Raw genomic sequence first — 115,343 nt, 5'->3', positions numbered from 1 at the left:
GAGCGCAGTTTATTTGCTGAACCAATTAACGCCTCTGTGGCGCTGGTTGTCGATGAAATCAATTTTTCTGGACTAGGCGGTTTGGGTGCGCTGTTTGATGTTCAACAAGTCGAAGTATTATCTGGGCCACAATCTACTGGATTCGGTGCGACGGGTTTGGCAGGTATTATCAAAATAGTGAGTAATGCTGCCACCGATTCACAATCAGGCTACCTACAGGGAAGTTTTGCACAATACAATACGCAGCGATTCAGCGCCGCTTATTCAGACCAATTAGCGGACGGATTAAATGCGCGCATCGCCATACAAAAAGTTAACAGCGATGGTTTCGTCGATAATATTTATTTAAACCGAGACGATACCAACAATATTGACGAGTTTAATGCAAAACTAGCAGTAGACTATGCGATTTCAGAATCTGCAGATGTAGAAATAAAGCTGTACCATTTCGATGTTGATAACGGCTACGATGCGTTTTCTTTAGATAACGACAATAAAACACGTTCTGATGAGCCAGGCTTTGATCGCACCGACACCCAAGCTGCCAGCATTAAATATATTCAAGACTTAGGTGAACATTCTTTTTCACTTTCGCTCACCACGCTTAATGCCGATCTGGACTATGGCTATGACGAAGACTGGACATATATTGGCTTTCATCCAGACGAGTATAGTTCGTTCGATCAGTACGAAAGAGGCGTCAGCAATCAGACAATTGACGCCCGTTATGCATCTGTAGATGCAAGTTCACCCTGGGTTATTGGAATGTATTATCAGCAAAGTGAACAAGACCTTACTCGCTTTTATACCTATGCAAGTGACGACTTCACAAGCCTATATGAGCCGAATTCAATAGCATTATACGGTGAGCGCAGTTGGCAATTATCTGAGCCTCTCTCAATCACGGCGGGTGCTCGCGCAGAGAAATTCGATGCGGACTACATTGATAGCAACGGATTTTCTGAAGTCTTAGATGATAGCCTACTAGCGGCCAAGTTAAGCGTCAGCTATATGATCCAGCAAACAACCTTTCATTCCAGTATTTCGCGGTCATACAAAGCAGGCGGGTTTAACGCTGACGAGCGTGTTTCACAAAGCGATCGCCTATTTTCGCCTGAATATAACTGGAACTATGAACTTGGTATCAAAGGCAAGGTAGACAGCGACGACGGCATTACAGGAAACATATCACTAACATTTTTCTATATGCAGCGAGAAGATGCACAGGTAAGTGATTTTGCTGTGTTGAATAGAGAAGATGGCAGCGGCGCAGTTGAGTTTATCGATGTTATTGGTAATGCTGATACGGGTATTAATAAGGGCATGGAGATTTCGAGTAACTGGCAGTTGAGTGACAACCTGAGTGCCATTGTCAACGTTGGATACTTGGATGCAACTTTTGGTAACTATCAACTTGTTGACGGTAGCTTTGTGGACAAACAGAAACAGGCTCAGTCACCTAAAATCACGTTTTATGTTTCTAGCCAGTATGACATTACTGATAATGTCGCATGGGTCCTTGAGTTTGAGGGCAAGGACCGCCATCGTTTTTCAGTGGGTCACGACGAACGAGCGCCATTCACGGCCGTATTTAATACAGAAATTAATTGGCAATTGGACGACGTGCAGATTCAACTGTGGGCTAAGAACATATTTGATAGAAAGCTGCCGACGAGAGGTTTTGGTGGCTTCAATAATGATCCCAGAGATGGCTACTTCCCGGCTGAACCTTACTATCAGTTCGGCCAAGAGCGTCAACTCGGTGTTACAGCAACTTATCATTTTTAAGGAGAATATGGATGAAGCTCGTTGTTGATATCTCATTGTATCCACTCAATGAAAAGTATATTGCACCTATAAAAGCCTTTATAGATAGACTAAATGAAGATACAGGGCTTGAAACCAGCACATCTGCCGCTAGCACGATTATTAGCGGTGATTACGAACACGTCATGTCAGTGTTAGGCAAGGAGATGAAGCGCACTTACATGGAAACTGGTCAAGCAGTGTTTGTTTGTAAATTTTTAAATGGAGACAAAATGGGCTCAGGTGTGTGACTGAGTTTTTTAATGTAGCAGTTCAGCAGTTCCAGCAGCAGAGTCTGCTGGAGCTGCTCGCCGTTGTGCTCGCTATTTTATACGTTATTTTAGCGGCTAGACAAAATATATGGTGTTGGCCCTGCGCATTTATCGGTACAGGGATTTACGTTTATTTATTTTGGGAAGTTACCTTAGTTTTTCAAATGCTGCTAAATTTCTATTATATCTTGATGGCAGTGGTTGGTTTTTTGAGTTGGAAGGAAGGCAAAGATAAATCGTCACTGCCCGTCACTCGCATGGACCTTAAAATACATCTCTTGTTAGTGATTTTTGGCTGTGCTACTACAATACTGCTAACTAAGATTGGCAATCAGTGGTTTACGGGAGATTGGGTCTGGTTAGATGCAGCTACGGCAGTGTTTTCCGTGATAGCAACGGTAATGACGGCGCGTAAAAAAATAGACAATTGGATTTATTGGTTAATTGTTAATCCTGCAAGTGCTTACCTTATGTACCAAAGTGGGCTGTATTTAACTTGCTTATTAATGTTCTTTTATACTGCGATGTCAGTTTACGGCTTTTTAAATTGGCGCAAAGATTTAAGATGAGATAGGTGGTTTTAGTGCAAAGCGATGAACTTATGAGGCTTTTAAAATTGCCTCTTGGCTTAACTGACGATGCAATTATGTATCCATTGTCGGGCGGCGCTATAAATCATACTTACCACTTAAGCGATGATTCTAAAGAGTTTTTGGTAAAAGAGTTTCAAGGTGAGGATTCTCTTTGCATCGATCGCCAAGAACGCTTTGATCTTCAATTACGTCTTTCACAGAAGGGTTTGGCACCAAAGCCAATTTACCTATCAATAGAAACCGGTATCTACGTTGAGCAATGGATAAAACAGCATAGAAGCCAAATGTTGTTGTTTTTTGATGAGCTACACATAAACTCACTAGCGACAGCATTAACGCGTGTCCACAACAGTAAGGTGATAGCGAAAGTCGTTGATTTGCCCAGACAGTGGCATCAATATTTGACGTCACTAGCAAATCCACCAAGCTTCTTAGTTGATGAGGTTACTAGAGCAACGGAAAAGTGGATAGAGAGCATGGAGTCGGCTCCAAAAGAACAGGCTTTTTGTCATAATGACCTTGTTTGGGCGCACCTATGCATTCCGACAAAAATTATTCTTGATTGGGAATATGCTGGCATGGGGAGTCGTTATTTTGACCTACTTTCATGCGCCAAAGTTAATGCTTTCGACACGCAACAGCACGATTTATTGTTGACGGCTTACGCTAAACAAAACAACATTCCGATCAACGAGGTTTATGAAGGCTGCTCAAAACAGGCCGGTTTTATCGAATTGACTTACAAGCTGTGGTACCAAGCGCTTGGTTTAACGCCTAAAATTTAGGCTGTCACTCAATTGTTGTTATAAAATTCTTTCTTTTTATTTTCGTCAACGTATAATGCAAACTACTTCAGGGGTGTAGTTCCAATTGGTAGAACAGCGGTCTCCAAAACCGATGGCTGGGGGTTCGAGTCCCTCCACCCCTGCCAATTTCTTGCACTTTCTATCCATAGTGAATGAATTATTTCACTCATCAACTTTGTCATAAAACCCTTTTATCAGGTTCAAATTTTGGCTATCCTTGTTAATAGAAAACGATAAGTAAAACACTAATCGATAACGTAAAAGGCAGCCAAATTGCATTCGTCTAAATCGAGTCCACTTCAATCTAGGAACACAGCCTTGAGCGATAATCAGTTGAGCGATAATCAGTTGAGCGATAATCAGTTGAGCGATAATCAGTTGAGCGATAATCAGTTGAGCGACTATCAGTTGAGCGACTATCAAAAGGCAACGCTGCAAATAATGGGCATTCCATTGTATGAGCGTCGTGCAGGCATCACTCTATTTGATTGCCTTAGTCTGCCGAGTGAACCATCAGTGGACTCAAGCGCACAGAGAAAGGATGCGAATTCAGTGCTTGATACAGAGCAAAGTGCTGAGCACGTAGCAGAAGAAAGCGTTACTGACAGGCTTGTACATAGCGAACAAAAGGAACAACAGGAGGAACAAAAAAGCCCCGAGCTGATAGACGAAGCGAATGACTTTATTAAACAAGTTTTGAGCGTGTTTGCAGTTAGCAATACGGTAGAATTAGGTCTGATTTGGCAAGTTCATGACAGTAAAACGATTTCCTTAAAAGATAAACTATTGATAACGCCTAACGCTGAAGCATTGACTACGGCGGCAAGCAAAAAACAGTTATGGAACACGCTAGAATCTCACTTCAAGGCGCAGGGATGGTCGTAATATCTGCGTTCAACGAGGCAGATATCGCGGAGGCTTACCGCATTTTTAAAACGAGCAGGCCAAATCCATGGACATACAGCACGTTCGAAAAAAGTGCGCTAAATGACTTTTCCTTAGTCGCTAAAGAAAATAATAATATTGTTGGTTATGTGTTGTTATCAAGCGTGCTAGATGAGAGCACTATTGAAGATATTACGGTAGACACTCAGCATCGAAATAAGGGAATAGCCAGAAAGTTAATGGAAGCTAGTTTTGATTTGGCCGGCAAGATGCAGCAGCAGTCGATATTTCTCGAGGTCCGATTCAGCAACAACGCTGCTATCAATCTTTATCGTTCAGTGGGCTTTGAACTCATCGGTGAACGTAAAAATTATTACGACACTGCAGTAGCTATCGACAGCACCACGCAAGCCACCCAGAAAAACGCGCCCGCCGCTCCTAGAGAAAATGCTTACGTTATGAAGAAAGTCTTGTAAGCTTTATCTGTATTTAACATTCAAAAATGCGTTCGAAGAGGGTACAATTCGCGCCTTTGAATATGCACCCGTTATTTTGCGCCATTTAGCCTGCGCCTTTTAACCTGAACCTTTTGATTTGCACAAACCTAACGAGACATTATGAGTTACCAAAGTGAGATAGAGAAACGTCGTACTTTCGCGATTATTTCTCACCCCGATGCGGGTAAAACCACTATTACAGAAAAAGTATTATTGTTCGGAAATGCCTTACAGATTGCGGGTACGATCAAAGGTAAAAAGTCTGGACAACATGCGAAATCCGATTGGATGGAAATGGAGAAAGAGCGGGGCATCTCGGTAACTACATCGGTTATGCAGTTTCCATATAAAGATCACTTGGTGAACTTACTCGATACTCCAGGGCACGAAGACTTTTCCGAAGATACATACCGGACGTTAACTGCGGTAGATAGCTGTTTGATGGTTATTGATGCAGCAAAAGGCGTTGAGGCTCGAACGATAAAGCTCATGGAGGTTACTCGTTTACGCGATACTCCAATCATCACGTTTATCAATAAGCTGGATCGCGATACAAGAGATCCAATCGACTTGTTAGATGAAGTAGAAGATATCCTGAAAATCAAATGTGCCCCTATTACTTGGCCAATCGGCATGGGTAAAGAGTTCAAGGGCGTTTATCATCTATTGCGTGACGAAACGATTCTATACAAGTCGGGTCAAGGTCATACTATTCAAGCGGCAAGAAGCATCAAAGGGCTACACAACCCGGATCTTGATGCTGCGATAGGTGTCTACGCTGAAGAACTACGAGATATGTTGGAACTCGTGCGAGGAGCTTCTCATGAATACGATCATGAGGCTTTTTTAGCTGGCGAACTAACGCCGGTTTTCTTTGGCACAGCACTCGGTAACTTCGGCGTTGACCATATGCTCGATGGCCTCATTAAATGGGCACCGAAGCCACAGGGCAGAGAGCATGATTTAGGTCGTGTTGACAGCAGCGATAAGAGCTTTAGTGGTTTTGTGTTTAAAATCCAAGCAAATATGGACCCTAAGCATCGCGATAGAATTGCGTTCTGCCGTGTTGTTTCAGGCAAGTATGAAAAAGGCATGAAAATGCATCACAGTCGCATCGGTAAAGATGTTCGTGTAGCGGATGCAGTCACCTTTTTCGCTGGTGACAGAAGCCTGCTTATAGATGCGTATGCTGGCGACATCATCGGTTTACATAATCATGGTTCTATCAAAATTGGTGACACATTCACTTCGGGTGAAAAGTATCGCTTTACCGGTATCCCTAATTTTGCTCCAGAATTATTTAAGCGTATTCGATTACGCGACCCCCTAAAGCAAAAGCAATTGCAGAAAGGTTTGATACAACTTTCTGAAGAAGGGGCAGTGCAGGTATTTAGGCCATTGCAGAATAACGATTTAATTGTTGGTGCCGTCGGTGTGCTGCAGTTTGACGTGGTGGTTGCCAGACTCAAGGCCGAATATAACGTAGATGCAATATATGAAGGTGTCGCTGTTGCCACAGCGCGCTGGGTGTATTGCGATGACGCACGCAAGTTAGACGAGTTTAGGCGCAAAGCAGAAGTGAACTTAGCCTTAGATGGCGGCGATAATTTGGCTTACATTGCGCCAACGATGGTCAACTTGTCTCTAGCGCAAGAGCGTCATCCAGACATTGAATTTAAAACCACCAGAGAACATTAGGTTTACTAAAACATGAATATTCATCATTTACTCAGCGCTAGATTCGCCCAAGCTGTTCAGGCAATGGGTATCCAAGATGCTCCTATTCCATTGAGTAGAAGCACAAGACCCGACTTTGGCGAATACCAATTTAACGGGGCAATGGCGCTAGCAAAGCAATTAAAGCAAAAGCCGCGTGATATAGCTGAACAAATTCTTGCCAACGTTAAATTGGACGACGTAGCGAGTAAACTTGAAATTGCTGGCCCAGGTTTTATCAATATTCATTTAAAGAATGAATGGTTGTCAGCGTGGTGTGAACGTGCACTTCAAGATAGCAAGCTAACGATAGAACCACACGAGAGCAAAACCATTGTGGTTGATTACTCTTCACCAAATTTAGCAAAAGAAATGCATGTCGGTCACCTAAGAAGCACGATCATCGGTGATGCTGTAGTCAATGTTCTAGAGTATTTAGGACACCACGTGATCCGTCAGAATCACATGGGTGATTGGGGAACACAGTTTGGCATGTTGCTTGCGCACTTAAATGATAAATTGAAAAGTTCCTCTGTTGCAGAAACTGCACTTTCTGATTTAGAAGATTTTTACCGTGAAGCGAAAGTCAGGTTTGATAACGAAGCCGGTTTTGCCGATCGCGCTCGCGATTATGTGGTTCAACTGCAAGGAGGCGATGCAGCTTGTCTGAAGCTTTGGCAGCAGTTTATTGATATTTCAATTCAGCACAGCGAAGAAGTGTATAAAAAGCTAAATGTGAGTCTTAAGCGTGAGCATATTATGGGTGAGAGTAGTTACAACCCAGACTTAGTGAATGTGTTAGCAGACTTAACTGAAAAAGGTATTGTGGTTGAAGACCAAGGTGCAAAAGTCGTATTTATTCCTGAAATGTCGAATAAAGACGGCGACCCTGCGGTGTATATTGTGCAAAAGTCGGGCGGTGGTTACCTTTATGCTACTACCGATTTAGCAGCCATTCGCTATCGTGCAAATCAACTACATGCACAACGAACGTTGATATTTACAGATAACAGACAAGCATTACACTTTAAACAAACTGAAATTGTAGCGCGCAAGGCTGGTTATTTAGCTGAAAGCGACAGCTATGAGCATTGTCCATTTGGCATGATGCTTGGAAAAGACAACAAACCCTTCAAAACTCGCTCAGGAGAGACTATAAAGCTGTCTGACTTACTAGATGAAGCGATTGAAAGAGCAGAGGTGCTAATTAGCCAGCGCGAGTCAAGTTTAAGTGCCGACGCCAAAAAGCAAGTAGCTGCTACTGTCGGAATTGGCGCAGTGAAATACGCTGACCTAAGTAAAAACCGCACAACGGATTATATCTTTGACTGGGACACGATGCTCAGCTTCGAAGGTAACACAGCACCTTATTTACAGTATGCTTATACGCGTGTGAAAAGTATCTTTAGAAACGCTAAGCAAGATATGGACACTTACCAAGCCTCTGTCTCAGTCGCTTCAGTTCAAGAGCATGATTTAGTGGTTAAACTTATGCAATTTGATGAAGTACTTGAAGCCGTTTGTAAGGAAGCGACACCGCATATTATGTGTACCTATTTATATGAAGTAGCAAGCTTGTTTATGCGCTTCTACGAGGCTAATCCTGTGTTGAAACCGCAGGTCAGTGAAGAAGATAGGAGCAGCCGCTTAGGTTTATGTGCACTAACGGCAAAAACGCTCAAAGTCGGTTTAGAAATTTTGGGGATCGACACCTTAGAAGCAATGTAGGCAGCTATCCTCAAGCCTACTCAATAAAAACAAAACAAGGCGGCACAAAGCCAATTGTGTATTTGTTGTTGATGTAACAACGCAGCGTAATCGCAGACTGAACAATTAACGTAAAATGACGTACAACAGTATAAGAATACAGCGTCTATAAACTAGCTGGCGCTGGAGTTAGGAGCAATTAAATAAACGCTTCTGCATGTAAACAAAGTCTTTAAAAATTAGTCAAAAAGGGAACAAAATGCCAAAAATACTCGCATTCGCCGGCAGTGGCCGCAAAAACTCATATAACTTTAGTATTGCCAAATGTGCAGCTGAAGGCGCTAATGTAGATGGCGTTGAGGTTACCGTCATTGATATGTCAGAGTTCGATATGCCTATTTTCAATGAGGATCTCGAAGCTGAAAAAGGCATGCCAGTAAATGCCAAAAAATTTAAGCAATTGCTTATGTCGCACGATGGTTTCATTATTGGTAATCCAGAATACAACAGCGGCTACAGCGCGTTGATAAAAAATGCGATTGACTGGGCGTCACGCATGGAAGATGGAGAGAAGCCGTTGCAAGCATTCAAGGGCAAGTATGCGGCGATTATCGCAGCTTCACCAGGTGGTCTTGGCGGAATAAGAGGATTAGTACCATTGCGCATGCTGCTTGGTAACATTGGTATGCATGTATTGCCAAATCAATTAGCAGTAAGCGGTGTTGCGAAACTGGTTGATGAAAACCACAATGTGGTAGATGAAAAAACACAAAAAAATCTACATGGAATTGGTCGCAGCTTAGCTGAAACGCTTTTGCAAGCTGCAAAATAAGTCAATTCCCGTAATATATCGAGTTGCAAATAGCGTTGACCATAAAAATCTAGGTTTTCTGCTTATTTGCACCTCGTTCCATCTATTAAATTCATCATAAATTCTGTAAGATCCAGCCTCTTAATTTTTTAGTTAAAATATTGAAATATGTTCGAAATTAATCCAATTCAAACCGCTATTGCGGATGTTCGTGAAAGAACCGAATCACTTCGGGGGTATCTTTGACCTCGATGTCAAAGTAGAACGTTTAGAAGAAGTCTCAAGAGAGCTTGAAAATCCAGATATCTGGAACAATCCAGAACAGGCACAAGCCTTGGGTAAAGAAAAAGTAGCATTAGAAGAAGTCGTCCTTACTATTCAGAAACTGACGCAAGGCACAGAAGACGTTGAAGGGCTTCTTGAACTTGCGGTCGAAGCAGAAGATGAAGACACCCTAAACGACGCTGAAGCCGAATTAAAAGACTTAACGCTAGCACTTGAAAAGCTTGAGTTCAGAAGAATGTTTTCTGGCCCAAATGATGCTAACGACGGGTATTTAGATATACAGTCAGGCTCAGGCGGCACAGAAGCCCAAGATTGGGCGAACATGCTTTTACGCATGTATTTACGCTGGGGCGAGGCACACGGCTTTAAAACGGAGCTTATTGAGTTGTCCGATGGCGATGTTGCGGGTATTAAAAGCGCAACAATTCGTTTCGGAGGGGAATACGCCTTTGGATGGTTGCGCACCGAAACCGGCGTTCATCGTTTGGTTCGCAAGTCGCCGTTCGACTCCGGCAGTCGCCGCCATACATCTTTCGCATCGGCATTCGCCTATCCGGAAGTCAGTGACGACATTGAGATTGAAATTAATCCTGCTGACCTTCGTATTGACACGTATCGCGCATCAGGCGCAGGGGGACAGCACGTGAACAGGACCGACTCTGCCGTGCGAATAACCCATTTACCAACGAATATTGTTGTGCAGTGTCAAAATGATCGGTCGCAGCATAAGAATAAAGATCAGGCATTTAAACAGTTGAAAGCCAAACTTTATGAATATGAACTGCAAAAACAAAACGCAGAGAAACAAGCTTTAGAAGACGGAAAGTCAGATATTGGCTGGGGCAGTCAAATACGCTCTTATGTATTGGATGACTCTCGCATCAAGGACCTGCGCACTGGCGTTGAAACTAGAAATACACAAGCCGTACTAGACGGTGATTTAGATAAATTCATTGAAGCCAGCTTAAAGTCTGGCCTTTAGTAACACAGTAATTAACAGGACTACTCATGAGTGACCATCAGCAAGATGAAAATAAATTGATTGCCGAGCGTCGTGGCAAGTTAGCGCATATACGCGAAAACTGTGCTTCGAACGGCTTCCCGAATCAATTTAACCGTAAACACTATGCACAAGACTTGCAGACTACCTTTGGTGAAATAGACAAAGAGACCTTAGCGGCGCAAGCAAACAAGGTCAGTATTGCGGGTCGTGTGATGGCTAAACGTGGTCCATTTTTGCTACTGCAGGACATGAGTGGACAAATCCAGTCGTATGCTTCAAAAGATGCACAAAAAGACATCAAAGCTAAATATGGTTCTTTAGATATTGGCGATATTATTGGCGTCAGCGGTGACCTGCATAAATCAGGAAAAGGTGATTTATATGTGGATATGGCTGACTATCAATTGTTAACTAAAGCGCTGCGCCCGCTACCTGAAAAATTTCATGGCTTAGCGGACCAAGAGACAAAGTATCGTCAACGTTATGTTGATTTGATCACTAATCCTGACACACGCAACACATTTAAAATTCGTAGCCAAATTGTCAGTGGGATTCGTAATTTCCTAACAGAACGTCAGTTTATGGAAGTTGAAACACCGATGCTGCAAGTTATCCCTGGCGGCGCAACGGCAAAGCCATTCACAACACATCACAATGCCTTAGATATCGGGATGTACTTGCGAATCGCGCCAGAATTGTATCTAAAGCGTTTGGTTGTTGGTGGTTTCGAACGTGTATTTGAAATCAACCGCAACTTCCGTAACGAAGGTTTGTCAACGCGTCATAATCCTGAATTTACGATGCTAGAGTTTTATCAAGCCTACGCAGACTACAATGATTTGATGAACTTAACGGAAGAAATGCTGCGCTACCTTGCTGATACTGTTATGGGTACCTCGGTAATCACCAATACCGTTAAAAATGCTGAAGGTGAGGTTGTTGAAACAAAAGAATACGATTTTGCTCAGCCTTTCCAGCGTTTGAGTATGGGAGATGCGGTTCTTAAATATTGGCCTGATGCTAACGTAGCTGCGATTAATGATCCTGAGAATCACTTACCAGAGCTGAAAGCGATGGCGAAGCAACTGCACATAAAAGAGCCAGAAGTTGACGGTATCTGGGGTGCAGGTAAGTACCTTTGCGAAATATTTGAAGCGACCGCCGAAGAACAACTTGATCAACCGACATTCATCACACAATACCCGTGGGAAGTTTCTCCATTAGCACGCCGCAATGATGACAATCCATTTGTAACTGATCGGTTTGAGTTTTTTGTTGGTGGTCGAGAGTTAGCGAACGGTTTCTCGGAGCTTAATGACTCTGAAGACCAAGCGAGTCGCTTTAAAAAGCAAGTACAAGAAAAAGATGCCGGTGATGATGAAGCAATGCATTTTGACGAAGACTATATTACTGCCTTGGAATATGGCTTACCGCCGACCGCAGGAGAGGGCATAGGCATTGATAGATTGGTGATGTTGTTTACGGACAGTCCGACCATCAAAGATGTGATTTTGTTTCCACACATGAAGCCAGTATCACACGACTAATTGCAGCGAAGAGAAACTTGACAGCATAAGCTTGTCTTTATATTCAATTTGAAAGCCTAACGTGGTTATTGCGCGTTAGGCTTTTTCATTACTAGCTTCTTTATTTATGACGAACTCTTTTTAAAAATAGAAAAAAAGTATACCGATTGCGCAGACAGTTGAATCTTACTTTGATCCCGCTTTTATTTGTTTATACAAGGTTTGAATAATCGGTATTTTCATGCCCGTTTCTTTGGCCTTATCTAACAAAAACCCTAAGATCCCGTCAACTTCGGTTTCGCGACCGTTGTGAAAGTCTTGATGCATGGATGAATAATTATCTTTTGTGAGCAGAATGACTGCGTCAATGTGTTGAGAAAGCGCATGATTGTCCAAAGGTAGATTCATAAACTCGTATAAATCGAATATCTCTTCTTTTATTTTTTTTATATCATCATGATAATTAAGAAGTTCACCATTTTTGCAGTTTTTCAATGCTGTTAGTGGGTTTATCGCTGCATTTACCGCTATTTTTTGATAAAGGGCGAACACGATGTCATTGCGCCAGCGAAGGTTGGGATGCAGATATTCGAGATATTCCCAGTCCGATTGCTCGCCGTTATCCGATGGGTGTTCTTCGTCAACAATACCAATGTCAAACTGACCGACAGCGGTTTGGCTAAAACAAGTAGGAGAGCTTTTATAAACCCCGTCGGTTGTTGTGCCGACAAGTAGGGGGTTATTTGGTAAATATTTTTGTGCTAATTCGATACCACCCATACCATTGTGCAAAAGCAATATTGCCGTTTGTGAACCGAGTATCGGCGCAAGTTCCTGCAGAAGAGCTTCAATTTGATATTGTTTCACTGGTATTACTAAAATATCGATTTGTTTAAGCGCCTGCTGGGAGAGAAACTGCTGCGGTGTGTTTATCTGGTGCGTGTTGCCGTCTGCATCTAATAGAGTGAGCTGGTGGTTAAGATCATTGTTATCTCGAACGAAGAGCGTTGTCTTTATGTTTACTGCCAACTGCAGGTTAAACGCAATGTTAACGCCAATAGCGCCGCGCCCGATAATACCGATGTTCTTTATGCTTTGAATGTCGGCCATTTCATTAACCATGGTTTAGCGTGTTGAGTGAAAAAGCTATCTAGGTGCTTAGCAAACAGTTCGCCTGTTTGAGGTAAGCAAGAAGCATTAAAAAATTCGTTATTATGAGTGAACTGGAGCACATAGCTATGCAAATATAAGCGGTCTGACGGCGTACCTTTGTAGCGTTTATCACCGATAATTGGCGACCCGAGCGATTTTAGTGCAACTCTTATTTGGTGTGTTTTGCCACTGATAGGCTTGACCATGCATAGTCTAAGCGCTGGACGCATTGTAGCTTCAGTATTTATTTCTGGCGCTTGTAAAGGATCTTTCACCACGAAACTGAAAAATTGAGTAACAGCAGGATTATCGTTATCCGTGCTTAATTTCCAGTCGCCATTGCGCGATTTTTTCATATCGCCTTTGATCGTTCCTTGCTTTTTTTTAGGCTTGCTATCAATAAGTGCAAGGTAGTATTTTTGTATCGTCTTTTCAGCGAATTGTTTACCGAATTCCGCCGCGGCATCTTTGTTTTTGGCGAGCAGGATGCAGCCCGATGTATCAGAATCTAAGCGATGGACTAACCACAGCTTGTCGACGTTGAATAACGCTTCGGCCATGGGGACGATTGCTTCGGCAGAGTCATGCATAGGCATGCCACAAGGTTTATTGAGGACCAAAAAATCTGGATTATCTAAAACAAGTTTTAGCATAGGTGGGGGCTTGCTTAACAACTCTCTTCTATTATCGCGATCGCTTCTGGATACTGAAGATCCTCAACTAAGCTAATAAGATTTCTGGAGCTTGACTCTGATAACTGCAGGCTTGAGACCATATCAAACAAAGTGTCATCGTCAATAAATTCGTTTCTTTTTAAACGTTTTATGAGTTCGGTTTTGCTTGTCTCCGGGGCTAGAGTCGTGCCGCCATTCTCATGTAATGGAGCTTCTTTTTGATCCATTTGCTGAATTTCAGTGCAGCTGTCGCCGGTAATTTGCGTAAACTCTAGCAGAGTAGACTGGTTCCAATGGCCTTCCCGAAGCTCTGTTTCAAAGCGTGTTGCACAATCGAATAAAGCCTGCAGCCCTAAGTTGCCAGAAATTCCTTTCACAGTGTGTACTTTAATTTTCGCACTGTTGATATCGTTATTTTCTAGAGAGCTGCTTACTTCAGAGGGGACTCGTGCAAATTCGGTAACAAATTTACCCAGCATTTTGCTCAAGAGCGCTTCGTTACCACCAAGTTGATTTAATGCGAAGTCATAGTTAAGAATGGGTAAATTAGTTGACATGTTTTGGTCCAGTTTTTAGCGAATGAATATGCACATTGCGTTGTCATCATGCATAATAGTCTAATGTACGGTTTAACGTAAACTTTTCTACAATATATTGGTTATAAAACGAAATTACCAGCCTGCATTACAGGTACAATTTTGGTAGTCGCGCTAAAGGGATAGAAAATATCCGGCTCGAAGCTTGAGCCTCCCACCTTACAACGGTAAACAACAAAGGTAAAAGATGATTACAAGGCTCTCAAGAAAGGTCGTATTCTTTATGTTGGCGGCGTCTATATTTGCGCTTGGCGCATGCCAACCAGCGAACAATAACAGTACAGAAACAAAATCAGAACAGTTATCTGGGTCAGTCATAAAATATGAAAAATACCAGCTCGCTAATGGACTGACGGTAATCCTGCATGAAGATCAGTCGGATCCGCTTGTGGAAGTTAACATTACTTATCACGTTGGTTCTGCTAGAGAAGAGTTGGGCCGTTCAGGTTTTGCACACTTCTTTGAACATATGATGTTTCAAGGCTCAGAAAATGTAGCCGATGAAGAGCATTTTAAGATTGTGACTGAAGCGGGTGGTAGTATGAATGGCTCTACCAATGCTGACATCACCAATTATTATCAAACGGTTCCAATCAATCAACTTGAAAAAGTGCTGTGGTTGGAAGCTGACCGCATGGGGTTTTTACTGGATGCTGTGACGCAAGAAAAATTTGAAAACCAGCGCGAAACAGTTAAAAACGAGCGAGGTCAACGCGTTGATAATCAACCTTATGGCTTGCGTTTTGAACGAACCGGAGAAGCGCTTTATCCTGAGGGACACCCATATTCTTGGTCTACCATTGGTTACGTCGAAGACCTTGATAGAGTTAACGTTAACGATCTCAAAAAGTTCTTCCAAAAATGGTACGGCCCTAACAACGCAGTGTTAACTATTGGTGGCGCCATTGATAAAGCGCAAACTAAAGCATGGGTTGAAAAGTACTTTGCTACTATTCCGCGCGGACCAGAGGTGACTAAAGCAGAAAAAGCACCCGCCAAACTAGCTGAAACTCGTTTCATCACATTGGAAGATAAAGTGCATTTGCCTTTACTGCAAATTACCCTGCCGACAGTTTATGCAAAGCATCCGGACGAACCTGCACTCGACGTACTAGCCGATATTCTGGGCGGAGGCAAAACCTCATTACTTTACAAGAACATGGTACAGAATGGTTTAGCGTTGCAAGCATTCGCAGGTCATCCTTGTCGTGAATTAGCCTGTGAATTCCAGTTACTGGCATTGGTTAATCCTGAAAAAGTGCAAGGTTTACAGCAGATGCAAACGATCATTAATGAAACACTCGCTGAGTTTGAGCAAAGAGGCGTTCAGGATGATGACTTACAGCGTACAAAAGCAGGAATTGAAAGTGGTACTATTTTTGGTCTACAGAGTGTTGCTGGCAAGGTACGTCAGTTAGCCAGCGGCCAAATATTCGATAACGAACCTGATGGCATTCAAGCTGATATAGAGCGCTACAACGCCGTGACCAAAGACGATGTTATGCGTGTCTTCGATAAATACGTGAAAAACAAGCCTGCGGTGGTACTCAGTATTGTGCCAGAGGGACAAGCGCAACTTGCTGTGGCAGCGCAAAACTTTAGTTTACCAGTGCGTGAATATGACGCTCAAACTGAGTTGGCTGACGCTATTGAGCAAACAAAAATAGCGGATAACTTTGATCGAAGCCTACAACCTGCTGCTGGAGTTAATCCTATTGTTGGCATTCCTGAATTTTGGAGTCACACGTTTGACCGCGACGTTGTCGGCGAGGGCGCTGGTGTTCAGAACACCGGTGGCCAAAGTATCGAAATTCTTGGTGTGGATACTGATGAAACTCCCACGGTTTTTATGAACATTGCGATTGAAGGCGGCCCGCTGCTAGATTCTGCTGATAAACCCGGTATTGCAGTAATGACAGCACAAATGATGAACGAGAGCACGGCGCTGTCTAGCAACGTGGAAGTAGCCAACCGTCTCGCATTACTTGGCAGCAGTATTTCATTTAGTGCATCTGGTCGCTACACAAACGTGTATGTATCTTCATTGACAAAAAACTTGTCTGAAACCATGACTATTTTGCAAGAAATGTTGTTTTCACCCGGTTTCAAAGAAGCAGACTTTGCGCGCTTGAAACAAAATACGCTGCAAGGTTTACAGCAAGCTTTAAAAAACCCATCGACTCTAGCCAGCAGAGCTAGTAGCGTTGTGCTGTTTGGTGAGAGCAATATTCTTGGTATGCCAGAGGAAGGAACAACTCAGAGTGTCCAGGCCATCACTTTGGAAGATCTAAAGGCATTTTACGACAACTACTATCGTCCTAATTTCGCAGATGTGGTGATAGTGGGGGATATACCAAAAGCCGAGGCTATTGAAACAATATCGTTCCTTTCTGCGTGGGAGGGTAAAGAATATACCCTGCCAAGCTTTGGTGAATTTGCCAATGCTGGAAAAGGAAAAATATATCTTGTTGACAACCCTGGTGGCGTACAGTCAGTGATTTCAATATTAAAGCATGCTTTGGTATTTGATGCTGAAGGTGAATACTTTAAGTCAGGCCTGATGAACTTTCCATTAGGGGGCATGTTCAATAGCAGAATTAATCTTAACTTACGTGAAGATAAAGGCTACACATACGGCGCACGCAGCGGCTTCAATGGCGGCAAAATGACGGGGACGTTTAGCGCGAGTGCTGATGTTGCTGGACAGCATACGGTGGCAAGTATTCAAGAGTTTTTAAAGGAAATGGATAAGTATCAAGCATCGGGCATGACCCAAGATGAACTTGAGCTTATGAAAAAGGCTTACACACAACGAGATGCACTAAGTTCAGAAACACCGACGAGAAAAGCAGGCATCTTAATTAGAATGTTGGGTTATGACTTAGATAAAGATTACCGCAAGCGTCAAAAAGAAATCATCAATAATGCCACGACTGAAGAACTTAATGCATTAGCAGCTAAATGGTTAGACACCGACTCTATGGACATTATTGTTGTCGGAGATGCGGCGACATTGCGCGAAAAACTATCGGTACTCGATAGACAAATTATCGATTTAGAAGTACCAAAGTAGGTAAATCTTTGGTGTGAATTTATAATTTACACACTATACTAGGCGGCAACTTACGTTAATACCCCTGTGGCATTTATCTACAGGGGTTTTTCAAACCAGTAACGGAATTATAATTTGGCTATTCATTCACTTACCTTTGCAGAGCGCTTAACGTCACTTTCTCAATCTCAGTTTCAAACCTCCTTGCCGAATATCAAGCATGGAATAGAGAGGGAAGCGCTTAGAGTTAATCCAACAGGCGGCTTAGCAACCACAGGGCACCCTGAAGCGCTGGGTGCGACACTCACACACGATACTATCACCACTGATTTTTCCGAAAGTTTAATGGAGTTCATTACGCCTCCAGAAAAAGAGCCGAAAACAACCTTGGCTCAACTTGCAGATATTCATAAATTTGTTTATGAAAATATTGGTGAAGAAAGATTGTGGCCTATGAGCATGCCTTGCTTCGTGAATAAAGAAACAAATATTCCAATAGCGCAATATGGAAGCTCTAATGTAGCGAAAATGAAAGAAGTATATCGTAAAGGTTTACACAACCGTTACGGAAGCATGATGCAAGTGATTGCTGGTGTGCATTTCAACTTCTCTTTTTCGGATGAATTTTGGCAGGCTTGGTGTGATTTGCACAAAGTTGAAAATAACCTAGACAATCGTTCGTCATACTACTTTGATTTAATTCGTAATTTTCGTACTTTAGCTTGGTTGGTACCTTACTTATATGGTGCTTCTCCAGCGCTCTGTCAGTCATTTTTAGAAGGCAAAGAAAATAAATTTCCGTTTAAAAAGCTAGGAAGAGGTACGCTGTATTTACCTTATGCGACATCGTTAAGAATGAGTGATTTAGGCTACACGAACTCTGAGCAATCATCTTTAAATATAGATTATAACGATTTGAGTTCTTATGTTAACTCGGTGCGCGAAGCCATTCACACACCTTCTGAGCACTACAGTGTTTTTTCATCAAACGAAAAAGAGGGATGGGAGCAGCTGAATAGTAATGTTTTACAGATTGAAAACGAGCTGTATTCACCTATTCGCCCAAAACAAGTCGCAAAATCCCTTGAAAAGCCGAGTGATGCGTTAGAGAGTCGAGGTGTGAGTTACATAGAGGTTCGCGCATTAGACGTCAATCCATTTTCTCAGCTAGGCATAAATGAAAATCAGTTTTATTTCTTAGACGTGTTTTTGCTATATTGTTTACTTAAAGAGTCGCCTAAGTTCACGCAACCTGCTTATGATGAAAGTGACGATAATTTGGATGCTGTCGTCATCGAAGGGCGCAAACCGGGGTTAATGCTAAAGCATGAAGGCAAAGCTATTTCATTGCAGGATTGGTCAACCGAACTGTTTGTTGAATTCAAAGAGGTAGCCAAAATACTTGATCAAGCAAATTCGAATGCAAAGTACTCAGAGGCAGTTGAGAGAGAATTTGATAAAGTCAAAGATCCGAATAACACACCTTCTGCAAAATGGTTAAGCACATTATTAGAGCATGATATTGACAACAGTACATTAGGTTTAGAATTGGCGTTTGAATATAAGACTCATGCTTCTGGTTTGAATTATTTGCATATCACTGAAGATATGTTTCGTCAGCAAGCCAAAGAGTCTATTGAATCTCGCATTAAAGTCGAGCAGGCAGATACGAAATCGTTTGCAGTATTCATACAGGATTACTTTGCCAGATAGCGTGTTAACAGATAAATGACGCCAGCAGACTTATTTTTAGACAAAAAAAACCCGAACATTCGAAAAGAAGTTCGGGTTAATAGGGATCCAGCAGAAAAACTGGTTAATTCACATGTACCAGTAAGAGTAGGCTAACATGCGAAAGTTCATTTTTTTTAAAATCAAATCCTTAAAATCGTTTTTTGTGGCTATTTTTGTCCTACTTTCGAGTGCTTGTGCGACGCAGCCGCCCACTGAAAAAGAAAATATTTGCGACATTTTTTATGAAAAACGTGACTGGTTTCACGCTGCAGCAGATGTTCGTGAAAAATGGGGAGTTCCGATCCACGTTCCCATGGCAATGATGTATCAAGAAAGCTCGTTTCGCCACGACGCGCTACCTCCTCGTGACTATATTCTATTCGGCCTCATACCTTGGGGAAGAGTTAGCTCAGCATATGGTTATTCGCAAGCCAAAACCATGACTTGGGATGACTACAAAAGAGAAACAGGGCGGATGTTTGCCAGCAGAGAAGACTTCGACGATGCCATCGATTTTATGGGTTGGTTCATTACCAAAACACATCAAATAAATAAAATTTCAAAGTGGGACGCAAATGCCCAGTACCTCAATTATCACGAAGGGTGGGGAGGTTATAAACGTAAATCTTACCGCAAAAAAAAATGGCTGGTTGGAGTAGCGCAAAAAGTGAACTCACGCTCATTACGCTATGCAGCGCAATTAAAAACTTGTGAAGCCGATCTAAATAAAAACTGGTTTATGCGACTGATAACGTAAAAACTTGATCTAACGCAATCAATTCTGCCAGACTGCTAAAAACGAGGTTCAAATATTGATCTCGATCAGATGTACTCTGCCAATCCTAGACTATCATTCATTCATAAATACTGGTTTATAGACTCATATCTATAAATACACTGCTATAAATATTAACTTGTGAGGTTATTTATGTTTTCTATGATATTCGGCGACGCAGTAGTTTGGGGTTCACTTCTTGGCATTTTAGTGATGATAATCATGAGCTCATATTTTGCGTATATGTTCATACACAATAGTTCACCAGATGAACACAAGTAGCAGGTTTAATCGTATTTTTTGTGTTCTTCATTTTGTTTTATCAGCACAAGCACTGCGCTATTCCCACCCCATTCCAAGGTGGCTTGGTGAAACCCAATCACATAGGGGTGTTGTACTAGCCAACTAGGTACTTTGCGTTTTAGTGTGCCGGTGCCAATACCGTGCATGATACAAACACAAGGGTAGTGTTTTCGATGCGCCACAAATAATAATGCCGCAATTTCATTTTTTGCGGCTTCTGCCGTCATTCCGTGCAGGTCTAAAAGCAGTTCAGGTGCAATTTCACCATTTCTAAGCTGCTTGACTCGATCGGTGCGTTCCCCTTCTGCAACATACTTTAATGGACCGTTGTTTGAAAAACTTGCTTCAAATCCATCCGAAAACTCAAACATTGCGTTAGCTTTTTTTTCGGTTGCATTGCTTGAATATTGACGCTGCTTCAATTTAAGCAATCTATCTTTGCGAGACAATTCATGACGATCATGTTTGACGGGTTTTACACCATCAAAAAGACTTGCAAAGGAAATGTCTTCTTCCGAGCTGTCAAGGTTGGTTAAATTTGAAGTTTTTTTCTTCATAAAGGCAGATAACAAGCGAATTTGATTGAATTTTTGCGTATTATATCAGGATTGGCTTGATATTGAGTCAGTAATATCACTTTCTCATCTAAGGATCCCGTGAATATACAACAACCATCTCATCCGCCAGAACTAGTCACTGTACTCGACTGGATCCGTTATTCTATTTCTGCTTTTTATCAAGCAGGCGTTTTTTTCGGTCATGGCACCGATAATGAATGGGATGAAGCATCCAGCTTAGTCTTTCAAGCATTAAATTTACCCCTGGATATGCCTATAGTTCGTCAACAGGCTCTATATCAGGCACGTGTAACAGAATCAGAAAAACAGTTGATGGCAGATTGGCTGCAGCAGCGCGTTGAATTACAAAAACCATTGCCGTACATAACCCATCAAGCTTGGTTTGCCGGTATGCCGTTCTACGTTGATGAGCGTGTATTAATTCCACGCTCTCCATTTGCTGAATTAATATTGCAACATTTCAAGCCATACTTAGACACTGAACCGACAAAGATACTTGATTTGTGCACTGGTGGTGGTTGTATTGCAATCGCTCTAGCAACTCAATTTCCTGAGGCTATGGTTGATGCTGCAGATATCGACACCGATGCGCTTGATGTTGCCTCAATGAATATTCACGAATACCAATTGGAAGAGCAGGTCATTCCCTTAGCGTCTGATTTATTCGAGGGCTTAGAAGGTTTGCAATACGATCTTATCGTGTCAAATCCACCCTATGTTGATGCAAATGATATGGCTGATCTTCCTGATGAGTTCCATCATGAGCCTGAGCACGCTTTGGCTGCCGGAGAAGATGGTTTAGACCTTGTTGAAATCATGCTGCAGCAAGCTCCCGATTATATGAATGACGGCGCATGGTTGTTTGTTGAAGTAGGCAACAGTGAATTGCACGTTGCTGTTCGCTTTCCAGGCCTCGATGTTGACTGGTGCGAGTTATCTCAGGGTGGTAGCGGAATTTTTGCCGTTCAAAAAGAAACACTGATGAAGTATTGGTCAAATATCAATTAAATGTAAGGAAAGAACAGCATGTCTGGGAACACAATAGGTAAATTATTTACCGTGACAACCTTTGGAGAAAGTCATGGTATTGCCATCGGTGGTGTGGTTGATGGATGCCCTCCGGGACTAGAACTCACCGAAGAAGACTTGCAGGGTGATTTGGATCGCCGTAAGCCCGGTACTTCAAAATATACAACTGCACGCCGAGAAGATGACGAAGTTAAAATACTGAGTGGTGTATTTGAAGGTAAATCGACCGGCACGAGTATTGGTTTACTGATAAACAACAAAGACCAGCGAAGCCAGGATTATTCTAAAATCAAAGATTCTTTTCGCCCCGGTCATGCCGATTATACTTATCAGCAAAAATTTGGTTTTAGAGACTATCGTGGTGGGGGTCGTTCTTCTGCTAGAGAAACTGCTGTGCGCGTTGCTGCAGGTGGTATTGCTAAAAAATACCTTAAACAACAGTACGGCATAGAAGTACGCGGTTACATAAGTCAGCTAGGTCCAATCAAGGTAGATAAAGTGGATCATAGTGTGACTAACACGAACCCCTTTTTCTGTCCTGATGACACGAAGCTAGAGGCACTAGATGCCTACATGCGCGACCTAAAGAAAGAAGGCAACTCAATTGGAGCGCAGGTTAGTGTGAGCGCAACTAACGTGCCTGTAGGATTAGGCGAACCTGTGTTCGACCGACTTGATGCAGATATTGCACACGCCATGATGGGCATCAATGCTGTCAAAGGCGTTGAGATTGGCGATGGCTTTGACGTTGTTAATCAAAAAGGTACGGAACATCGCGATGAAATGTCTCCTGAAGGTTTTCATACGAACCATGCGGGTGGCATATTAGGCGGCATTTCCAGTGGACAAGAAATTATAGTACACATGGCTTTAAAACCGACGTCAAGCATTAGCATTTCAGGTGAATCTGTCGATGTTAACGGTAAACCTGCGGATGTCATCACTAAAGGTCGTCATGATCCTTGCGTTGGTATTCGCGCTGTACCTATCGCTGAAGCGATGTTGGCGATTGTTTTGATGGATCATTTGCTTAGGCATCGTGCGCAAAACAGTCTGGTTCAATCAATCACACCGGTGATACCAGCGCAACGCTAGGCTGCAGTGTAAGCTTCACAATCTCGATGATTAATAGAAGCACTATTTACTAGGTGGTTTGGTTCACTGCGCACCACTATGAATGAAAAGGATTAGGCTTTGCTATTGTCAGCATTGTTCACGACGAAAAGTAAGGCGGCTATTTCTAGCCCCACTAATTTGGGGCTTATTTCACTTACCTACTTTTTTTATTTCGGACAGCTAGGCGTAATTACGCCTTACGCAGGTGTTTTTCTTGATGGACGAGGTTTCAGTTCACAAGAGATTGGTAGCTTACTTGCCATCATTACATTAACTCGAGTACTTGGGCCTAATTTATGGGCGGCGATTGCCGACAAAACTGGGCGTGGTGCGGATATAGTCCGTTTTGGTTGTTTACTCGCTTTTGTTACCTTTACTGCGGTCTACTTCTCTTACAGTTTCTGGGCTTTGACGTTTAGTTTCGGGATGATGATGATGTTTTGGACGGCCGTGCTTCCTCAACTCGAAGTGATTACGGTAAGTGCTAGCAAAGACAGTAAGGGCGGATATGGCGCCGTGCGTTTATGGGGAAGTATCGGTTTCATAGTATTGAGTCTACTCATTGGTTTTCTACTCGATTTTTTCTCAACAGAAGTCATTATTTACACTTCCAGTTTCTGTTTGCTAGCGCTATATATCAGTTCACTCTTCATTGCATCTCCTCTAGCAGTGCCAAAGCACGAGCGAGTGGTGGTTAACGAATGGCATAAAGTACGCAGTTTAGTTTTTATCGTCTTTATTATCTCCGCTATATTTTTACAAATTAGCTTTGGTTCCTACTACAGCTTTTTTGCGCTTTATATGGCAGATCTAGATTACTCGGGCAAACAAACTGGCTTATTTATTGCCGTTGGCGTGCTGTCTGAAATTGGCATCTTTATCATTGCGTCACGACTTATTGCAAAGTTTGGCGTAAAGTGGATGTTGATTATTTCTATGCTGTTAACCACTGTAAGGTGGCTGACTCTTGCGCTGATACCGGAATCTGCAAGCGCGATTATTTTCAGTCAAACACTGCATGCATTTAGTTTTGGCATGACGCACGCCACGTCAGTGCATTTTTTATATACCTACTTTGCAAGTGGCTTCCAGAGCAGGGCCCAAGCGCTATACGTTAGTATTGCATTTGGTATCGGCGGCGCTTTAGGCAGTTTTATTGCGGGCAATATATGGATGCAGGGCGCGGGCGCCGAAAAAAGCTTTATAATATCTGCAAGCTTTGCTTTTGTTGGTGCTTTCGCATTACTCTTGGTAAGTAGCAAAAAATTCTTTGACAAAAAAACAGCATGACAAATAACATTAAGAAAATAATAAAAAACAAGAGGAGAACGGTTACGTGTCTAAACTAAGGGAAATCGGAAAATTAACGCCACTATTATCAAGGTCACGGTCAGCAAGTTCACTATTAGCAAGCGCATTGCTGTGCTCGCTTGCATCTGTTGCATCTGCTCAGACAGATTCGGGGTCTGATATCGTGATTGCTTCAGTTAGCTATGAACTTGTTGAGCCTGCAAGTAGCCAGTCTGAAGCGAATGCCAGAACAGCATCAGCAGTGAATATCAAGTTAAACGGTTTCAGAAAGATAACGGACACCGCCTCTTATACTAATCAGCCTTATTTCATCAATAGTGACAGTGCGTTAGCTTACACTCAAATGGTAACTGCAAATAGCAGTAGTCAAACTGAAATATTCCTGTATGACTTTGCTACTAGCACTTCAAGAAATTTAAGTAATTCATTAACGAGTGAATACAGTCCGACTCCGACTCCTGATGGTAAGGGGCTGTCCGTGATAAGAGTAAATTCCGAAGGCAAGCAAGAGCTTTGGTATTTACAATTAGATAACGGTGTAGCCAAGCAAAACCTTTTACCAGCGGTTGAGCCTGTTGGATATCATGTTTGGGATGGCCTGTCTGAAGTCCTCTTATTCGTTCTGGGAGAGCCACATACATTGCGCATAGCGAAGATAAATCAGCAAACGGAGCAGGGTAGAGTACTTGATACCAGAATAGGGCCAAGTTTATGGGCAATACCAGATTCTAGTTTGTTTAGTTACAGCAAGCAAGTCGATGACACTACATGGCAGTTAAGATCGGTTGATACTAAGAATAAAACGACTGCTGCATTAGTTAACATGCCTACTGGTAGTTACTATTACGCATGGTCACCAGAAGGTTATGCGGTAACCGCAGTGGAAAATAAACTGTATCAATGGCAATACGCAAGTGGTGCCACCAAATGGACTGAATTTGCCGACGTGAGTGCCGTGTGTTCCGCGGGTATTAGCCGACTCAGCTTTTCACAGCAAGGGAATAAGATTGCGTTAGTGTGCAATCGTCCTGCTGCTGAATAGAATAGGCGACTCATTAGAGAATGGGGCAAGTTTTGACTTTTACGTCGAAGTACAAGTTTCGCATAAAAAAAACCACCATCTTAATCATCAAGTATGGTGGTTTTTGATTTCAGATACTTTATAAAAGTATCTGAAATACGATCCTATAAACAAATACTTATGCGAAGTTGCTTGCAGCAAAATCCCAGTTAGCAAGTGCCCAATATGCTTCCAAGTAATTTGGACGAACATTGCGATAATCGATGTAGTAGGCGTGTTCCCACAAATCACATGTTAGTAGAGGTGTTACACCTTCTTCAGTGATTGGCGTGCCCGCGTTGCTTGTGTTTACGATATCTAGTTTACCGTCAGCTGTTTTTACTAACCAAGTCCAGCTTGAACCGAAGTTATTTACAGCTTTGTCGTTAAAAGCAGCTTTAAAGTCAGCAAATGAACCCCACTTTGCGTTGATCGCGTCGGCAAGTGCGCCAGTAGGTTCGCCGCCGCCATTAGGACTTAGGCTATTCCAATAAAATGTATGATTCCAAATTTGTGCAGCATTGTTGAAAACACCACCATCTGAATTTTTCACTATTTCTTCAAGTGATTTTGTAGCTAAATCAGTCCCTTCAACTAAACCGTTTAACTTAGTAACGTATGTCGCGTGATGCTTACCATAATGAAATTCTAATGTTTCTGCAGAAATGTGTGGTTCCAGTGCATTTTTTTCATAAGGTAGTGCAGGTAATTCAAAAGCCATGTTTTTCTCCGTTTTTGGTCTATTTTTAGGTCCGAAATTGTAGCAAGTATTGACCAGCGGCTGGGATTAACCGTGCTGCTCGTCAAAACCAAACAATTCGTTTTCTATTAACCTAGTGTTCTAACAGTGTTTTCGTTTAATGATTCTTTTCATGCTACATTTATTATTGGGACTATTATAGTAAACCCAAGAAAAATCGCTAAAAAATTTATTTAATCAGTTATAATTAGTTCGAAAGAAAAACAAAAGAAGATCATTTTTTACTGTTTTTTCGTTCTAATAGTCTTAATACGTCGCTATTGGGAACTAGGGGTTGTTTTTTTAAAGATAAGCCGCATATGTGAGAGTAGTCGAGACACGATATAAGCATTTTTCAGATTAAGGTCATTTAATGGAAACGATAGATAAAATTAAAGAACAAATTGCCGAAAACCCAGTATTACTTTACATGAAGGGGTCGCCAAAGCTCCCAAGCTGTGGTTTTTCTGCTCAGACAGTTCAAGCACTGATGAATTGTGGTGAACAATTCGCCTATGTTGATATTTTGCAAAACCCGGACATTCGTAGCGAGCTACCAAAATTTGCTGATTGGCCAACTTTCCCACAACTTTGGGTGAAAGGCGAGTTGATTGGTGGTTGCGATATTATTTTAGAAATGTTCCAACAAGGTGAATTGCAGCCATTGTTAAAAGAAGCGGCTGTTAAGTCAGAAGACTAATCACCGTTAGCGTGTTTAAAGCGCTCGCTGTAGTATCAATAAAAAAAGCCTCAAAATTGAGGCTTTTTTTGTGTCTATTTTTATTTGTTAATAGAGGAGAGCCTAACCAACTTCCTTGAACAAACTATCGTCCATTATTGTGTTATCAATAATTTCTTGGGCTAACTCAACGCACTTTCCGCATTGGCTACCAAGCGTCATCACTTGCTTTAATTCGCGCATATTGCCAACGCCATGTGTTTCCACAGCGCTTTTTATTTGCTTATCAGTAATGCCATAACACATACAAACGAACATCAACAGTCACCTATTTATCAATACGCAAATGATAATAGTTGTTATTTAGATTGATTGCAAGCTTTTTGCGATTAATTCTCAATTAGATTTGGAAGTGGCCAGCCACCTAAATTTTTGTAGCGATTAACGATGAAGCAAAACAAATCTGCAGTACGCTGCGTATCATACAATGCTGAATGAGCTTCACACTGATCGAAGGGGATACCTGCAGCTTGACATGCTTTTATCAGAACCGTTTGTCCCAAAGCTAGTGCTGCTAGGGATGTGGTGTCAAATGATACGAATGGGTGGAATGGGGTCCGCTTAATGTTGTGCCTATTGAGCGCTGCATTCACAAAACCTTGATCAAAAGATGCATTATGAGCCACTATCACAGAGCGCTGACAATCAGCCTCTTTCTGATGTTTTCTGATATGCTGACAAAGGTTTTTGAATACGGTACTTTCGTCCAGAGCACCTCGCAAAGCACAAAACGGGTCGATACCATTGAAGTCTATCGCTGCTTGTTCGATGTTCGCGCCTTCAAACGGCTGCACATGCTCATGAAACGTTGTGTCAGGGACCAAGTCTCCGTTTTCGTCAAGCTTAAGGGTAACAGCTGCTATTTCTAACAGCGCATCTGTACTTGCATTAAAGCCAGCTGTTTCGACGTCAATGATAACAGGGAAATAACCGCGGAATCTGTCTTTTAGTGCCGGTTTAGTTATTGTCATGAAGTAGTTAAAAATCCTAAATTAAAGCATCGTTGAAATTAATGCAGATGAAGAAGAAAAAACGATGCGTAATAGCACTATCAAAAAGCAATTGTTTGAAATGCTTATGACAACTGTTGATGCAACAGTCATTGCCGTAAATGTCATTGCAATTCTAAACATTTTATTAAAATTGTCGATACCTTATCTAAGTTCTCGGAGATTGAATCTACTATGAAAAAATACTTAATCGGCCTGTTTTGTTTACTACCTATTGCTGCATCAGCAAATTTAAGGGAGTACAGCGCATCCGTTGAAAACTCCGAATGGTCTCTTGGCGATCAGACTCGCTTAACTTGTGAACTGAAACATCCCATCCCAGGCTACGGAATGGCGTCGTTTGTAACGGAAGCATCTAAACAGCTTAATTTGGAATTTGTGCTGGATATGTTGCGCTTGCCTAATCGTTACGACACAGCAACTGTTTACTCGGTGCCGCCTAAATGGATGCCTGGTGAACTTCAAAAAACCATTGGAACCATGAGTTTACGTAAACAATATGATGGCGATTTACCCTCCGATTCTGCGTGGGAAATGTTGACTGAGTTAGAAAAAGGTTATTACCCGACCATTTATTACCAAGATTGGAACAATCGCTATGACTCTGTAGCTGTGGCATTAAATTCAAGTAATTTTGACCAATCCTACTTCGCTTTTTCGCAATGTGTTGCAAACTTATTGCCTTATAGTTTTGAGGACATTGCATACACTGTTTTGAGTTATAAAAAGAACAGCGTTGAGCTGACGAATTACTCAAAGCGTCGTTTGGATATGATTGGAGACTACTTAAAAGAGGATATTGCTTTAGAGTTGGTGCTACTAGATGGTTATACAGACAGCTACGGCGGGTCGTGGAATAATGAACAACTTTCTATTCGTCGGGCTAATGAGATCCGGGATTTTTTTGCAGCTCAAGGTGTCGACACAACTCGAATTGAAGTAACGGGGCACGGTGAAAAACGTCATGTGTCTCCTAATGATAATGAGATATCTAGAGCAAAAAATCGACGTGTTATTATTCAGTTGGCGAAATTATAGCAGCAGATACAAATGGCAATAAACGCAGTTTATATGCTTTACATCGCTATTGCGTTATTCGATATTTTATCGACAATTTTTATCACGATATCAGTATGATCGGTGAAAATGCCGTCAACTTTTAGCTTGTCGTACAGCAATTCTACAAGCGCGTCAGAGCTCATATCAAAGGCTAAATCGTCTGCTCTGAATGTATATGGGTGTACGCTTAGTCCTAAGGCTTTAGCGTTTCGCAGTAGCTCAGTTCCAGTCTCAGACTTAGGATTATAAATCTGCGGCAACCACGGGCCTATTCCGCTGGCATAATTAGCGATTATCTCAAGCCCTTTCCTTGATTGCATAAACTGATAGTCAGCGCTGGATTCATTCCAGCTATTATCAGCAATGAGCTGCACAAGCTTAACATTGAGCTTAAATTCGTACTTTAGCCGTTTAAGGCTTTCAGGATTAAAGCATTGGATAAAAATATTAGCGTCGGGACCTGTTAATCCATGCTTCTCGAGCAATTGAACCACCATTTTTGTGATATCTTTTCCCTCAGACAAATGCCACTCAGGCGCTTTTATTTCAGGGTAATAGCCCACGTGTTTACTAAAGATTTTATTTAGATTTTTTATATGGTTTATATGCTGCTCAAAAGAAGCAACCTTAAATGCTTCTCGCCCTGCATAGCGCTTAGGATATACTTGAATTCCAAACTCGTTCTCACGTTCATGCACATGCAATTGCTGAATTTCAGCCCAAGTGAAATCAATCGCATAATATCGGCCATCATCGCGATGGCGGTCGGGGAAAATAGATTCAACGTTAGTGACGGTGTCGATATGGATGTCGTGCAAAACAATAAGCACGTTATCTGCAGTTAACACTATGTCTTGTTCTATGTAGTTTGCACCTTGCATAAAAGCTAGGGTGGCAGCGTCTAATGTGTGTTCTGGCAAATAACCAGAAGCACCCCGATGTGCAATCGTGACGAATGGGGCATTTTCATTCAAGTTTTTAGTATAACTTCTTTGAAATGCGTCTATCGGTAGTGAAAATATAGCTATTAGGATTGAAATGACAGTTTTTGATTTTACATTTAATAAGTTCATTTCAACCCTACTTGATTTAATGTCGCGCTAGCTCTCTTGAATGAGTTCGATGGCATACCCACTCGGGTCTCTGACGAAAGCAATCACGGTTTTGCCGCCTTTCACTGGGCCCGGAGCTCTATAAACATCACCGCCTTTCGCTGTGATATCATCACAGACAGCGTAAATATCGTCTACCCCGATAGCGAGGTGACCGAAGGCCTCTCCGTGCTCATACTCTGTTTTACCCCAATTGTAAGTCAACTCTATGACAGTATTATTATCTTCATTGCCGTAACCTAAAAACGCCAATGTATACTTATACTCTTTATTTTCACTTTGGCGTAATAGCTTCATGCCCAAGGTTTCGGTGTAAAAAGCGATGGATTTTTGCAAGTCACCAACGCGCAACATGGTGTGTAGTAATCTCATTTAATTTCCTTTGTCCGTTAATCCAGCATCGATGTAATCAATTTTTCTTCGATTTTTTCGACGGTCTTACCCATTGCTAGTTTGGTGCGGTTGCTCAGTCTAAAAATATGAGTGTCAACAGCGATGGTCGCCCAACCAAAAAATGTATTATCGCAGTTGATAAAACCAAACATATAATTGTGATGGAGCAGGTTAGTGTTAAAAGCGTCTGTTGGCAAGCTGCTCGTTGAACAATCCTTAATAGCAGTAAGGAGACAGTCGATGAAATTGATTGTATGACTCCTCCGAGCGTTAGGGGTAAGTAGCCTAACATTATCTTCAAGGGCATGGTCACGGTATAGGCGGCCATTGAGCCCGTCGTAAAATGCGCTTGTTTTTGCCACACTAGCCTACAAAGAATTTAAGGAAGAATACTTGCACTGGCATTGCAACAAAGTGAAACATATAAGCGCCATCGACCAGAAACTACGTTACTCTATCAATTGGTTGGACGATATTACCCAGAGTTTACTGCCAACCTAGCGGAGCAAGGCAAGTATTTACCTAAGTATGTTGAGCGTGAGTTTGATGAGTTCTTTCGTTTTGGTCGACTTGAGCACGGCTTTTTGCGCGCAGTATGTGGTGGCTGCAAACATGAGAAGTTAGTCGCGTTTAGCTGCAAACGCAGGGGGGGGGGGGCCCTAGCCAAAACGGGAGCGGTCACACTTATTCAGCGATTTGGTAGTGCGCTTAACTTAAACATCCACTTCTATATGCTTTTTTTTAGAAGGTGCTATTAGCGAAAGTCCATTGGGCGGTGCTACCTTTAGACGCATCAAAGCCCCGTCTCATGATGACACGGTGGAGCTCGTGCATATCATCAGCCAACGTATTGCCAGATATTTGGAGGAAGTTGGTTTGGTAGAGCGGGATATGGAAAACAGTTTTCTTAACTTGCCTGTTGATGATGAAGACAGTCTATTGCATCTGCAAGGTGCTTCAGTTAGCTCCCGCATAGCGATGGGTCCTCAACAAGGCCAGAAAGTATTTACACTGCAAACCTTAACGGCTAGCAGTGAAGGCAAGTATGGCCAGGTATCGAATACAAGTGGCTTTTCTCTACATACAGGCGTTTTTGCCAATGCCGACGAACCAGAGAAATTAGAAAGACTTTGCCGTTACACCAGCCGTCCTGAGATTAGTGAACAGCGTTTAAGTAAGACTGACCATGGAAAAGTACGCTATGAATTGAAAACGCCTTATCGAGACGGTACTAAACATGTATTCTTTGACCCTATCGATTTTATTAGCAAACTAGCCGCTCTCATTCTACCACCAAGGCTCAACCTCCCCCGTTTTTTGGCGTATTCGCGCCTAACGTGAACCCTCGTGCTCAAGTGACAGCATCCCAGCGAGGCAAAAATAGCCCTAAATAGGTAAATGGAAATGAACAATCAGATAAACCTTACCATACGCGAGGGATGACATGGGTTCAGCGCCTAAAAGGGGTATTCAATATTGACATCAAAGAATGCGAAAAATGCGAGAAACACAATGTAAGTGTCATTTCTTGCATCATAGATATCCACATTGTCTAAAAAATACTGGGGCATTTAGATAAAAAGTACTCAACTTCTAAACCAACAACGCTATTACCACCTTTACGTGGGCCACCTTATGAAGCGAACAACTTTACTATTCAACGTGACTTCAATTTTGGGGCATAGACAACAAGCAAACACAATATACTAAGAAATATACAATCTCATGGCAGGACAGCCTGCACTCAACTTCTAATATTGCTGTACCAATGATCTAAAAAGTTCAAAAACTGAAACCTATTACATCGGCAAATACTACCAGAACATCCTCGCAAAAAATATCTACCCACTCTAAAAGCTAGCTGTGACGAAGGGTAGCATATAGCTTAAATTCCACTTATACTCGTGGCAAACTTCAGTTGTAATTCAAGCTTGCCCAAAAACATCTAACGTAAGGGGGTGATGCGTATTTCAGTGCCGATAGAAATATCATCAATGACTATGTCAGGGTTCCAAGACATTAATTCTGATGTTGTCACACCGTAACGTTTAGATAATTGATAGAGTGTTTCGCTTTTTTTAATGATGTGAAATGCGTTTGTAGCGCTTTTAGGCTCTAACGGTAGAGGCAAACTGGATCTTAAAGTTAGAGAAGGTAATGGGTCTTCTTTCATAGCTTGAATTCGCTCACGTTTAGTCAGTAGTATGTATCTACGGGTAAAAGAGTTGTTTGGAAATAAGATACGCAGCTGCTTGCCCAACTCTATCGCCTGTTGGGGTTGGTTAAGAGCAGTATAAACTTCAAATGCAGTCCATAGGGTATGTGCGTTTACGGTACTTTTTACGGTATCATATTTTTCAATTAAGTCTTTTGCCCGAACATATTGTGTAGACTCCACAGCTTCTCTTGCTAGCGCTAAATAAACGGTAGGACTGATCGAGCCAGAAAAATCTAGCTGTTCAAACCAGTATCTGGCTGCTTGCCACTTGTCTTGCTCAAAATAACACTGGCCTATAGTCGTGAGTTGGGTGTTTTTTAAATCTGCAGATATGACAGCTGAATTTATTGAACGCCCATATCCTTCAATGGCTGGCCACATTTTCTCAGTGCAAAAATAATCTAGTAGCACAAATGACACCATAGGTTTCTCAGAAGCAATCTTATTATCCATGGCTAATAGAAATGCTTGTTGAGCGCCTAAACTATCGGCTTGAGCCGCTTTGAGTTCGGACAAGATTAACAAAGTCTGAGTATTATTCTCAGTATGACCTAGACCTTGAAAAAGTTGCTCGGCTTTTTCAATATTGCCAATTAAAAGATAGGCGCGAATATGAGATAAGGTGACTGCTCGGTTAGCCTGTGTATTTGTGATTGTTTGGGGAGTGTGATTGTTGTCACTAACTGATGAACAGCCTAAAAATAATAAACTAGTGGCGATAAAAAGCGAATATCTGTGCAACGGATTATGTCCTTTTGAATATAAGAGTCTACCTTAACTATTTTTGATTCCTTTGGTCAATTTGTTTTGAAGCTAGAGTGGAATAAGAGGCAATAATCTTCCGTTTCTTGCAGTGAAAGAGGATTTTTTTGCCATACTTATTGGCATCAACACTAGTGTTAGTGGTGGGTTATTCTTGGCTCAAAAATTGCTGAGGTATATTACGTTTTTTTATTTTTGGGTAGTGAGATGAGATTGGTTGCAAAATATTGTTATATTATTTGTGTGTGTATCACTTTGTCTGCTTGTTCGATGTTTGAAGCAGATCAAAGTAGACGATTATGTGCAGACGACAATGGCAATTTTAACACTTGCCAAGAGTTGCCACAAAACGTCATTAATCAAACGGAAAATCCAAGCGCTACGCCGAGCATACATTTTGTTCAATTAAATGAATACACTCAGCAATTAGCCAGAGAATTAAAAGCGGATTTACCTATTCAAGGCTTAAATAGTGCCATTCTTGTCAGACCATTTGAATATGGCGGGCAAACTAATAAACAAAGTAGCGCATTAAGCGAACAATTGGCAGAGTATTTAGCAGGTGATTTAAGGGACCTAGGCATAATAACCAGCGATATAAGCTTGAATAATAATTTATATCGCACTGAAGCAGGTGAAATAGAATACTCCGATGAGCAGCATGCATCACTGGAAGAGTTTGGCACAGGTTATGTGATGGTGGGTAAAATGATGAAAAATCAACATGGCATTATACTCAGTGTCAAAGTAGTCGAACTAAAGAACGGCCGTTTAGTGGCATCTGGAAATAAGTTTCTTCCAAATATGATTTTGAAAAATGTTTAATTTTAGACCAAAGGTTATCTAAACATCTGTTCAGGCAATCACTCTGATGACAATTAAATGCTTATCTTTGTGTTAACTCTTTCGAGTCTATGGTTTTTTATAAAAAAAAACTAACTTAAGTGAATTGTTGGTCGATATAAAAATGTAAGTAAATTTTAAGTCATTTTAGGTCCTTTGTTCAGACGTTAATTCATGATTAAAATTTAGTTAAGGTTTTTACAAACGGATTTCCTAAAGTTTATGGATGATTAGCCGTTAGAGTATAGAGGTATGAACTGTTATACCCTGACTTAGAGACCGTAATTGATTAGTGAAAGCAAGTACTTTACCTTCTGATCAATTAACATAACTTAATAACTAGGAGTGTTGCTATGCAACCAAATAAAACAAAACTGGCGCTTCAAATCGGGGCTGTTGTATTGGGAGCATTATGCGCTTCTAATTCTTATGCTGATCCCTTCCAAGCCCAAGTAAGCACTTTAGACGATGTATCTATATTAACAGTAACTGCTTTGGATTTTGGTGAAAATATCACCACTACCGCTAGTGGAGAGTGCACCATGGATGCAGATCAACCAGCAAATACAGATGTACTTACAGATGCCAACGTCACTGCGACCACCTATGGCGTATTGACAGGCACCAACTGCGTAGGCGGCGGTGCAGCAATAGGTACCCCTGGTGTATATAGTGTGACCGGTATCGGTGGCTTGGATGTCAACTTAACAGTTACAACTTTAACTCAGTCTGATGACTTTACTTTTGCTCCCCAGGGCTGTGGTGTTGTTCATGATAATGCTGGTACTGATGGTGACGTATGTAATGCATATACTCTTGGTGCGCCGTTAACCATGACGTTGGCCAATGCTACTGATAATGGAGCATCATCAGCTAACCTAGCTCACTTCACTGTTGGCGGTACTATAACAGTTGGCGCAACCGGATTATCGTCTGACACAAACTATCCAGTAACGTTTAACGTTGACGTGGTTTATTAGAAGCTATCGTTAACTGAAAACGATTCAAAAAGAAATTTGGAGATTATTATGAAATTTACTCGATTAGTTACTGTCTTGTTAGCAATACCTATGTGTACTTCGGTTATGGCGGCAAACGAAAATTTAACTGGTACATTTAAGACCATTAAAAATGTCACCATTACAGAAGTAGCGGGCGTGCAGATGACTGGCCTTTATTTGGCAAGTGCTTCTACCTGTACTATGACACAACCAACGGTTAGCGTTAATTTTCCTGGCGAAACTGTTATGAAGATGTCTAATGCCACTGCTACACTAGGCCCAAGTACCAACTATGGTGTAACTCCCGCTGGAGCTTCGTGCGCTGGAACCAATGGCGTACCTGGTGTGTACGAAATTGAAGGCTCAGAAGGTGCTGATGTGACTGTAACTTTGACTTCAGGTACAACTAGTGGCATTACTTTTGCACCCGTAGGTTGTGTTGGTGATTACGACGGCAGCCCGGATGGTGATGTATGTACAGCCGTAGCGAATGGTGGTGTTGGTCAGCAATTTACCCTTGCGGCAACCGGCGACCAAACTGTCAGTGCTGGTAACGGAGTACCTGTAGCAGGCTTTTCTTACCTAGCGATTGGTGGTCAGGCAACAGCAGGCATTGGTCTGGCGGCGGCAACTGATTATTTGATTGATTTTGACATATCTGTTACTTATTAATATGTAAAAATCAACCTTGTGGTATAGTTGAAAGTCATTGTAATCGCTTGATTATAATGACTTTTTTTTAGGAGAATAAAGTGAAATTATCGAAGTTTATCAATGTAACAGTGACCACAGCGTTAATCGGGCTAGTGGCAAGTAGCGCTCAAGCAATCAGCTTATCTACCTATCGTGTATACCTAGATAATGATAATAATACGGCCTCATTTGTGATGTTTAATAAAGGAGGAGTGCCAGAAACTTGCAGTCTTTCTTTGGTGCATAACAACTTTAGTGAAGATGGTAAAATGCTGCCCCAAGATGGCAATGAATTGCCAGATAATTCAGCAGAGCCTTGGATGCGGTATTCTCCTAGAAGCTTTACCGTTGCGCCCAGAAGCCCTCAAACTGTTAGGTTCACAATAAGACGTAAGTCGAATACGACGCCAGCAGAATATCGCTCTTACTTAAGAGTGTCCTGTGACAAAGTGGAAGAGCCAATCAATTCTACTGTGACTAATAGCAATAACAATTCAGCTAAATTAACGGTTCAGCCACGAATAGTACAAAATGTTCCTGTGATTGTAAGAACTGGCAAGCTTGATGCATCATTAAAATTTGACGATTTTAATGTCGCCGACGGTAAAGTAAGTTTTAGTATTAGCAGAGAAGGTGGACGCTCGGTATATGGCAAACTAGAAGCAATCGATAAAAGTAATAACGAAATGATTACTTTTAGAAGCAATGTTTCTATTTACCCCGAGGTTAAAAAGGTTATGTACTCTCTTGACATTAATGACATGCCCGCAGATCAAGTAGCCATAAGGTTTACTGAAGATACCAAATATGGTGGCAGCATTACACACCAGCAAGATGTAAGGTAGCGCTAATACTATTCACTGTTAGTTTATTATCTAACAGATATTTTACCCTGGATCAATAAACTCACGGGTGAAACACAAACTAATATGTTAAAAAAATTACAACGCTGGTTATTGCTTTTAGTTTTGTTGCCCGTACCTGCATTAGCAGAGCGCCTAGTGCAGGTAGAACTGAGTGATGATGAGTATCTTTTAGTTGACGTAGTACTTAACAATAACATAATAGCGCGGTCTATTGATCTTCACCAAGTTGAAGGTAAAAGACTGATTGCCATAGAGCCGATTTTAGATGCACTCAAAGTGCGTTATTTGTTGTCCGGCCCACGTTTAACAGTATGGCATCAAAACAGCATAGTTGAATTTGAGTTACTAGGGGCAGAATCTGATAATGCTACAAACCTAGGCTCTGTTTGGGCAACTGATGGCTTTTACATGTTTGTTCAAACTCAAGTGTTTGAACAATTATTTTCAACTCAATTAAACTTTAATTCTCAGCAACTCAAAGTAGAAATCACCACCGGGCGCGATAACGCCATATTTCCTATTCAAGTGTTATCAAAACAAGCGCAAAATAGGGCGCTAGACAGGCTGACTGAAGGGTACACTGCGCCCACACGCGAGCAAATACCCATTACCATAGATGATCAGTACCGAGCTTTTACCGTTCCTCATGGACGCATCAATATAGCGGCTGAACAAAGTGACGAAGGTTCGGGCTTTAACTCATCGCTGCAACTGACGTCTGATCTTTTATATCATTCTGCGCAACTCACACTAACAGATTCTAAAAATGCAGAGCTGCAAGCTAGGTTACAATTAAGCCGCTATAAAACCAGTCCTGATGACTATATTCTAGGCTTATATGACCAATATCAGTTTGGCGATATTAGCAGCCGCACTAACAATTTAACCTCAGGTACACAAGCTGGTGTAGGCATCATATTTGAGCGCCGCGAAGAGAGCTTTAGGGATAGCAACCAATTTATTACCTTAAAAGAGACCGCACCGCCAGGTTGGGAAGCAGAGTTGTTTCGTAATCAAGTTTTTCTCCAAGCGACCACCGTTCCGGACGATGGCTTACTGATTTTTGATGATGTTGAAGTGACCTATGGTAGTAATCAATATGTGATTAAGCTTTATGGACCTTTTGGTGAAAAAGATGTGATCAATAAAAGTTACAACTTAGTTGAAAACGCGTTATCTAAGGGCCAAACAGCACATACTGTTTATGCATTGGATAGAAAGCACAGATTAATAAATGATCAAAGTGATGAAGATTATGAGCCGACCGATTTTGGTGGCACCTTCGATTATGGAGTGTCAGATAATTGGCAGATCGGTGTTGGTTATGCAGGACTCGTTGGAGATCAACGGGTTTACAGCTTAAGTAATGCTGTGTCCTTGCCTGGTATGTTACTTGAAAATGACATTTCTGTTGATCAAGATGGCAACTATGCGCAACTAACATCAATTCAAGGTAGTGCATTTGGTAATGATAGATATAACATTAATTTTGAATCAGGTAGTGATTTTACAAGTGATAGGTTGAGCTTGATTGGTGACAGTATTGCGCTGGACGGTGCTTATTATTTTAATACAGATTATATGGGCGTTACTTTTGGTGGAGATTATCGAAAAGATGATTTAGCTGAAAGCTATCGTATTAGTAATAGAATATCCGGTAGTTGGGGCCGCTTATTGTTGCGTCACAGTTTAACCTATGCCAAAAATATCAGTCTGATAGGTAATATGTTAGAAACTGAAAATTTACTAGGTTCAGTGGGCGTTAGCGGTTCTTTACCTTATAATTTCAGGGTCAGCGCCAACATCAACTATGACCCTGATGCCAGTGATATTATTCAAGACAGTTCCTCCTTAGTTATTCAAAAAAATCTAGTGGACCCTTGGGACACAACCCATTATTTGACTTTAAATTACCTCCCTATAGCAAGCGGAGAGAGAGACAACTGGAGGCTTTCCCATCGGGCATCTTGGCGTACAGGTGACTTTCAACTCAACTTGGCTAGTCAGATTGGTGACAATGGAAGGTGGAGCATTCAACTTGGCTTGCAAATGTTCCTTGGATACGATTATCGAAACAATCGTGTGACCTTAAGTCAGCGGTTATTGCCCAATACCGCATCCCTTGATGTGCACGCTTACTTAGATAGGCAAATTAATGGTATCCCCGATCCCCTTGACTATGATTTGTCTGGGGTGGAATTTAGTGGCAATCCAGAATGGGGTGGCGTGACCACTGGCGAGGGCGGACGGGCTATTTTACCCGGCGTTTATCCTAATTCGCCCTTCAGGTTTGCTGCAAAGTGGAAGCAAGGTAGTAGCACAATTAATAATGATTATGTGGTGTTTTCACACCCAGGAGCTTATATCGATGTCAACATGCCGTTTATCTTATCTACTGAGCTGCTCGGCTTTGTGTTAAGAACCAATAGTGGTCAAGAAATTGGCTTACAGAACGCTGTTGTTGAGCTTTATGATGATAACAATCAAAAATTAAGATCCAAAGAAACAGACATCGATGGTTACTATGAGTTTTTAGGTCTAGCACCTGGCCAGTATAGAGTTGAAATTAACAAACAAACCCTTACAGAAAAAGGTTATACGGGGAATGTGGTTGGCTTTAATGTGATTACTGGCGGTAAGGGCGGATACGCAGAGTTACCCGCCTTGATCCTAAGACGGATAGGGGATGATAAGTCCCTGGATCTTGAACAAATAGAGGACATTGCTTTAGACAAAGAAAGCTCAGAAGCTACTGTATGGGATCCTGAAGAAAAAGTTAGAAGAAACTATTTTACTTTGCCAACCAAAAATAAGGTGGTGGCCAAGCATAGTTTAGATGAAGACAAATTAGCTGAATTAACAGAGTTAGAACAAAAGGCAGAACTAAAGGCAGACTTTACCAATGTTAGTAGTGCAGCAGCTGAAAAATTTGCTTTTCTAAATAAGAGTGAGTCAAATTTGCCCTCAGTGTCTATTCTTGAGCCTCACCTTAATGATAACAAGGTTACTGTATTCAAAGCTCAACAAATAATGGGCGCTAAATCCCAAATTCAAACATCTTCAAAGGATGTGAAGGGTGGATTCGTGATTCAACTTGGGGTGTATAAAGATCTTGTAAACGCTCAAGATTTAATTAACAGGTTGGCATCGGAAGCTTTACCTAAGAATCAATTCACTTTGTCTTCCGATAAAGGCATGACTCGCGTTTTATTTGGAAGCTTTCTTTCCATGGCCTCTGGGTTAGAGTTTGCTAATAAATTTATCGGTAATCAACAAGCCTATTTGGTCAAAGCAAGTGTGCTCTCCTCTGGTGAAAGTGAAAGTGAATCCGTTGAAACATCCAATAAACCTTGGGTTATACAACTATATGCAGCAAGTACAGAGGCAATAGAGCCAGCTATTATTAATCAGTTTACTGCAATCGAAAACCTCAACCTTGGGCAAAAACGCAGTGATAATGGTAACATAGTATATTGTATTATCAGCTCTGGCTTGACTACTAAAGCGGCAGCACAAAAGGTTTTACAAAACTCAGGCTACAATGGTTGGGTAGTGAATGCTGGCGCTTTTGAAAATGTTCGGGAATTAAAAAGGCAATGATTTTTTTATTCTCTAGAGTCTACATTTTAGTTTGTTTGAAAGCAGGATTATGTAAGGTAGAAGCGAAATGTTAAATAAAATAGCGGTTTATTGTATTGGTACCTTGGCGTTGATATTCAGTGCTGCTGGCTACACCATCACACCCACTTTTAATATTGTACAAACTATAAAATTTGGCACAGTTTTGCCTGCTACTGGTAGTTGTTTAATGCACCCTGAGACTGCAGAATTATTTGCTTTTCAAGGCGAGTTTATTTGCGCTATTAGCGAATCAGCTCAGAATGGGATCTACACGATAATTGCCAACCCCAATAAAGATATTGAAATAAAAGTTACTCCTAGTTTAGACGATGGCGCGGGCATCATGTTCAACCCGCGCGTACAATTAGAAAGTGATACTGAGCGCAAATATATTTTGAACAATAATAATTTTGTGATTATCGATAGTGGTGATTCAGGAATAGTGAATCTTTTTTTAGGTGGGGAGCTGAGTATTTCTGAAATTTTTGCCTTTGACCAAACTATCAGTTTCAACTTTGTTGATGCGATTGAATGGAATGAAATTAACTAATGTGTTTTTGTAAAAGTGATCCTAATTTAGAGTTCAAGTACAGCATAAACAAAGGGTTTTGTAGGCAGAGGGCGAGAAGCAAAGGCTCAGTCATGCTGCTTGTGGTGGCTTTATTTACTGTTTTGAATGCTTGCACTTCACACATCGAACAAGTGGGAGAAAAGCATAAAGAAGCCGCGCAAAAATGGAAAGAAATGGCAAATTATGTGTCGAGCGATTTACCCGAGTTCGGCTACACCATCACGGCTGATATTCAATTAAATCAGTCGGCATCAGGTAAACAATTCGAATTAACCAATATTCAATTTGCTACAAACCAGCAGACAAGCACATTAGATCTACTACGTCCTCAATTTGAGTTTAAATATATCTGTATTGATAGCTGTGTGCAGTTAACTGAGTATACCCAAACCAACTTGCAGTTTGATGAGCAAGCAATAAAGAATGTGCAGGAGGGCAGTTTTTTAGCCAAGCAATTACAACGTTATGAATTTGAGTTATTTGATTTTTATGCCGCGTTGTTTGTCTTGAATGATAATCTCATGAATTTAGTCACTAGGGACCAATCTTCCTTCGACAGTTATCTTTATTATCTTGTGGATCAGGACTTCCAAGCAAAAACCTTTAAGGAATTTTCAGCCTATGCCAAAAAGGTATTATCGCTGTCTGCGTTTAACGAGTATTTAACTGATCCCGTTGTCCAATATCAAAGCACTTACAATAGATTGTATGGGAGGCCAACGCCCTCTGACACAGTTAAATTTAAGGGCCTTGTTACCGCAGATGAAAGATTAATAAAAAACACTGATTTTATTACTGAAGATGAGTTAATGATTGCCAACGCAAGCCTTATTAGTGAAGACCAAGCGTCTAAAACATGGCAGGAACCTGCTACTGTTACTCTAGTGCAGTCCCACTGGTCTGTAGTGAACCAATTGCCAATAACTTTAGGCAACACTGTATGTAGCTACGCGCAAAACTATTTTGGTATAGTGAAATCCATGGGGGAACAAGATGTCTCTTTACTTGTTCAAGGACAAGCAAAACAATTTGCTGATGGTGTGCTGTTAGATATTGAACAAGGTAGTTTGTTCAGCTCTGCCATGCAAGTATCCTTTGTACCTATGGCTGAAGACTTAGTGTTACTTAAATCAGACTTAGCTCCCTGTACATTACAATAGTGCCGTTACAGGGAAATCGCTTAAGGTAAGGTAGCTATCTGTTTAATATTCAAATAACGCCGATCAAGAGCCTATTAGTGAGATCATTCCTGTATTAGATTGAGTCTTATTAAGCATTTGATCGTTATTTTGAGATACTGGGTCTGTTTTGATGTTTCTATCACTAGGGCTATTATCAACCGGTGGGTTAGGCTGACTACTTTTGACTAGCGAATAAGCGATTTCATTAGGAATAAAGCTTTGTGCCGATGCCACTACCGCTTTTGAATTGAATCCAACGATACGAGCATTCACTAAATAGCCATGTTGTAGTTTTGACATAGTACCCCCTATGACATAACGGGCGGGTAAGTCACCAGAAAAATCCTGATAATCCTTACTAAATGCAAAGTCGCCCTGCTCGGTAATGCGAATAAAGCCTGTTGCTTTAAAATCAATCACTGGGATGCCAAACTTATGCACTTCGTGAATGAGGCTTTCTGCGAGTTGAACTCCCAACAAATTAGCTTGGTTGTAATCACTATCTAACATCACAAAGCTAACAACAGCGACGGGTGTGGTGGCATTAACATACTGCAAATTGGCTACTAAGTCTTGCATCAGCCCCTGTGCATAATGATTAATATTATGTTTTGCGGTAGACAAGGGCTTTGGCCCATTTTGTTCGGTATCACTGGAGAAATAGCGTTTATTGACCTGCGCTGAGTTAGCTTGATACCTTAGTTTTTGTTTAAACTGCTGTTGAAACATCAGGCTAGATTGCAGGGGCGCAGATGTGTCTGACTCCACCACTTGGCTATTGTCATCGGAATTGGTATCAGTATTTAATGAGGGGTCTTCACTAAACATCGAGCAACCGCATAAGGTTGCGCTAATAAGCAGTCCTAATAGCGTTCGTTTCATTTTGCTCTCCTAGTAGGCGTTCCGGTAAATTTGGTTGTTTTTTATTAGGGTGACTTTTGACTGACTCCACATCACATCATTGGGAACGTAGTCTGTGGCAGCAGCTATCACAATGTTTTCGGGCACTTGAATAAGGCGAATATTTACCATAGTACTGTTTTCTTGTAGCGTGTAAGTGCCTGTCAAAAAGTAGTCGGTGGCAATGTCTTTTGTCAGATCGTTGACGTTTCTACTCAGCATATAATCAGCGTTGTCACTTATTTTGATTGAAGGCATGGTTTTATATTCAATGACTTTTAAGCCAGCTTGAGTGGCGAAGGTCATCAGGCTTTCTTGGATTTGTAATCCAAGGGCAGAATGCTCTGGCAAGGACTCGCCGCTATTTAACATAGTCGGTAAAATTGTGCCGACTGCTAGGGTTTGTGAGGCATCAAAGGTTTGGGAAGTGCTAAATAGTTGCCTAGCAAGTTGCTCTACATGGCTATGCAAAGTGTTGCTAGGGTGACGATAGGGCGCTTGAGTGACAGACTTATCACTGTCAGTGTTTTGCCAATTAGCTGAGCTACAACCACTAATCAGCGCACTTACTAAAACTACAAACCATAATTTTTGCATTGTATTCACGTTGTTAAGCATAATATTGATTAGATCTTAGCAATTACAGTGCCAATGAGATTGCTATTTGGTTGAAAGGTTTTTTCAACTCGTCCTCTCTTATTAATAATCTTCTTAAAGTGGACAGCTTATGAACATCTTGAATCTCTACAAAACCAGTCATGCAGCATTTGATAAAATCTCAATACTTGAGGTGGGGCGCCTCTATTAATACGCTTTTATTTGGCACCCGTGATGATCCAAGCCGGTTGGAATAAGTCTTTAGGTTTCGACAGCATAGTGGATTGGTTTGCTAATTGGATTAGCCACTACCTCTTCTTCTTGTTTGCCTGCATCAGGATCATTGTATACAGCCAAAGCTCGCATTCACTTAAAGTATTCCGACTGACTACAAATGGCACAAAGCGCCAATTGTCTAAATAGACGTGTCTGTCGGCCTTTTCAGTTGTTGAGATAACTACTGTGTACGCTTTTTATTCGGTTTTATCTTTGTAATCACACAAGTCTTCAATAATGCACGAACCACATCTAGGGTTTCTGGCAATACATGTATACCTGCCATGTAATATCAACCAATGGTGTAGGTCATACATAAATTCAGTTTTGTTAGGGGTGTTCTTAATGATGTTTCGTTCGGTTTCTTCAACCGTCTTACCCTTAGCATAACCCGTGCGATTAGCTACTCTTTGAATGTGTGTGTCAACCGCGATGAAGTATTTACCTTTATTATCTTTTAGCCAGCCAAAGGCAGTATTTAAAACAACATTAGCAGTCTTTCTGCCAACGCCGGGCAATGCTTCTAAAGCCTCTCTGTTTTCTGGCACAACTGAACCATGGTCTTCAATCAAAATACGGCAAGTTTCAATGACATTTTTAGTTTTTGAATTAAATAACCCTATGGTTTTTATGTATTCCTTTAAACCATCGATACCTAGTGCATAGATTGCTTCGGGCGTATTCGCCACAGGGTAAAGTTTGTCTGTCGCTTTGTTAACGCTAACGTCAGTGGCCTGTGCTGACAAAATTACCGCGATAAGCAATTCGAATGGACTTGAAAAATTTAGCTCAGTGGTTGGGTGGGGGTTATTAGCGCGCAAGCGAGAGAGCATTTCATGACGTTTCTCTTTGTTCATATGTCCGTTCCTGTAACTCTTGCTCGCTGCACAACTTTAGCCTGTTTAGCGCTCTCTAAACGCTTTTCTGCTAGCTTGTCTAGCATGTTCTTACACGCAATTAACAAGCCCATTCCTAAGAATGCGCCCGGTGGTAATATCGCTAACAAGAAAGGGCTGTCAGTGGTAAAAACGACAATGGTGAGGTCTTTTGCCCAAGCGCCCAATAATAAATCGGCACCTGTAAATAGTGTTCCGTAGCCTAGCAGTTCGCGCATCGCGCCAAGGACCACTAAAATAAATGTGAAGCCGAGGCCCATCATTAGCCCGTCGAAAGCCGCAAACTGGACAGGGTTCTTTGATGCGTATGCTTCTGCCCGCCCGATAATGGCGCAGTTAGTTACAATTAATGGAATGAAGATGCCAAGTGCTTGATATAGCTCAAAGGTGAATGCGTTCATTAGCAACTGCACAATCGTAACGAATGCAGCGATGACCATTACAAAGATGGGGATCCGAATTTCGTTCGGAACAAAATTTCGTACGAGCGAGACTGTGATATTAGAGCCCAATAGAACAAGAGTTGTTGCAATGCCTAAGCCTAAGCCATTGATGACGGTTGCCGTTACAGCAAGTAACGGACATAGTCCCAATAATTGAACTAGGGCTGGGTTGTTTTTCCAAATCCCCTGGACGGTTAAATTTTGATATTCATTCATTCGCAGGTGCCTTTATTTGGGCGAGTACATCCATAGCTAAGGCTTCTTTCGCTATGGTATCGTCAGCGAAAGCTTCCCTAGAGGACCCATCGATATCAGGACTAGCACAATTACTTGCCGTATTAAAAATCATGTCGCGATTTGCGTTGTAGTATACGAGAGTGCTCTTAACCGCTTGCACAACTGCTCTAGGCGTAATTGTGGCCCCAGTAAATTGATCAAATTGGCCGCCGTCCTTTTTCACTTGCCAGCGTTTATCGTCTTTGCCACTGAACGGTACATTGGCAAAGGACAATACCCAGTCGCTAACGCGCAGGTCAACTTTGTCACCTAAGCCCGGTGTTTCTTTGTGTTCAACGACTCGCGTGCCAATCGATGTTCCATTTAAACTGACCGCGACAACCATCTTAATTTCGCCGCTGTAGCCATTAGGCGCACTAGTTTCTATCACTGCGGCTACGTTTTCACTACCATTACGGGCTCTAAAAATGCGTTTGTCTTGCGTGGTGCCCAACTGTTCAGGTGCGTTCACTATTATGCAGTCTAAATTCAGTTCATTAGTGTGCGAATTTTCGGGAACCAATTCATTTAAGACCGATAAAAGCTGTTTTTCTTGTGCACGTTGAATTCGGTCTTTTGTACCCGCAAAAGTGACAGCGATGAGACCCGTAGTTACCAGCGCAAAGCCTGCTAAAATAGCGCCATTTTTTCCCATGTAATTCATTATCATGAGCTTTTTCTCGCTTTGCTTTGATGGCCATAGGTTCTAGGCTGCGTGTAGTAATCAATTAGCGGAACAGTCATGTTCATAATCAGAACGGCAAAAGCGATGGCGTCAGGATATCCTCCCCAGTTTCGAATGATAATCACCCAAAAGCCAATAGCTGCGCCGAAAATAAGACGACCTTTTATTGTTGTAGATGCGGAAACAGGATCAGTCGCTATAAAAAAGGCACCAAGCACTAAGCTTCCGTTGAAGATGTGAAACAATGGTGAAGCGTATTGGTCTCCATCAAGCAAAAACAAAACAAAACTCAAGAGTGCTGCGGCGGCCAACATACTGCCGGGAATATGCCAATTAATCACTTTTGTTTTGATTAAAAATAAACCGCCGGCTAAATAAGCCGTTGCAACCCAAAACCAGCCTTTGCCATACTGGCCGTCGAAAATTATGTGTTCCTGAGCTTCAGTCACGGTATAACCTTGCAGCAGCGCAGTTTTCACAGCATCGAGTGGTGTCGCCATAGTTGCGCCATCAACGCCTACTTTCAATTGTTCTACACTAAAACCGGTGCTTGTGAAGCCTGTGAAAATAGTGTGTATCGCATCCCATAAAGTGTGAGATTGCTCTGCGATTGATAGGGGAGGTAACCACGATGTCATCTGTACAGGAAACGAAATCAACAGCATGACATAAGCGGCCATAGCGGGGTTAAACATGTTGTATCCCAGACCACCATAAAGTTGCTTAACAATTGCAATTGCAAAAAATGTTCCGATGACAATGACCCACCACGGTGCCAATGGTGGAATTGAAATAGCCAAAAGAAGTGCCGCTAAAACTGCGCTGTAGTCCTTTAATATGCGCTCAGTCTTTTTCTTTCTGAGTTCCATAATGACGCCCTCTGTTACTAAGGCGGTTACGATTGCTATGGCTGCTTGTACAAGAATACCAAACCCGAAAAACCACACATTAGTAAGAATACCGGGAATAGCTGCATAGCAAACGAGACGCATTACCTGACCGGTGTCACGTCGATTATGGTGGTGAGGTGAGCTAGATAAACTCAACATTGTCATGATTCGTTATTCTCTTTTTTGATTTGCTTCGCTGCTAGTTTTTTCGCTTTTGCTTTTGCAACCGCTGCGGCAACTCGTTTTTTCTTTGCTGCAGCTTTTGCTTCGGCATCCTCTTCTGCAGTGATATCTGAACTTTCGTTTGCGGTCGACTTAAGCACCGGCTTAGCTTGTTCAGTTTCATTCGTCGTTTTTGCTGATGTTTGTGATGATGCGGACTCTGTAGATACTTCGTCTATAGAAGCTACTTCCGTCTTATCAGACTCTGGAGCCGGCGCCCCTAGTGCGTCGTTTTGGGTCTGTTTTTTAGCTAAGGCTTCTTTTTTCGCTTTAGCTCTTGCCAGTGCTGCTGCAATTTTGTCTTTAGCGGCGCCACCATCTTTGTTCAATGAAGCTTTGCGTGCTTCGGCCGCAATTCTATGCTTTTCCTCGCGCTCTTCTTTTTCTTTCTGTAATCTGGCTTTGCGTGCCTCAAAGCGTATCTTCGCTTTGTCTGACCTTTCTTTTTCTTCTCTTTGGTTTCGAATATCCGCTTTTGCTTGGCGATAATAATGCACAAGTGGTATTTCACTTGGGCAAACATAAGCGCAGGCACCGCATTCAATACAATCGAAGAGATTATACTCTTCAGCTTTTTCAAGCTCCTTGGATTTGCTATACCAAAATAGCTGTTGTGGTAATAGCGATGCAGGGCAGGCATCAGAGCAAGCTGAACAGCGAATACAGGCTCTTTCATCATCTGGGTGCGGCAGTTCGTTGTCCGCTGGCACCAGTATGCAGTTGGATATTTTCACGATAGGCGTCAGCAGCGATGTCACAGTAAACCCCATCATCGGGCCACCCATAATAAACCTTGGTGACGACTGCGTGCTGTCATCGTAATCGCCGTGTTTCAATAAAGTCTGAATTGGCGTTCCTAAACGAGCCCATACATTCTTTGGAGACTTGAAACCCTTACCTGTCAGAGTTACCACTCGTTCTATTAATGGTTTTCCTTCTACGATGGCATCAGCAATGGCGTAGCAGGTTCCGACGTTATACATAATGCAACCAACATCGATGGGTAGGCCATCCGATGGTACTTCTCGTGATGTTAGCACTTGAACGAGTTGCTTCTCGCCGCCGGCTGGATATTTTGTTGGCACACTCACTACCTGATAATTTGTCTTTTGCTGGCAAGCTATCGACATTGTTTCAAGTGCTTCTGGCTTATTGTCTTCAACCGCAATAATGACCTGCCGGGGCTGCAAAATATGTACTAAAATATCAATGCCTTGTCGTATTTGCCAAGCATGCTCACGCATGAGTCTATCGTCAGATGAAATGTAGGGTTCACATTCAATACCATTGATGATTAGGAATTCGAGCGGCTTAGTATTGTTTGATTTAATGTGGGTTGGAAATCCTGCGCCGCCCATGCCGCTTATGCCAGCGTCGCAAATGCGCTCAATTAATTCTGACTTACCCGTTTTCGCATAATCAGCAACAGGCTTTAATGGGATCCATGTATCTTGCCCATCAGCGTCGATAATGATGCTTAGTTCAGGTATGCCTGATGGGTGGGCAGAAACGTGCTCTGTGACTTTTTTAACTATGCCTGACGTTGGGGCGTGCACTGGAACAGAAAATGGCGCTTCGCTTGCCGTAAGCGCTTGTCCTTTCAATATACTATCGCCTTCAGATACTATTATTCTCCCGTCGACACCAATATGCTGCTTAATGGGAACGTAGAAGGTTTTATCTAAAGGTAAAGTTTCAATATTCGACTGATTAGATAAGGCTTTTTGCTGAGGAGGATGAACCCCGCCTGGAAAATCCCAAAGTTGGTTTACACTAATGCGTTCTATAATTTCGTCGTAATCGGCAAACAAGGTCATACCCCTAAGACATATGCCTGATAGGTATATCACCCACAGGTACTTTATTAAACTTCCATTCCCAGTGACTAGAGTCTACTGCTACAGGTACCATATCGATACAATCTACCGGACAGGGGTCCACGCATAAATCACAACCTGTGCACTCATCAATAATCACGGTGTGCATTTGTTTTGCGGCACCGATAATGGCGTCAACGGGACAGGCTTGAATGCATTTTGTGCAGCCTATGCATTCGTCTTCTCTAATATATGCAACTTTTTTAACGTCCTCGACACCATGAGCGGCATCAAGTGGTTTTGCATCAACGCCCATTAAAGTTGCTAACTCTTTTATCGTTGCTTCGCCTCCTGGGGGGCACTTGTTGATATCATCACCATTTGCGATAGCCTCAGCGTATGGCTTACAGCCAGGATAACCACACTGGCCGCATTGTGTTTGCGGTAATATCGCATCGATTTGCTCGACAAGTGGATCGCCCTCAACTTTGAAGCGAATTGAGGCAAACCCGAGTAAAGCGCCAAAAACAAGCGCTAAAAATACAATGGCAGCAAGCGCCAGTAGAGTAAGCATCATTTCACTAACCCTGTGAAGCCCATAAATGCTAAAGACATTAAACCTGCCGTTATCATTGCTATGGATGCTCCCTTGAATGGGGTAGGTACATCCGCTGCCGCCAGCCTTTCACGCATTGCGGAAAATAGTACAAGGGCCAAAGAGAAGCCGAGCGCAGCTCCAAATCCATACATGATAGACTCAATAAAATTGTGTTGTTCAGTAATATTCAACAAAGCGACACCTAAAACGGCACAATTGGTCGTGATGAGCGGCAAAAAAATACCAAGGAGTCGATAGAGAGTAGGGCTCGTTTTATGCACCACCATTTCGGTGAATTGGACGACAACGGCGATCACGAGAATAAAACTGAGGGTACGCAGATACTCGATGCCTAGTGGGGTCAAAATATAGGCCTCGACAAGATAGCTGGACATGGAGGCAATTGTTAACACAAATGTTGTCGCCATCGACATGCCTATAGCCGTTTCGAGCTTCCCTGAAACTCCCATAAATGGGCACAAGCCTAGAAATTGTACAAGGACAAAGTTATTGACTAGCACAGTTCCAATTAATAAAAGTATTATTTCGGTCATTTACCTATCATTCTTTTGTCTTATGTTGTTGATAAATATAAAGTTTTAATTTTTTTATCAAAGAATATTGCTTTGCCTGACAGCACTAACTGACTATTTGCATCGCGAAATAAAAGCTTCCCTTAAAATTGCTAATATTATCGCTTTTTCCAGCGCGTTTAACAACTTGTATAACAGGATTGTGTTGGATGTGTGTATATAAACTGAAACGAAGCGAAAGATACTACTAAGTATTGCGATTGTGTGAACAACACCAGGAGAAATTGGCTCCCCCTCCCCGACTCGAACGGGGGACCTGCGGATTAACAGTCCGTCGCTCTAACCAACTGAGCTAAGGGGGAACAGGTGCTGTATCGTTAAAAGTGGCTCCCCCTCCCCGACTCGAACGGGGGACCTGCGGATTAACAGTCCGTCGCTCTAACCAACTGAGCTAAGGGGGACCTGCTTTTAACGGATGCGGATATTAATGACGTAAGGCTGCTGTGTCAACAATGTTCTCAGCTTTTTTACCGTTTAATTTTCGTTTGCTTATAAAGTGAGCAGTTAGGGTGTTGCGATTTGTTGATGTAGTTCTATGTCTGGTTCGGCACTTCGTGTACTAAATTAATGATAATGTTGGAAATAACTATCCGTCTTTTTTATAGAGTAAATGATAACTATATTTTTTATTTCCAATTTATTGATTTAACTGTTTTATTAGGTCAAAAAGTTATTAAAATTACTTTGACTACTGTTAATATAGCCAGTTGTTTATAAGGTGATAGCGCAACTAAAATGCCCCAAAGGTTAGTGGTAACTTACATAAATTTTTGACAAAAAGCCGTTAGCGACCGTCACTATTAGGGCGCAGTTAGTTATCCACTAGATCTGTGGATAAGTATGTGGATTAAAGGCTTAAACTAAAAGCCTAGCTTAATCAAATTTTGTCAATAGAAATCACCTGAAAAATGTAAAAATAAAAAAAGTTAATAAAAACAACTGGATAGCTTTGTAGTTGTTAGTCGCTATTTTTAATGGTTGACAGCGACTATTTTTCTCAATGCCTGTGTATTACTTCATTGTTTTATAAATAAAAGGCGCTTTATGACAGTTTATTGACGTTTTTTAGGGCAATAATCAATGGCTTGGGACTATTTGTTGACGGCATAGAAATCTATCAGTTTCGTGCTGATAAAAAGACAGACTATAAAAAAGCAAACTAAAAACGCTAATTAAGAGTAAAAAGGCTCGAGATCTCTTATCATACTAAATCCAATGAGAACAAAATGACGGCACGCAGTGACTAATAATTACAATCATCGAGATATGCTTAACGGCGATATTGCGAAAACGTTAAAAAGTATGACCATTCCGATGATCGTTGGCATGATCATGCTGATGACATTCAGCATAGTAGATACCTTTTTTGTTAGTATGTTGGGCACAGAACAACTGGCTGCCATTAGTTTTACGTTTCCCGTGACATTTACCGTTATTAGTCTAAATATTGGCTTAGGCATTGGTACGTCAGCGATTATCGGTAAGTATATTGGCTCTGGTGATACTGTCCATGCAAAGACAATTGCAACCGGCGCTTTGATGCTCTCTGCGCTGTTGGTGGGAATATTGGCAGTCGTTGGCGTGTTTAGTATTGAATTCATTTTTTCGCTTATGGGGGCTGACGAAACCCTCATGCCTTTCATCAAGGCTTACATGGTACCGTGGTATTTGGCAGGGATATTCTTAGCCATACCCATGGTCGGAAATTCAGTCTTAAGAGCTTTTGGCGACACGAAAACGCCGAGTATTATCATGGCTGCAGGCGGAGCAATTAATGCCGTATTAGACCCTATCTTAATTTTTGGCTGGGGACCTATGCCAGCGTTGGGTATTCAAGGTGCGGCCATTGCAACAGCAATTGCGTGGGCTGTATGTGTTGTATGGATACTCTATCTATTGGCGGTGAAGCGACAGTTGATCGAATCTCGTTTACTGAGTTTGCAGGAGTTTATTGTCGCATCAAAGGGTGTTTTGAAAATTGGATTGCCGGCTGCAGGAGCAAATATGCTAACGCCTATCGCTGGCGGTGTAATGACTGCTGTTGTGGCCACTTATGGTGCAGAGGCTGTCGCTGCATGGGGAGTTGGGAATCGACTGGAATCCATGGCAAGCATTATTGTTTTAGCGCTCTCTATGTCACTCCCTCCATTTATCAGTCAAAACTATGGAGCAAATAAATTAGCTCGAATCAAAACAGCGTTTGATATGGCTGCGAAGTTTGTCATGTTATGGCAGCTTATGGTTTTCGTTATTTTAGTGATATTTTCTGGCTACATCGCACAGGTATTCGCTGAAGAAGCGAGCGTTAAGCGTGATATCACTTTGTTTCTCTGTATTGTACCTTTAGGCTATGGCCTGCAGGGTATTATTATTTTGGTTAATTCGTCTTTTAACGCGATGCATAAGCCGATGTCGGCATTAGTATTAAGTATATTAAGATTATTTGTATTTTATGTACCAATAGCATCATTGGGCAGTTATTTATATGGCTTAATAGGGCTATTTTGGGGTTGTGTTATTGCTAACGTTGTTACTTCGGTTTTGGCGTATATATGGTTCAATCGAAATTTAAAGAATGAAATGGCGCTGCAAACTTTTTCGCCAGTGCTTGGAAGTGAAAAATGAGTAAAGGTTTTACCCTAAAGTCGAATTATAAGCCAGCCGGTGATCAACCTACCGCAATAGCATCTCTTGTGGAGGGGCTGGAGTCTGGTTTAGCAAAACAAGTACTTTTGGGAGTTACTGGTTCAGGTAAAACATTCACCATGGCCAACGTAATTTCTCAGGTTCAGAGACCCACATTGATAATGGCGCATAACAAAACATTAGCGGCGCAGCTATATGGTGAAATGAAAGAGTTTTTCCCAAATAATGCGGTAGAGTATTTTGTTTCCTACTACGATTATTATCAACCAGAAGCATATGTGCCCAGCACAGATACCTTCATAGAGAAGGACGCTTCGATTAATGATCATATAGAACAAATGCGTTTATCTGCAACAAAAGCACTGATGGAGCGTCGCGATGTAATCATCATTGCCTCGGTTTCCGCTATATATGGCTTGGGTGATCCGAAAAGCTATATGAAAATGCTATTGCATTTGCGCCAGGGCGATATTATGGACCAGCGCGATATTCTTAGACGTCTCGCTGAACTTCAATATAAGCGTAACGATATTGCTTTTGAACGAGGCAGCTTCCGAGTGCGCGGTGATGTGATCGATATCTTTCCGGCTGATTCTGAGAAGCAAGCTGTCAGAGTGGAGCTGTTCGACGAAGAGATTGAATCGATTAGTTTATTTGACCCGTTAACCGGTGCGGTTGATAAAAAGGTGGTGCGCACCACTGTGTTTCCAAAAACGCACTACGTAACGCCACGTGAAAAAATTGTTGCCGCAATCGATAGAATTAAGGAAGAGCTAAAAGAACGACGCGAAAACCTTAAAGCAAATCATAAGCTGATTGAAGAACAGCGTATTAGTCAGCGAACTCAATTTGATATCGAAATGATGCTGGAGCTTGGCTATTGTTCCGGTATTGAGAATTATAGTCGCTATTTGTCGGGAAGAGCACCGGGCGAGCCACCACCAACGCTGTTAGATTATTTTCCATCAGATGGACTCATCTTTATTGATGAGTCCCACGTCACGGTGTCGCAAATTGGGGCAATGTACAAAGGGGATCGTTCTAGAAAAGAAACGCTTGTAGAGTTCGGATTTAGGTTGCCGTCAGCGATGGACAATCGACCTCTCAAATTTGAAGAGTTTGAACATATTTCGCCACAAACCATTTATGTGTCAGCCACACCGGGTAATTATGAGCTAGAAAAGTGCGACGGCGACATTGTAGAACAAGTTGTTCGACCAACGGGCTTAATTGATCCGCCTATAGAGATCCGTCCGGTGGCTACGCAGGTAGATGATGTTCTCTCTGAGATTGGTAAACGCGTTGCGGTAAATGAAAGGGTTCTTATTACAACGTTAACGAAGAGGATGGCTGAAGACTTAAGCGAATATTTGAACGAGCATGGTGTGAAAGTACGATATCTTCATTCAGACATCGATACCGTAGAAAGAATAGAGATTATTCGTGACTTACGTATTGGTAAGTTTGATGTGTTGGTGGGTATTAACCTGTTGCGTGAGGGCTTGGATATGCCAGAAGTCTCTTTAGTTGCCATATTAGATGCGGATAAAGAAGGCTTTTTGAGAGCTGAAAAATCGCTAATCCAAACAATGGGAAGAGCTGCGCGCCATATCAACGGGAAAGCAATTTTGTACGCTGACAGGATAACTGGGTCAATGCAGCGAGCCATGGATGAAACTGACCGCAGGCGTGCCAAGCAAGTTGCTTACAACGAAAAGCATGGGATCACTCCGCATGCATTGAACAAGCCTATTACTGATATTATGGATCTTGGTGATACCAACCATCCTGCATCGGGCAAGGTTAGATTGCGTAAAATTGCGGAAAAAGAAAAAACTTATAAAGCGATGAATGCGACTCAGCTAATGGGCAAAGTGGCTGAAATAGAGAAACAAATGTTCGAAGCGGCAAGGGACCTTGAGTTTGAAAAAGCAGCGTCATTGCGCGATGAGGTTGAAACGCTTCGCGCTGAAATACTAAAACTCTCTTAACACTTGTTGCTTTTTATTACGTTTCTCGAACAGTATGACTCAGACTTCAATTAAGCGCGGTTATGACACATCGACGCCTATTGCTGTTTGCGTCGTTTGTGACATTAGCTGAGATACCACAATAAATACATTGACCGCTGAAACCATCAAGCAACGCTAAACTAGCGTTTAAGTGTCTTGAAAACTAAAGCGTTTAATGTATTATACTTTTCTATTAACAAAGCGATTCAGACGAATATACACTTTAGTACAAAAGTGTGTTTTCTTGAAACGTTCATAATCAAGACCTTTGTTTACTAATAATTAGCAAGTAGCAATATTGCAGGTGCATCGCGCTAGCAAGGATGTTGAGCAGTTTTGGCATAAACTGCTAATTTACGGATAAATATGAGCAGATTGGAATGTCGCTCATAAGCTAGTTTTACTCATATTTATGCGTTAGTTACACGGACAGATACAGTCAATAGTTGTAAAGTTATACAAATCAATAACAAATTGATTGTAAAACTGACAAACATTGAATAGTATGTCGAGAAGTAGTATGAGCAATTATACCTAATGCGGTGGATATATGTTAAATCGTTTACAAGAATCTGATATTAAATTGTTGCGCGTTTTTTACGCTGTTGCTTCCTGCAATGGCTTTACGGCAGCAGAGCCGGTGCTAAGAATGCAACGTCCAAATATTAGCGCAGCAATTAAGAAACTGGAAGAAAGACTAGACCTGGTTTTGTGTCATCGCGGGCGCGGTGGTTTTCAAATGACAAAAGAGGGGGAAGTCGTTTTTCAAGAAACTAAACGTATCTTCAACGCCTTCGATAACTTTGTATTCAATTTAAAAAGCTTACATGACGACTACAGCGGTCACATCACCTTGGTGCTCATGGCTGGGCTGGCTACGTCGATGCAATTAGCGGTGAGTAAAGCCGTTAAGAGCACAATGAAAAAGTTTGACGACATTCACGTTAATATCCAAACGCGTTTATATAACGAAGTTGAGCATGTTGCGTTATCGGGCGAGTGCCACTTAGTGCTCTCTACGTACGACATGGTTAAACCTGAGTCAGTGACATTTCACTCCACCGGAGTGCATTGTAAAGGTCGCCTTTACTGCTCTCCAACGCATCCATTAGCGAAGTATCGAGAAGCTGATGCGCTTCCGGATAACGTTAGGATTGAAGACTTTCCAGCTATTGGTATGTCCGGATTGTCATCGGTAAACTATATCAGTGGTGAGAGAAGACTCGCGATTCAAACATTCTCAGATTCATATGATGTTTGCATGGCTGCAGTTATGACCGGTGAGTACGTTGGCCTATTGCCAGATTATATAGCCAAAGAGCAGGGTGCTGCCACAGGCTTGGTGCCAATATGCAAAGGATCATTGTTCCCGTTCAGTCACGAGCTGTTTGTAATGAATGGAAAAAACACCAGACTTAATCCTGTGCTGCGTCACTGTATCAAAGAATTAGAGTACTTCATTTCTGAAAGCCAGAAGTAAATATTAGTATTTAAGATGGCAGCTATAGAATGAGCTTAACCTCCGCTAGTACTAAATGCTAACGGAGGTTTTTTAGTTTTAGTCCTGATATGCAATTGGATCAACGGTGTTGTTTTCAGCAAATGCTTCCAGCCTCTCTTGACATGCACCGCAGCGTCCGCAGGCTCTCTCTTGGCCATTGTAGCAGGTCCATGTGTCTGCATAGTCTAAGTTCATTGCCAAGCCATCCCTAAGGATATCAATTTTACTTGCCGCCAAATAGGGTGCTCTTACTTCAACCGCTTGATAGTTCGCGATTTTACATACATCATTCATCGCATCAACAAATTCGGTTCTGCAATCTGGATATATCGCATGATCACCAGAGTGGGCGCCGAAATACACGGCTTCGGCTTCGATCGAAACCGCATAACCTACGGCCATCGACAGCATAATCATGTTACGATTCGGCACTACGGTTGTTTTCATGCTCTCTTCTTCGTAATGTCCCTCAGGTACGTCAATATCGTCAGTTAATGCAGAGCCGCCGATGAGTTGATTTATTGAGCTAATATCTACAATTTTATGCTCGATTTTATGTTGCTCACAGACCTTTTTCGCAAAAAGTAGCTCTTTGCTATGTCTTTGTCCATAGTTGAAAGATACTGCATGCACATCATATCCCTGCTGCATGGCTTTGTTGAGAACAGTATATGAATCCATACCGCCTGAATAGATGACGACAACTTTCGCTGACATTTGGCATTCTCCTTTAAAAAAACGGTGCTGATTCTAAGCGATCCCTGTTAAAATCCCAACTGTATTCGAATAAGAAGTAGGTTGTTATTGTGCAAAACTTAAAAGTAAACGAAGTGTTTGAGTCTCTGCAAGGTGAAGGCTCGTTTACTGGAGTGCCATCGATTTTCGTCAGACTGCAAGGTTGCCCGGTTGGGTGCTCGTGGTGCGACACAAAACATACTTGGGAAATCAGCTTAGAAGAAGAAACAACGGTTGCTAACGTAATGCAGCAGAACTACGAATCGTCTGAGTGGTTTTCTGCGACGACAGAATCGTTGTTTACGCTTTTTGACACACAAGGGTACGTTGCAAAACATATTGTATTAACTGGCGGCGAGCCTTGCATGTACGACCTTACTGATTTTACCCGACTGGCGCATAGCAAAGGCTACTCTACGCAAATAGAAACTAGTGGTACATTTGAAATTCTGACGAGTGAAGAGACTTGGGTTACGGTATCGCCAAAAATTAATATGCAGGGCGGCTATAAAATGCGCAATGATGCATTAGCGAGAGCTAACGAAATAAAGCACCCTGTTGCTATGCAAAAACACATAGATGAACTAGATTTACTATTAGCATCTATGGATCAAAGAGCGCTCCCGTTAATTTATTTGCAACCGATTAGCCAGCAGAAAAGAGCGACGGATTTAGCCGTCAAAACTTGTATTCAGCGAAACTGGCGACTTTCATTACAAATGCACAAATATATCGGTTTAGAATAGCCATTTTATTGTCAAGTTTGGAGTTTGCACTCAACTGGGGTGGCAATGGATAAGCCTACAAGTGAATATCTGTTTCTGAATGAGATGTGTAATACAATAATAGCTTGTGACGTTGATAAAACTTTAAAAATTATGGTGGTGGTGCTAGATGACTGATAGAAAAGCAATACTACGATGCGTAACAAGGGTGACAGCAAAACGTTTTGCCGTGGTTATTTTTGCAGTAAGCCTCTCATTTTTTTGTACAGGCACTCATGCTGCTACTTGGATAGTTACCTATCCTGGGCCGCTCTATGACGGAGACGAACGACATGAGTACCCTGAGGCTGTGTTAAAGCTCGCGCTAGAGAAGACAGGCGTGCGCTTTAATATGGTTCCCTCTAAACGCATCAAGTACCAATCAAAAGCGCTTCGTCAGTTGCGCGAGAACATAGAGGTCAATGTTGTTTGGAGTATGACAGATCGTCAGCGCGAGGACGATTTGTTGCCTATTCGAATACCAATTGCTAAAGGCTTGATTGGTTGGAGAGTGATGTTAACGCATAAGAACAAACCTTTTTATACCAAAAATGTAAGCAGTTTAGCCGATCTACTGGTTTACTCTCCTGTTCAAGGGATTGATTGGCCTGACACAAAAATTCTCCAGGCCAATGGTTTTAACGTAATAGGCGCTCAGAATCATTCCGAGGCGGCAACATTATTGTCACGTCAGCAAGCTGATTTTTACCCTCGTTCTGTCATTGAAGCATTATCGGAATTGCAGCAGGAGGGCGCTGACCCTGATATAAGATTAAAAGAGGGTCTGGCTCTGCAATACAAAGCGGCCATGTACTTTTTCGTGAATAAGCGCAACGTCACGTTAGCTCGCTTATTAGAAGTTGGTTTGGAAAGAGCAATTGAAGACGGTAGTTTTGATGAATTATTCTATCAATATCACGGCCCGATGCTAAAAAAACTAGCGTTGGAAAAAATTACCCACTTCAATTTAGACAATCCACTTTTACCGTTGAAAACGCCAATAGATGAATTGAAGTATTGGTATGTGCCTGGACAATTTGAAGCATTAAAAAAAGCGGCTAAATAAATATATTGAGCCGCTTTTAAAAGATACCGCAATGGATTGTCTTTATGCTTTAAATTCACCGCTGTGGATAGACTTCATTGAACGACCAGAGGGATCTGCAGACTCTTTGAAGCTGGCATCCCACTCAAGTGCTTCGACGGTGCTACAAGCGATTGACTTACCACCTGGAACACACTTAGCAGCACTCTCTTGAGGGAAGTAATCTTCAAAAATGGTTCTGTAATAGTAGCCTTCTTTGGTGTCCGGTGTATTAATTGGAAAGCGGAACTCTGCAGTTGCCATTTGTTGATCAGAGACTTCTTGCGCAACAAACTCACGAATCGAGTCAATCCAAGAATAGCCAACACCATCTCCAAACTGTTCTTTTTGACGCCATAACACTTCGGCAGGGAGATAAGTTTCGTCATCAAATGCTTTTCTTAATATCCACTTTTCCATGCGTCCATCAATACACATCTTGTCTTTTGGATTTAAGCGCATAGCAACATCCAAGAAGTTTTTATCGAGGAAAGGTACACGAGCTTCGACGCCCCAAGCAGACGTTGACTTGTTAGCGCGAGCGCAATCAAACATGTGCAGACGGTCGAGCTTACGCACCGTTTCTTCATGCAGCTCTTTTGCATTTGGTGCTTTATGGAAATATAAATATCCACCAAATATTTCATCTGCGCCTTCGCCAGATAAGACCATTTTAATGCCCATTGCTTTGATTTTTCTGGTCATTAAATACATTGGGGTTGCTGCACGGATCGTCGTAGTATCGAATGTTTCTAAGTGGTAAATAACGTCACGGATCGCATCTAAACCTTCTTGAATGGTAAAGTGAATTTCATGATGTACAGTGCCAATCATATCTGCGACTTTCTTTGCCGCAATTAAGTCTGGTGCGCCTTCGAGTCCAACGGCGAATGAGTGCAAGCGAGGCCACCAAGCATCGCTTTTATCTTCGTCTTCCACGCGCTTAGCAACGTATCTTGCGGCTACTGCAGATACTAATGATGAATCCAGACCGCCAGAGAGCAACACGGCGTAAGGAACATCCGACATAAGATGTGATTTTACCGCTTTTTCAAATGCAGCTTTCAAGTCGTCCAAATTGGTTTCGTTGTCTTTTACGTTCTCGTAAGACATCCAATCGCGCTGATAGTATTTGACTAGCTTGCCATCAGTGCTGCTTAGATAATGTCCTGGTGGGAATTCTTGTACTGTTTTGCAAACAGGGACCAGTGCTTTCATTTCAGAGGCAACATAGAAGTTACCGAATTCATCAAAGCCGGTATATAACGGAATAATGCCGATGTGGTCTCTTGCAATTAAATAAGTATTGCTTTCTTGGTCGTAAAGAACAAAGGCAAACATACCTTCCAGTTTGTCTATGAAATTAACGCCTTCTTGTTGATATAGCGGAAGAATGACTTCGCAATCTGATTTTGTTGCAAAGTTGTAAGGAGTCGCTAGTTTTGATTCCAGATCTTTATGATTATAAATTTCGCCATTAACAGCTAATACCTGATTACCATTGCCACTGATTAATGGCTGAGCGCCTGTGTCGACGTCAACAATTGCCAGTCTTTCATGACATAAAATTGTATTATCATTGTGCCAAATGCCTGACCAGTCTGGGCCACGATGACGTAATAGTTTTGATAATTCGAGTGCTTGCGTGCGCAACTCTGACACATCAGTTTTGATATCAAGGATACCGAAAATACCACACATAGGTTGTTTCGCCTTTTCTTGCTTGGTTATTGGATAGGGTTATCGTTTTCTGCCGATAAAAAGGTAGGTATGTGGAACTTAAGTTCGCGATTATTATTATTTAAATTACCTCCGTGGTGAATGTGCCATTTTGAGTGCAAAATGCAAGTATTTTCTAGGCTAAAGAGACAATTATTTGCAATAAAGGCTCTGTTAGCAACGAAGCGGCTGTCAAAAAGAAGGTAAAAAAATAGCCTCAAAAGAGGCTATTTAGAATAAAACAAACTATTCAGCTTACTTGCGTTGGAATTCACTCGATGCAGACCACTGTGGCCACTCGTCTGAGTTGGCTATGTCATAACCCACTTCAAATAGCATTTGAGTGTCCTCTTTAACGCCACCAAAATCCCAGTTTTCACGGAATTGATCGCAAACTTGATGGTAACAGCCGCGAACAACTAGGTTTGTTCTTTTTCGGTAGTCTGCCGTTGCTTCATCAATGGGGTCGCTGCCGCCTTTTGCGTATAAGGCTGGAACACCGAATTTTGCAAAACTAAAGTGATCTGAGCGATAGTAAATGCCGGCACCCGGAGAGTCCTCTTGGGTTAACACACGGCCCTGGCGTTTCACTGCTTTCGCAAGGTTACTTTCTAGGTCCGATTTTCCCATGCCGACTACAGCAACATCTTTGGTTTTACCTAGAATGTTCATTGCGTCCATGTTGATATTTGCTACCGTTTTATCAAGAGGAATAATTGGGTTCTCAGCATAGTATTTTGAACCGAGAAGGCCTTGTTCTTCGGCTGTGACAATTAACATACTGACCGAGCGCTTCGGTTTGTTGTTTAAGTCGCTAAACGCTTCAGCCATCGCAAGAATTGCTGCAGTCCCTGTCGCGTTGTCATGAGCGCCATTGTATATTTGATCGCCTTCTTTGCTTTCATCTTTACCTAGATGATCCCAATGAGCGGTGTAAATAACGTGTTCATCAGGTCTCTCGCTACCAAGCAGCGTCGCAAACACATTGTTACTGGTGGATTTTTCGATGTCGTTTTTGACTGTCACAGAAGCTTTCATATTGAGCGGCACAGAATATGAACCTTGAGCAGCATAGTTTTTCTGCTCGTCAAAATTGAGTCCTGCGTCAGCAAATATTTTGACTGCGGCTTCGCGCGAAATCCATCCTTCAACGGCAACACGACTCGCACCCGCATCAGGCGTAACTAAGCTGTATTGTGGCCCACTCCAACTATTTGCAACCACTGACCAACCATAAGATGCTGGCGCTGTTTCGTGTACTATAAACACAGCTTCAGCACCTTGACGGCTCGCTTCTTCGTATTTGTAAGTCCAGCGACCATAATAAGTCATTGTTGAACCTTGAAAAAGCTCGCCCTCGGGGCTTGCATAACCTGGGTCGTTAACTAAAACAATAACCGTTTTGCCTTTGACATCGATGTCCTGATAATCATTCCACTCGTATTCTGGCGCGTTTACACCATAACCAAGAAAGACGATATCTGAATCAGCCAAATTAACCTCAGAAACTTCACGCTTTGAACCTGCAACCATATTCTCTTTGTACGAATATGTATTTTCACCCATTTTGAGCGTCATGTCCGGCGCAGCGGTAATTTGCATTAAGCTGACTTCTTGAAAGAAGCTATCTCCATTGCCGGGCTCAAAGCCCACTTTGCTTAATTCTTCCGTCAAATAATCTAAAGTCTTTTTCTCACCTGCAGTGGTTGGCAAGCGGCCTTCAAATTCATCGGATGAGAGTATTTTAGTATGCTGTTTAAGCGTATCGGAGCTAATTGAGTTGTATACCGCCTCAAAGTTATTTTCAACTTTTGGCGCTTCGGATTTTGGCTCTGAACAACCAGTTGCGGCGAGTGCGAAAATACCGGCAGACAACGCCAAAGTAACGGCCCGTTTCTGAAGTTTCATGTATGTTCCTTGTTATTATTAGTGTTTTAGTGTCTTTTACAATTTGAGCGAAACAAACGATAGTACTGTGGCTTAAGATAATCAAGATTTGTCGCTTAACATAATGCAGATATGTGGCACAATATCGCTATTGTTCAGCATACAAGCTCCAAATATAAAGATAACTCAATTGAAAGCCCCAACCATTTTACCATTTCAGCGACCGCCACTCTCAGTATTATCGTTACTTTTTCCAGCGCAAGATTTTAATAGATTAGATGCTGCTGAACTAGATGCTAATTTACTCGAAAAAATAGCGATTAGCACTGAAAATAATGCAACATCATCAGTTAGTCGTAAAACATTTGTCTGCCAAGATTCTATGCCAGCAGACTCGCGCTACTATGAACAGATTATATTTGAAGAAGATATTATTCCAACTCGCAAAGGTAGCTGGCATGACTTTTTTAACGGTATTATATGGCTGCAGTTTCCACGAACAAAAACATATCTGAATTGTTTGCACATAGCTGAAATAAAAGCCAAGGGCTTGAATCCAAGAACGAAGGTTCGTAACCACATTACCCATTTTGATGAGTGTGGTGTGGTATTGTTCATTAAAGGAGAGTTATTGTTCGCGCAGCTAGAGAGTTTGTTCGAAGCGCAGGCTTGGACAACACTTTTTTGCGAATTGCGAGAGAAATGGAATACCAATATTTTTCCAGTCGTATTTGGCCATGCAAACTTAGAAATGATGCTGAATCCGTTTATTGGTTTAACCGGTAAAGTGCTACTTATTCAAATCGAAGACGTGCCAGCTTTACACGATATTAAGCAAGCTAGCGAGCCTAATGATGCAAACCAATCAAACATCACTTTATTTGAGCCACAAGTAGTAGACGCTTTACTTCTGCAACACATTGAACAAAATCAAACTTTTTTTGCTTTGAAACCATTTTATCCACTGCCACTGTTGGGTGTGCCCGATTGGCATTTCGAAAAACAGAATGCTGATTTTTATGCTAATACGGGTTATTTTATGCCAAAACGCCAGCATAAAGCTGGCGCAGATTAAGCTCTATCATCAAATTTGATTAATCTAGCTGGCTGATGGTCCATAAAAGTGTAACGCTTAAAATAATGACTGTTGGGAGCGCTGCAATGATGATGGACTTTTTACGACTAAAGTTAGTCCACTGCTGCAAACAAATAGCGCCAAGATAAATGACCCATATAGAGTCAATTCTTAGCGAAGACATGAAGCTAAACCAACTACTGCTTTGCTCAATAGAGAAAATATAGCCTACAGATGTTGGCGATAAAACTGACTGCGATACTTGTGAACCCGGCTCTATCAATAAAATAAGTCCTAGTGAAATGACTGATGCTATTAAGGTCGGCATCATAAACCACCACTGTGCGCCATACCAATCAAAGAAACTATGAATACTCTTATCATCGTTTCTCGTTACTAAGGTGTAGTACAAGCCCATCACCGCTGACATTATGATAAGCGACAACGGGGCGCCAAAAAGAGCAAACAACGCGGCACTTTCACCTGAACCGTAAGCTGGGCGCGTATTTTCTAATTCTGCAGGGCTCGCATCGGGCATGGCCATTGCCAACTGACCGTCGACATACCAACTGTAATCAACAACACCAAAATAAAGATAGCCGGGCAGTGCGCTTATGACAGCGACGAGAATAAAAGGAACCCAAGACCAATTGTCTTTCAAGGACAGTGCTTTGAAAACTTCAGATGGCCGGATAAATATATCATTGCAGGCTTGCAACGGATTGCTTACGTCATGTTTATTTTCGCTCATTTTACTTCCTGTGTTGGCGTTTGATTGAATTGAATATCTGCGCAAATTATTCAGTTTATCGAGAAGTAAAACAAGTGCAATTACGATATTGAATTAATTTGAAACATTTTAATATGTTTTGATAAAAAATTGCTTTAGTAATTCAGTGCGATATGTCTTAACCTAGTGTTCTAAAATTACAAAAATAAATTGAAAAATATAGGGATATTGATGTGATTGAGATACATAAACTCGCTAAAAAATTTAAAGTGGAGAATCCTAAGAAGTTAAGTGAGCAGGATAAAAAGGATCCAAGATTACAAGGACGCTTTTTTCACTCAGTAAGGGAAGTTAGCTTCACCTGTCAAAATGGCGAAGTGTTGGGTTTATTAGGCCCAAACGGTGCGGGTAAAACGACAACATTAAGAATGCTCTCAACGGCATTGCAGCCGGATGGCGGCAGTATCAACATCGGTGGTGCGGATATTCTTAAAAATCCGGTAGAAGCCAGAAAGCAAATTGGCTTTTTATCTGGCGGCACAGGCCTCTATGGCCGCTTAAGCGGACGTGAAAATATTGCCTACTTTGGACGTTTGAACGGAATGAGTAATGACGCAATTATTAAGCGCACCGCAGAATTGTCTGAAAGGTTAGACATGGATTCGTTCTTAGACAGACGCAGCGAAACGTATTCCACGGGAATGAAGCAGAAAGCATCAATCGCACGTTCAGTTATTCATTCGCCTAAAGTCGTGATTTTGGACGAACCGACCACCGGTTTAGATATCATGGCCACTCAAACTGTGTTGAATTTTATCCGCGACTTAAAACGTGACAATGTTCCCGTGATATTTTCGACTCACCATTTAGATGAAGTATCGGAGCTTTGCGACAGAGTGACCGTAATCGATAAAGGGATCACCATGTTCAATGATACCTTCGATGCTTTTAAAGCATTGGATGAAGAGTCATTACATGAAGCGTTTTTGCGCTCTATCGGCAAATCTAAACAACAAACGACAGAACAATAGGGAGCATTATTATGTGGTTGGTTTTTCAAAAAGAGATTAAAGAGCTATTGCGCGATAGGAAAACCCTGTTTTTCATGATTGCATTGCCAATACTGTTGTTTCCACTGATTATTGGCGGCACGCTTTACGTTGGCACAAATGTAGTCAAAGGTGCTCAGGAAAAAACGCGTACTTACGCTATCATTGGTGAGGAGTTCAGTGATGAGTTAGTGAGTAAGCTCAATGACGTTGAGCAATTTTCACTTCAACCATTGCCTTCCCAAGTGCAAACAGAAGAGCAGATAATCGCCTATGTAAAAGAAGGTAATATTGATTTTATTATCGAGATCCCAAGCAATTACAGCGCCAAGGTACTAGACTCAGGGAAAATCGTGCTCAAACTCTACCGTAATCAAGCGGGCTTAAAAGTGGTCGAAAACGAATTAAATAAAATCGTTGACGAACTTTCGAAGCTGTACCAAACCAGCGCTTTTTCCTCGCTGGGTTTATCTGAATCACAACAAATAAGCGTAGTTACACCTATCGAGGTGGAAGAAATTAATGTAGCGGACGCACGTGAAACGCAGGGAGAGTCAGTCGGTGGCTTTATTCCTTACCTAATTTTTATGCTTTGTTTGCAAGGAGCCATGCTGCCGGCAAGTGATTTAGGTGCAGGTGAAAAGGAGCGAGGCACACTCGAAACCTTACTTATCACGCCAATTGAACGCACAAAAATTGTGCTTGGTAAATTCTTTACTATCGCATTTGCAGGAGTGACTTCAGCGCTCGTGACGGTCTTGAGTATTGCACTATGGACAGCGATACTCAGCAAGGGAGAAGCTGGCGAAGTATTAGTGAAATTTATGTCATCAATTGATGCTATCGACTTTTTACTCGTGTTTTTTATGCTCGTGCCAGTTGTGGCTATTTTTGCCGCAGTATTACTGACATTATCCATTTATGCACGTTCGTTCAAAGAAGCTCAAGGCTATATGACGCCGTTAGTTTTCGTTACGATTATTCCCGTCATATTTGCGATGCTTCCGGGCGTTGAATTAAAAGGGATCTGGGCTTGGGTACCGCTAACCAATGTCGCACTCGCTATTAAAGAATTGATTAAAGGTACGATGGACTACGTGCAGCTGTTTGCTATTTTTGGTTCGACTGCGGTTATTGCCGGAGGCCTACTCGCATTTTGTATCTATTGGTTCAAACAAGAGAAAGTGTTGTTTAGATAATCAAACTTTTTTGAGCGTTTTGTTTTCGATTAGACGAAAGCGTTTGTTTGGTTAAAAAAGCCTCGCAATGGACCACATTGCGAGGCTTTTTATTGAGCGGTTGAATTTAAATCAGGGTGTTTAGCGCAGCATGTAATTAAAACAGTATCTGCGTTCAGTATGCACAGCGCAGTAAATAGCCTACTTTACTTGTGAGTGCTTCAACTGAGTTGATTTATTTTTCCGCAAGACAAAAATTGCTGCAAAATAATTAAAACCTTGAAGCGCTTATTTGGCATAATATGCCAATTACGCCTAAATCATCTCCACACCGGATAAAATAAAAAGTAATGTCTGAAATTGAGTCTTTTTTCTCGAATCCTGGTCCATTGGCTGAGGTTATCGCAGGGTTTACGCCAAGAGATGCGCAAACAACCATGGCGAAAGCTGTCGCTACAGCAATCAAAGAACGGGGTTCTTTAATTGTTGAAGCGGGCACAGGAACCGGTAAAACCTTTGCTTATTTAGCGCCAGCACTGCTTTCTAAGAAAAAGTTCATTGTGTCAACGGGTACGAAAAACCTGCAAGAACAACTCTTTCATCGTGACTTACCGATGGTTAAGAAAGCGATCGATAAAACCAAAAAAACAGCACTGTTAAAGGGGCGCGCTAACTACCTTTGTCTACATCGGCTATCACAGCATGGTGGAGGCAATGTGCTTCTTGAGAAGGAAGTACTTAACGAATTTAGTCTCGTTAGAAAATGGGCGAGCACAACTTCAACAGGCGATATTGGCGAACTAAAGACCATCAAAGAAGATGCTAAGGTGTTGCCTATAGTTACTTCTACCGTAGACAATTGTTTGGGCAAAGACTGTCCAAGCTATGAAGATTGTTATCTAGTAAAGGCTCGCAGAAAGGCGATGGAAGCGGATGTCATCGTTGTGAATCATCATTTGTTTTTTGCTGATTTGGCGCTCAAAGATACTGGTTTTGGTGAGCTCATCCCAGATGTTGATGTGGTTATTTTCGATGAAGCACATCAAGTGCCCGACATTGCCAGTGAATATTTTGGTGAAAATTTATCGAGTCGGCAAGTTCAAGATTTAACAAAGGATATCATCGCAATAACGCGATCAGTGCTCAAAGATGCTGATCAGTTGGCGAAGATTGCGGAAAAGTGCCAGATGCACATGGCTGACTTACGTTTGTTGTTTCCACATAATCCAAGCCGCGGCAATTGGGCTGAAAAGCTCGCTCAAACAGACATTCGTAATCAAATTGATATTATTAAGCAGAGCCTAGACCAGCTTTATGAAATAGCGAGTGTCCAACAGGGCCGAGATAAAGATCTCGACTTAATGATTGAGCGAGTATTTGAATTCAGTCAGCGTTTGGAACATGTAACAGACGTGCAGCGAAATGGCGTGAGTTTGTGGTATGAAACAACGCCTCGGCAGATTATTCTTCACCTTACGCCTTTGAGCATTGCTGACAAGTTTTCGGCTATCATGCAGGCTCAAAATGCAGCCTGGATATTTACATCTGCAACCTTGATGGTGGACGATAACTTCGATCATTATCGGAATCACATGGGTTTGCATGATGCAAAAACATTAGCATTGGACAGTCCTTTTGACTATCAAAACCAAGCGATGCTATGTATTCCTCGATTTTTGCCAGAACCCACAGATAGAGCAATTAAACACAATTTAGTGGACATTGCCTGTCGTTTAATTGATGCAAGTAAAGGCAGGGCGTTCATATTGTTCACCAGCCACGCAATGATGCGAGAAGTTGCCGCTCTAGTTGAAGAGAAAATCGATAATCCGATACTGGTGCAAGGTAGCACAACAAAACAAGCGCTTTTAGATGAGTATCTTAAAAATCAAGATGCCGTGTTATTTGGAACGGGGGCATTTTGGGAAGGAGTAGACGTCAAAGGCAATGATTTGCTGTGTGTTATGATTGATAAGCTTCCTTTTGCATCGCCGGATGATCCTTTGCTTCAGGCTCGCATAGAAGATTGTAAGAAGCAGGGCGGAAACGCCTTTGCACAAATACAAATACCTCAAGCTGTCATTACTTTAAAGCAAGGAGCAGGACGACTGATACGCGATGAAACTGATAAAGGCGTTCTAGTTATTTGCGATAACCGATTGGTGACAAAACAATACGGACAGACCTTTATTGCAAGTTTGCCAAATATGAAACGAACCCGCAGTTTAGATGCGGTTGCCGCTTTTTTACATAAGATAGAATAATGAAAATACTAGCGATAGATACCGCCACCGAGGCTTGCTCAGTAGCATTGCTCAATGGTAATGAAACTGATGTCATTTTTGATATTTGCCCGCAGCAGCACAGCCAACGAATATTGCCGATGATTGACGAGCTGTTGTCAAAGCATGCTTTAAAAATAGTTGATTTAGACGCCTTGGCTTATGGTAGAGGCCCTGGAAGTTTTACGGGGGTGCGCATTGCAACAGGCATTGTTCAGGGTTTAGCGTTGGGGGCAAATTTGCCCGTTATCGAAGTTTCTACGCTTGCCGCAATGGCTCAACAGAACTATATGCAGCATGGTTACCTCGTCTCCAAAGTGTTGATTGATGCTAGAATGCAGGAAGTTTATTTTGGTCATTTTAAAGTGCAGCAAAACGCAGTAGATGCGGTGGTAGTCGAGCGACAAACTGAAGCTGTGTTATCACCAGAAGAGGCCGTTGCAAAATTCGCAGAAATTAGCGATGATGGACAATTGGTGGGTAGAGCTGGGACAGGTTGGGATGCTTATGCCGATGGCTTGGTTAAGTTGCAAAATGCTGAGCCGGTTAGTGTGTTGTATCCGTCCGCTGAGTATATGTTGCCAATTGCTCGAAAAGCATTTAAGGATGGACATACAATTAGCGTTGATGATATTTCACCTGTTTATCTGCGCGATAAAGTAACCTGGAAAAAGCTACCAGGTAGAGAGTAAAACGGCGTTTATACTGCTATTATTGAGTTAATGGAGAGTCAATGGATACAGCAAATATCAAGAGTAGTAATGCAATTTTTATTGCCAAAGACTCTGTTGACAATGCGATTCAGACACCCACTATTAGGCGCGCTCTGCTGGAACAAACAGCAGATGAAGAGCAACGGGTAGGCGAAAAGCTTGAGCAACAAAAGCTGCTAGCCGGAAATGAGGAAGTATTTCAAAGAGCGGCGTCCTTCAAGCAATCAACCAGCTTTGATGACAATCCTAACTTGCGGACTCGTCAAGAATTAGCGCTTTACAAATCCATAGATACGCAAGAAAAACGAGACGGCATCACACAGCTATTAGGTGTTGATATTTACGCATAGTCTTTGCCTAAACTTGATCGTTTGAAAAGTAAATGAGTTAAATATTGTCGATATGAGTGAGTTACTCAGGCGTTAGTCACTAAAGATGGTATGATTCAACAATCCATTTTCTCTCAGTGCCGTATAAATCAACATCAAGGTATAATCAAATACCGTATATAAAAACCTTGATTAACAACGATATGAATATCATATCACTTGATAGTACCCGCTCAATCGTAAGTTAACGATAATTTTGGAGTAACGCTATGCAATCATTTTTTAAAACATCTGTCGTCGCACTTGCTATATTAGTAGGGGGTTGCGCTATTGTTCCGGAGCAAATTGAGGTATCGGACAATGAGAATCTGGTCTCCTTTGAAAGTATTATTAACGGCAGCGAAACCGGCCAAGGCACCAAAGCGCGTTGGGGCGGTGAGATCGTTAACGTTGAAAATAAGAAAGAGTATTCAGAAATGGAAATTCTGCAGTATCCCAATAACCACTATGGAAAGCCTCGAAGTAACCTCGATAGCGCTGGACGTTTTAAAGTTCGAGTTGCCGGTTTCCTCGACCCATTAGTCTTTAAGGCTGGTCGTTTAATCACATTTAAGGGCGAGTTAGGCGAGCCTACCGAAGGTATTATTGGTGAGCAAACTTATGTTTACCCAGTATTACTTGCTAACGGTTACTATATGTGGAAAGAGACCGAGGATTATCGAGTGTCGGGGATGTTTTATTCTGACTTATCGCCATATTGGGGCTTCGGACTCAGGAGAGACTACTGGAGACCGTATGGTTTTTATCACAGCCGAGCTACTATTCGAGTCCAAACAAATAGCAGTAAGTCGGGGCTAACTGGTTCGAAAAGTGGTGTGACTTCAAGTGTTAGAGGTTCCACAAGCAAAACTTCTCAGCAGTCTAAATAAGTCCGTTTATGTCTTAATCACCATAAAAAATATTGTCTTCGTCACAAAAGCGGCTATTGCCGCTTTTGTTTTATTTGTAAATTTTATTGATGATCACTATGGAAAAAGTCTTTAAATGAGTAGCACAGAACTGACGTTTACTATCCCAAATCGCACAATAGCTGCATTAACAAACGGACAAACAGAAAAACCCTTGTTATTAATGGTGCATGGTTGGCTTGATAATGCCGCAAGTTTCAACAAGTTGATCCCTTTACTTCATGACTTTCATGTTATCGCGATTGATTTACCCGGCCACGGTAAGTCGTCGCATCGAAGCCCAGACGCCCATTATCATTTATTGGACTATGTGCATGACTTGCAGTGCCTTGTGCATGCGCAAGGGTGGAAAGATTTTTCCATCGTCGGACATTCTCTTGGGGGAATAATATCGAGTATGTATTGCGCTGTTTTTCCTGAGCTAGTGGATAAATTCGTCTGCATAGAATCTGCAGGGCCATTGACGGAACCTGAATCAACGAGTGTTGAGCAATTAAGAAAAGCAATTCAAAGTAGAATAGAAGCTAACGAAAAGCAGATCAAACAGCCAAAAGATCTAAATTCTATCGTTCATGCGCGTCAGAAAGTGAGCGACTTGACGTCAGAAAATGCAGGGATGATATTGCAGAGAAATACCATATACGACAAGCAAACAGATACGCTTCAATGGTCTACAGATAAACGTTTGCGAACGGTATCTTCACTTCGATTAACTGCCCCACAAGTAGAGAATTTGCTAAAAGAAATCCAATGTCCTATTCATTTTGTATTGGGCAGCAATGGCTTCAGTAAAGTGAAAGATCTAATGGAGAAGAGAAAATCGTTATTTAAAAACGCTCAGGTGACAACGGTGGAGGGCGGACATCACGTCCACATGGAGGCTGAAGTCGTCATTTCAAAGATCATACTGGAACATTGTCGTTAATATTAGCAGTGGCTGTCGATTAATTAGACTAATTGCTTTTATTCAGCAGATGAATGACTGTTCAAGTTTATCTTTTGGCAATCATCCTTTAGTATTAACGGTTACACTGCGCAGATTATGCGAACTCGGCCGCTACTCAATTTGAGCTTTTGTGATTAGTCGGGGCATTTTTCTCAATAAAAATAAAAAATAAGACTGCGCATGAGCGTGGCAAATATAACAACTATTTTAAAGGACAAAATCGTGGAAAAAGTCTGGTTAAAGCATTACGACAAAACCATGCAGCCTGAGATAAACGTTGATAATTTGTCAACAATCTTAGAAATTTTTGAATCTTCGGTGGCTGAATATGCAAATCAAACAGCCTTTATCAATATGGGGCATGAGATCACCTTTGAAGATTTAGATGTGTTATCGATGCAGTTTGCCGCATATTTGCAAAGCCAGGGTCTGCAAAAAGGTGATGCGATAGCGATAATGATGCCCAATTTATTGCAATATCCTATTGCCTTATTTGGTGTGCTAAGAGCCGGTATGACAGTGGTAAACGTTAACCCTCTGTACACCGCACGCGAATTGCAGCATCAACTGATTGATGCGAATGTCAAAACCATTGTTATTGTCGAAAATTTTGCCCACACTTTAGCTGCAGTGATTGATAAAACTTCTGTACAAGAAGTATTAATTACCAGTATTGCCGACATGTTGCCAGCACCAAAGCGATGGTTGGTTAATTTTGCCGTAAAATATATTAAAAAGATGGTGCCTGAATTTAACTTACCACAAGCCAAGCGCTTTACTCATGCTATGGCAATTGGTGAGAATCAAACCTATTCACGGCCTAAAGTGTTGCCCTCTGATATTGCGTTTTTGCAATATACTGGCGGTACGACTGGTGTGTCCAAGGGCGCGATGCTGACTCACCAGAACATGGTAGCTAATTTAGAGCAGGTATCGGGTACGCTTGAAGCTTCTATAGCGATAGGTAAAGATTTAGTCGTTACAGCACTGCCGCTGTATCATATTTTTGCACTCACCAGTAATTGCCTGACTTTTTTGAAGTATGGCTGTCCAAACTTGTTAATAACAAATCCGCGCGATATGAAAGGCTTTGTTAATGAGCTAAATAAATACTCATTCGCAGTTATCACTGGTGTAAACACGCTTTTCAATAGTTTGTTAAATACACCTGGTTTCGCCGACCTGGATTTTTCAAATTTTAAATTTGGACTGGGCGGCGGCATGGCGGTGCAGCGGCCCGTGGCCGAAAAATGGGAAAAGGTAACGGGAACCGTCCTGTTAGAAGGATATGGGCTAACCGAGTGTTCGCCAGTGGTTACTGTAAATCCAACCAACATCAAATCATATAAAGGCTCTATTGGCCTGCCAGTGCCATCTACAGACATAAAACTCGTTGATGACGATGGCAATGAAGTGGCAGACGGTGAAGCCGGTGAGATGCTTGTGAAGGGCCCTCAGGTTATGTTGGGCTATTTGAATCGTCCAGAGGCAACCGAAGAAATTTTAAACGATGGTTGGTTGTCAACCGGCGACATTGCAAAGATGGACGCCGAGGGGTTCTTCTATATTGTCGATCGAAAGAAAGACATGATATTGGTATCTGGCTTTAACGTTTTCCCAAATGAAATTGAAGAAGTCGCTGCGATGCACGATGGAGTATTAGAGGCTGCCGCAGTTGGTATTCCGCATGAAGTGTCGGGCGAAGTAGTGAAGTTGTTCGTGGTTAAGAAAAATGATGACGTTACAGAGCAGCAAATTATTGACCATTGTAAGTCGTTGCTGACAGGCTACAAAGTACCTAAAATAATTGAATTTAGGGACGAATTACCAAAATCGAATGTCGGTAAAATTTTACGTAGAGAACTGCGAGATTAAATGAACTTTGAATACATAGATACGCCCGAGGCCCTGTCTGATTTCTGTGAGCGTATTTCCGCAGCTGACGCTTTAGCAATTGATACTGAGTTTGTGCGCACAAGAACATTGGTGCCACAACTTGGCTTAATTCAGGTTTATGATGGCGAGCATTTGGGTTTGATTGATCCTGTTGCGCTAGATGATTTATCACCTTTTAGCGATATATTGGTTAACCCTTCAATCATAAAGGTGTTGCACTCGTGCTCAGAAGACTTAGATGCACTGTGGTTTAATTTGAAAGTGATACCGTCGCCCCTTTTTGATTCTCAGTTTGCCGCCAACTTGTTAGATATGGGGCAAACGCTCGGCTATGCTAATTTGGTTGAGAAAATATTGGATATTCACGTTGATAAAGGTGAGTCCAGAACTGATTGGATAGCTCGCCCGCTTTCACCTGAACAACTCGTATATGCGGCTGCAGATGTCTTTCACTTATTGCCTGTTTATCGACAAATTGCCGAGCAGGTTGAAGAATTAGGGCAAACAGAATGGGTTTTTGCTGAGTCAGAGTTTTTGTCTTTGAAGAAGCGAGCAGAAATACCGGTTGATTTGACTTACTTATCGATAAAAAATAATTGGAAAATTGGGGCTCAATCGCGCCAAGCTCTAAAAGAAATTGCCAGCTGGCGCTTACAGCAAGCGCAAAAACGCGACATGGCTATTAATTTTGTGCTACGCGAGCAAGGAATGCTTGAAGTAGCAATGAAGCTTCCTGAGAATAAGGCGAAATTATTTCAACTGCAGACAATTACACCCAAAGAAGCGCGCATTCACTCTGATATATTATTAGAGTTAGTGCAAAAAGCATTGAATACTAAACCTGAAGATTGTCCGCCGCGAATTCAACGGCTGACTGATTTTAATGATTACAAAAAAGCCTTAGCTTCACTGAAAGACGTTTGCGAAAAATTAGCACAAAAGCATGACACGAGAGTTGAGGTTCTTGCTTCTAAAAAACAGTTGAATCAATGGCTTAAATGGTGCTGGTTTGAAATTGACGAATTAGATTCGATACAGCTACAGCCGGATATTGTAAGCGGCTGGCGCAGAGCGATTTTCGCCGAAGAACTAACGCGTCTATTCAAAGCTGACGGTGGAGAGTTTTATGCTTTGCGCAGTTTATAAATCTCGTAAGAAAGCAGACACTTATCTGTATATCAACAAACGCGATGATTTTTCAGAAGTACCTAAAGTGCTTCTCGAGACCTTTGGAACCCCGCAGTTTGTGATGCTTGTTCCTCTAAATAAGCCACGTAATATTGGCAATATCGGTATTGAAAAGCTGAATAAAAACCTCAAAGAGAAAGGTTTTTATCTGCAACTTCCGCCAACAGAAGAGAGCCTACTCTCTCAGCACCGCCGCTCGAAAGGTCTCAGTGAGCAACCCGATAAGAAATTCTAAAGGTATTGATTATGTCGCAGTATATTCTTGTTATTTGCAAAGTTGCAGCACACAAAATGTTCAAACTTCTCATGTTTTCTACAGCCATATTTTTATCATTCGAATTGCTTGCGCAGAATAATGAAAATACGGAAGCAGTCGGCGTCGACCGTCAGTTTTCAGATTACCTAACACAATTAAAGGCTGAAGCCGAAATGAAAGGGTTTTCAGCTGAGTTCCTCAACCCTGTTTTTGCAACTATCAAGATGCGCGAAAAAGTAGTTACTGCTGATAAAAATCAACCAGAAAGCAAGCTCACGTTAGATAAATACCTAAGCACCAGGGTACCAGATTGGAAAGTAAAGCAAGCGGTTGAGAAAATGCATGAGCACTCTGATCTGCTCGATAAAGTGGAGAAGCAATATGGCGTGCAAAAACGCTTTATCGTTGCGCTATGGGGGAATGAAAGCAACTTTGGACGTATTCAAGGTAATCACCCAGTCCTCTCATCATTAGCTTCTTTAGCGTTTGATGGCCGCCGCGAGGCTTTATTCAAGAAACAGTTTTTTGCGGCGCTAACTATATTGTCTGAGGGCCATGTGTCTATTGATGGCTTCAACGGCTCTTGGGCTGGGGCAATGGGGCAGAGTCAATTTATGCCAACTTCATTTCTTGCGTATGCAGTCGATGGTAACGGAGACGGTAAAAAAGACATTTGGACAACACCGGAGGATGTATTTGCCTCCATTGCGAACTTCTTGTCTATTGAAGGTTGGGATAGTACGCAAACCTGGGGACGCCAGGTTAAACTAGGCGACGATTTTGATACGAGCACTCTTAATAAATATTCAGGGCTGGCCAGAGACAATATGCTCAGAATGTCTGCATGGACAATTTTGGGGGTGACTAAGTTTGATGGCAGTGAACTACCCGCAGTTAATGTTAAGGCTTCGTTGATACTGCCAGACGATGTTGACGGGCGAATTTACCTTGCATACAACAACTTTCACACACTTATGCGTTGGAACCGATCTCTCTATTTCGGTGTTTCAGTAGGTTATCTAGCCGATAGGATCCGCAAAGGAAGCTAACATGTCTTCAAATCAATTTCAGCAGGTAAGGCCTTATCGACACGCCTCGATTAGGCCCTCTGCGCTTGAGAGCGCAAAACAAGGTGATGTCATAAACTTACCAGTGGGGAAGGTGGTCTGTGTAGGGCGAAATTACATGGATCACATTGAAGAAATGAGCAATCAAGTAAGCGAGGTACCTCTGCTGTTTATGAAGCCGTCAACCGCCATGGTTGACATGCGCGAAGCTATTGTAATTCCAACTAAGCAGGGCGAGTGTCACAATGAACTCGAAGTCGCTCTGTTAATAGGCGCGAAAATTACTAAGGCTAGCATAGCGGAAGCTTCAGAAGCAGTCTGTGGAATTGGCTTGGGCCTTGACCTTACGTTGAGAGACGAGCAACAGCGTTTAAAGAAGGCAGGGCAGCCCTGGGAGCGAGCAAAGTCGTTTGATGCTAGCTGCCCGTTATCACCTTTTGTTATGGTCGATTCACTTGCAGAGGGCGATCATTTTACGTTCCAACTGCAGATTAATCAGAACTTAACTCAAAACGGCGACACAAAGCTTATGCTAACGTCAATGTTGCAGTTAATTGTCGAAATTTCACAATATTTCACTCTACTCCCTGGCGACGTTATTTTAACGGGTACACCGAAAGGCGTTGGTCCTTTGCATGTTGGTGATGAGATCACTGCTGCCTTGGAAGGATATTTAAGCGTGACAACAAGAGTAATCAGTCAATGAGAAAAACACCTTATACGAAAGCGCTTATGGACTCTGAGTTTTGGTTAACAACACAGCTTGAAGAGATGGACAAAGCCCAATGGGAAGCCATATGCGACGGTTGTGCGAAGTGTTGCCTGCACAAGTTTATGGATGACGAAGAGGCCGGCGATATTGCTGAAAAAGAAGCGATGCCTACCGCATTCGGCAGCGATGGTGAGGAAGTGTTTTTTACAAACATTGTTTGTCATCTATTGCACACAAAAAATTGCGAGTGCACCCAATACGAGCGAAGAAGCGAGTTAGTGCCGCATTGCGTTACGCTAACTAAAGAAAATTTAAAAGACATATTTTATATGCCTAAATCTTGTAGCTACCGCAGAATGCATGAGGGAAGGGGGTTAGCATCTTGGCATCCTTTGTTAAATAAAGGAAAGAAAGCCAAGATGCATGAACTAGGCGTGTCGATACGCGGACGTACTGTCAATGAAAATGATGTCGATATGCAGTCTTTTGAAGACCATATCGTGACGTGGCCATTGGCAGATCTTGATTAGAGCTTCTTTTGTCTAATCGTCTTATTATTAGAAAATGAGATAAACTGAAGCACGAACATAAAAACAAATACTGCAATATAAATAGCGAATATTATCTGCATCCATTCAGCCATGCCTAGTCCAAAAAGCTGCCAAGAATTCTCATAACAATCCCCAGGAGCCCCAAATAAATTAGGAAACCACTCGTGCAGCGGCATAAAGCCTGGGAAATTGGGCTCGATCCCACAAGGCACTAAAAATGAGTTTTCGCCAAATAAAATGTCTTTGTGTTCAGTCGAAAGTAAGAAGCCCTTAACCGCAGCGGTGCCCCAAATTGCAAAAGCAATCAAACGCATAAAAAATGAGTTATGCATCAATGGAACGAATGCTGCAAGTAATATGGAGATCACTGCAGTACGTTGATAAATACACATGATGCAGGGTTGTAGACCTTGAACATGCTGAAAATAGAGAGCTGCGCCGACAAGCACAGCAGCGGATAAAAACAGTATCTGCCAAGCAGAACGAGAGTGTGACCATTGTTGAAGATCATACAACATTGAAACCTTCCTTTTTTTCATGTTAATTTACGCGCGATTTACGCGCGATATATCGCTTAATTAAATCAGTGAGTTGCACTGTTGCCTTTATCTAAGAGTTCAACCGCACTGTGGTGTTCAATTAAGTGTTGTTGATACAACCATTCAGTGCTTTCTAAAAGTCCAAAATAAACAGCAGCTAAGCCCACAATCGTTAATACTACTGTGTACGGTAAAGCCATGTAAACCATCCGACCATATGATAAACGCAAAAGAGGCGCAATGGCAGAGGTTAACATGAATAAAAACGCAGCTTGGCCGTTTGGCGTAGCAACACTTGGTAAATTTGTGCCTGTATTTATGGCAACCGCTAACATGTCAAACTGGTCGCGAGTAATTGCGCCTTCTTTCAGTGCGGCTGCTACTTCGGTAATATAAACGGAACCAACAAACACATTATCGCTTACCATGGAAAGCACGCCGTTAGCTAGATAAAATAAGACGAGTTGAGTTTTTCCCTCATAGCTCAACACCCACTCTATAACGGGTTGGAACAAACCTTGGTCAATGATCACGGCAACAATGCCAAAGAAGACACAAAGTAGGGCGGTAAAAGGTAATGCTTCTTCGAATGCTTTACCCAAAGCGTGTTCTTCAATGACTCCGCTCATCGATGTCGCTAGTATTATTACCGACAAACCGATCAAGCCTACGGACGCAAAATGCCCTGCAAGACCAACGATAAGCCAAACGCCGATCAGCGCTTGAACAGCAAGTCTTGCTTTGTCTCGAGTGGTTCTTTCTTGATCCATGTGCTGGTCGTAATCAACCAAAATACCGCGCACAACGTTCGGCATTTGAGCGCCGTAGCTGAAGGTTCTTGTCTTCTCCAAAAGATAGGTAGTCAGCAGTCCCATAAAAAATACAGGAATAGTGATGGGTGCCATGCGAATAAAGAATTCACCGAAGTCCCATGAGGCTTTGTCCGCGATGATTAAGTTCTGCGGTTCGCCGACCATGGTCATTACACCACCGAGTGCCGTTCCTACTGCAGAGTGCATCATTAGGTTGCGCAGGAATGCACGAAAGTCATCCAAATCATTTTTGCTAGGCTGATCGACGTCATCGTCGGCTGTATGGTCATGGTCGTGATGAAAGTCTTTGCCAGAGGCAATACGATGGTAAATAGTATAAAACCCTAAGCCAACACTAATGATAACCGCAACCACAGTTAGGGCATCAAGGAACGCTGATAAAAAGGCTGAAGCTGTAATAAAAGCCAGAGAAAGGGTCGTTTTATTTTGGACTTTGATGACGAGTTTAGTGAACAAAAACATCAGCAGGTCTTTCATAAAATAAATACCCGCAACCATAAACACGAGTAACAAAACGACCTCTATATTCGCCGTTATCTCGTGCATCATGTGCTCAGGGGTTGTCATGCCTATGAATAAGGCTTGTATCAATAACAAACCACCGGGCTGCAGCGGATAGCACTTGAGTGCCATGGCAAGTGTGAAAATAAACTGTACGATGAGAGTCCAACCCGCAATGTAGGGGTCTAGCATGAAAATTGCTGGGTTGACGATCAAAAAAGCGATGATTGTTTTTTTATACCAATCCGGCGCTGGACCTAGAAAGTTTTTATAAACAGCTTCGATAATGGTGGTTTTCATTTAGTTACCTTTATTTGCGATCGCAAAATTTGCGCGGCAGTGTACCAGTTTTTAGAGGCTAAGGAATACAAAGCTCAATACTCATAAGGTTTTCGGTAAAAAAAGGATAAAACTTGAGACTTATTTCTTGATGATTATCGAGAAAATAATTGATTTTGAAAGGATATTTGAAATACTGGGATAAATAAGAAAAGAAATTTGGTAGCTGGAAGTGTTACTTCCGGCTACCCAATTGTGAACTATCGATTAGATAGCAACAACTTTATTTGCACATGGGCCTTTTTGACCTTGTCCAACTTCAAACTCAACTGCTTGACCGTCGTTCAATGTAGCGTAATCGCCGCCAGATTGAATTTCTGAATGATGAACGAATAAGTCTTTACTGCCGTCTTCTGGAGTAATAAAACCGAAACCTTTATCTGCATTGAACCACTTAACTGTACCTTTACTCATATTGCTCTCTTTGTCTTAAGTGAAAAATATAATTCTGATTTGCTATCACCATCACGAAATCAGACTTTAAATTTTGGTCTACCATTTAGCATGGCAAAAATAGAGTATATTACTATTTATCGACTTTTGCTGTTTTTCTTTTTGATATTTACCACTTTTCTCGCAATCGCAAGTAATTCAGGTGAAATATCATCAGCGCCATCTTTTATTAACTTACTTACGTCACCGGACGAGAATAGTGAGCCACGCTCAGATTTCACGTCGAAGGACCTTACGAAATCTTTGGTTTTACCAGTACTAGCCGTGTCAATATACTTGAAGATAATTTCTTCATTGAAGCTCTTCGGTTCTTGCTTCAATGTGTTGATTGTATCCGTAATTGACTTTATTTCCAACTCTAATGTTTCAATTAGTTCAGCAGTGTTTTCATATGGTTTCATTAACGTACTTAACTCTTAAAATTTCAACGATGTATTAGCATCGATTTTGTTGGGAAATATCAAATTAACCAGACATCTTGAGCACAATGATACAGTGAATGATAATAAGTGCATAGTAACTATTTCAAAAGTTGCGATTTTTGACTGATGCGGGTCGCATTTTCTTTCAAAAATATGGCACTAAGGCTACGTCGCTAATGCGCTTTTGCAAGCGCCTCCACTTCGTTTAGGAAAGGAGGTTTAATGCCTGTCATTTCCCACGTACCTAACGAAATAGGTATGCCTCCTATGCTATTTAGTTCGTCGAAGAACGCTCGCAATTCAAAATTTCGTCCCTGTTCTTCGTCTATTTTTGCTTTTTGTGCTATCGCCTTATCTAATAAAGCTTTACCTGTAACATAACTGGTTCCGTAACCAGGTTGACGAAGATAAAGATGTTGTTCAAAGATAAGTAAATCAGGTTCTGTTTTCATCCAACCTCTGGGGGTATAATTCATATGGATTTCGCCTGCTTGCTCCATCGTCATTTGATTGGCGTGAGCGTACAGTGAGCCAAGACCACGAGCTGCTCTCTGGGCTAGCATAATCCAAACTATCTCTCTAGCGCGAGGATTATCATCGTATAAACCTGCGTGCATAAAAATTTCTTCTACGGCGGTAGCGGTGCCTTCGTTGCGGCTATCGAAAATATTGTACAGAAGTGCGTTTCTTCGAATGCTTCTTGGATTCGGGTCATTTTCCATTATAGCGAGTTCGAACCAGTGATAAAAATGTGAATATAATGGGGTTGGATCGAAATGAGTACCGATATAAAAGAAGTTGCGAGTAGCCTCAGGTACAAAATTCCCCAATCTTTCGTAAAGCGCGGGTTTAAAGTAATCTTTAACAGTTACAATATTTTTTTCATCCAAAAACTGAAGGAAAAACGCTGCGGAGCGATTGGCAAGGCGATCATATTCTTCTGCGTTCTTTACCGACACTAACTCCGGTAATGCGCTATTTCTATGTTCCTCTAATTTTAATGAAGACCAAGCCCTGTTAAGTTCTCGACGCAGTAACCTTTCTTCATCTTCCCAGCTTAGGGGGAGCAAATGAACGTTTTTTTGATACCAACTATATTGCTCGATGCCCAGCCCTGAAGGGCCCGTTTTTTTAGCGCTTTGTTTTTGTAACCACAAAACAAACTGCTGCGTCGAACGCATAGCCTGTTGGTGTGTCTCAATAAGTGCTGCATTTTTAGTTGCTTGAATTTGCGGTGTGATGTCTAACAAATCTTTGTGCTGCGTCTGGATGTCACGTATGCCGGCTACCCAAAGTTCTTTTGCATTTCCCGTTAAGTTTTCTCTAGCTTGCATTTGCAAAGGCTTTATTCGCGATAAATCATTGTTTAGCCGAACCTGCTCGCTTGCACTGATAGGAAATGAGTAGCTCCACAACTCAGTGAGATAATGAGGTGTTGGACCTTCATGAGCTGGGACATCACTTTTGTATGTCCATACTTGCTTGTAAAATGCTGGGTCTCTTTGCCAAGGCCTTAATATCTTTTCGTTGAATTCATAACCATTGAGCTCGGCTAACATTACAAACCAATCTACTTGTTGCTCAACAGTCCATTCAGATTTGTTAAACGCTAACAACTGAGTTTTAAACTTTGTCCATTGCTTGTGACGGTTTTCGAAAGTTTGCTTGCGATAGTCAGGCGCAAGTTCATGCAGAGGAGCGACCTCGAAGGCACGCCACTGCGTAAAGAGAGTTTCTAACTGACGAAAATCTGAAGTTGATCTTGCACTAAAAGAAATAAATAGCAGCAGTATTGCGATGTACTTTATGGTCATTTTTATATTCCTTGTTCAATTAACCACAATATAGCACCGAAGATTAATACTTCCCTTGTTATAAGCATCTGGTACAATCAGTTAAATTGTTAATTAAATGTTGTTTGTGAAAACATGATCTATAAATCTCAAAGTCCAGCCGGTTTTGCTGAAGAGTATATTGTCGAGTCTATATGGAGCGGTCGCTTCTCTCCAGGAACTATTTTACCTGCGGAGCGAGAGCTTTCTGAACTGATTGGCGTCACTCGAACAACATTGCGTGAAGTATTGCAGCGTTTAGCGAGAGATGGATGGTTGACGATTCAGCACGGCAAGCCGACGAAAGTAAACAACTTTTGGGAAACTTGTGGACTGAATATTTTAGAAACACTCGCACGATTGGATGAAGATGGTCGTCCGCAGTTGGTTGATAACCTGCTGTCAGCGCGAACGAATTTAAGTGCTGTCTTCATGCGAGCTGCTTTTAAGCAAAATGCAGAAAAGTGCAAGGAAATTATTGCCCGCTACTCAGAGGTTGAGCAGGACGGAAAGTCGTTTGCTCAATTCGACTACCAGATGCACCACGACCTAGCGTTTGCCTCTAACAATCCCGTTTACGTGCTGATGATGAATGGCTTCAGAAGTATTTATGCTCGTATTGGTGGCTACTTTTTCTCTCACCAACCAGCACGAGATGTCGCGACTCAATACTACCAACAGTTGCTTGAGGTATTAGCCCAAGACGAGGCTGATCGGGTTATTTCCGTCGTTAGAAAATACGGTATTGAAAGCGGTAAAATTTGGCAACAGGTTAGAAAGGATCTGCCAAACAACATTGTTGATTAGCAGTACTCACCTCAATTGCTCAGTGACAACTAACTTAGTAGTGAACTCAAGATCAAACGGCAGCCTTATTATGGCTGCGATAAGTTAGGGCGTTATGAGCTACAAACACAACTTTTACAGAAAATAAAACAGCTTACTGGCTTCATAAAAACAACGACTAGTTAAAAGGGCACAGCATGACAACAGCAGTTGATACTCCATATCCTCATTTATTTCGTCCTCTCGATTTAGGTTTTACCACTCTTAAAAATCGCGTGATAATGGGTTCTATGCATACCGGTTTAGAAGAAGCGCCGAATGGCCATAAACGCATGGCGGCATTTTTCGCAGAACGTGCGAAAGGCGGCGTGGGTCTTATTGTTACCGGTGGAATAGGACCAAATGACGAAGGTGCAACACATGCGGTCACAAAACGCTTAGATTCTGACGAGGCAGTAGAACATCATAAAGAAGTAACGGCAGCAGTGCATGCTCACGGCGCCAAAATTTGTATGCAAATTTTACATACGGGGCGCTACGCATATAACAAAAACTTAGTGGCTCCTTCAGCCGTGCAGGCGCCAATTAATCCGTTCACGCCCAAAGAATTGGATGAAGAAGGTATACAAAAGCAAATTGATGACTTCGTGTATACTGCTCAACAAGCTAAACGCGCTGGTTACGATGGCGTTGAAATAATGGGTTCTGAAGGTTATTTCTTGAATCAATTTATTGCTGCGCGTACTAATTTTCGTTCTGACGGATGGGGCGGCGAGTATCAAAATAGAATTAAATTGCCAATTGAAGTTGTGCGCAGAGTGCGTGAGGCAGTTGGTGAACATTTTATTATTATTTATCGCTTATCAATGCTTGATTTAGTGGAAGGTGGTTCGACTTACGACGAAGTTGTAGAACTTGGACTGGAAATAGAAAAAGCGGGTGCAACTATTATCAATACCGGTATTGGTTGGCACGAAGCAAGAATACCTACTATTGCAACCAAGGTACCCAGAGCCGCATTTACTTGGGTCACAGCAAAGTTTAAAAAGGCACTAAATATTCCGGTTATAACTTCTAACCGAATCAACACGCCTGAAATTGCCGAAGCGGTACTAGCGCGCGGTGATGCAGATATGGTGTCAATGGCTCGCCCATTTTTGGCAGACCCAGAGTTTGTGATAAAAGCGGAGCAAAACAAAGCCAGTCAAATTAATACATGCATTGGCTGCAATCAAGCGTGTCTAGATCATGCCTTCGAGGGCAAAATGACGAGTTGCCTTGTCAACCCTCGAGCGTGTCATGAAACAGAGTATGCAATTGAGCCCGCAACAGTCATAAAAAATATTGCCGTTGTTGGTGCCGGTCCTGCTGGTCTGGCTGCGGCGACTACCGCAGCGCAACGTGGTCATAAAGTGACTTTGTTTGACGCGGATTCAGAAATTGGCGGTCAGTTTAACATTGCGAAACAAATTCCAGGCAAAGAAGAGTTTTACGAAACGCTTCGCTATTTTGGTGTGATGCTTGCGTTGCATGGCGTTGATGTGAGGTTAAATACCCGAGTCGATGCCTCTGAGCTGAATAAAATGGGCTTCGATGAGGTAATCTTAGCAACGGGTATTGTGCCTAGAACACCTGATATCGAAGGTATCAATCATCCCATGGTGCTCAGCTATATAGATGTAATAAAACATAAGAAACACGTTGGCAAATCTGTAGCCGTAATGGGCGCGGGTGGTATCGGGTTTGATACTTCAGAGTTTTTGTCCCACGGTAAGCAATCCACTAGCACCGACATTCCAGCCTTTATGAAGGAATGGGGTATTGATATGACAATGACAGCGAGAGGCGGTGTTGAAGGCATGAAGCCGCAACCTGAGGCTTCTCCTAGAGAGATATTTTTACTACAGCGAAAAACCACCAAGGTTGGTGCGGGCTTAGGTAAAACTACTGGGTGGGCACATCGCGCTGGTCTTATGATGAAAGGCGTCAAGATGATCGCTGGAGTTGAATATTTGAAAGTTGATGATGCAGGGCTACACATTAGAGTGAACGACCAAGTGCAAATTTTACCCGTTGATAACGTTATAGTATGCGCAGGACAAGAGCCTTTGAAAGCACTAGCTGAAGGCTTGAGTGCGCCTCATCACTTTATTGGCGGCGCTGATTTTGCTGCTGAATTGGACGCTAAACGAGCTATAGATCAAGGAACTCGGTTAGCCGCTAGTTTGTAAATAGTTTTAAGTGAAATCAATCAAAAGGCAGATTATTTAAATAATCTGCCTTTTTCTATTTTTGTTGTATGTTTAGAATGTACCGATGTAGGCGATCATTTAGCGTTCAAATAGCGTCATTTTTTGTTTTTCAGGGTCAAATCTGAAGTCGAAGTTTCTTAACACATTCATACCCAGTAAGCCTTCGAATGAGCCTGTGAACGTTTCGTCAGGTAACACGATAACGCTGACATTATTAATATTAATGTCGCCAAGCGTTAGCGTATTCAATTTAAATAAAGGGGCTTCAATGCCGCCCCCTGCGGTTTGTACACTAAATCGGCCTATAAATTCTGTATCGCTTTCTGGTACGTTAGCAAACACTTTTCGACTAATTGCCGTGGTAGAAGCGCCAGTATCAAGCAGCAGCAGTTGGCTATTTCTGCCTATGCTGGTTCTTACAAAGAATTGTTGACCACTGCCCAAAACGGTGACCGTTCGCTTCGATAAAGTAGCCGTATCAGTTATATCACTTCTAATATCATCATCCGTCTCGGCTGCGCTTGGTGAATAAATAGACTTACGTAATTGCTGCGCTCTTGTATCATCATAGGGAAGTGCTGCAAGCGCATTCTCCATTAAGACGACTTGTTGTTGTTCCCCGTAAGCTCTTGCTAAGCCCATAATATAGTCGCGGTTCAGCGGGGCAATTTGTAACAAGGGTTCAATGAAAGTTGCCAGCAAGTCCCACGCTCTATCAGCACTCAGTTGTTGAATTACCTTTGAGGTATTGACTTCAATAATACTATTAATTTTATTTTCTTCTTCAGCGGGTAGGTTTTTTTCCAGTAAATTATAATAGAAGACAATCGCAGTGTTTAGTGGTTCTGTATGAAAAATAAGATCAGCTTCTATGAGCCATGCTTTGTAATCACTGGGATATAGCTTCAAGTATTCACGTAAAAGTAGTTCTAAATCGTCATATTTCTTTTTAGCCTGCAGTATTTGGAGCAACTCGAATATTTCATCGGCTGACATTGCTTGGGGAGCTTGGTAAGCCTCTGTTACCTGCTGCTGAAGCGCGGTATCTTCGGCGCTGTTGTTTGCTTTATCACTTCTGTCACTACTGAATGTATTATTGGTTCTAACTTCGTTCGATTGACTGAAGCTATTTTGGTCATTTAGCGTAACCCTATTCATTGATGCAGGCTTAAGCTCTGGCTTATTGGTTTTTAAGTCAAATAACAAATAAGCATTTAAGCCTAAAGACAGCAGTAATATGCTCACAAGAAGTTTTTGCATGATTAAATGTCCTGTTCCCTATGCGAGTTCATTTTATTGCTGTGATTGAATCGTGTATCTCAATATTTTTTGATGCCGCACTGCCATAAACTTCCACAAATTCAGCTGGCATTCTTTTCGGTGAGCCAGTGGACAATGATACGCAAACAAAGTGAGTTTGTGCCGTGAAGACTGTCTTTTGAGTCCGCAGCGAAATAAACTGAAATTCTCGGCTCAATCGAAACTTTTGGTCGCAAGCGACTATCCAAGTTGCACATGCAATTTTATCGTGCAGATGCGCGGCCCGTTGATAATTTAAGATATGTTGCTGAATTACCATGCCACGGTCTAGCTTCTTATATTCTTGCATGCTTAGTCCCAAATACTTGGAATGCTGCCAAGCTAGATGTTCGAGCTGTGAGACGTATGCGACGTTATTGACATGTTCATAGTGATCGATGTGTTTTTGTTCAATATGCCATATATCTACGAACGGTAAATCCCGTTGCCACGCTAGTTTAGATAGGGCTTCGTCACTAACATTCAGTATTCGTTTTGTTTGTTTGTTCAATATTGCTTCCTGTTGTTGGATAAAAAGTTTCAAACCAGTGCCCAGACTACCTTGATTTACAGTATAATATGAATCCATTTTTGAATATGCTGTTAATTAATTGAGTTTGTATTTTTGAATCATTTGCCTTTTTCAAATAAGCATGGCGTTAATAAGAAAGCTGAAGACTTGATTACGCTTTTTAATGCATGTTTTGCGAACACTGAAAATACCCAATTGGTAGGTAATGCTGACGAGCCCATTTACCAACCCTCCAGTGGAGACGGTCAGTGTAGTCTGGTGATATTTACGCAAGACTATTTTTCGAGCGCGCTGCATGAAATAGCACATTGGTGCATTGCTGGAAAAGAGCGCAGAACGCTTGTTGACTATGGTTATTGGTATCTCCCGGATGGTCGAGACGCTGAACAGCAGGCTAGATTCGAAGCTGCCGAAGTGAAACCACAAGCTCTAGAATATGCGTTTTCCCTCGCTGCAGGTGTTAAGTTCCGAGTCAGCATTGATAATCTGCAAGGTGACGAAACTTGCAGTAAACAATTCGAGAATGCCGTTGAAAACCAACTGAAGCACTTTATTCAGTTGGGCTTCAACGCAAGGGCGCAACAGTTTTTAGATGCGCTTCATCAATTTTACGGTACAGCTCGTTTGCAGGCATTCAATCCCCTTAAGAACCATACAGTGACTCTGGAGAGCAAGGTTGAAAAGACGATTTAAGCTAGGTCTACTAATTAATCCTTATTCTGGCATCGGTGGTGCACTCGCGTTAAAAGGCAGTGATGGCGCGGATATACGCCAGCAGGCTTTAGCCAGTGGCGCTGAAAAGTTGTCAGGGAAAAAAATGACGGTCGCGCTGCAAGCGTTGCTGCCTCTAAAAGATCAACTTAGTATTTTTACGGCATCGGGCGAAATGGGCGAGGATGTTGTCTCGGAGCTGGGTTTTAAATACGATGTCGCCTATCAACACCCTGCATCGCAAACTGAATCAGCAGACACCCAAGCCGCGGCGCTGGCGTTAATGGCACAAAAAGTGGATTTGATTTTATTTGCCGGCGGCGATGGAACTGCTAGAAACATTTGCGAGGTTGTGGAAAACCGATGCCCAGTAGTTGGCGTCCCGGCAGGCTGCAAAATCCATAGCGGTGTTTATGCAATAACGCCCAAAGCTGCGGGTAAAGTAGTCGCACAAGTGGTTAAAGGCGAGCTGGTGAGTCTAATGGCGGGTGAGGTAAAGGATATTGATGAAACTGAATTCAGGGCAGGTCGAGTACTCGCTAAACACTATGGTGAAATGCTAGTGCCCGAAGAGTTAAGTTATATTCAAGCGGTAAAAATGGGGGGGAAAGAATCTGACGAACTGGTTTTATCAGACATCGCAGCGCACGTTATTGAATTAATGAGCGACGAACCAGACACACTATTTGTTATGGGTTCTGGCTCGACAGTAGATAGCATAATGCAAGAAATGGAGCTTAAAAACACGCTGCTTGGCGTTGATTTAGTCAGTGATCAGAAGTTAGTAGCAAGCGACCTTACTGCGGCCACTTTACTGCAACATTGTGCAAATAAGCCCACCAAAATAGTCCTCACTTTAATTGGTGGACAAGGACATGTTTTAGGTAGGGGAAATCAACAATTATCCCCTGAATTAGTGAATTTAGTGGGTAAGCAAAATATCTTAGTAGTTGCTACTAAGTCGAAATTACAAAGTTTACACGGCCGACCTTTGGTATCAGATTCAGGCGACGCAGCATTAGATGACATGTTAGTTGGGCCTATCCCTGTTATCACGGGGTTTCACGACTTAGTTTTATATTCAATCGGCTCAGTTTAGCGTTTAAACCAAAAGTGGAGGAAGTTTTGAGGCAAGACTGTAGATTTATCGAACAAACCGACAAGATGCAGGCGCATTTGGATTCATTTATCGTAGATGGGAGCGACCACGAGCTGTTTATCGCAAGTTACTTACACGGTCATTTTGATGTGGCAGTTGCGAACGTTGAGAAATTGATTGAAAAAGGCGAGGAGAATCCAATCTCAACGCTACACAGTACACTCCAAGTTCAATTGAAAAGCGCATTTGAGAATAATGAGCTCAGTGACCAAGATGCTCAGCAAGTTAGCGGGTTGTTTAATTTTTTATTTCAAATGTAGTTTTTTGCCAGCGTGTTGAGTCTGCTTTTGCTATTAATTAAGCCTGTTATCCAGGCTATGTAACAAGATTATGACGTCGGATTAAATCACGGATCAAAAAGCGGTTTGTATTGAGCGCATTCAATAAGCGCTTATCCAGTGGCAACGGCGCTGAACATAGCTGGCTGACAAGTATTTCAGCCATTAGCGGAGCAGTGGTTAAGCCCCTAGAACCTAAACCCGTTAGCAAGTAAACATTGGGCTGTACTGAAGGGGTGGGATAGTAATTATCCGCTTTCGCTTTGTAGAGTTCATTCAATTCAACCTTTTGCGTTTCTACTAGCGGAAAAGCCCCAACCACTGGTAAGTGATCTGGCAGACTGCAGCGAATGGCTGCTCTTCCTCGTGGATCATTATCAACGGCAGCATGATTTGAATTACTTTCATTAAGCGATTTGTTGAGAACGAGATCATGCGACCAAGAAGCGCCATCTAGTGCCTGTTGATGCATATTCAAATTTAATTCAGCTTCACTTTCTCTATACTCAGTATTTAAATCGTTCTTAACATACGTTGAGCCCATTGCATGATGATTTTGATGCGCGGGCGTCATGTATCCCTTGTGACACAAAACGGTACTGAGAGGTGAAATACTCGAATTACTTGGAATACGCTCGACCTGACCACGAGTCATGCGAAAAGGCAAATCGAGATCCTGTAATAGGTGTGATTCAGCACCACAGGCGAGTACCACAACATCTGCTTCTGTTTTAATATTTTCCGATGCTGGATTAATCGCGCTGTTTTTTGCACAAGTAAATATGAGTTGAGTTTTATTTTCAGCAGTCACAATATTTTGGAGTCGGTGGCTCACATAAATACTGAGGTCATCTCCGCCAGCAGCGTTAATGCATGCTTCTACTAAGCTAGGCGGCGATAACCATCCTCCTAATGGCAGATGCAGACCAGGAGTAGGAATTTGGATGTTTGCAATAGTCGAGGCCTGTTCAGGTTCAAGCCACTCAACTAGAGCCTGTGGCCAAGTTTGATTGCGCATCATATTTTGATATCTGCTGGTCACATTTTCGTTAAAGCATAACTGCAGTACTCCACACCATTGATGCTCGAAGAAATGCCCTTCACTTAATAATTGCTCATAAAATTGACGTGCATATAAAAAACTATGCGCATGGATCTGACTTGCAATGCCTGCTTCGGCATTCAACTGCGGGTAAAAGCCACCTTGTTCATTGCCTGAGGCGCCTTGTGCTAGCTTATCGTCTGCACAATAGAGGCTTACTTTTTTACCCGCTCTAATTAGTTTTAATGCGCAAATTGCAGCCGCTATGCCACCGCCGACAATAGCAACGTGCTGTTTTGTTGATGTATGAGGCATGCTTATTGATGTGTGGCGATGATTTATCGGTGCTTGTCTTGGGCTAATTTTTTCGTCTTCTGTTAGCGTTAAATTACCAATCAACATCTCTCGCTTCTTTCCAAAGCCCTTTTGTTTGTCAACAGTAAAACCAGCATCTCGGAGCCCTCGCTTTACTGCGCCAGCGGCGGTAAATGTTGCAAATGTGGCGTGATTTTTACTCAAACGCTTAATTTGATTAAACAGAGCAGGTTGCCACATTGAATCATTTTTACTAGGCGCAAAACCATCTAAAAACCAAGCATCAATTCGTCCTTCGTTGTGGGCGTGCGCATGGCTGAATCCTTCTGTAGCATCGCCTAACCACAAATCTAAAATTACTTGGTTATCAAATAAGTGAATACGATGCAGACCTGGCAGAGCCATAGGATACTGCTTAATTAACGCATCACTTAGTATGCTCAACTCAGGCCATAACGTTAAGGCTTTGCGTAAATCAAGCGCGGTCAGTGGAAACTTCTCGGTACTGAAAAAATAGAGTTGGTTCAATGGTGATGTTGGATTATTTTTTCTAAAGGACATGAATTGCTGTGCTGCGACGAGGAAATTGAGTCCCGTACCAAAGCCTGTTTCACCGATATGGAAACTCGATTGCGTGGTCTTTAACCAGCGCTCATTCAGATGATTGCTGTCAATAAAGACAAACTGAGTTTCATGGATGCCGCTTTCATTAGAGAAGTAGACGTCGTCAAACGCGCTAGCAACGGGAGTGCCGCTTTCATTAAAGTTAATGCTCGCATTAGAAATCTTCAAAAACACTGCTCACTTGATAAATATATAAAAGGGAAAAATGCCATTCACTAACATCGTATTGAAATGGCGTCGTTGTTAACCAGCAAAACTACTGTGTATCCATTTTCGGCATTGCTTAGGCGATTCCGCCTGACGCATCGCTCATTAGTATATCATGTGAAAATCAGCCGACACAGCAGATATAGGGACTAAACAAATGCAAGGTTCTCTAGTCTTAGACGCGTGTGCTTAGTTGATAAGCTTAATGATGGTAGTTTTGTAAAAAATTGGTGTGAGCACGATAACAGAGTGATTTGGCAGCGTTAGTTTAACTTTTTGTTAAAAATTGTAAATATCAGACCACTTTAGTCATTAAAACCGTTACTATAACGCGCAGAGCAATAATAATAATGAATTCGCAACAATATATTAGGTGAAAAATGAGAAGAGCAGTGATTACTGGCCTTGGCATCGTATCGAGCATAGGCAATAACAAAGAAGAAGTGACCGATTCATTAAGAGCGGGTCGCTCGGGTATTACCTTTTCACAACAGTTTGCTGACATGGGGCTTCGCAGCCAAGTTTGGGGAGATCTCAAAATAGAACTTTCCGAACATATTGATCGTAAAGCAATGCGCTTTATGGGTGATGCTGCAGGTTATGCATTTGTCGCAATGCAGCAAGCGATAGAAGATGCGGGTTTAACGGAAGAGCAATATTCGAACGAACGAGTTGGGATTATTGCAGGTTCTGGCGGAGCTTCCTCTGAAAACCAAGTAATATCAGCCGATACTTTGCGTGAAAAGAGCGTTAAACGCATTGGCCCATATATGGTTACTCGCTGCATGGGCAGCACTGTTTCTGCATGTTTGGCAACACCGTTTAAGATTAAAGGCGTAAATTACAGCATTTCTTCTGCCTGTGCGACCAGCGCGCACTGCATCGGTAACGCATTGGAAATGATTCAACTTGGTAAGCAAGATATGGTATTCGCCGGTGGCGGTGAAGAATTGCATTGGGCTCTATCAAGCCAGTTCGACGCAATGGGCGCCTTATCAACGAAATATAACGATGATCCAACAAAAGCATCACGCACCTACGACGCGGATCGAGATGGGTTCGTCAGTTCTGGCGGCGGCGGCATGGTCGTTGTTGAAGAGTTAGAGCATGCGCTAGCTCGCGGTGCGAAGATATACGCGGAAGTGGTAGGCTACGGTGCTACATCTGACGGCTATGACATGGTTGCTCCATCGGGTGAGGGCGCTGTTCGTTGTATGAAACAAGCGCTACAAGGAATTGACCAGCCAGTCGATTATTTGAATACTCACGGCACATCAACTCCCGTGGGAGACGTCAAAGAATTGGAAGCAATTCAAACTCTGTTTGGCAAGAACAGTCCGCCTATGAGTGCGACAAAATCAATGACCGGTCATGCACTAGGAGCTGCGGGTGTGAACGAAGCGATTTACAGTATCCTGATGATGGAGAATGATTTCATTGCACCTTCAATTAACGTTGATAAGCTTGATGAAGCTGCATTAGGTTTAGATATTGTTACGGAAACCAGGGAAGCGAAACTAGACCTTGTTATGTCAAACAGTTTTGGTTTTGGTGGCACTAACGCTACGCTGGTGTTGAAAAAATATCACGCTTAGATTTGCATCTAGAAAATTCTCATATCTATGTTGTTTTGTTAGTTGTTAACATATTGATAGATAAGTGAAAAAATAAAGAAAAACCATTCAATGTTGAGTGGTTTTTTTATTTCAACGCAAACCGGCAGCTTACCCTTACTGAAGTTTGTGGCTCTATTTATCAGTTACGTATGGGGATTATTCTTTGAAAATTTTGTATGACACTGCAATGCCATACGCCAACGCCTTCTTTTCTGGTTTAGGTGATGCAAATGCTTTTGAGTTAGGTAGTTTAAACAGCGAAGCGCTTGTTGATGTTGACGCATTGTTTGTTCGTTCGACAACTAAAGTAACAGCAGAATTACTGCAAAAAGCGAATAAGTTACAGTTTGTTGCAACGGCAACGGCGGGCTTTAATCACATTGATGTCGATTATCTTGAGCGTAGCGGTATAACTTGGTACGCGGCGGGTGGTTGTAACGCAGTAGCCGTTGCTGAATATGTTATAGGCGCAATTCTCCAACTTGCGCATGAAGATAATTTTAATCCTTTCGATAAGAAAGTAGCGATAATTGGAGCCGGAAATGTCGGCACAGCACTTTCTCAAATTTTAGATGGTTTGCAATTAAACTATGTTTTGTGCGACCCACCGCTGCAAGAAGCAGGTGACCGAAGATCATTCGTGGACCTCACCGATGCTCTGCAAGCTGACATAATTTGCCTGCACACGCCTCTTACATCGAAAGGTAAGCATCCTACATTACACATGCTGGGTAAGGAGCAATTATTAACTTTATCTGCGCATCAGTACGTCATTAATGCATGCCGTGGTGAAGTTATCGACAATGATGCTTTACTCAACTGCTACAGCTTGGGTCAGCATCTAAACGTTGTGTTAGATGTTTGGGAAAATGAACCATTCATTAATCACCAGCTAATTCCTTACGTTCGCCTAGCAACGGCGCATATTGCTGGGCATACTTTGGAAGGCAAGGCGAGAGGAACGTCGATGGTCTACGATGCCTTTTGTAAGCATTTAAATTTGCAAAGTCAGCTGAAATTAGAGCAATTCCTTCCTCGTTTTGAAAATAACCCAATGGTAAATTCATCTAATTCCTCTTTTAATCAATTATTTCAATTGGTTAAGTATATGTACGACATTAAAAAGGATGATGGTATTTTTCGTGCTCGCATGGCAAAATCAAAGGCGTTTGCTGCAATTAGAAAACACTACCCGATAAGGCGAGAATTCAGCGCAGCGGAAGTGACATTTTGCACTGAAGAAGCAGACGAAACTAATAAAAAGAATGTGGCAAAAATAGCTGCGTCAATAGGGTTTAAAATAGCCAACTAACGATACTCGTTTCACCCTTATCATAATTTTATTTTGGAGATATATTCATGTCGCAATCTTTCGACGTTGCTGTTTTAGGCGCTACTGGCTTAGTTGGCCAAACCATGATGGATCTATTGGAAGAACGAGATTTTCCAATTAACAAATTATACCCACTTGCGAGCGAGCGCTCAGCGGGAGGCAAGATAACGTTTAAAGGTGAAAAAATAACGGTCTTGAATGCCGACGAGTTCGATTGGTCTAAAGTACAGTTTGGCTTTTTTTCTGCCGGTGGTAGTGTGTCAGCAAAGTATGCCCCAATAGCAGCTGAAGCGGGTTGCGTTGTCATAGACAATACCTCTCACTTCCGTTATGACGCAGATATTCCACTTGTTGTACCAGAAGTAAATGCGCATGCCCTGGCAGATTTTAGAAACCGTAATATCATTGCTAACCCTAATTGCTCTACTATTCAAATGCTAGTAGCGTTGAAGCCTATCCATGATGCCGTTGGGATAGAGAGAATAAACGTGTGTACATATCAGTCTGTTTCTGGTGCAGGGAAAAGCGCAATGGAGGCCTTAGCGAGACAAACAGCAGAGCTGTTAAATGCAAAGGCGGTCACAGGTGAAGAGTTTTCTCGTCAAATAGCGTTCAACGTTATTCCACAAATTGACGTGTTTTTAGATAATGATTACACCAAAGAAGAAATGAAAATGGTGTGGGAAACCCAAAAAATCATGGGTGACGAAAGTATTTTGGTCAACGCGACTGCAGTAAGAGTGCCTGTTTTCTTCGGGCATGGAGAAGCTATTCACATTGAGACTCGTCAGCAAATAGATGCTGAAGCGGTGAAAGATTTGCTGCGTAATGCTCCTGGTATTACCTTATATGAAAAGTCAGAAGATTTTCCAACGCAAGTCTCATCGGCGAGTGGCAACGACAGCGTGCACGTAGGTCGGGTTAGAAATGATATTTCGCATTCGCATGGCATAAACCTCTGGGTTGTTTCAGATAACATTAGAAAGGGGGCTGCGACAAACAGCGTGCAGATAGCGGAGACTTTAATAAAGGATTATCTGTAAATTTAAGTGAGAAGATGCCGATAAGCTTTTGACGCTGTAGTTTAAGTCAAAAGCGTTATCGGTATCAGTATTGTCTTTGTCAGTTACTGAGTAGTGTTTATTAACTTGACGCAATTAGTGTATCCAACCCTTAATTGGAGAGTCGAAAAAATTACTATGCAGTGGTCTCTATTACTCACTCGTGCAATATTTGTAGCTATTTTAGGTTTTTCAGCAGTCTCAAATGCAGTTGCACAAGGCACGCAAATTCAAGGTCCTCGTGACGCCGCTGATGTATATTCAGGGGTTGTTTATGGACCCATTGATCAGTCAGATACCTTATGGGCCATTTCTGGGCAATATAGAAAAAATCAGCAATTCACCGTATATCAGGTGATGCTTGCTATATACGAACTCAATCCTCGTGCTTTTGCAAATCGTAACTTCAACACGATGGTCAATGGCTCAATGTTAAAGCTCCCCTCAGATCGTTACATAGCCAGAATTGACCCAGCAAGAGCGAGAACTAAAGCTGAGCAGGATGATCGTGCGTTCACTCAGTCAACAGGGCGCCGTGGTGGGAGTGCTAATCAAGAGCTCAGCACATCGCCTGACATTGAGAATTTAAAACCGGATGTCCCTCTGGTAAATAAAGAAGAATTAGACGCCGCACAGAATCAGTTTCAACAGCAAATAAACTCCCTAAAACGTCAACAAGCAGGCATCGTCAACGATTTTAAACAACAGCTAGAGCAGTCCATACAAGCAACTCAAATTATTATCGATGAAAATAAAGTCGTGCTTGACGAGTTAGCGAAGAAAGACGAAGAAATTGTTGCGCTTAAAACTGAATTATCGGAAGACTTTCAAGCAAAACTGGACGATCAAGCGGCGCAAATTCAGGAATTACGTGAATTTGTAAAGCTAACAAAAATGAAGGAAGAAGCAAAAGAAGAGAGCTCATTTGGCAATCTTATCAGGCAACCACTTTTCATTATTATTGTTGCCACAGTCGCTTTCTTTCTTATTTTTGTGTTAGTTGCTCTCGTGATTTTACGCAAACCGATCAACGATAAGGAAAAAAGCGACGCGAGTGCTGAAGGTGCCGAAGATATCACATTAGATGATTCTGTTTCTCACGACGCTGATGAGCTGTTGGCGATCTTGGAAAGCGGTGATGTATCCGATGACGACTTATTGGACGATATTTTATCCGATGAACTTGAAGAGTCCATCGACGAAGTTGCGTTGGATACTGATGATTTTGGTGATATTGACGACGAAATGTTGGTGCCCGATCAGAGAGATAAAAACTCGGAGGATGACCTTAGTGATGCGTTGGCAGATCTCGATAGCGACGACATAAGTCTGGACGACGATTTGCTTGATTTAGAAGGCGAAGATATCGCCCTCGATGACAACGATAGCTTTGATTTAGATGGGCTAGATGATGCAGACGCAGAGCTTGAAGAAGTCGATATTGACAGCATACTTGACGAGCAAGGTGTTGATATTAGACAAGTTGAAGCTGATGCGAACAAGCAGCTGCGCGAAAGCGACGAGGACGCCGACGACGATAATTCATTCGCTGAGAGTTTTGCTGCAGCGGAGGCTGCGTCTGGGTCTGATGATGAGCAGCTTGAAATAGATATTGATGACTTGCTGGAACAAAATGTATCAAACGGCGATTTGCCTGAGGGCATTTCGCTGAATCGTTCTGGAGATATTGACGAAAATATTATTGAACAGATTCGATCTGAAATTTCAGAAAAAAATAGTGAAATTAAATCGTTAACAGAATCTTTTGAGGAAGAGCTAGCAAACAATAACTTCGTTGATGACGATAACGCTGATGATGACACTACTCTGCAAGATCCTGAAGCCAATATTGCTTCTTCAGACCAGCAAAAATCTATTCGTCCGCTAGATGAGCTGACGAAAGGCCTTGAGGATGATATTGCAGATGCCATTGCAAATGCAGAAGACGAGGATGCATCTCATGGTCTAGAAGACCAAGAAATTGATGATCCTCTTACTGATGAGCTGTTGAGTGAACTAGGTGCTGAACAGCCTGACGAAGATATAGATGCAGATATTGAAGAACTATTGACTCAACCCTTAGAAGAAGAGGCTGTTGAAGAAGAGGATGTTGAAGAAGGGGTCAACTCAACATTAGAAGATAGCTTGAACGACCTACAAACCGGTACAATTGATTTTGAGCAGCATGAAGAAGTTGCCGATGAACTCGAAGAGTTAGATAACATCGATATTGATTCGGTATTGGATGATAGTTTAAACGATTTGCTGCAAAACAATCTTGAAGCAGATGATTTTGATGCTGAGAGTGGCAACAACACTGAATTAGAATCAGCGAGTTCCATCGAGGATAATAGTGAACTTGATATTCTTGCTGCCGATGCCGATGCTAATGAAAATGCAAACCTAGAATTAGATGATGCTTTGCTTAAAGCATTGGACTCGACTGAGGCGTTTGACGAGATTGAGCTTGACGACATTGAGTCAGACATTCTGGATTTAAATGAACTCTCTGGATTGGATTCTGAAGATACATCTTCGGATGAAGAGCAAGATGAGCAAGAAGCTGATGAGCCAAAACTCGCGTTGGATGATATTCCTAGCTTTGCCAGTGATGAACGTGAAAACAAGTCGAATGGCGTGCCAGCAGGGTCTGCAGAAGAAGATATAAGCATCGGCGAAGACGAAGCGGATGTTGAAAGTAGCAAAACTGATGCTAGCGCAGACGATGATTTATTAGATCTGCCAGGATTAGACGATTGGTTAGATGATGACGAAGATACAGAGCTAAGTTCCTCTAAGGGTGATAGTGAGCTTGCGCAAGCCTTAGATGAGTATAGTGAAACGGATTCAGAAGATGACGTTTTACGTGAAATTGAGGAGGCGGACTTTGATTCCTTGTTAGAGGAAATGGGGGCTTTGTCTGACGAACAAACAGCCGCAGAAATTGACAAGTTGGCGAGTGACGATTTGGACGACTTTGAAGTCGAAGGAGATTTAGAGGATATTACTCCTGAAACGTTGGACAACCCAGATCTAGATTTAACTGCGTTGTTTGATGAATCAGAAGTAGAAGACTCAAAAGATTTTATTGATGTGGACAGCTTGCTGCAGGAAAGTGAAAATTTAACACCTGCTACGGACGAAGAATTGGGACTAGGTTTCGATATGTCGCTTGATAACTTTCTTAATGACGAAGCCGAAATAGATGTTGATTTAGATGCGGATCAAGCGAGCAATTTGGACTTAGCTCAGGTATACATTGATATGGAAGATAATGAGGCTGCAATTGAAGCGTTAGAAGACGTTTTGCAAAAAGGCACTGCTGAGCAAAAAGTAGAAGCGCAAGCGCTATTAAAGCAGTTGAGGGGCTGAATGAGTGACTACTGAAGCATCAAAGCGAGCTATTCATCAAAGTCCAGATGCAGAGTTAGATATTTTTCTTGCAAAATCGACTTTGGGTTTTAAAAAGTGGTCTTTCCTTGTAGGCTTACTCTCCTATTCTGGCTTTACGGCACTCGACTTTTTTCGTTTTCCTTCCGAATTGTATTCGACAACTATTCCGGCAAGAGTTTTATTTGTGCTAATTCCACTTTGTATCGCGGTTTATGTTCATTGGACCAAACCAATATCATCGACTCGCGCATATATAAGCCTCAATACAACGATATATTTAGCAACCGGCCTAGTGAATGTATTCGTGTATGCGTTAGCCAGAGGAAGTGGTGTTAGCGAGTTCTCTGAACTGGGTTTTGTGCTGATTATTTTATTTGGTTGTCTAATGATTTCCTTGCCCATATTGCATGCAACAATGGTCAGTATATTTTTAATTGTTGTTTTGTTTTTCGTTACTTCCCTTGTTGAAGGCTTTGTTATAGCACATGTTTTTCAGATTAGTGTTTATACATGTGTAGCCACACTTTGTTTGATTGTGCACGCTAGTTTTCAACGGTTGTTGACAGATAACTACAACATGATCCAACAATTTTATGGTGATTCGATCACAGACCGCTTGACCGGTTTAAAAAATAATCGGTACTTTGTTAAGCAAACATTACATTTAATACAGCAGGGCAAAGTAGAAAATAAAGAAGTGTCACTGGTCATTATTGACATAGATAATTTTAAAGAAATAAATGATAAATACGGTCATGCTTATGGTGATGATTGTTTATCTAAGCTTGGAAAAACACTAAGGTCAGTATGCAGACGTGAGCATGATTTTCCGTGTCGTTTTGCTGGCGATGAATTTACTATAGTGATGTACGATGCAAGCAAACAAGAAGTCATGAAAGTGTGTCAAGATATTCTAACCGATATTCAGCTTTACGACGTTGAAGTGTCCATTGGCAACGCTACTTCAAAAATTGACAAAAGCATGCCTGCTATAGTCATTAAAAATAAGCTATTCGAGCAGGCCGATGAGGCGCTTTATAAAGCGAAAGAAAACGGCCGAAATATGGTTTTTTCAGCCGCTGATTTGGAGGGTTAACGAAAGACTAGGCGTCTAACGGAACATTAAAGTCTTCGGATAGTTCAAAGTCGCCTTCAACTGTTATCAGTTTTCCATCTTCGAAACTGATGATCAGATCTTTCTTAAAGTCTTCTCCGCGTTTACTCATTCCTCGCTTCATTTCATAAATATAGTACCAAGTGTCTTCATCAAATGAGTCTTCTACGACTGGGCGCCCTAGCACATATATTACTTGTTCTTTGGTCATACTGATCCGGAGCTTTTTGACGTCTCTATCGTCAAGATAATTGCCCTGAGGTACATCGATGCGATATATCCAGTTTTTACAAGCCGAGGTAGATAATATCATTGCAATGACAATCAGTAGTTGTGTTAACTTCATTTAATAATCCGAATTAGTAGTACTTAATATTGTAAGGCAGATGCCAACATTTACGGACACAGATGCTACCCACTAATATGAGACCATTCAACTTTTAATTAGTTCTTATTTACAGTTTTAAAAGGTCTTTTGCATTTGCGATAGCAGTATCGGTTAATTTATCACCAGCAAGCAGACGTGCAATCTCATTTACGCGTTCGTTTTCGGTCAACCTTAGCATTTTGGTCTCTGTGGTATCGCCATCAGTTAGTTTAGTCACGAATACCTGATTGTGACCATGCGCAGCTACTTGAGGCAAGTGCGTGACGCAAACAACTTGAGATACTTCGCCCAGTTTTCGTAACAAACGACCCACGATGGATGCCGTTGGTCCACTAATGCCGGTATCTACTTCGTCAAATATCATGGTAGGAACCTGGTTGCCACTCGATGTGATCACTTGTATTGCTAAACCAATTCTCGAGAGCTCACCGCCAGAGACTACTTTATCTAATGCATCTGCGGGCTGACCAGGGTTGGTTGTCACTTTAATTAGAACCTCGTCTTTACCATGAGCACTAGGTGCAGATGCTTCATTGTAGTCAACGTCAATGAATATCTTTGCGTGCTGCATGTTCATGTCTTTCACATGAGATTCAATTTTACTTGCTAGACCCTTTGCACTTTGGGTTCTGGACGCATGTAGCTTACGAGCGGCTTTTTCGTAATCTTCTTTGTTTTTTTCGCATTCTTTCGTTAATGCGGACAAATTACCTTCGTCTTTAAGTAATCCCGCATATTCTTCTGCTAACTGCATGTGCATAGCGTACAAACCTTCTGGTTTAACGTGATGCTTTCTAGCAAGCTCCATAGCCTCTGAGTAGCGTTGCTCAACTTGCTGAAGTTTCATTGGATCTATTTCTAAGTGATCACAATATTGGCGAATTTCCTGCGACGCTTCTTCAATTTGAATCGCAGCTTCATTGAGCATGTCTACTATAGGACCTAGCGTAGGATCGTGTTCCTGCAATTCAGATAAGTTATCTACACTGCTTTGAATGGCGGACAGTGCATTAAATTCTTCACCTTCATATAGTTGATAAAAGCTAATTTGAGCTTGCTCTAATAAAGTTTGGCTATTACTTAAGCGTTTGTGCTCAAGTTCCAGCTGTGAGAATTCGTCTTCGCCAATGCTATAGTCATCTAATTCTTGAACTTGATATTCTAGTAAGTTCTTACGATCGGTTCTCTGCTTTTGGGCTGCTTGCAGCTGCTTCAATAGCTGCTGTTTTTCTTTTAGTGCATCGTAGGTAACAGCGACTTCATTTAAGAGCGGCTTATGTGCTGCGAAACTATCGAGCAATTTGCGCTGATTATCAGGTTTCAAGAGTTGATAATGCGCGTTTTGACCATGAATGCTGACCAAATACTGGCCCAGTGATTTGAGCTGGTTTAGGGATACAGCGACGCCGTTTATAAAAGCCTTTGAGCGGCCCTCGTTGCTAACGAGCCTTCGAATAAAACATTCGTTAGGATTGTCTTCCTGAAGTAGCTCATTCTCTTCCAACCAGGCTTTTGCGAGTGGTACTTTTTTGATATCGAAATGCACTACAATTTCTGCTTTTTCTGCACCTTTTCTTACCGATGCAGCATCGGCACGGTCGCCGAGGCATAAGCTTAATGCATCAATGGCAATTGATTTCCCCGCGCCTGTTTCGCCAGTAATGGCGGTTAAGCCTTCAGCGACATCGACAGCAATTTGTTTTACAACAGCAAAGTTTTTAACAGAAATATGTGCAAGCATTCTAAGATCACCGAAAAATTTAGACACTGGTAATATATACAGTGTTTTGTGCAGTGTAAAGATCAGTTTATTACTAGTATCGAATTGTTTAGCTTTTGGGTTTCTCCTTCATATTCTCGGATGGACCAAGGAGATTATCTAAGGCGGTTTTTTCATGTTCAGAGAAAAGCTGTTTAAAGTTTTCAGGCTGCACATTTATTCGACGCTTAAGGTTATTTGAGATAGTTGAATTGGCATGCTCAAGCTGCTCAACAAATTGTTCAATTGATATATTTGAGTAAGTATATATTCCGCCGTTATTCGAAATAGAGGGTGCGTTCAGTATATCGTTATGTTCCAGAAAAGATTCATGCTTAAATACCGCTTGAGAGCGCGTAAAGTCGCTGTTTACAGCTCGCAACATTGCCGCTTCTGCTATTGCTTTTACGCGAATGCTATCAGCGTTTTCCTCCCATGTTACTCCGCATAAGCTGATATTAAATGCAAAGGTTTGACCCGCAGTGACTTTCTGTTTCAGATGAGGTTGTTGGGTATTACGTAATTCACTCAAAAGGGAAGTTAAAGAATCTAAGTTTAGATTTTCAAAGCTAACTGAACCATAGTCACTTTCGTATGAAAGTTTGAGTGTATTGAGGAAATAATACACTTGCCCAGTGTCGCGCCAAATAGAAGTTGTGATCTCTTGAACAGGTGCAAGTTGCGTATTTTTTTCACTACGGCTTATCCAATTAATGATAGGTTTAATTGCGCTTATTAATTTCATCTACATAAAGGCCTTATAACTTAACACTCGAGTAAAATTATTATTACGCAATAAATTCAGAAGTGGTTTCTTCACAATATCTTTAAGGCTATTTTATTTGGGTCGGTGAATCATATTATTTATCATTGGGCACTGATTTGCTTAGTTAGCCGTGAATTTTGCGACATTGGCTGAGCTTGGCTCTTAAAAAGGGTTCGAACACGTTGTCATTGCCTGATAACATCGGAAAACACTGACAGTAGCAGCAAGTAAAACAACCGCGTTTTATTTTCAGAACTACAGTATACTCTCAAGCTTTGCATAATTGTTGTTCATTATGTCGGGAAGCTTTTAAGTTATATGAAAAATTTCATCAAAAAAATGTGAGTTAATGAAAGCTCTTACTATCTAAAAATTGTAATAAATACTGGATCTTATTCGCTTTTTCACATTACAGTATGCACTTTAACGAAAAGCGTAATAAGCGTAGATAAAAACTGGAGCATAAGGAAACAATGAGCTTATTTTGGATAACAGCAATTTTATTGATTGGTGTGGTAATACCGCTAGTTACCGAACGATTTGGACGCACCCTCAATACTATTTTCACCATGCTGGCTCCTGCAATTGCCCTAGCTTACATAGTCAGTTTAATTCCGGCTGTCTTGGCAGGTGAAATTGTCACCGAATATTTAGAATGGATACCTTCTATCGGGCTGACTTTGTCGATGAGACTTGATGGGCTTGCGTTGATGTTTGCTTTGTTAATCCTCGGTATAGGCATTCTGATCATTGTGTATGCGCGCTATTATCTTTCTGAAAAGGAAGCTGTCGGGCGTTTTTTCTCTTACTTAATTTTGTTCATGACGGCCATGTTATCCATCGTGCTGTCAAACAACGTACTGCAAATGTGGATGGCTTGGGAAGTTACCAGCATTAGTTCCTTCTTACTGATTAGTTTCTGGTCTACAAAGTCTGAATCGCGCAAGGGTGCGAGAATGGCGCTAACAGTGACAGGCGCTGGCGGGCTTGCGTTGCTCGCTGGCTTATTGCTTATAGCTGATATGGTTGGCAGTTATGAGTTAAGCACAATACTCGCAAGTGGCGATTTAATTAGAGAGCACGCTCTTTATCCCGTTGCCTTGATTTTGGTATTGCTGGGTGCTTTTACTAAGTCGGCTCAATTTCCATTTCACTTCTGGCTCCCGCACGCCATGGCAGCACCAACGCCGGTTAGTGCCTATTTGCATTCTGCCACGATGGTTAAAGCCGGGATTTTCTTGCTGGCACGCATGTATCCAGTGCTATCGGGCACTGAAATGTGGTTTTTGATTGTCAGTATGACAGGATTGATAACCTTACTTTTAGGTGCCTACACGGCCCTATTCAAGCATGATCTTAAAGGACTGCTTGCTTATTCCACTATAAGCCACTTAGGCCTGATTACCCTGCTTTTAGGGCTAGACACAAAACTGGCTGCTGTAGCAGCTCTATTTCATATTATGAATCACGCTGTATTTAAAGCATCGCTATTCATGGCCGCAGGAATTATTGACCATGAATCAGGTACGCGAGATATGCGTAAACTCGGTGGTTTATGGCGTTTTATGCCCTACACAGCGACGCTTGCAATGGTGGCGGCTGCATCAATGGCGGGCGTACCTCTGTTTAATGGGTTTTTATCTAAAGAAATGTTCTTAGCTGAAACACTCCATTCGTCTGCCTTAGGGTTTCTTTCTTGGATGACTCCGGTATTAGCTACAGTAGCAAGTGTGTTTGCTGTTGCTTACTCTTTGCGATTTATACACGATGTATTTTTTAATGGTGAACCAAAAGGATTACCGAAAACGCCTCATGAGCCGCCAAGGTATATGAAAATACCTATCGAAATATTGGTGGCGTTGTGTTTATTGGTGGGAATATTTCCTAACTACATCATTGGTGGCTTATTGGATGCTGCGGCATCGTCCGTTTTAATAGGTGAGCTTCCCGATTATAGTCTTTCGATATGGCATGGCTTTAACTTACCTTTACTAATGAGTGCTGTTGCTATTGGTGGTGGGTTGTTGGTATATGCATATCGCAGTCACCTATATCGTTTTCAAGCGCAATTCAAAGAATCAGATGAAAAACGCGTTTTTGAAGGCGTAATCCAAACTCTTGTAGGCTATGCAACTAGGGCACACGATGGCTTGGGGAATGGTTCATTACAGCGCTATATTGCTGCGCTGCTGTTTTTTGCTATTGCGGTTACTGCACTTCCGCTGATCAATCTCGACACAGCTAAAACGCATTTTCCTGATCAAGCAGTAGGTGGCGTAGAAATTATTGCGGCCATTATTTTGTGTTTAAGCGCCATAGCTACTGTTATATATCATCGTAAACGTATGGTTGCACTTATCACTCTGTCGGTAGTTGGACTTATTGTGTCTATCGCATTTGCTCGCTTTTCTGCACCGGATCTAGCGTTGACGCAGTTGGCTGTAGAGGTAGTAACAGTGATTTTGCTAATGCTAGCGCTGTATTTTTTACCGCAAAAAACACCCTCTGAATCAGCACCTTCGCGAGTGGTGAGAGACGTTAGTATCGCGGCAGCTCTAGGCGGTCTGGTTGCCACTATAAACTATGCCTTCATTACTCAGCCCTTGGATACTATTTCCGAGTTTTTCTTGGAAAATAGTAAAACAGGAGGTGGTGGCACTAACGCCGTAAACGTTATTCTAGTAGATTTTCGAGGGCTAGATACGCTGGGTGAAATTCTTGTTTTGGGCATTGCAGCGCTCGGTATTTTTAAATTACTGGCACGTATTCGCTTGGCGATGCCGACGGCAAACGAAAATGGTTTGCCGTGGTCGGAAGATCGTCATCCTCCTATTTTAACTATGATTTCACAGAGTCTGTTGCCTCTTGCGCTCTTAGTGTCTTTTTATATCTTCCTGCGCGGTCATAATATGCCGGGGGGCGGTTTTATTGCTGGCTTAATTACCTCTGTTGCGTTAATTCAGCAATACATCGCGCACGGTGTCGATTGGGTCAAGCCTCGTATAAAAGTTGACTATCAAATACTAATCGCTTTAGGAGTACTCATCGCTACTCTCACGGGCATAGGCAGTTGGTTTTTCGACCGGCCATTTATGACAACTTGGTTCGACTATTTTGATATCCCATTCATAGGTGAAATTGAGCTTGCAAGCGCTTTGATATTTGACTTGGGCGTTTACTTAACTGTGGTAGGCGCTACGTTACTCATATTGGCGAACTTGGGCAAGCTCACTTCTGTTCATCGCCCGACTTCGGAGGAATAATGGAAACTTTATACGTAATTTGTGTCGGTGTATTAACGTTTTGTGGCGTGTTTTTATGTTTGCGCGGACGTACTTTCTCTGTCGTGATTGGCTTAACATTGCTTTCATATGCTGTGAATCTATTTCTGTTTTCAAGCGGTCGTCTGAATCTCGATGGGGCTGCTATTTTGGGTATGTCTGATTCCTATGCAGACCCGCTTCCGCAAGCGTTGACCTTGACGGCCATTGTAATTGGTTTCGCAATGATTGCATTTGTCGTTATTTTGGCTATGCGCGCTCGCGCTGACCTAGGGAATGACTTTGTGGACGGCAGAGAGCCGCCTGATGCTGATAAGTTAGTAACACCGACGAAGGATAAAATATGACGGTTCATTTAGCAATCCTGCCTATTTTGATACCATTAGTTGGTGGGCTTTTAATGCTCTTACCGCCGTTTGCCGGCCCTGAGAGATATCAATCTAGGCGTGTCGCCTCACTTTGTTTGATGTTGGCACAAATAGTTTGCTCAATTTTTCTGATGGCAACTGTTGTTCAAAACGGCGCGATTATGTATGCGGTCGGCGACTGGAAGCCGCCTTTTGGCATCATTTTATACGTGGATCAACTTTCCGCAATGCTGGTCACGTTGACTGCTGTTTTAGGACTAGGTGTTACCCTGTATTCCTTTGCAGGAACCGATCGAGAGGGTAAATACTTTCATCCGCTCATTCAGTTTCAGTTGCTGGGTATATATGGCGCATTTGTAACCAACGATTTGTTTAATCTCTTTGTTTTCTTTGAAGTGCTGCTTATCGCATCCTACACTCTACTTATTCACGGTGGTGGGAAGCAAAAAACAGCAGCAAATGTACACTATGTGATTTTGAACTTAATAGGCTCGAGCTTGTTTTTGTTCGCACTCGGCACGCTTTACGGCATTACGGGAACGCTCAACATAGCAGATATGTCTCTGCGCATCGGACAGTTATCGGCCAGCAATCAGCTTATTGTTCAGGCCGGCGGTTCTTTGTTATTGGTTGTGTTCGGTTTGAAGGCTGCTATGTTACCGCTTCATTTTTGGCTGCCTAAAACGTATGCGGCCGCCAGTGCGCCGGTTGCAGCGCTTTTTGCCATAATGACTAAGGTCGGTGTGTATTGCATATTTCGTGTTTATACTGTGATTTTTGGCGAGCAGGCAGGTGAATTAGCTAATATGGTGCAGCCATGGATTTGGCCGCTGTCTATACTTACCATTGTTGTGGGTACAGTAGGAGCGCTAGCAAGCCCTAATCTGCGAACTCTTGCTGCTAATCTCGTAATTGTATCAGTAGGTACACTATTAATCGCATTCTCGTTGAGAACGCCAGAGGCCACCGCTGCAGGTTTATATTACCTAATCCACAGTACGCTGGTGACGGCCGCTTTGTTCTTGATAGCCGATATGTTGGGTCAGCAGCGCGGTAAAGCGCTCGATTACTTCGTTATCGCACGTAAAATAAAGCAGCAATCACTATTAGGTATATTGTTTGTCGTAGCTGCGATGGCCGTAGCCGGTTTACCGCCGTTTTCAGGCTTCTTGGGTAAACTTGTTGTTTTACAGTCTGCCGTGGGCTCAGACCAAATAGTATGGGTGTGGTCAGTAATTTTGCTTTCCAGTTTAATTACTATCATTGCGTTATCAAGAGCTGGCACAACACTGTTTTGGCGCTCCACGCCTAGTCATGATGTTGCTGAATCAGATGGCGTTTCGAAATGGCAGCTTTTTGGAACGTTTTTATTGCTCGGCGCCTCACCGTTGCTAGCTCTCTTTGGCGCTAGCGTTATTGAATATACCAACAGTGCCGCAGCACAACTGCACGATATTGAGTCATTAATTAGGGTGATGAATTTAGAGGGAGGTGCACAATGAGCTTGGTTTCACGTTTATTTCCGATGCCCCTGCACAGCATAATGCTATTAATTGTTTGGCTTATGTTGAATACAACGGTGAGTTTAGGCCACTTTATTCTTGGTACTGCACTCGCGATAATTATTCCTTGGTTGTGCGCGCCATTGCGAGTTCCTCAGCCGAAAATGAAACGACCTTTGAAAGCATTAACCTACATATTTATTGTTCTTAAAGACATTGTAGTGGCCAATTTTGAGGTTGCTTTTTTGGTTGTTGGGCCGATGCACAAAATTAAACCAGGTTTAGTTGCCGTGCCACTTGACCTCAGTGGTGCCTTGCCCATTACGGTGCTCGCTAGCACTGTAACCATGACACCCGGCACTGTGAGCGCCGAGGTATCAAAAGACCAACATTGGCTTTATGTGCACGTGTTAGACATGCCGGATGACGAGCAAGAAGTCATCGATTTGATTAAACAGCGCTACGAATCGCGCGTTAAGGAGATTTTCGGATGCTAGATATCGCTATAGTCGCGGTCGCAGTTATGCTGAGTATTGCGCTCGTGCTCAACTTGTGGCGCCTTATCATTGGACCTCATATCGTGGACCGTATTTTGGCTCTGGATACTATGTACATAAACAGTATTGCCCTAATATTACTGTTCGGTATTTACAATCAAACACCATTGTATTTTGAGGCAGCTTTGTTAATTGCGATGTTGGGATTTGTCAGCAGCGTTGCGTTTGGAAAATATCTGCTGCGTGGCGACATCATTGAGTAGGAGATAGTATGAGTTTTATAGTAGAGCTAATTGTATCTGCATTCCTAATTTTAGGCGGCCTCTTTGTTCTCGTGGGGTCGATAGGGCTGTTGCGCCTGCAGGACTTTTACGTTCGGTTACACGCTCCTACGAAAGCGACAACCTTAGGGCTTGGTTGTTTCCTTATCGGTTCAATGGTATTCATGTATCATACAAGAGGGAGCCTGAGCATCAACGAGCTGTTAATTACGCTGTTTCTAGTGATCACAGCTCCGGTGACGGCGCATATTCTCGCGAAAGTAGCGATGCATCACCGCGTCAAGGTCATGGAGCGTACCCGAAATCAACATCTTGTTGAGACTGCGAGGATGCAGTTACCGCCAGAGCATGAAAGTAATAAGCATGATAATAAAAACTCAGATACTGAAAGTCTTGATAACAAATAAGAAGATAACGAAGCATAAACCTCGCGCTAGCAGCAAACAATGCGTCTTTTCAGTTTAATCTTAGCACCTTTCGCATTTGGTACTAGTGCATTCGTTTTTGTAGGTTTAATCGAACCTATTTCCATTGAGCTTGGCGAAAGTGTTCCTGCAGTGGGTCAATTACAAACCGTGTTTGCGTTAGCCTGCGGCTTAGGTGGGCCTATTTTGGCCAGACTACTTTCTCGATTTGACCGAAAATACTTGCTCATATTAGTTATGTTACTGTTAACGCTGATGAACCTGATTTCGGCGCTTGCAGTAGATCTCGCCTCGATTGCAATCATTCGGCTTATCTGCGGTTTTTTTGCTGGCCTCACATTACCCTTAGCAACATCCATTGCTGTTAATATGGTACCCGAGATTAAACGTCCATATGCGATTGCTATGGTGCTCGGAGGTTACACTTTAGCTTTTATGGTGGGGATGCCTGTTGGCAGCATGTTGGGGGAGTTCTTTGGGTGGCGTTCAGCTTTTTGGTTCGCAGGTTCCATTGCAATGGTTGCTTCTATTGTTATCGCATTGGCAGCGCCCAACAACATTATCAGTCCATCCACCGAAGGAGTGAGTTTTAGAGCCGCACTTAAAGGTGAGAACATAAAGCTTATGTCCATAACTTTACTTGGTTTCCTCTCTACGTTTGCAACCGTTGCGTTTATCGGCCCCGTCATCACTCAGTCTACAGGACTTGAAGGAGCTGGTATTGGCGGTGTACAAATTGCCATTGGGATGGGGAGCTTATTCGGGCTGCCGCTAGGGGCTGCACTTAATCGTAAAGGCTTGAAACTGTCGTTGCTCATACTGTTCGCCACTATTGGCCTAACTCAAATTATGTTCACTGCAAGTATGCTGTTTGATATGAAGTGGATAACCTTACCCTTTTTAATGCTCACCATGGCGTTAAGTTCCGCAGCTTTGTTCGCCACATCGCCAGTCATTCAGACGCGACTTGCCGAATCCGCAGGTCCCGCGGTAACTATTGCTTTCGCGTTAAATGGTTCCATGGTCTATTTTGGTCAAGGTTTTGGTGCTGTTTTGGGGGGGGGGCGGTAATTTCAACGACAGGTATTACTTGGCTTGGCGTGTGTGGTGCACTCGTCGCTATTGTTGGCATCTTTGTCATAATGAAGTTAGATGCGGTGCGCAATTAAATAGAGCTCGGTTATTTTTATCTCGATTATTACATCTGCTATAAACCAAATTAATTTGAAACAGTAGTGCCTGCACAAAAGTGTAATTAATGATTGAAATTTGGGGAGTAAATTGAAGCTTTTATGACGGGAAGGACAGTTTTCCCATACTCACATTGGGCTGCTTAGCATTGTCACTTAAGAAAGCGCGTTCATCCCCAGCAACACATTCGTTTGCGAGGACAGCGAACAAAATGGCTTCTTTCGCATCTGAGTTTACATCTAATTTATTGGTCGAAAATACCGGTCTCTTAAGCAAGTGAGATATATTGTCTAGTAAGAGAGGATTATGAGCGCCTCCACCGCTAACGTATACAGTTGATATTTCTGGCAGTTGTTCGAGTGTGTTAGCAATGGCGTGAGCAGTAAAGGCATTTAACGTAGCCATTTGATCTGGCACGCTGAGGTTTTCCAAATGTATTGCTTTTAATTGCGCATTGAACCAGTCTAAGTTGAACGTTTCAGGGCCAGTGGTTTTAGGCAAAGGCAAATTGATAAAGGACTGTTTCAGCATTCGTTTTAGCAATACTTTATTAATGCTTCCTTGTTTAGCAATATTGGCGTCTTTATCGTAGTCGTAGTCACAGTGTAATCGAGCAAGTGCGTCCATGATAGTGTTGCCAGGGCCTATATCTGAACATATCACCTCATCAAACGTTGCGCTACGGGGAAGGTAGGTAATATTGGCTATCCCGCCGATATTCAACAGTATTCTATGTTCTTTTTCGCTGCGCAAAAGTAAATAGTCACCGTACATTGCAAGCGGTGCACCTTCTCCGCCATGAGCAATGTGTTTTTGACGAAAGTCACTGACTGTCGTTATGCCCGTTATCGCGGCTATATGGTCGCCATCACCAATTTGTAGCGTGCTATTGGGTTGATTTTTCATTTTATGGAAAGAGGACGGACGGTGATAGATAGTTTGTCCGTGACTTGCAATCAGATCGACACTTTCATTGGCTACTCCCCAGTCCAGTAATGTCTGGTTGATCATTTCACCATGTAGTTGACCTATTTGAGCATTTAACAAACATAGCGCGTCTAAGGATACGACTTGTTGTGCGAATACGTGCTGAACTGCAGTTTTCAAGGCCTCGGAATAATCTACCGTAGTGAACTTTTCACAACGTAAGTTCGTCGACGTTCCGTGGCCCGATATCTTGCACAAGGCTATGTCAAGACCATCGAGTGAAGTACCGCTCATCAGGCCAACAATAAGACGTTCGCTAGCGCTTGCTATCCGGTGTAATTTTTCAATATGCTGCAGCATCAGTAGAGTTTACTGCCCCAATTGAGCTTAGTGCGCAGTACATTAAAATAGTTGTAGTCTGCTGGGTGAACCAAGTTGAGTTTGTTTGGATTTTTGCGAATTCTGACTTCGTCACCGGGCATCAGTGACATCATGATGTGGCTGTCGCAACTGACTTGCAGATTGTCAGTATTAATATTTGACATTTTTAAGGTGATCTCACTGTTTGCATCTACCACAATAGGTCGACTGCTGAGCGTATGTGGAAACATCGGAACAAGGGTGAGGGCGTCCAAATTCGGCATCAGAATTGGTCCACCACCGGATAGCGAATACGCTGTGGAACCCGTCGGCGTGGCGATAATGAGCCCATCTGAACGCTGACTGAAAACGAACTGGTTGTCGATATACAGCTCGAATTCCATCATGTGAGCAACTTTACCATGATGCAGCACTATTTCATTTACCGCTGCGTTGGTATCTTGATGTCCATCGTTTCTAAATACGTTTGCTTCTAATAAGAATCGTGCTTCACGATGCACGTTCCCGTCAAATATATGGCCTATTTGGCGGCTAATATCTTCCGGGTTAATATCAGTTAAAAACCCTAAATTACCACGATTGACACCCACAACATCAGTGTCATATTTTGCAAGTACACGCGCTGCGCCCAGCATATATCCGTCGCCGCCTACAACTATTGCTAACTCAGCCCTTTCGCCCATGGTTTCTAGGTCACAGACTTCTAAAGAACGATCATCGAGTTCTTCTTTTATGCGAGCTTCTACCAGAATTGTACAGCTTCTTTGCTTTAGTTCGGTAACAAGTGCATTAAGACTTACCCGGCTGCCTTCATGGTCTGTTTTTCCAATCAAGCCAACGGTTGAATAACCCATTAATTGTTCTCTGATAATTGTTTTTCTTATATTTCCTAACTTTTACGCAATTGGCGGCGACTTGCAAGCTTAACTTTGCAAACTTGTTTACCTTGCAGTCCAGCCGCCATCTAATATTAGCGTTTGACCTGTAATGTTCTTTGCTGCGCTGCCAATTAAAAAGTTTGCTGTTTGTGCTAACTCATCTATTTCGATGAAGGCTTTTTTAGGCATGGGCTCTAGCATTATTTTGTTTATTACGTCCTCTTCAGACATATTATTTTCTTTGGCTTGGGCTGCAATTTGTTGCTCAACCAAAGGTGTTTTAACGTAAGCAGGGCAGAGCGTATTAATCGTTACATCCACATCACCTGTCTCTAAAGCCATGGTTTTTGCAAAGCCCAGAAGTCCGTGCTTTGCCGCTACATAGGCGGATTTAAATGGTGATGCAATAACTGAATGGATAGAGCCCACGTTAATAATTCGACCAAAATTTTGGGCGCGCATGTGCGGAAGAAATGCCTGGGTTAATAATGCGGGTCCAACAAGCATAACGTTAATTAGCATTTGCCACTTTTCAGCTGGGAAATCTTCGAGCTTGCTGACATGTTGAATGCCCGCATTGTTGATAAGGATATCAATTGGAGTGTTGCTGAGTGCTGCGGGCAATGCAGCCACTTGCTGTGCATCACACACATTAATTTGCACCGACTGGGCAGAGAGCCCTAAATCATTGAGCTTTTTAGCCGCTTGCTTAGCCGCTTCTTCATTGATGTCTGCAATAACAATGTGATGGCCTTGCTTTGCTAGATATTCACCGATACCGTAGCCAATGCCACTTGCACCACCTGTTACAAATACGTTTAAAGTTTTGGCTGTACCAGACATGTTTGTTTCCTTTTGTTCAAAATGAGCGTCTATTTAGTATTCGAAATAATCGTTGGAATGCTATTAACTAAGGCCATTACAGCCTGTATTTGCTTGCCGTCTTTATTTGCGTAGTTTTCACCTGTATATCCCCACCAATCCCAGCATGCTTGAGGATTAAGTGGCATGAAAGCGGACTTCTTAGTTTGTGGGTAAAGCACAATTAAATTGTTGGTATCTGCCCATGCGTTGAATCCTGCATTTTTTGCGTACTCATCGCCAACGGCCTCTGCATTTTGGTTACAGCCATGAAAGCTAATATGAATGTCGCAATTTATATTGTCTTTGCAGCTCTGTGGAACAAAAAGGTAAGCGCTTTCACCAAGTGTTTCAGCATGTTCGCCAGCATAATCACCTTGTTTAAAGGTAAGTAGCTGCTGGCTCAGGGCTTTTATGCTTTTGGTAGATTTCGGCATTGGTAATTGTGTTATGTGTTTCAACAACTCTCCTGCGGCGTCATAACCGCAATCACCAATAAAAGGAGACGCAGACTCCACGCAGGAACCTCCGCTTTCTAAAGTAGGCATCACATGAGCAAATGCCTGATCGTTAACATATTCTATATTTTCTGGAGCAAACAAAGTCTCAGCTTGCAACGCTAGCTGGTCTGCAACCACTCCATTTATGCGCGTGTCGAGCGTACCATGCAGCAGCCAAACTTTGTCATTCTGGTTATACTTCGACTCCGCTAACTTGCCGCTTTGCTGATAATCTTCGATGGTTGCCGCAAGTGCGTTTAAATCTATCGTCGCGTCTGGGTTTGCGACACAGTTTTGTAATGCTATGCCAATGCTACCTTGAGCACAAAAATAAGGACCTCCGGCAATCAGTCCTGCCCCGACGACTTTTTCGGAGAAAGCTAAGTGAAATTGCATTGCCATGTAAGCACCAGAGGACAGACCTGAAACGCTTAGAACAGGCTGTTGAGGTTTTTCTATCCCATCTGGGGCGCTATTTTTTGCGCCATCTGCTGCACTTGGATTGCCGCATGCGGTCAGCACCAAAGAAGCTAATGAAATGAAGCACGCTTGTTTCAATGTAAAATTTTTCATGTAGTCACCGAGTTAATTAGCTAAAAATGCAGCGATGGTTGAGCTGTGCTTTTGAACGCCCAATACGCCTTCTAAATGTCCAAGAGGGCCTGGGATTTCTGCGTATTGGGTGTCGTTTTTCAGCGTTTTTAAAGCGCTGTGCGTATTGCGTGCATGATATGGCATAAGTAATAAGTCTTGAGTAGCGGGTAAAAATAGTGTTTTAGCTTTAATTTGTTGCAGGCCCGTTGCTATATCTTGCTTTTGACCCGCCATAAACAGTTGGCAAGCTCTGACCAAATAAAGCAAGCTATTGGCATCCATTTTTTCAGCACGTCCTTTTGCTCTATTATATAACCACTCGTTAATACTGTGACGCGCCTGAATGTCTTGAAGCGGATCAGGCTCAAGAGCGTTATGGTTTATATCTGCGCCTACCTGATTGAAATACTCTGGCGTTAGTGCAATTTGTGTCACGAACATGAGTGCAGCTGTTAGACCTTCGGTTGGTGGCTGGCTTTCATAGTAGTTGCCTTGTTGCCAATGTTGATCCAATTTAATCGGGATTG

At 42.1% G+C, this 115,343-nt stretch carries 103 protein-coding genes, 3 tRNA genes and 2 pseudogenes (2 of these 108 running past the window's edge); 66 read left to right on the top strand and 42 right to left on the bottom strand.

From position 1 onward, the window contains the following. From GNIT_RS10930 to lysS, 12 genes are all read left to right on the top strand, one after another. On the top strand, nucleotides 1-1,788 hold the 3' portion of the coding sequence (locus GNIT_RS10930) for a TonB-dependent receptor (protein WP_014109268.1). 381 nt of this gene lie to the left of the window's left edge; the window shows 1,788 of its 2,169 coding nt (coding positions 382-2,169); the start codon falls outside the window, past its left edge; the stop codon is at nucleotides 1,786-1,788. Between the two features lie 11 nt (nucleotides 1,789-1,799). Then, nucleotides 1,800-2,057, top strand: a complete 258-nt coding sequence (locus tag GNIT_RS10925; RefSeq protein ID WP_014109267.1) for a YkoF family thiamine/hydroxymethylpyrimidine-binding protein — start codon at nucleotides 1,800-1,802, stop codon at nucleotides 2,055-2,057. Beyond that, entirely contained in the window at nucleotides 2,054-2,647 is a 594-nt protein-coding gene (pnuC, locus tag GNIT_RS10920; RefSeq protein WP_014109266.1) for a nicotinamide riboside transporter PnuC, read from the top strand. Before GNIT_RS10925 ends, pnuC begins: the two co-directional genes overlap by 4 nt. Before the next feature lie 32 nt (nucleotides 2,648-2,679). Further along, entirely contained in the window at nucleotides 2,680-3,456 is a 777-nt protein-coding gene (locus tag GNIT_RS10915) for a phosphotransferase (RefSeq protein ID WP_238526888.1), read from the top strand. 69 nt (nucleotides 3,457-3,525) lie between these two features. Beyond that, nucleotides 3,526-3,602: transfer RNA gene (locus GNIT_RS10910), tRNA-Trp, on the top strand. Between the two features lie 193 nt (nucleotides 3,603-3,795). Next, entirely contained in the window at nucleotides 3,796-4,362 is a 567-nt protein-coding gene (locus GNIT_RS10905; RefSeq protein WP_014109263.1) for a hypothetical protein, read from the top strand. Beyond that, nucleotides 4,353-4,838, top strand: a complete 486-nt coding sequence (rimI, locus tag GNIT_RS10900) for a ribosomal protein S18-alanine N-acetyltransferase (RefSeq protein WP_014109262.1) — start codon at nucleotides 4,353-4,355, stop codon at nucleotides 4,836-4,838. The genes GNIT_RS10905 and rimI overlap by 10 nt, the downstream gene beginning before the upstream one ends. 141 nt (nucleotides 4,839-4,979) lie before the next feature. Further along, entirely contained in the window at nucleotides 4,980-6,557 is a 1,578-nt protein-coding gene (gene prfC / locus GNIT_RS10895) for a peptide chain release factor 3 (protein WP_014109261.1), read from the top strand. Nucleotides 6,558-6,569: 12 nt separating this feature from the next. Continuing rightward, nucleotides 6,570-8,303, top strand: coding sequence for an arginine--tRNA ligase (argS, locus tag GNIT_RS10890; RefSeq protein WP_014109260.1), 1,734 nt, complete (start codon nucleotides 6,570-6,572; stop codon nucleotides 8,301-8,303). A gap of 238 nt (nucleotides 8,304-8,541) precedes the next feature. Further along, nucleotides 8,542-9,114: an NADPH-dependent FMN reductase gene (locus GNIT_RS10885; protein ID WP_014109259.1), complete on the top strand. Its 573-nt coding sequence runs from the start codon at nucleotides 8,542-8,544 to the stop codon at nucleotides 9,112-9,114. A 147-nt stretch (nucleotides 9,115-9,261) separates the two neighbouring features. Continuing rightward, nucleotides 9,262-10,360, top strand: a protein-coding gene (prfB, locus tag GNIT_RS10880; RefSeq protein WP_148261713.1) for a peptide chain release factor 2 whose coding sequence is annotated in 2 segments (ribosomal slippage) — nucleotides 9,262-9,336 and nucleotides 9,338-10,360 — 1,098 coding nt in all. Because the reading frame shifts where the segments join, the coding sequence is not laid out codon by codon here. 26 nt (nucleotides 10,361-10,386) lie between these two features. After that, nucleotides 10,387-11,928 (top strand): lysine--tRNA ligase, encoded by a 1,542-nt coding sequence (gene lysS / locus GNIT_RS10875; protein ID WP_014109257.1) that lies wholly within the window; start codon nucleotides 10,387-10,389, stop codon nucleotides 11,926-11,928. A gap of 165 nt (nucleotides 11,929-12,093) precedes the next feature. Here the strand turns inward: lysS and GNIT_RS10870 are convergent, their stop codons facing one another. Genes GNIT_RS10870 through GNIT_RS10860 form a run of 3 tightly spaced genes read right to left on the bottom strand, consistent with a single transcriptional unit; the run spans nucleotide 12,094 to nucleotide 14,290 of the window. Then, nucleotides 12,094-13,017 carry a ketopantoate reductase family protein gene (locus GNIT_RS10870; RefSeq protein ID WP_148261712.1) on the bottom strand — a complete coding sequence of 308 codons (924 nt, stop codon included), beginning with the start codon at nucleotides 13,015-13,017 and terminating at the stop codon, nucleotides 12,094-12,096. Continuing rightward, a complete protein-coding gene (locus GNIT_RS10865) occupies nucleotides 12,996-13,712 on the bottom strand; it encodes a pseudouridine synthase (protein WP_014109255.1) in 717 nt (238 codons plus the stop codon). Before GNIT_RS10865 ends, GNIT_RS10870 begins: the two co-directional genes overlap by 22 nt. Before the next feature lie 14 nt (nucleotides 13,713-13,726). Then, nucleotides 13,727-14,290, bottom strand: coding sequence for an Hpt domain-containing protein (locus GNIT_RS10860; protein WP_014109254.1), 564 nt, complete (start codon nucleotides 14,288-14,290; stop codon nucleotides 13,727-13,729). Between the two features lie 226 nt (nucleotides 14,291-14,516). Between GNIT_RS10860 and GNIT_RS10855 the strand changes: the two genes are divergently transcribed. The 4 genes from GNIT_RS10855 (at nucleotide 14,517) to GNIT_RS17910 (ending at nucleotide 20,172) form a co-directional block, all read left to right on the top strand. Next, entirely contained in the window at nucleotides 14,517-17,402 is a 2,886-nt protein-coding gene (locus GNIT_RS10855; RefSeq protein WP_049786933.1) for a M16 family metallopeptidase, read from the top strand. 114 nt (nucleotides 17,403-17,516) lie between these two features. Next, nucleotides 17,517-19,094, top strand: a complete 1,578-nt coding sequence (gene gshA / locus GNIT_RS10850) for a glutamate--cysteine ligase (RefSeq protein WP_014109252.1) — start codon at nucleotides 17,517-17,519, stop codon at nucleotides 19,092-19,094. Nucleotides 19,095-19,230: 136 nt separating this feature from the next. Continuing rightward, nucleotides 19,231-19,872: a transglycosylase SLT domain-containing protein gene (locus GNIT_RS10845; RefSeq protein ID WP_014109250.1), complete on the top strand. Its 642-nt coding sequence runs from the start codon at nucleotides 19,231-19,233 to the stop codon at nucleotides 19,870-19,872. A gap of 171 nt (nucleotides 19,873-20,043) precedes the next feature. Further along, the gene (locus GNIT_RS17910; protein WP_083822439.1) at nucleotides 20,044-20,172 is read left to right on the top strand and encodes a DUF3149 domain-containing protein; all 129 of its coding nucleotides are present in this window, start codon (nucleotides 20,044-20,046) and stop codon (nucleotides 20,170-20,172) included. A gap of 5 nt (nucleotides 20,173-20,177) precedes the next feature. On the opposite strand, the gene smrB is transcribed toward GNIT_RS17910, so the two are convergent. Further along, complete coding sequence (gene smrB, locus GNIT_RS10840; protein ID WP_014109249.1) at nucleotides 20,178-20,750, bottom strand: endonuclease SmrB; 573 nt, start codon at nucleotides 20,748-20,750, stop codon at nucleotides 20,178-20,180. A gap of 99 nt (nucleotides 20,751-20,849) precedes the next feature. Here smrB and prmB point away from each other — a divergent pair, with 99 nt between their 5' ends. The 4 genes from prmB to GNIT_RS10820 all read left to right on the top strand — a co-directional run bounded on the left by prmB (nucleotide 20,850) and on the right by GNIT_RS10820 (nucleotide 25,269). Then, nucleotides 20,850-21,779: a 50S ribosomal protein L3 N(5)-glutamine methyltransferase gene (prmB, locus tag GNIT_RS10835; protein ID WP_014109248.1), complete on the top strand. Its 930-nt coding sequence runs from the start codon at nucleotides 20,850-20,852 to the stop codon at nucleotides 21,777-21,779. Nucleotides 21,780-21,797: 18 nt separating this feature from the next. Then, complete coding sequence (gene aroC, locus GNIT_RS10830) at nucleotides 21,798-22,895, top strand: chorismate synthase (protein WP_014109247.1); 1,098 nt, start codon at nucleotides 21,798-21,800, stop codon at nucleotides 22,893-22,895. Between the two features lie 99 nt (nucleotides 22,896-22,994). After that, complete coding sequence (locus tag GNIT_RS10825; protein WP_014109246.1) at nucleotides 22,995-24,206, top strand: MFS transporter; 1,212 nt, start codon at nucleotides 22,995-22,997, stop codon at nucleotides 24,204-24,206. A gap of 46 nt (nucleotides 24,207-24,252) precedes the next feature. Continuing rightward, nucleotides 24,253-25,269, top strand: a complete 1,017-nt coding sequence (locus GNIT_RS10820; RefSeq protein WP_014109245.1) for a TolB family protein — start codon at nucleotides 24,253-24,255, stop codon at nucleotides 25,267-25,269. 157 nt (nucleotides 25,270-25,426) lie between these two features. On the opposite strand, the gene GNIT_RS10815 is transcribed toward GNIT_RS10820, so the two are convergent. Continuing rightward, nucleotides 25,427-26,008, bottom strand: a complete 582-nt coding sequence (locus GNIT_RS10815) for a Fe-Mn family superoxide dismutase (protein WP_014109244.1) — start codon at nucleotides 26,006-26,008, stop codon at nucleotides 25,427-25,429. Nucleotides 26,009-26,399: 391 nt separating this feature from the next. On the opposite strand from GNIT_RS10815, the gene GNIT_RS10810 reads away from it, so the two are divergent. Then, a complete protein-coding gene (locus GNIT_RS10810) occupies nucleotides 26,400-26,726 on the top strand; it encodes a Grx4 family monothiol glutaredoxin (RefSeq protein ID WP_014109243.1) in 327 nt (108 codons plus the stop codon). 102 nt (nucleotides 26,727-26,828) lie between these two features. On the opposite strand, the gene GNIT_RS10805 is transcribed toward GNIT_RS10810, so the two are convergent. Further along, on the bottom strand, nucleotides 26,829-27,023 hold the full coding sequence (locus GNIT_RS10805) for a bacterioferritin-associated ferredoxin (protein WP_014109242.1): 195 nt from the start codon (nucleotides 27,021-27,023) through the stop codon (nucleotides 26,829-26,831). A 71-nt stretch (nucleotides 27,024-27,094) separates the two neighbouring features. Then, nucleotides 27,095-27,736: a ribonuclease T gene (gene rnt / locus GNIT_RS10800; RefSeq protein WP_014109241.1), complete on the bottom strand. Its 642-nt coding sequence runs from the start codon at nucleotides 27,734-27,736 to the stop codon at nucleotides 27,095-27,097. 213 nt (nucleotides 27,737-27,949) lie between these two features. Between rnt and GNIT_RS10795 the strand changes: the two genes are divergently transcribed. After that, nucleotides 27,950-28,813, top strand: a complete 864-nt coding sequence (locus GNIT_RS10795; RefSeq protein ID WP_014109240.1) for a flagellar protein MotY — start codon at nucleotides 27,950-27,952, stop codon at nucleotides 28,811-28,813. A gap of 38 nt (nucleotides 28,814-28,851) precedes the next feature. Here GNIT_RS10795 and glpQ read toward each other — a convergent pair whose 3' ends face one another. The 3 genes and pseudogenes from glpQ to GNIT_RS10780 all read right to left on the bottom strand — a co-directional run. Then, nucleotides 28,852-29,907, bottom strand: a complete 1,056-nt coding sequence (gene glpQ, locus GNIT_RS10790) for a glycerophosphodiester phosphodiesterase (RefSeq protein WP_014109239.1) — start codon at nucleotides 29,905-29,907, stop codon at nucleotides 28,852-28,854. Between the two features lie 27 nt (nucleotides 29,908-29,934). Further along, nucleotides 29,935-30,318, bottom strand: coding sequence for a lactoylglutathione lyase (gloA, locus tag GNIT_RS10785; protein ID WP_014109238.1), 384 nt, complete (start codon nucleotides 30,316-30,318; stop codon nucleotides 29,935-29,937). Between the two features lie 35 nt (nucleotides 30,319-30,353). Further along, nucleotides 30,354-30,467: pseudogene (locus GNIT_RS10780) on the bottom strand (endonuclease III); the annotation flags it as partial. Between the two features lie 270 nt (nucleotides 30,468-30,737). On the opposite strand from GNIT_RS10780, the pseudogene GNIT_RS18550 reads away from it, so the two are divergent. Next, nucleotides 30,738-32,024 (top strand): annotated as a pseudogene (locus tag GNIT_RS18550) (transposase). Nucleotides 32,025-32,284: 260 nt separating this feature from the next. Here the strand turns inward: GNIT_RS18550 and GNIT_RS18395 are convergent. After that, the gene (locus GNIT_RS18395; RefSeq protein ID WP_014109235.1) at nucleotides 32,285-33,298 is read right to left on the bottom strand and encodes a LysM peptidoglycan-binding domain-containing protein; all 1,014 of its coding nucleotides are present in this window, start codon (nucleotides 33,296-33,298) and stop codon (nucleotides 32,285-32,287) included. 291 nt (nucleotides 33,299-33,589) lie between these two features. Here GNIT_RS18395 and GNIT_RS10760 point away from each other — a divergent pair, with 291 nt between their 5' ends. The 7 genes from GNIT_RS10760 to GNIT_RS10730 all read left to right on the top strand — a co-directional run bounded on the left by GNIT_RS10760 (nucleotide 33,590) and on the right by GNIT_RS10730 (nucleotide 42,074). Then, nucleotides 33,590-34,144 (top strand): FlgO family outer membrane protein, encoded by a 555-nt coding sequence (locus tag GNIT_RS10760; protein ID WP_014109234.1) that lies wholly within the window; start codon nucleotides 33,590-33,592, stop codon nucleotides 34,142-34,144. A 371-nt stretch (nucleotides 34,145-34,515) separates the two neighbouring features. Then, entirely contained in the window at nucleotides 34,516-35,142 is a 627-nt protein-coding gene (locus GNIT_RS10755; protein WP_014109233.1) for a hypothetical protein, read from the top strand. A gap of 48 nt (nucleotides 35,143-35,190) precedes the next feature. Further along, nucleotides 35,191-35,835, top strand: a complete 645-nt coding sequence (locus GNIT_RS10750; RefSeq protein ID WP_014109232.1) for a hypothetical protein — start codon at nucleotides 35,191-35,193, stop codon at nucleotides 35,833-35,835. A gap of 80 nt (nucleotides 35,836-35,915) precedes the next feature. Then, on the top strand, nucleotides 35,916-36,701 hold the full coding sequence (locus GNIT_RS10745; protein ID WP_014109231.1) for a fimbrial biogenesis chaperone: 786 nt from the start codon (nucleotides 35,916-35,918) through the stop codon (nucleotides 36,699-36,701). 84 nt (nucleotides 36,702-36,785) lie between these two features. Next, on the top strand, nucleotides 36,786-40,322 hold the full coding sequence (locus tag GNIT_RS10740; protein WP_014109230.1) for an SdrD B-like domain-containing protein: 3,537 nt from the start codon (nucleotides 36,786-36,788) through the stop codon (nucleotides 40,320-40,322). A gap of 67 nt (nucleotides 40,323-40,389) precedes the next feature. Continuing rightward, nucleotides 40,390-40,893 (top strand): hypothetical protein, encoded by a 504-nt coding sequence (locus tag GNIT_RS10735; RefSeq protein WP_014109229.1) that lies wholly within the window; start codon nucleotides 40,390-40,392, stop codon nucleotides 40,891-40,893. Between the two features lie 92 nt (nucleotides 40,894-40,985). Then, a complete protein-coding gene (locus GNIT_RS10730; RefSeq protein ID WP_014109228.1) occupies nucleotides 40,986-42,074 on the top strand; it encodes a hypothetical protein in 1,089 nt (362 codons plus the stop codon). A 63-nt stretch (nucleotides 42,075-42,137) separates the two neighbouring features. On the opposite strand, the gene GNIT_RS17905 is transcribed toward GNIT_RS10730, so the two are convergent. The 11 genes from GNIT_RS17905 to GNIT_RS10675 all read right to left on the bottom strand — a co-directional run bounded on the left by GNIT_RS17905 (nucleotide 42,138) and on the right by GNIT_RS10675 (nucleotide 50,689). Then, a complete protein-coding gene (locus GNIT_RS17905; protein WP_014109227.1) occupies nucleotides 42,138-42,977 on the bottom strand; it encodes a FlgO family outer membrane protein in 840 nt (279 codons plus the stop codon). 9 nt (nucleotides 42,978-42,986) lie between these two features. Continuing rightward, nucleotides 42,987-43,592 carry a FlgO family outer membrane protein gene (locus GNIT_RS10720; RefSeq protein WP_014109226.1) on the bottom strand — a complete coding sequence of 202 codons (606 nt, stop codon included), beginning with the start codon at nucleotides 43,590-43,592 and terminating at the stop codon, nucleotides 42,987-42,989. Nucleotides 43,593-44,065: 473 nt separating this feature from the next. Further along, nucleotides 44,066-44,725 (bottom strand): endonuclease III, encoded by a 660-nt coding sequence (nth, locus tag GNIT_RS10715; RefSeq protein ID WP_014109224.1) that lies wholly within the window; start codon nucleotides 44,723-44,725, stop codon nucleotides 44,066-44,068. Further along, a complete protein-coding gene (locus GNIT_RS10710) occupies nucleotides 44,722-45,423 on the bottom strand; it encodes an electron transport complex subunit E (protein WP_014109223.1) in 702 nt (233 codons plus the stop codon). The genes nth and GNIT_RS10710 overlap by 4 nt, the downstream gene beginning before the upstream one ends. Further along, on the bottom strand, nucleotides 45,416-46,147 hold the full coding sequence (gene rsxG / locus GNIT_RS10705; protein WP_041246400.1) for an electron transport complex subunit RsxG: 732 nt from the start codon (nucleotides 46,145-46,147) through the stop codon (nucleotides 45,416-45,418). Before rsxG ends, GNIT_RS10710 begins: the two co-directional genes overlap by 8 nt. A 2-nt stretch (nucleotides 46,148-46,149) precedes the next feature. Further along, nucleotides 46,150-47,223 carry an electron transport complex subunit RsxD gene (rsxD, locus tag GNIT_RS10700; RefSeq protein ID WP_014109221.1) on the bottom strand — a complete coding sequence of 358 codons (1,074 nt, stop codon included), beginning with the start codon at nucleotides 47,221-47,223 and terminating at the stop codon, nucleotides 46,150-46,152. Beyond that, entirely contained in the window at nucleotides 47,220-49,097 is a 1,878-nt protein-coding gene (gene rsxC, locus GNIT_RS10695) for an electron transport complex subunit RsxC (RefSeq protein ID WP_014109220.1), read from the bottom strand. Before rsxC ends, rsxD begins: the two co-directional genes overlap by 4 nt. Nucleotides 49,098-49,101: 4 nt before the next feature. Further along, nucleotides 49,102-49,674 carry an electron transport complex subunit RsxB gene (gene rsxB / locus GNIT_RS10690; protein WP_014109219.1) on the bottom strand — a complete coding sequence of 191 codons (573 nt, stop codon included), beginning with the start codon at nucleotides 49,672-49,674 and terminating at the stop codon, nucleotides 49,102-49,104. After that, entirely contained in the window at nucleotides 49,671-50,249 is a 579-nt protein-coding gene (gene rsxA / locus GNIT_RS10685; RefSeq protein ID WP_041246399.1) for an electron transport complex subunit RsxA, read from the bottom strand. The genes rsxB and rsxA overlap by 4 nt, the downstream gene beginning before the upstream one ends. A gap of 264 nt (nucleotides 50,250-50,513) precedes the next feature. Beyond that, nucleotides 50,514-50,590, bottom strand: a tRNA-Asn gene (locus GNIT_RS10680). A 22-nt stretch (nucleotides 50,591-50,612) separates the two neighbouring features. Then, nucleotides 50,613-50,689: transfer RNA gene (locus GNIT_RS10675), tRNA-Asn, on the bottom strand. Between the two features lie 865 nt (nucleotides 50,690-51,554). Here GNIT_RS10675 and GNIT_RS10670 point away from each other — a divergent pair. From GNIT_RS10670 to GNIT_RS10660, 3 genes are all read left to right on the top strand, one after another. Continuing rightward, nucleotides 51,555-52,913 (top strand): MATE family efflux transporter, encoded by a 1,359-nt coding sequence (locus GNIT_RS10670; protein WP_014109217.1) that lies wholly within the window; start codon nucleotides 51,555-51,557, stop codon nucleotides 52,911-52,913. Further along, entirely contained in the window at nucleotides 52,910-54,925 is a 2,016-nt protein-coding gene (gene uvrB / locus GNIT_RS10665) for an excinuclease ABC subunit UvrB (RefSeq protein ID WP_014109216.1), read from the top strand. The genes GNIT_RS10670 and uvrB overlap by 4 nt, the downstream gene beginning before the upstream one ends. 571 nt (nucleotides 54,926-55,496) lie before the next feature. Next, complete coding sequence (locus GNIT_RS10660) at nucleotides 55,497-56,426, top strand: LysR family transcriptional regulator (RefSeq protein ID WP_014109215.1); 930 nt, start codon at nucleotides 55,497-55,499, stop codon at nucleotides 56,424-56,426. Between the two features lie 78 nt (nucleotides 56,427-56,504). Here GNIT_RS10660 and queC read toward each other — a convergent pair whose 3' ends face one another. Continuing rightward, nucleotides 56,505-57,164, bottom strand: a complete 660-nt coding sequence (gene queC / locus GNIT_RS10655) for a 7-cyano-7-deazaguanine synthase QueC (protein WP_014109214.1) — start codon at nucleotides 57,162-57,164, stop codon at nucleotides 56,505-56,507. An 89-nt stretch (nucleotides 57,165-57,253) separates the two neighbouring features. Here queC and queE point away from each other — a divergent pair, with 89 nt between their 5' ends. Continuing rightward, on the top strand, nucleotides 57,254-57,928 hold the full coding sequence (gene queE, locus GNIT_RS10650; RefSeq protein WP_014109213.1) for a 7-carboxy-7-deazaguanine synthase QueE: 675 nt from the start codon (nucleotides 57,254-57,256) through the stop codon (nucleotides 57,926-57,928). A gap of 148 nt (nucleotides 57,929-58,076) precedes the next feature. Continuing rightward, nucleotides 58,077-59,012: a type 2 periplasmic-binding domain-containing protein gene (locus tag GNIT_RS10645; protein WP_148261711.1), complete on the top strand. Its 936-nt coding sequence runs from the start codon at nucleotides 58,077-58,079 to the stop codon at nucleotides 59,010-59,012. Between the two features lie 42 nt (nucleotides 59,013-59,054). Here the strand turns inward: GNIT_RS10645 and asnB are convergent, their stop codons facing one another. Next, the gene (gene asnB, locus GNIT_RS10640; protein ID WP_014109210.1) at nucleotides 59,055-60,731 is read right to left on the bottom strand and encodes an asparagine synthase B; all 1,677 of its coding nucleotides are present in this window, start codon (nucleotides 60,729-60,731) and stop codon (nucleotides 59,055-59,057) included. Between the two features lie 273 nt (nucleotides 60,732-61,004). After that, nucleotides 61,005-62,657: a M28 family metallopeptidase gene (locus GNIT_RS10635; protein WP_014109209.1), complete on the bottom strand. Its 1,653-nt coding sequence runs from the start codon at nucleotides 62,655-62,657 to the stop codon at nucleotides 61,005-61,007. Nucleotides 62,658-62,826: 169 nt separating this feature from the next. Between GNIT_RS10635 and GNIT_RS10630 the strand changes: the two genes are divergently transcribed. Continuing rightward, nucleotides 62,827-63,711, top strand: coding sequence for a DUF3025 domain-containing protein (locus tag GNIT_RS10630; protein WP_014109208.1), 885 nt, complete (start codon nucleotides 62,827-62,829; stop codon nucleotides 63,709-63,711). 19 nt (nucleotides 63,712-63,730) lie between these two features. Here the strand turns inward: GNIT_RS10630 and GNIT_RS10625 are convergent, their stop codons facing one another. Next, nucleotides 63,731-64,462, bottom strand: a complete 732-nt coding sequence (locus tag GNIT_RS10625) for a Yip1 family protein (RefSeq protein WP_014109207.1) — start codon at nucleotides 64,460-64,462, stop codon at nucleotides 63,731-63,733. Nucleotides 64,463-64,674: 212 nt separating this feature from the next. Here GNIT_RS10625 and GNIT_RS10620 point away from each other — a divergent pair, with 212 nt between their 5' ends. From GNIT_RS10620 to GNIT_RS10560, 13 genes are all read left to right on the top strand, one after another. Continuing rightward, nucleotides 64,675-65,472, top strand: coding sequence for an ABC transporter ATP-binding protein (locus GNIT_RS10620; protein WP_014109206.1), 798 nt, complete (start codon nucleotides 64,675-64,677; stop codon nucleotides 65,470-65,472). Nucleotides 65,473-65,483: 11 nt separating this feature from the next. Then, entirely contained in the window at nucleotides 65,484-66,689 is a 1,206-nt protein-coding gene (locus GNIT_RS10615) for an ABC transporter permease (protein WP_014109205.1), read from the top strand. Between the two features lie 329 nt (nucleotides 66,690-67,018). Beyond that, nucleotides 67,019-68,932 carry a DNA repair helicase YoaA gene (locus tag GNIT_RS10610; RefSeq protein WP_014109204.1) on the top strand — a complete coding sequence of 638 codons (1,914 nt, stop codon included), beginning with the start codon at nucleotides 67,019-67,021 and terminating at the stop codon, nucleotides 68,930-68,932. After that, a complete protein-coding gene (gene tsaB, locus GNIT_RS10605) occupies nucleotides 68,932-69,642 on the top strand; it encodes a tRNA (adenosine(37)-N6)-threonylcarbamoyltransferase complex dimerization subunit type 1 TsaB (RefSeq protein WP_014109203.1) in 711 nt (236 codons plus the stop codon). Before GNIT_RS10610 ends, tsaB begins: the two co-directional genes overlap by 1 nt. A 41-nt stretch (nucleotides 69,643-69,683) precedes the next feature. Continuing rightward, nucleotides 69,684-70,013, top strand: a complete 330-nt coding sequence (locus GNIT_RS10600; RefSeq protein WP_014109202.1) for a hypothetical protein — start codon at nucleotides 69,684-69,686, stop codon at nucleotides 70,011-70,013. 248 nt (nucleotides 70,014-70,261) lie between these two features. Continuing rightward, entirely contained in the window at nucleotides 70,262-70,921 is a 660-nt protein-coding gene (locus GNIT_RS10595) for a Slp family lipoprotein (RefSeq protein ID WP_014109201.1), read from the top strand. Between the two features lie 115 nt (nucleotides 70,922-71,036). Beyond that, on the top strand, nucleotides 71,037-71,885 hold the full coding sequence (locus GNIT_RS10590; protein ID WP_014109199.1) for an alpha/beta fold hydrolase: 849 nt from the start codon (nucleotides 71,037-71,039) through the stop codon (nucleotides 71,883-71,885). Between the two features lie 243 nt (nucleotides 71,886-72,128). Beyond that, entirely contained in the window at nucleotides 72,129-73,781 is a 1,653-nt protein-coding gene (fadD, locus tag GNIT_RS10585) for a long-chain-fatty-acid--CoA ligase FadD (RefSeq protein ID WP_041246795.1), read from the top strand. Beyond that, nucleotides 73,782-74,948, top strand: coding sequence for a ribonuclease D (gene rnd, locus GNIT_RS10580; protein WP_014109197.1), 1,167 nt, complete (start codon nucleotides 73,782-73,784; stop codon nucleotides 74,946-74,948). After that, complete coding sequence (locus GNIT_RS10575) at nucleotides 74,929-75,225, top strand: YcgL domain-containing protein (protein ID WP_014109196.1); 297 nt, start codon at nucleotides 74,929-74,931, stop codon at nucleotides 75,223-75,225. Before rnd ends, GNIT_RS10575 begins: the two co-directional genes overlap by 20 nt. A gap of 11 nt (nucleotides 75,226-75,236) precedes the next feature. Continuing rightward, nucleotides 75,237-76,295 (top strand): lytic murein transglycosylase, encoded by a 1,059-nt coding sequence (locus GNIT_RS10570; protein WP_014109195.1) that lies wholly within the window; start codon nucleotides 75,237-75,239, stop codon nucleotides 76,293-76,295. Nucleotide 76,296: 1 nt separating this feature from the next. Further along, on the top strand, nucleotides 76,297-77,019 hold the full coding sequence (locus GNIT_RS10565) for a fumarylacetoacetate hydrolase family protein (RefSeq protein ID WP_014109194.1): 723 nt from the start codon (nucleotides 76,297-76,299) through the stop codon (nucleotides 77,017-77,019). Then, nucleotides 77,016-77,555, top strand: coding sequence for a YcgN family cysteine cluster protein (locus tag GNIT_RS10560; protein ID WP_014109193.1), 540 nt, complete (start codon nucleotides 77,016-77,018; stop codon nucleotides 77,553-77,555). The genes GNIT_RS10565 and GNIT_RS10560 overlap by 4 nt, the downstream gene beginning before the upstream one ends. Here the strand turns inward: GNIT_RS10560 and dsbB are convergent. The 5 genes from dsbB to GNIT_RS10535 form a co-directional block, all read right to left on the bottom strand. Then, nucleotides 77,552-78,094 (bottom strand): disulfide bond formation protein DsbB, encoded by a 543-nt coding sequence (dsbB, locus tag GNIT_RS10555; RefSeq protein WP_014109192.1) that lies wholly within the window; start codon nucleotides 78,092-78,094, stop codon nucleotides 77,552-77,554. The two genes, GNIT_RS10560 and dsbB, sit on opposite strands and share 4 nt — an antisense overlap. Nucleotides 78,095-78,159: 65 nt before the next feature. Further along, the gene (gene nhaB / locus GNIT_RS10550) at nucleotides 78,160-79,749 is read right to left on the bottom strand and encodes a sodium/proton antiporter NhaB (protein ID WP_014109191.1); all 1,590 of its coding nucleotides are present in this window, start codon (nucleotides 79,747-79,749) and stop codon (nucleotides 78,160-78,162) included. 246 nt (nucleotides 79,750-79,995) lie between these two features. Further along, a complete protein-coding gene (locus tag GNIT_RS10545) occupies nucleotides 79,996-80,202 on the bottom strand; it encodes a cold-shock protein (RefSeq protein ID WP_014109190.1) in 207 nt (68 codons plus the stop codon). 116 nt (nucleotides 80,203-80,318) lie between these two features. Next, nucleotides 80,319-80,642 (bottom strand): hypothetical protein, encoded by a 324-nt coding sequence (locus GNIT_RS10540; protein WP_014109189.1) that lies wholly within the window; start codon nucleotides 80,640-80,642, stop codon nucleotides 80,319-80,321. 194 nt (nucleotides 80,643-80,836) lie between these two features. Further along, entirely contained in the window at nucleotides 80,837-82,477 is a 1,641-nt protein-coding gene (locus GNIT_RS10535) for a DUF885 family protein (protein ID WP_014109188.1), read from the bottom strand. 114 nt (nucleotides 82,478-82,591) lie between these two features. On the opposite strand from GNIT_RS10535, the gene fadR reads away from it, so the two are divergent. Both fadR and GNIT_RS10525 read left to right on the top strand, forming a co-directional pair. Then, nucleotides 82,592-83,302, top strand: a complete 711-nt coding sequence (gene fadR / locus GNIT_RS10530) for a fatty acid metabolism transcriptional regulator FadR (protein WP_014109187.1) — start codon at nucleotides 82,592-82,594, stop codon at nucleotides 83,300-83,302. A 176-nt stretch (nucleotides 83,303-83,478) separates the two neighbouring features. Further along, nucleotides 83,479-85,512 carry an NADPH-dependent 2,4-dienoyl-CoA reductase gene (locus tag GNIT_RS10525; protein ID WP_014109186.1) on the top strand — a complete coding sequence of 678 codons (2,034 nt, stop codon included), beginning with the start codon at nucleotides 83,479-83,481 and terminating at the stop codon, nucleotides 85,510-85,512. Nucleotides 85,513-85,611: 99 nt separating this feature from the next. Here GNIT_RS10525 and GNIT_RS10520 read toward each other — a convergent pair whose 3' ends face one another. Together GNIT_RS10520 and GNIT_RS10515 are read right to left on the bottom strand one after the other, a co-directional pair. Further along, nucleotides 85,612-86,793, bottom strand: a complete 1,182-nt coding sequence (locus tag GNIT_RS10520; RefSeq protein WP_014109185.1) for a retroviral-like aspartic protease family protein — start codon at nucleotides 86,791-86,793, stop codon at nucleotides 85,612-85,614. 28 nt (nucleotides 86,794-86,821) lie between these two features. After that, nucleotides 86,822-87,343 carry an acyl-CoA thioesterase gene (locus GNIT_RS10515; protein ID WP_014109184.1) on the bottom strand — a complete coding sequence of 174 codons (522 nt, stop codon included), beginning with the start codon at nucleotides 87,341-87,343 and terminating at the stop codon, nucleotides 86,822-86,824. Nucleotides 87,344-87,457: 114 nt separating this feature from the next. Here GNIT_RS10515 and GNIT_RS10510 point away from each other — a divergent pair, with 114 nt between their 5' ends. Genes GNIT_RS10510 through GNIT_RS10500 form a run of 3 tightly spaced genes read left to right on the top strand, consistent with a single transcriptional unit; the run spans nucleotide 87,458 to nucleotide 89,494 of the window. Next, nucleotides 87,458-88,057, top strand: coding sequence for an elongation factor P hydroxylase (locus GNIT_RS10510; protein ID WP_014109183.1), 600 nt, complete (start codon nucleotides 87,458-87,460; stop codon nucleotides 88,055-88,057). Then, a complete protein-coding gene (locus tag GNIT_RS10505) occupies nucleotides 88,041-89,174 on the top strand; it encodes an ATP-NAD kinase family protein (RefSeq protein ID WP_014109182.1) in 1,134 nt (377 codons plus the stop codon). The genes GNIT_RS10510 and GNIT_RS10505 overlap by 17 nt, the downstream gene beginning before the upstream one ends. Nucleotides 89,175-89,200: 26 nt before the next feature. Continuing rightward, complete coding sequence (locus tag GNIT_RS10500) at nucleotides 89,201-89,494, top strand: YfcL family protein (RefSeq protein ID WP_238526884.1); 294 nt, start codon at nucleotides 89,201-89,203, stop codon at nucleotides 89,492-89,494. Between the two features lie 55 nt (nucleotides 89,495-89,549). Here the strand turns inward: GNIT_RS10500 and mnmC are convergent, their stop codons facing one another. Next, nucleotides 89,550-91,661: a bifunctional tRNA (5-methylaminomethyl-2-thiouridine)(34)-methyltransferase MnmC2/FAD-dependent 5-carboxymethylaminomethyl-2-thiouridine(34) oxidoreductase MnmC1 gene (gene mnmC / locus GNIT_RS10495; protein WP_014109180.1), complete on the bottom strand. Its 2,112-nt coding sequence runs from the start codon at nucleotides 91,659-91,661 to the stop codon at nucleotides 89,550-89,552. Between the two features lie 419 nt (nucleotides 91,662-92,080). On the opposite strand from mnmC, the gene fabB reads away from it, so the two are divergent. The 5 genes from fabB to GNIT_RS10470 all read left to right on the top strand — a co-directional run bounded on the left by fabB (nucleotide 92,081) and on the right by GNIT_RS10470 (nucleotide 100,199). After that, on the top strand, nucleotides 92,081-93,295 hold the full coding sequence (gene fabB / locus GNIT_RS10490) for a beta-ketoacyl-ACP synthase I (RefSeq protein ID WP_014109179.1): 1,215 nt from the start codon (nucleotides 92,081-92,083) through the stop codon (nucleotides 93,293-93,295). A gap of 184 nt (nucleotides 93,296-93,479) precedes the next feature. Continuing rightward, nucleotides 93,480-94,628 carry a 4-phosphoerythronate dehydrogenase gene (locus GNIT_RS10485; RefSeq protein WP_014109177.1) on the top strand — a complete coding sequence of 383 codons (1,149 nt, stop codon included), beginning with the start codon at nucleotides 93,480-93,482 and terminating at the stop codon, nucleotides 94,626-94,628. A gap of 47 nt (nucleotides 94,629-94,675) precedes the next feature. Continuing rightward, complete coding sequence (locus tag GNIT_RS10480) at nucleotides 94,676-95,692, top strand: aspartate-semialdehyde dehydrogenase (protein ID WP_014109176.1); 1,017 nt, start codon at nucleotides 94,676-94,678, stop codon at nucleotides 95,690-95,692. Between the two features lie 156 nt (nucleotides 95,693-95,848). Continuing rightward, nucleotides 95,849-99,082, top strand: coding sequence for a FimV/HubP family polar landmark protein (locus GNIT_RS10475; RefSeq protein WP_014109174.1), 3,234 nt, complete (start codon nucleotides 95,849-95,851; stop codon nucleotides 99,080-99,082). 4 nt (nucleotides 99,083-99,086) lie between these two features. Then, on the top strand, nucleotides 99,087-100,199 hold the full coding sequence (locus GNIT_RS10470) for a GGDEF domain-containing protein (RefSeq protein ID WP_014109173.1): 1,113 nt from the start codon (nucleotides 99,087-99,089) through the stop codon (nucleotides 100,197-100,199). A gap of 7 nt (nucleotides 100,200-100,206) precedes the next feature. Here the strand turns inward: GNIT_RS10470 and GNIT_RS10465 are convergent, their stop codons facing one another. The 3 genes from GNIT_RS10465 to GNIT_RS10455 all read right to left on the bottom strand — a co-directional run bounded on the left by GNIT_RS10465 (nucleotide 100,207) and on the right by GNIT_RS10455 (nucleotide 103,109). Next, nucleotides 100,207-100,563 (bottom strand): outer membrane protein assembly factor BamE, encoded by a 357-nt coding sequence (locus GNIT_RS10465; protein ID WP_041246397.1) that lies wholly within the window; start codon nucleotides 100,561-100,563, stop codon nucleotides 100,207-100,209. A gap of 109 nt (nucleotides 100,564-100,672) precedes the next feature. Then, nucleotides 100,673-102,346 (bottom strand): DNA repair protein RecN, encoded by a 1,674-nt coding sequence (gene recN / locus GNIT_RS10460; protein ID WP_014109171.1) that lies wholly within the window; start codon nucleotides 102,344-102,346, stop codon nucleotides 100,673-100,675. An 88-nt stretch (nucleotides 102,347-102,434) separates the two neighbouring features. Then, the gene (locus tag GNIT_RS10455; RefSeq protein WP_014109170.1) at nucleotides 102,435-103,109 is read right to left on the bottom strand and encodes a hypothetical protein; all 675 of its coding nucleotides are present in this window, start codon (nucleotides 103,107-103,109) and stop codon (nucleotides 102,435-102,437) included. A 494-nt stretch (nucleotides 103,110-103,603) separates the two neighbouring features. Here GNIT_RS10455 and GNIT_RS10450 point away from each other — a divergent pair, with 494 nt between their 5' ends. Genes GNIT_RS10450 through GNIT_RS10420 form a run of 7 tightly spaced genes read left to right on the top strand, consistent with a single transcriptional unit; the run spans nucleotide 103,604 to nucleotide 110,555 of the window. Further along, the gene (locus tag GNIT_RS10450) at nucleotides 103,604-106,393 is read left to right on the top strand and encodes a monovalent cation/H+ antiporter subunit A (RefSeq protein ID WP_014109169.1); all 2,790 of its coding nucleotides are present in this window, start codon (nucleotides 103,604-103,606) and stop codon (nucleotides 106,391-106,393) included. Continuing rightward, nucleotides 106,393-106,758, top strand: coding sequence for a Na+/H+ antiporter subunit C (locus GNIT_RS10445; RefSeq protein WP_014109168.1), 366 nt, complete (start codon nucleotides 106,393-106,395; stop codon nucleotides 106,756-106,758). The genes GNIT_RS10450 and GNIT_RS10445 overlap by 1 nt, the downstream gene beginning before the upstream one ends. Next, on the top strand, nucleotides 106,755-108,281 hold the full coding sequence (locus GNIT_RS10440) for a monovalent cation/H+ antiporter subunit D (protein ID WP_014109167.1): 1,527 nt from the start codon (nucleotides 106,755-106,757) through the stop codon (nucleotides 108,279-108,281). Before GNIT_RS10445 ends, GNIT_RS10440 begins: the two co-directional genes overlap by 4 nt. Further along, nucleotides 108,278-108,778 (top strand): Na+/H+ antiporter subunit E, encoded by a 501-nt coding sequence (locus GNIT_RS10435; RefSeq protein ID WP_014109166.1) that lies wholly within the window; start codon nucleotides 108,278-108,280, stop codon nucleotides 108,776-108,778. Before GNIT_RS10440 ends, GNIT_RS10435 begins: the two co-directional genes overlap by 4 nt. Continuing rightward, nucleotides 108,772-109,041 (top strand): K+/H+ antiporter subunit F, encoded by a 270-nt coding sequence (locus GNIT_RS10430; protein WP_014109165.1) that lies wholly within the window; start codon nucleotides 108,772-108,774, stop codon nucleotides 109,039-109,041. The genes GNIT_RS10435 and GNIT_RS10430 overlap by 7 nt, the downstream gene beginning before the upstream one ends. Before the next feature lie 8 nt (nucleotides 109,042-109,049). Next, entirely contained in the window at nucleotides 109,050-109,466 is a 417-nt protein-coding gene (locus GNIT_RS10425; protein WP_014109164.1) for a Na+/H+ antiporter subunit G, read from the top strand. 39 nt (nucleotides 109,467-109,505) lie between these two features. After that, the gene (locus GNIT_RS10420; protein ID WP_014109163.1) at nucleotides 109,506-110,555 is read left to right on the top strand and encodes an MFS transporter; all 1,050 of its coding nucleotides are present in this window, start codon (nucleotides 109,506-109,508) and stop codon (nucleotides 110,553-110,555) included. A gap of 219 nt (nucleotides 110,556-110,774) precedes the next feature. On the opposite strand, the gene GNIT_RS10415 is transcribed toward GNIT_RS10420, so the two are convergent. The 5 genes from GNIT_RS10415 to GNIT_RS10395 all read right to left on the bottom strand — a co-directional run. Further along, nucleotides 110,775-111,962, bottom strand: coding sequence for an anhydro-N-acetylmuramic acid kinase (locus GNIT_RS10415; RefSeq protein ID WP_014109162.1), 1,188 nt, complete (start codon nucleotides 111,960-111,962; stop codon nucleotides 110,775-110,777). Then, nucleotides 111,962-112,837, bottom strand: coding sequence for an NAD(+) kinase (gene nadK, locus GNIT_RS10410; protein WP_014109161.1), 876 nt, complete (start codon nucleotides 112,835-112,837; stop codon nucleotides 111,962-111,964). Before nadK ends, GNIT_RS10415 begins: the two co-directional genes overlap by 1 nt. A gap of 87 nt (nucleotides 112,838-112,924) precedes the next feature. Continuing rightward, the gene (locus GNIT_RS10405; RefSeq protein WP_014109160.1) at nucleotides 112,925-113,704 is read right to left on the bottom strand and encodes a 3-hydroxybutyrate dehydrogenase; all 780 of its coding nucleotides are present in this window, start codon (nucleotides 113,702-113,704) and stop codon (nucleotides 112,925-112,927) included. Between the two features lie 29 nt (nucleotides 113,705-113,733). After that, nucleotides 113,734-114,795 carry an extracellular catalytic domain type 2 short-chain-length polyhydroxyalkanoate depolymerase gene (locus GNIT_RS10400; RefSeq protein ID WP_014109159.1) on the bottom strand — a complete coding sequence of 354 codons (1,062 nt, stop codon included), beginning with the start codon at nucleotides 114,793-114,795 and terminating at the stop codon, nucleotides 113,734-113,736. A 12-nt stretch (nucleotides 114,796-114,807) separates the two neighbouring features. After that, nucleotides 114,808-115,343, bottom strand: the 3' portion of a protein-coding gene (locus GNIT_RS10395) for an E22 family MetX-like putative esterase (protein ID WP_041246786.1). The gene runs 655 nt beyond the window's last position; only the last 536 of its 1,191 coding nucleotides appear in the window; its start codon lies off the right edge, out of view — the gene reads right to left on this strand; the stop codon is at nucleotides 114,808-114,810.

The organism is Glaciecola nitratireducens FR1064 (assembly GCF_000226565.1).
GTDB classification, from domain to species: Bacteria; Pseudomonadota; Gammaproteobacteria; order Enterobacterales; family Alteromonadaceae; genus Glaciecola; species Glaciecola nitratireducens.
The sequence above is the reverse complement of the archived record's forward strand: the minus strand, read 5'-3'. Positions and strand labels throughout refer to the sequence as shown.

Bases quoted from the DNA above. Each gene is read 5' to 3' on its own strand.
- GNIT_RS10925 (WP_014109267.1), top strand. From the start codon at position 1,800: ATGAAGCTCGTTGTTGATATCTCATTGTATCCACTCAATGAAAAGTAT.
- GNIT_RS10915 (WP_238526888.1), top strand. From the start codon at position 2,680: ATGAGGCTTTTAAAATTGCCTCTTGGCTTAACTGACGATGCAATTATG.
- rimI (WP_014109262.1), top strand. From the start codon at position 4,353: ATGGTCGTAATATCTGCGTTCAACGAGGCAGATATCGCGGAGGCTTAC.
- prfC (WP_014109261.1), top strand. From the start codon at position 4,980: ATGAGTTACCAAAGTGAGATAGAGAAACGTCGTACTTTCGCGATTATT.
- argS (WP_014109260.1), top strand. From the start codon at position 6,570: ATGAATATTCATCATTTACTCAGCGCTAGATTCGCCCAAGCTGTTCAG.
- GNIT_RS10885 (WP_014109259.1), top strand. From the start codon at position 8,542: ATGCCAAAAATACTCGCATTCGCCGGCAGTGGCCGCAAAAACTCATAT.
- lysS (WP_014109257.1), top strand. From the start codon at position 10,387: ATGAGTGACCATCAGCAAGATGAAAATAAATTGATTGCCGAGCGTCGT.
- GNIT_RS10870 (WP_148261712.1), bottom strand. From the start codon at position 13,017: ATGGCCGACATTCAAAGCATAAAGAACATCGGTATTATCGGGCGCGGC.
- GNIT_RS10865 (WP_014109255.1), bottom strand. From the start codon at position 13,712: ATGCTAAAACTTGTTTTAGATAATCCAGATTTTTTGGTCCTCAATAAA.
- GNIT_RS10860 (WP_014109254.1), bottom strand. From the start codon at position 14,290: ATGTCAACTAATTTACCCATTCTTAACTATGACTTCGCATTAAATCAA.
- GNIT_RS10855 (WP_049786933.1), top strand. From the start codon at position 14,517: ATGATTACAAGGCTCTCAAGAAAGGTCGTATTCTTTATGTTGGCGGCG.
- GNIT_RS10845 (WP_014109250.1), top strand. From the start codon at position 19,231: ATGCGAAAGTTCATTTTTTTTAAAATCAAATCCTTAAAATCGTTTTTT.
- GNIT_RS17910 (WP_083822439.1), top strand. From the start codon at position 20,044: ATGTTTTCTATGATATTCGGCGACGCAGTAGTTTGGGGTTCACTTCTT.
- smrB (WP_014109249.1), bottom strand. From the start codon at position 20,750: ATGAAGAAAAAAACTTCAAATTTAACCAACCTTGACAGCTCGGAAGAA.
- aroC (WP_014109247.1), top strand. From the start codon at position 21,798: ATGTCTGGGAACACAATAGGTAAATTATTTACCGTGACAACCTTTGGA.
- GNIT_RS10815 (WP_014109244.1), bottom strand. From the start codon at position 26,008: ATGGCTTTTGAATTACCTGCACTACCTTATGAAAAAAATGCACTGGAA.
- GNIT_RS10810 (WP_014109243.1), top strand. From the start codon at position 26,400: ATGGAAACGATAGATAAAATTAAAGAACAAATTGCCGAAAACCCAGTA.
- GNIT_RS10805 (WP_014109242.1), bottom strand. From the start codon at position 27,023: ATGTTCGTTTGTATGTGTTATGGCATTACTGATAAGCAAATAAAAAGC.
- rnt (WP_014109241.1), bottom strand. From the start codon at position 27,736: ATGACAATAACTAAACCGGCACTAAAAGACAGATTCCGCGGTTATTTC.
- GNIT_RS10795 (WP_014109240.1), top strand. From the start codon at position 27,950: ATGAAAAAATACTTAATCGGCCTGTTTTGTTTACTACCTATTGCTGCA.
- glpQ (WP_014109239.1), bottom strand. From the start codon at position 29,907: ATGAACTTATTAAATGTAAAATCAAAAACTGTCATTTCAATCCTAATA.
- gloA (WP_014109238.1), bottom strand. From the start codon at position 30,318: ATGAGATTACTACACACCATGTTGCGCGTTGGTGACTTGCAAAAATCC.
- GNIT_RS10760 (WP_014109234.1), top strand. From the start codon at position 33,590: ATGTTTGAAGCAGATCAAAGTAGACGATTATGTGCAGACGACAATGGC.
- GNIT_RS10755 (WP_014109233.1), top strand. From the start codon at position 34,516: ATGCAACCAAATAAAACAAAACTGGCGCTTCAAATCGGGGCTGTTGTA.
- GNIT_RS10750 (WP_014109232.1), top strand. From the start codon at position 35,191: ATGAAATTTACTCGATTAGTTACTGTCTTGTTAGCAATACCTATGTGT.
- GNIT_RS10740 (WP_014109230.1), top strand. From the start codon at position 36,786: ATGTTAAAAAAATTACAACGCTGGTTATTGCTTTTAGTTTTGTTGCCC.
- GNIT_RS10735 (WP_014109229.1), top strand. From the start codon at position 40,390: ATGTTAAATAAAATAGCGGTTTATTGTATTGGTACCTTGGCGTTGATA.
- GNIT_RS10730 (WP_014109228.1), top strand. From the start codon at position 40,986: ATGCTGCTTGTGGTGGCTTTATTTACTGTTTTGAATGCTTGCACTTCA.
- GNIT_RS17905 (WP_014109227.1), bottom strand. From the start codon at position 42,977: ATGAAACGAACGCTATTAGGACTGCTTATTAGCGCAACCTTATGCGGT.
- GNIT_RS10720 (WP_014109226.1), bottom strand. From the start codon at position 43,592: ATGCAAAAATTATGGTTTGTAGTTTTAGTAAGTGCGCTGATTAGTGGT.
- nth (WP_014109224.1), bottom strand. From the start codon at position 44,725: ATGAACAAAGAGAAACGTCATGAAATGCTCTCTCGCTTGCGCGCTAAT.
- GNIT_RS10710 (WP_014109223.1), bottom strand. From the start codon at position 45,423: ATGAATGAATATCAAAATTTAACCGTCCAGGGGATTTGGAAAAACAAC.
- rsxG (WP_041246400.1), bottom strand. From the start codon at position 46,147: ATGAATTACATGGGAAAAAATGGCGCTATTTTAGCAGGCTTTGCGCTG.
- rsxD (WP_014109221.1), bottom strand. From the start codon at position 47,223: ATGACAATGTTGAGTTTATCTAGCTCACCTCACCACCATAATCGACGT.
- rsxC (WP_014109220.1), bottom strand. From the start codon at position 49,097: ATGACCTTGTTTGCCGATTACGACGAAATTATAGAACGCATTAGTGTA.
- rsxB (WP_014109219.1), bottom strand. From the start codon at position 49,674: ATGATGCTTACTCTACTGGCGCTTGCTGCCATTGTATTTTTAGCGCTT.
- rsxA (WP_041246399.1), bottom strand. From the start codon at position 50,249: ATGACCGAAATAATACTTTTATTAATTGGAACTGTGCTAGTCAATAAC.
- GNIT_RS10670 (WP_014109217.1), top strand. From the start codon at position 51,555: ATGCTTAACGGCGATATTGCGAAAACGTTAAAAAGTATGACCATTCCG.
- uvrB (WP_014109216.1), top strand. From the start codon at position 52,910: ATGAGTAAAGGTTTTACCCTAAAGTCGAATTATAAGCCAGCCGGTGAT.
- GNIT_RS10660 (WP_014109215.1), top strand. From the start codon at position 55,497: ATGTTAAATCGTTTACAAGAATCTGATATTAAATTGTTGCGCGTTTTT.
- queC (WP_014109214.1), bottom strand. From the start codon at position 57,164: ATGTCAGCGAAAGTTGTCGTCATCTATTCAGGCGGTATGGATTCATAT.
- GNIT_RS10645 (WP_148261711.1), top strand. From the start codon at position 58,077: ATGACTGATAGAAAAGCAATACTACGATGCGTAACAAGGGTGACAGCA.
- asnB (WP_014109210.1), bottom strand. From the start codon at position 60,731: ATGTGTGGTATTTTCGGTATCCTTGATATCAAAACTGATGTGTCAGAG.
- GNIT_RS10635 (WP_014109209.1), bottom strand. From the start codon at position 62,657: ATGAAACTTCAGAAACGGGCCGTTACTTTGGCGTTGTCTGCCGGTATT.
- GNIT_RS10625 (WP_014109207.1), bottom strand. From the start codon at position 64,462: ATGAGCGAAAATAAACATGACGTAAGCAATCCGTTGCAAGCCTGCAAT.
- GNIT_RS10615 (WP_014109205.1), top strand. From the start codon at position 65,484: ATGTGGTTGGTTTTTCAAAAAGAGATTAAAGAGCTATTGCGCGATAGG.
- GNIT_RS10610 (WP_014109204.1), top strand. From the start codon at position 67,019: ATGTCTGAAATTGAGTCTTTTTTCTCGAATCCTGGTCCATTGGCTGAG.
- tsaB (WP_014109203.1), top strand. From the start codon at position 68,932: ATGAAAATACTAGCGATAGATACCGCCACCGAGGCTTGCTCAGTAGCA.
- GNIT_RS10600 (WP_014109202.1), top strand. From the start codon at position 69,684: ATGGATACAGCAAATATCAAGAGTAGTAATGCAATTTTTATTGCCAAA.
- GNIT_RS10595 (WP_014109201.1), top strand. From the start codon at position 70,262: ATGCAATCATTTTTTAAAACATCTGTCGTCGCACTTGCTATATTAGTA.
- GNIT_RS10590 (WP_014109199.1), top strand. From the start codon at position 71,037: ATGAGTAGCACAGAACTGACGTTTACTATCCCAAATCGCACAATAGCT.
- rnd (WP_014109197.1), top strand. From the start codon at position 73,782: ATGAACTTTGAATACATAGATACGCCCGAGGCCCTGTCTGATTTCTGT.
- GNIT_RS10575 (WP_014109196.1), top strand. From the start codon at position 74,929: ATGCTTTGCGCAGTTTATAAATCTCGTAAGAAAGCAGACACTTATCTG.
- GNIT_RS10570 (WP_014109195.1), top strand. From the start codon at position 75,237: ATGTCGCAGTATATTCTTGTTATTTGCAAAGTTGCAGCACACAAAATG.
- GNIT_RS10565 (WP_014109194.1), top strand. From the start codon at position 76,297: ATGTCTTCAAATCAATTTCAGCAGGTAAGGCCTTATCGACACGCCTCG.
- GNIT_RS10560 (WP_014109193.1), top strand. From the start codon at position 77,016: ATGAGAAAAACACCTTATACGAAAGCGCTTATGGACTCTGAGTTTTGG.
- dsbB (WP_014109192.1), bottom strand. From the start codon at position 78,094: ATGTTGTATGATCTTCAACAATGGTCACACTCTCGTTCTGCTTGGCAG.
- nhaB (WP_014109191.1), bottom strand. From the start codon at position 79,749: ATGAAAACCACCATTATCGAAGCTGTTTATAAAAACTTTCTAGGTCCA.
- GNIT_RS10545 (WP_014109190.1), bottom strand. From the start codon at position 80,202: ATGAGTAAAGGTACAGTTAAGTGGTTCAATGCAGATAAAGGTTTCGGT.
- GNIT_RS10540 (WP_014109189.1), bottom strand. From the start codon at position 80,642: ATGAAACCATATGAAAACACTGCTGAACTAATTGAAACATTAGAGTTG.
- GNIT_RS10535 (WP_014109188.1), bottom strand. From the start codon at position 82,477: ATGACCATAAAGTACATCGCAATACTGCTGCTATTTATTTCTTTTAGT.
- fadR (WP_014109187.1), top strand. From the start codon at position 82,592: ATGATCTATAAATCTCAAAGTCCAGCCGGTTTTGCTGAAGAGTATATT.
- GNIT_RS10525 (WP_014109186.1), top strand. From the start codon at position 83,479: ATGACAACAGCAGTTGATACTCCATATCCTCATTTATTTCGTCCTCTC.
- GNIT_RS10520 (WP_014109185.1), bottom strand. From the start codon at position 86,793: ATGCAAAAACTTCTTGTGAGCATATTACTGCTGTCTTTAGGCTTAAAT.
- fabB (WP_014109179.1), top strand. From the start codon at position 92,081: ATGAGAAGAGCAGTGATTACTGGCCTTGGCATCGTATCGAGCATAGGC.
- GNIT_RS10480 (WP_014109176.1), top strand. From the start codon at position 94,676: ATGTCGCAATCTTTCGACGTTGCTGTTTTAGGCGCTACTGGCTTAGTT.
- GNIT_RS10475 (WP_014109174.1), top strand. From the start codon at position 95,849: ATGCAGTGGTCTCTATTACTCACTCGTGCAATATTTGTAGCTATTTTA.
- GNIT_RS10465 (WP_041246397.1), bottom strand. From the start codon at position 100,563: ATGAAGTTAACACAACTACTGATTGTCATTGCAATGATATTATCTACC.
- recN (WP_014109171.1), bottom strand. From the start codon at position 102,346: ATGCTTGCACATATTTCTGTTAAAAACTTTGCTGTTGTAAAACAAATT.
- GNIT_RS10455 (WP_014109170.1), bottom strand. From the start codon at position 103,109: ATGAAATTAATAAGCGCAATTAAACCTATCATTAATTGGATAAGCCGT.
- GNIT_RS10450 (WP_014109169.1), top strand. From the start codon at position 103,604: ATGAGCTTATTTTGGATAACAGCAATTTTATTGATTGGTGTGGTAATA.
- GNIT_RS10445 (WP_014109168.1), top strand. From the start codon at position 106,393: ATGGAAACTTTATACGTAATTTGTGTCGGTGTATTAACGTTTTGTGGC.
- GNIT_RS10440 (WP_014109167.1), top strand. From the start codon at position 106,755: ATGACGGTTCATTTAGCAATCCTGCCTATTTTGATACCATTAGTTGGT.
- GNIT_RS10435 (WP_014109166.1), top strand. From the start codon at position 108,278: ATGAGCTTGGTTTCACGTTTATTTCCGATGCCCCTGCACAGCATAATG.
- GNIT_RS10430 (WP_014109165.1), top strand. From the start codon at position 108,772: ATGCTAGATATCGCTATAGTCGCGGTCGCAGTTATGCTGAGTATTGCG.
- GNIT_RS10425 (WP_014109164.1), top strand. From the start codon at position 109,050: ATGAGTTTTATAGTAGAGCTAATTGTATCTGCATTCCTAATTTTAGGC.
- GNIT_RS10420 (WP_014109163.1), top strand. From the start codon at position 109,506: ATGCGTCTTTTCAGTTTAATCTTAGCACCTTTCGCATTTGGTACTAGT.
- GNIT_RS10415 (WP_014109162.1), bottom strand. From the start codon at position 111,962: ATGCTGCAGCATATTGAAAAATTACACCGGATAGCAAGCGCTAGCGAA.
- nadK (WP_014109161.1), bottom strand. From the start codon at position 112,837: ATGGGTTATTCAACCGTTGGCTTGATTGGAAAAACAGACCATGAAGGC.
- GNIT_RS10405 (WP_014109160.1), bottom strand. From the start codon at position 113,704: ATGTCTGGTACAGCCAAAACTTTAAACGTATTTGTAACAGGTGGTGCA.
- GNIT_RS10400 (WP_014109159.1), bottom strand. From the start codon at position 114,795: ATGAAAAATTTTACATTGAAACAAGCGTGCTTCATTTCATTAGCTTCT.